This is a genomic window from Rhodovulum viride (genome assembly GCF_003265965.1).
GTDB lineage: Bacteria > Pseudomonadota > Alphaproteobacteria > Rhodobacterales > Rhodobacteraceae > Rhodovulum > Rhodovulum kholense.
Window position 1 is genome coordinate 1 of the sequence record NZ_MUAV01000017.1, and the last position, 91,478, is coordinate 91,478.

85 protein-coding genes and 1 pseudogene are annotated in these 91,478 nt (G+C 68.1%); 49 read left to right on the forward strand and 37 right to left on the reverse strand.

Annotated features, from left to right (window positions below):
- The first annotated feature begins 942 nt into the window (after positions 1-942).
- The 7 genes from BYZ73_RS14195 (at position 943) to BYZ73_RS14225 (ending at position 8,283) form a co-directional block, all read left to right on the forward strand.
- Positions 943-1,983 carry an alpha/beta hydrolase gene (locus BYZ73_RS14195; protein WP_220086842.1) on the forward strand — a complete coding sequence of 347 codons (1,041 nt, stop codon included), beginning with the start codon at positions 943-945 and terminating at the stop codon, positions 1,981-1,983.
- A gap of 41 nt (positions 1,984-2,024) precedes the next feature.
- On the forward strand, positions 2,025-2,954 hold the full coding sequence (locus tag BYZ73_RS14200) for an AraC family transcriptional regulator (RefSeq protein ID WP_220086843.1): 930 nt from the start codon (positions 2,025-2,027) through the stop codon (positions 2,952-2,954).
- A gap of 354 nt (positions 2,955-3,308) precedes the next feature.
- A complete protein-coding gene (locus BYZ73_RS14205) occupies positions 3,309-3,713 on the forward strand; it encodes a hypothetical protein (RefSeq protein ID WP_112316459.1) in 405 nt (134 codons plus the stop codon).
- A 285-nt stretch (positions 3,714-3,998) separates the two neighbouring features.
- Positions 3,999-5,153, forward strand: a complete 1,155-nt coding sequence (locus BYZ73_RS14210; protein ID WP_112316460.1) for a phosphoserine transaminase — start codon at positions 3,999-4,001, stop codon at positions 5,151-5,153.
- Between the two features lie 78 nt (positions 5,154-5,231).
- On the forward strand, positions 5,232-6,827 hold the full coding sequence (serA, locus tag BYZ73_RS14215) for a phosphoglycerate dehydrogenase (protein WP_112316461.1): 1,596 nt from the start codon (positions 5,232-5,234) through the stop codon (positions 6,825-6,827).
- A gap of 94 nt (positions 6,828-6,921) precedes the next feature.
- Positions 6,922-7,674: a metallophosphoesterase gene (locus tag BYZ73_RS14220; RefSeq protein ID WP_112316510.1), complete on the forward strand. Its 753-nt coding sequence runs from the start codon at positions 6,922-6,924 to the stop codon at positions 7,672-7,674.
- A gap of 51 nt (positions 7,675-7,725) precedes the next feature.
- Positions 7,726-8,283 carry a DUF1643 domain-containing protein gene (locus BYZ73_RS14225; RefSeq protein WP_112316462.1) on the forward strand — a complete coding sequence of 186 codons (558 nt, stop codon included), beginning with the start codon at positions 7,726-7,728 and terminating at the stop codon, positions 8,281-8,283.
- Positions 8,284-8,286: 3 nt separating this feature from the next.
- On the opposite strand, the gene BYZ73_RS14230 is transcribed toward BYZ73_RS14225, so the two are convergent.
- Positions 8,287-9,648 (reverse strand): vWA domain-containing protein, encoded by a 1,362-nt coding sequence (locus BYZ73_RS14230; RefSeq protein WP_245943156.1) that lies wholly within the window; start codon positions 9,646-9,648, stop codon positions 8,287-8,289.
- A gap of 1 nt (position 9,649) precedes the next feature.
- Positions 9,650-10,765, reverse strand: coding sequence for an AAA family ATPase (locus BYZ73_RS14235; RefSeq protein WP_112316463.1), 1,116 nt, complete (start codon positions 10,763-10,765; stop codon positions 9,650-9,652).
- Positions 10,766-10,953: 188 nt separating this feature from the next.
- Here BYZ73_RS14235 and BYZ73_RS14240 point away from each other — a divergent pair, with 188 nt between their 5' ends.
- A complete protein-coding gene (locus BYZ73_RS14240; RefSeq protein ID WP_108028327.1) occupies positions 10,954-12,276 on the forward strand; it encodes an ABC1 kinase family protein in 1,323 nt (440 codons plus the stop codon).
- On the opposite strand, the gene truB is transcribed toward BYZ73_RS14240, so the two are convergent.
- The 3 genes from truB to rbfA form a co-directional block, all read right to left on the reverse strand.
- Positions 12,277-13,185 (reverse strand): tRNA pseudouridine(55) synthase TruB, encoded by a 909-nt coding sequence (gene truB, locus BYZ73_RS14245; protein WP_108028326.1) that lies wholly within the window; start codon positions 13,183-13,185, stop codon positions 12,277-12,279.
- Positions 13,186-13,299: 114 nt separating this feature from the next.
- Positions 13,300-14,049, reverse strand: a complete 750-nt coding sequence (locus tag BYZ73_RS14250) for a phosphodiester glycosidase family protein (RefSeq protein WP_245943158.1) — start codon at positions 14,047-14,049, stop codon at positions 13,300-13,302.
- Entirely contained in the window at positions 14,033-14,431 is a 399-nt protein-coding gene (rbfA, locus tag BYZ73_RS14255; RefSeq protein ID WP_181498064.1) for a 30S ribosome-binding factor RbfA, read from the reverse strand. The genes BYZ73_RS14250 and rbfA overlap by 17 nt, the downstream gene beginning before the upstream one ends.
- Before the next feature lie 101 nt (positions 14,432-14,532).
- On the opposite strand from rbfA, the gene dapB reads away from it, so the two are divergent.
- Together dapB and BYZ73_RS14265 are read left to right on the forward strand one after the other, a co-directional pair.
- On the forward strand, positions 14,533-15,342 hold the full coding sequence (gene dapB / locus BYZ73_RS14260) for a 4-hydroxy-tetrahydrodipicolinate reductase (RefSeq protein ID WP_108028323.1): 810 nt from the start codon (positions 14,533-14,535) through the stop codon (positions 15,340-15,342).
- Positions 15,343-15,604: 262 nt separating this feature from the next.
- Positions 15,605-15,835 (forward strand): YrhK family protein, encoded by a 231-nt coding sequence (locus BYZ73_RS14265; protein ID WP_112316464.1) that lies wholly within the window; start codon positions 15,605-15,607, stop codon positions 15,833-15,835.
- A gap of 136 nt (positions 15,836-15,971) precedes the next feature.
- On the opposite strand, the gene BYZ73_RS14270 is transcribed toward BYZ73_RS14265, so the two are convergent.
- A complete protein-coding gene (locus BYZ73_RS14270; RefSeq protein WP_108028321.1) occupies positions 15,972-16,169 on the reverse strand; it encodes a DUF1674 domain-containing protein in 198 nt (65 codons plus the stop codon).
- Positions 16,170-16,239: 70 nt separating this feature from the next.
- On the opposite strand from BYZ73_RS14270, the gene BYZ73_RS14275 reads away from it, so the two are divergent.
- From BYZ73_RS14275 to BYZ73_RS14315, 9 genes are all read left to right on the forward strand, one after another.
- Complete coding sequence (locus tag BYZ73_RS14275; protein WP_112316466.1) at positions 16,240-17,532, forward strand: RsmB/NOP family class I SAM-dependent RNA methyltransferase; 1,293 nt, start codon at positions 16,240-16,242, stop codon at positions 17,530-17,532.
- A 98-nt stretch (positions 17,533-17,630) separates the two neighbouring features.
- Positions 17,631-19,418, forward strand: a complete 1,788-nt coding sequence (locus BYZ73_RS14280) for a heparinase II/III family protein (RefSeq protein ID WP_112316467.1) — start codon at positions 17,631-17,633, stop codon at positions 19,416-19,418.
- Between the two features lie 4 nt (positions 19,419-19,422).
- On the forward strand, positions 19,423-21,012 hold the full coding sequence (purH, locus tag BYZ73_RS14285) for a bifunctional phosphoribosylaminoimidazolecarboxamide formyltransferase/IMP cyclohydrolase (protein ID WP_112316468.1): 1,590 nt from the start codon (positions 19,423-19,425) through the stop codon (positions 21,010-21,012).
- A gap of 2 nt (positions 21,013-21,014) precedes the next feature.
- Positions 21,015-21,485 (forward strand): signal peptidase II, encoded by a 471-nt coding sequence (lspA, locus tag BYZ73_RS14290; RefSeq protein ID WP_112316469.1) that lies wholly within the window; start codon positions 21,015-21,017, stop codon positions 21,483-21,485.
- Between the two features lie 53 nt (positions 21,486-21,538).
- The gene (locus BYZ73_RS14295; protein ID WP_112316470.1) at positions 21,539-22,060 is read left to right on the forward strand and encodes a DUF3035 domain-containing protein; all 522 of its coding nucleotides are present in this window, start codon (positions 21,539-21,541) and stop codon (positions 22,058-22,060) included.
- A 103-nt stretch (positions 22,061-22,163) separates the two neighbouring features.
- Positions 22,164-23,546 carry a M16 family metallopeptidase gene (locus tag BYZ73_RS14300; protein ID WP_112316471.1) on the forward strand — a complete coding sequence of 461 codons (1,383 nt, stop codon included), beginning with the start codon at positions 22,164-22,166 and terminating at the stop codon, positions 23,544-23,546.
- Positions 23,543-24,859: a M16 family metallopeptidase gene (locus BYZ73_RS14305; protein ID WP_112316472.1), complete on the forward strand. Its 1,317-nt coding sequence runs from the start codon at positions 23,543-23,545 to the stop codon at positions 24,857-24,859. The genes BYZ73_RS14300 and BYZ73_RS14305 overlap by 4 nt, the downstream gene beginning before the upstream one ends.
- Positions 24,860-24,901: 42 nt before the next feature.
- On the forward strand, positions 24,902-26,752 hold the full coding sequence (gene mutL / locus BYZ73_RS14310) for a DNA mismatch repair endonuclease MutL (RefSeq protein WP_112316473.1): 1,851 nt from the start codon (positions 24,902-24,904) through the stop codon (positions 26,750-26,752).
- Positions 26,749-27,921: a DNA recombination protein RmuC gene (locus BYZ73_RS14315; RefSeq protein ID WP_112316474.1), complete on the forward strand. Its 1,173-nt coding sequence runs from the start codon at positions 26,749-26,751 to the stop codon at positions 27,919-27,921. Before mutL ends, BYZ73_RS14315 begins: the two co-directional genes overlap by 4 nt.
- Before the next feature lie 9 nt (positions 27,922-27,930).
- Here the strand turns inward: BYZ73_RS14315 and BYZ73_RS14320 are convergent, their stop codons facing one another.
- Together BYZ73_RS14320 and BYZ73_RS14325 are read right to left on the reverse strand one after the other, a co-directional pair.
- A complete protein-coding gene (locus BYZ73_RS14320; protein ID WP_112316475.1) occupies positions 27,931-28,590 on the reverse strand; it encodes a ChrR family anti-sigma-E factor in 660 nt (219 codons plus the stop codon).
- Positions 28,591-28,606: 16 nt separating this feature from the next.
- Positions 28,607-29,260 (reverse strand): sigma-70 family RNA polymerase sigma factor, encoded by a 654-nt coding sequence (locus BYZ73_RS14325; protein WP_170120333.1) that lies wholly within the window; start codon positions 29,258-29,260, stop codon positions 28,607-28,609.
- 166 nt (positions 29,261-29,426) lie between these two features.
- Here BYZ73_RS14325 and BYZ73_RS14330 point away from each other — a divergent pair, with 166 nt between their 5' ends.
- From BYZ73_RS14330 to BYZ73_RS14405, 16 genes are all read left to right on the forward strand, one after another.
- Complete coding sequence (locus BYZ73_RS14330) at positions 29,427-30,722, forward strand: NAD(P)/FAD-dependent oxidoreductase (protein WP_112316476.1); 1,296 nt, start codon at positions 29,427-29,429, stop codon at positions 30,720-30,722.
- A complete protein-coding gene (locus BYZ73_RS14335) occupies positions 30,719-31,483 on the forward strand; it encodes a DUF1365 domain-containing protein (RefSeq protein WP_108028309.1) in 765 nt (254 codons plus the stop codon). The genes BYZ73_RS14330 and BYZ73_RS14335 overlap by 4 nt, the downstream gene beginning before the upstream one ends.
- Entirely contained in the window at positions 31,483-32,718 is a 1,236-nt protein-coding gene (locus BYZ73_RS14340) for an MFS transporter (RefSeq protein WP_108028308.1), read from the forward strand. The genes BYZ73_RS14335 and BYZ73_RS14340 overlap by 1 nt, the downstream gene beginning before the upstream one ends.
- Complete coding sequence (locus BYZ73_RS14345) at positions 32,715-33,269, forward strand: DUF3833 domain-containing protein (RefSeq protein WP_112316477.1); 555 nt, start codon at positions 32,715-32,717, stop codon at positions 33,267-33,269. Before BYZ73_RS14340 ends, BYZ73_RS14345 begins: the two co-directional genes overlap by 4 nt.
- Complete coding sequence (locus tag BYZ73_RS14350) at positions 33,266-34,009, forward strand: SDR family NAD(P)-dependent oxidoreductase (RefSeq protein WP_108028306.1); 744 nt, start codon at positions 33,266-33,268, stop codon at positions 34,007-34,009. The genes BYZ73_RS14345 and BYZ73_RS14350 overlap by 4 nt, the downstream gene beginning before the upstream one ends.
- Positions 34,010-34,077: 68 nt before the next feature.
- Positions 34,078-34,410: a DUF3775 domain-containing protein gene (locus BYZ73_RS14355; protein ID WP_108028305.1), complete on the forward strand. Its 333-nt coding sequence runs from the start codon at positions 34,078-34,080 to the stop codon at positions 34,408-34,410.
- 361 nt (positions 34,411-34,771) lie between these two features.
- Positions 34,772-36,937 carry an AMP-binding protein gene (locus BYZ73_RS14360; RefSeq protein ID WP_112316478.1) on the forward strand — a complete coding sequence of 722 codons (2,166 nt, stop codon included), beginning with the start codon at positions 34,772-34,774 and terminating at the stop codon, positions 36,935-36,937.
- Positions 36,934-37,287 carry a hypothetical protein gene (locus BYZ73_RS14365; RefSeq protein WP_112316479.1) on the forward strand — a complete coding sequence of 118 codons (354 nt, stop codon included), beginning with the start codon at positions 36,934-36,936 and terminating at the stop codon, positions 37,285-37,287. The genes BYZ73_RS14360 and BYZ73_RS14365 overlap by 4 nt, the downstream gene beginning before the upstream one ends.
- Positions 37,288-37,292: 5 nt before the next feature.
- Positions 37,293-38,117, forward strand: coding sequence for an ABC transporter ATP-binding protein (locus tag BYZ73_RS14370; RefSeq protein WP_112316480.1), 825 nt, complete (start codon positions 37,293-37,295; stop codon positions 38,115-38,117).
- Positions 38,110-39,102 (forward strand): branched-chain amino acid ABC transporter permease, encoded by a 993-nt coding sequence (locus tag BYZ73_RS14375; RefSeq protein WP_112316481.1) that lies wholly within the window; start codon positions 38,110-38,112, stop codon positions 39,100-39,102. Before BYZ73_RS14370 ends, BYZ73_RS14375 begins: the two co-directional genes overlap by 8 nt.
- A 1-nt stretch (position 39,103) precedes the next feature.
- Entirely contained in the window at positions 39,104-39,337 is a 234-nt protein-coding gene (locus tag BYZ73_RS23580; RefSeq protein WP_108028300.1) for a hypothetical protein, read from the forward strand.
- Positions 39,334-39,705 carry a VOC family protein gene (locus BYZ73_RS14385; protein WP_112316482.1) on the forward strand — a complete coding sequence of 124 codons (372 nt, stop codon included), beginning with the start codon at positions 39,334-39,336 and terminating at the stop codon, positions 39,703-39,705. Before BYZ73_RS23580 ends, BYZ73_RS14385 begins: the two co-directional genes overlap by 4 nt.
- Positions 39,706-40,782 (forward strand): branched-chain amino acid ABC transporter permease, encoded by a 1,077-nt coding sequence (locus tag BYZ73_RS14390; protein ID WP_112316483.1) that lies wholly within the window; start codon positions 39,706-39,708, stop codon positions 40,780-40,782.
- A gap of 64 nt (positions 40,783-40,846) precedes the next feature.
- Entirely contained in the window at positions 40,847-42,127 is a 1,281-nt protein-coding gene (locus BYZ73_RS14395; RefSeq protein WP_112316484.1) for an ABC transporter substrate-binding protein, read from the forward strand.
- Positions 42,128-42,185: 58 nt separating this feature from the next.
- On the forward strand, positions 42,186-43,010 hold the full coding sequence (locus BYZ73_RS14400) for an ABC transporter ATP-binding protein (protein ID WP_112316485.1): 825 nt from the start codon (positions 42,186-42,188) through the stop codon (positions 43,008-43,010).
- Between the two features lie 64 nt (positions 43,011-43,074).
- Complete coding sequence (locus tag BYZ73_RS14405; RefSeq protein WP_112316486.1) at positions 43,075-44,298, forward strand: phenylacetate--CoA ligase family protein; 1,224 nt, start codon at positions 43,075-43,077, stop codon at positions 44,296-44,298.
- A gap of 166 nt (positions 44,299-44,464) precedes the next feature.
- Here the strand turns inward: BYZ73_RS14405 and BYZ73_RS14410 are convergent, their stop codons facing one another.
- Complete coding sequence (locus tag BYZ73_RS14410; RefSeq protein ID WP_108028294.1) at positions 44,465-44,800, reverse strand: TIGR02300 family protein; 336 nt, start codon at positions 44,798-44,800, stop codon at positions 44,465-44,467.
- 119 nt (positions 44,801-44,919) lie between these two features.
- On the opposite strand from BYZ73_RS14410, the gene BYZ73_RS14415 reads away from it, so the two are divergent.
- The 4 genes from BYZ73_RS14415 (at position 44,920) to BYZ73_RS14430 (ending at position 47,633) form a co-directional block, all read left to right on the forward strand.
- The gene (locus tag BYZ73_RS14415) at positions 44,920-45,606 is read left to right on the forward strand and encodes a M48 family metallopeptidase (RefSeq protein ID WP_170120335.1); all 687 of its coding nucleotides are present in this window, start codon (positions 44,920-44,922) and stop codon (positions 45,604-45,606) included.
- A gap of 33 nt (positions 45,607-45,639) precedes the next feature.
- The gene (locus BYZ73_RS14420; RefSeq protein ID WP_075783860.1) at positions 45,640-46,290 is read left to right on the forward strand and encodes a GntR family transcriptional regulator; all 651 of its coding nucleotides are present in this window, start codon (positions 45,640-45,642) and stop codon (positions 46,288-46,290) included.
- Between the two features lie 110 nt (positions 46,291-46,400).
- Positions 46,401-47,276: a phosphoserine phosphatase SerB gene (gene serB / locus BYZ73_RS14425; RefSeq protein WP_112316487.1), complete on the forward strand. Its 876-nt coding sequence runs from the start codon at positions 46,401-46,403 to the stop codon at positions 47,274-47,276.
- A 96-nt stretch (positions 47,277-47,372) separates the two neighbouring features.
- Positions 47,373-47,633, forward strand: coding sequence for a hypothetical protein (locus tag BYZ73_RS14430; RefSeq protein WP_112316488.1), 261 nt, complete (start codon positions 47,373-47,375; stop codon positions 47,631-47,633).
- 30 nt (positions 47,634-47,663) lie between these two features.
- Here the strand turns inward: BYZ73_RS14430 and arfB are convergent, their stop codons facing one another.
- From arfB to BYZ73_RS14460, 6 genes are all read right to left on the reverse strand, one after another.
- On the reverse strand, positions 47,664-48,086 hold the full coding sequence (gene arfB, locus BYZ73_RS14435) for an alternative ribosome rescue aminoacyl-tRNA hydrolase ArfB (RefSeq protein WP_112316489.1): 423 nt from the start codon (positions 48,084-48,086) through the stop codon (positions 47,664-47,666).
- A 319-nt stretch (positions 48,087-48,405) separates the two neighbouring features.
- On the reverse strand, positions 48,406-49,026 hold the full coding sequence (locus tag BYZ73_RS14440) for a queuosine precursor transporter (protein WP_108028289.1): 621 nt from the start codon (positions 49,024-49,026) through the stop codon (positions 48,406-48,408).
- Positions 49,027-49,095: 69 nt separating this feature from the next.
- Positions 49,096-50,013 carry an esterase-like activity of phytase family protein gene (locus tag BYZ73_RS14445; protein WP_112316490.1) on the reverse strand — a complete coding sequence of 306 codons (918 nt, stop codon included), beginning with the start codon at positions 50,011-50,013 and terminating at the stop codon, positions 49,096-49,098.
- On the reverse strand, positions 49,986-50,897 hold the full coding sequence (mepA, locus tag BYZ73_RS14450) for a penicillin-insensitive murein endopeptidase (protein ID WP_112316491.1): 912 nt from the start codon (positions 50,895-50,897) through the stop codon (positions 49,986-49,988). Before mepA ends, BYZ73_RS14445 begins: the two co-directional genes overlap by 28 nt.
- Positions 50,882-52,261, reverse strand: a complete 1,380-nt coding sequence (locus BYZ73_RS14455) for an MFS transporter (RefSeq protein WP_112316513.1) — start codon at positions 52,259-52,261, stop codon at positions 50,882-50,884. The genes mepA and BYZ73_RS14455 overlap by 16 nt, the downstream gene beginning before the upstream one ends.
- A 94-nt stretch (positions 52,262-52,355) precedes the next feature.
- Complete coding sequence (locus tag BYZ73_RS14460) at positions 52,356-52,889, reverse strand: acyl-CoA thioesterase (RefSeq protein WP_112316492.1); 534 nt, start codon at positions 52,887-52,889, stop codon at positions 52,356-52,358.
- 152 nt (positions 52,890-53,041) lie between these two features.
- Here BYZ73_RS14460 and BYZ73_RS14465 point away from each other — a divergent pair, with 152 nt between their 5' ends.
- The 3 genes from BYZ73_RS14465 to yaaA all read left to right on the forward strand — a co-directional run bounded on the left by BYZ73_RS14465 (position 53,042) and on the right by yaaA (position 56,335).
- On the forward strand, positions 53,042-53,329 hold the full coding sequence (locus BYZ73_RS14465; RefSeq protein WP_075783868.1) for a YggT family protein: 288 nt from the start codon (positions 53,042-53,044) through the stop codon (positions 53,327-53,329).
- Positions 53,330-53,455: 126 nt separating this feature from the next.
- On the forward strand, positions 53,456-55,498 hold the full coding sequence (gene recQ / locus BYZ73_RS14470) for a DNA helicase RecQ (RefSeq protein ID WP_181498067.1): 2,043 nt from the start codon (positions 53,456-53,458) through the stop codon (positions 55,496-55,498).
- A 60-nt stretch (positions 55,499-55,558) separates the two neighbouring features.
- Positions 55,559-56,335 carry a peroxide stress protein YaaA gene (gene yaaA / locus BYZ73_RS14475; RefSeq protein WP_112316494.1) on the forward strand — a complete coding sequence of 259 codons (777 nt, stop codon included), beginning with the start codon at positions 55,559-55,561 and terminating at the stop codon, positions 56,333-56,335.
- A gap of 13 nt (positions 56,336-56,348) precedes the next feature.
- On the opposite strand, the gene BYZ73_RS14480 is transcribed toward yaaA, so the two are convergent.
- Positions 56,349-58,919 (reverse strand): response regulator, encoded by a 2,571-nt coding sequence (locus tag BYZ73_RS14480; protein ID WP_112316495.1) that lies wholly within the window; start codon positions 58,917-58,919, stop codon positions 56,349-56,351.
- Between the two features lie 137 nt (positions 58,920-59,056).
- On the opposite strand from BYZ73_RS14480, the gene BYZ73_RS14485 reads away from it, so the two are divergent.
- Both BYZ73_RS14485 and pbpC read left to right on the forward strand, forming a co-directional pair.
- Positions 59,057-64,513 (forward strand): alpha-2-macroglobulin family protein, encoded by a 5,457-nt coding sequence (locus tag BYZ73_RS14485; protein WP_112316496.1) that lies wholly within the window; start codon positions 59,057-59,059, stop codon positions 64,511-64,513.
- Positions 64,510-66,543: a penicillin-binding protein 1C gene (pbpC, locus tag BYZ73_RS14490; RefSeq protein ID WP_112316497.1), complete on the forward strand. Its 2,034-nt coding sequence runs from the start codon at positions 64,510-64,512 to the stop codon at positions 66,541-66,543. The genes BYZ73_RS14485 and pbpC overlap by 4 nt, the downstream gene beginning before the upstream one ends.
- A 97-nt stretch (positions 66,544-66,640) precedes the next feature.
- Here pbpC and bktB read toward each other — a convergent pair whose 3' ends face one another.
- On the reverse strand, positions 66,641-67,816 hold the full coding sequence (bktB, locus tag BYZ73_RS14495) for a beta-ketothiolase BktB (protein ID WP_112316498.1): 1,176 nt from the start codon (positions 67,814-67,816) through the stop codon (positions 66,641-66,643).
- Positions 67,817-68,144: 328 nt separating this feature from the next.
- Here bktB and BYZ73_RS14500 point away from each other — a divergent pair, with 328 nt between their 5' ends.
- Together BYZ73_RS14500 and BYZ73_RS14505 are read left to right on the forward strand one after the other, a co-directional pair.
- Positions 68,145-69,695, forward strand: coding sequence for an FAD-dependent monooxygenase (locus BYZ73_RS14500; RefSeq protein ID WP_112316499.1), 1,551 nt, complete (start codon positions 68,145-68,147; stop codon positions 69,693-69,695).
- Positions 69,692-69,880, forward strand: a complete 189-nt coding sequence (locus BYZ73_RS14505) for a DUF2783 domain-containing protein (RefSeq protein WP_075783875.1) — start codon at positions 69,692-69,694, stop codon at positions 69,878-69,880. Before BYZ73_RS14500 ends, BYZ73_RS14505 begins: the two co-directional genes overlap by 4 nt.
- 79 nt (positions 69,881-69,959) lie before the next feature.
- Here BYZ73_RS14505 and dxs read toward each other — a convergent pair whose 3' ends face one another.
- From dxs to BYZ73_RS14570, 14 genes are all read right to left on the reverse strand, one after another.
- Entirely contained in the window at positions 69,960-71,882 is a 1,923-nt protein-coding gene (gene dxs / locus BYZ73_RS14510) for a 1-deoxy-D-xylulose-5-phosphate synthase (RefSeq protein WP_112316500.1), read from the reverse strand.
- Between the two features lie 183 nt (positions 71,883-72,065).
- Entirely contained in the window at positions 72,066-73,133 is a 1,068-nt protein-coding gene (gene pufC, locus BYZ73_RS14515; protein WP_108028276.1) for a photosynthetic reaction center cytochrome PufC, read from the reverse strand.
- 2 nt (positions 73,134-73,135) lie between these two features.
- Positions 73,136-74,104 (reverse strand): photosynthetic reaction center subunit M, encoded by a 969-nt coding sequence (gene pufM, locus BYZ73_RS14520; protein WP_108028275.1) that lies wholly within the window; start codon positions 74,102-74,104, stop codon positions 73,136-73,138.
- Between the two features lie 2 nt (positions 74,105-74,106).
- Positions 74,107-74,961 (reverse strand): photosynthetic reaction center subunit L, encoded by an 855-nt coding sequence (gene pufL / locus BYZ73_RS14525; protein WP_075783879.1) that lies wholly within the window; start codon positions 74,959-74,961, stop codon positions 74,107-74,109.
- Positions 74,962-75,106: 145 nt separating this feature from the next.
- Positions 75,107-75,271 (reverse strand): light-harvesting antenna LH1, alpha subunit, encoded by a 165-nt coding sequence (gene pufA, locus BYZ73_RS14530; protein ID WP_042458393.1) that lies wholly within the window; start codon positions 75,269-75,271, stop codon positions 75,107-75,109.
- Between the two features lie 16 nt (positions 75,272-75,287).
- Positions 75,288-75,434, reverse strand: a complete 147-nt coding sequence (gene pufB / locus BYZ73_RS14535) for a light-harvesting antenna LH1, beta subunit (protein WP_042458389.1) — start codon at positions 75,432-75,434, stop codon at positions 75,288-75,290.
- A gap of 122 nt (positions 75,435-75,556) precedes the next feature.
- Complete coding sequence (gene pufQ / locus BYZ73_RS14540; protein WP_075783880.1) at positions 75,557-75,778, reverse strand: cytochrome PufQ; 222 nt, start codon at positions 75,776-75,778, stop codon at positions 75,557-75,559.
- The gene (bchZ, locus tag BYZ73_RS14545; RefSeq protein ID WP_112316501.1) at positions 75,775-77,259 is read right to left on the reverse strand and encodes a chlorophyllide a reductase subunit Z; all 1,485 of its coding nucleotides are present in this window, start codon (positions 77,257-77,259) and stop codon (positions 75,775-75,777) included. The genes pufQ and bchZ overlap by 4 nt, the downstream gene beginning before the upstream one ends.
- Complete coding sequence (gene bchY / locus BYZ73_RS14550; RefSeq protein WP_112316502.1) at positions 77,259-78,839, reverse strand: chlorophyllide a reductase subunit Y; 1,581 nt, start codon at positions 78,837-78,839, stop codon at positions 77,259-77,261. The genes bchZ and bchY overlap by 1 nt, the downstream gene beginning before the upstream one ends.
- Positions 78,836-78,970, reverse strand: a complete 135-nt coding sequence (locus BYZ73_RS24020; protein ID WP_281269484.1) for a hypothetical protein — start codon at positions 78,968-78,970, stop codon at positions 78,836-78,838. Before BYZ73_RS24020 ends, bchY begins: the two co-directional genes overlap by 4 nt.
- Before the next feature lie 10 nt (positions 78,971-78,980).
- The gene (locus BYZ73_RS14555) at positions 78,981-79,982 is read right to left on the reverse strand and encodes a chlorophyllide a reductase iron protein subunit X (protein WP_108028272.1); all 1,002 of its coding nucleotides are present in this window, start codon (positions 79,980-79,982) and stop codon (positions 78,981-78,983) included.
- Positions 79,972-80,919, reverse strand: coding sequence for a chlorophyll synthesis pathway protein BchC (gene bchC, locus BYZ73_RS14560; RefSeq protein WP_108028271.1), 948 nt, complete (start codon positions 80,917-80,919; stop codon positions 79,972-79,974). Before bchC ends, BYZ73_RS14555 begins: the two co-directional genes overlap by 11 nt.
- Positions 80,920-81,039: 120 nt before the next feature.
- Complete coding sequence (locus tag BYZ73_RS14565; protein WP_112316503.1) at positions 81,040-82,185, reverse strand: methyltransferase; 1,146 nt, start codon at positions 82,183-82,185, stop codon at positions 81,040-81,042.
- Complete coding sequence (locus tag BYZ73_RS14570; RefSeq protein ID WP_112316504.1) at positions 82,182-83,051, reverse strand: polyprenyl synthetase family protein; 870 nt, start codon at positions 83,049-83,051, stop codon at positions 82,182-82,184. Before BYZ73_RS14570 ends, BYZ73_RS14565 begins: the two co-directional genes overlap by 4 nt.
- Positions 83,052-83,178: 127 nt before the next feature.
- Here BYZ73_RS14570 and crtD point away from each other — a divergent pair.
- Positions 83,179-84,713: pseudogene (crtD, locus tag BYZ73_RS14575) on the forward strand (1-hydroxycarotenoid 3,4-desaturase CrtD).
- Positions 84,710-85,585 (forward strand): carotenoid 1,2-hydratase, encoded by an 876-nt coding sequence (gene crtC, locus BYZ73_RS14580; RefSeq protein WP_112316514.1) that lies wholly within the window; start codon positions 84,710-84,712, stop codon positions 85,583-85,585. The pseudogene crtD and the gene crtC overlap by 4 nt, the downstream one beginning before the upstream one ends.
- Before the next feature lie 54 nt (positions 85,586-85,639).
- On the opposite strand, the gene BYZ73_RS14585 is transcribed toward crtC, so the two are convergent.
- The 6 genes from BYZ73_RS14585 to BYZ73_RS14610 all read right to left on the reverse strand — a co-directional run bounded on the left by BYZ73_RS14585 (position 85,640) and on the right by BYZ73_RS14610 (position 89,908).
- Positions 85,640-85,822: a Trm112 family protein gene (locus BYZ73_RS14585; RefSeq protein WP_215731169.1), complete on the reverse strand. Its 183-nt coding sequence runs from the start codon at positions 85,820-85,822 to the stop codon at positions 85,640-85,642.
- Positions 85,819-86,463, reverse strand: coding sequence for an LON peptidase substrate-binding domain-containing protein (locus BYZ73_RS14590; RefSeq protein ID WP_170120334.1), 645 nt, complete (start codon positions 86,461-86,463; stop codon positions 85,819-85,821). Before BYZ73_RS14590 ends, BYZ73_RS14585 begins: the two co-directional genes overlap by 4 nt.
- Before the next feature lie 27 nt (positions 86,464-86,490).
- A complete protein-coding gene (gene trxA, locus BYZ73_RS14595) occupies positions 86,491-87,405 on the reverse strand; it encodes a thioredoxin (protein ID WP_112316505.1) in 915 nt (304 codons plus the stop codon).
- A 73-nt stretch (positions 87,406-87,478) separates the two neighbouring features.
- Positions 87,479-88,267 (reverse strand): exodeoxyribonuclease III, encoded by a 789-nt coding sequence (locus BYZ73_RS14600; RefSeq protein ID WP_112316506.1) that lies wholly within the window; start codon positions 88,265-88,267, stop codon positions 87,479-87,481.
- A 92-nt stretch (positions 88,268-88,359) separates the two neighbouring features.
- Positions 88,360-89,172 (reverse strand): hypothetical protein, encoded by an 813-nt coding sequence (locus BYZ73_RS14605; RefSeq protein ID WP_146746306.1) that lies wholly within the window; start codon positions 89,170-89,172, stop codon positions 88,360-88,362.
- 49 nt (positions 89,173-89,221) lie between these two features.
- Positions 89,222-89,908 carry a response regulator transcription factor gene (locus tag BYZ73_RS14610; RefSeq protein ID WP_108028263.1) on the reverse strand — a complete coding sequence of 229 codons (687 nt, stop codon included), beginning with the start codon at positions 89,906-89,908 and terminating at the stop codon, positions 89,222-89,224.
- A gap of 154 nt (positions 89,909-90,062) precedes the next feature.
- Between BYZ73_RS14610 and ribA the strand changes: the two genes are divergently transcribed.
- Complete coding sequence (gene ribA / locus BYZ73_RS14615; RefSeq protein ID WP_112316508.1) at positions 90,063-91,142, forward strand: GTP cyclohydrolase II; 1,080 nt, start codon at positions 90,063-90,065, stop codon at positions 91,140-91,142.
- Positions 91,143-91,478: the final 336 nt, after the last annotated feature.

Here is a 91,478-nt window from a genome sequence, read left to right on the forward strand (position 1 = left end):
CGTCGAGTTCGACGGCGTACCAGCCATGGCCCGCCTCTGCCCAGAAATCCCGGAAAGCGCCGGGGTGTTCGACATCGAGATGTTGAAAGACGAGGACGTTCATCGGCGCTCCTGAGGTTGGAGGTTGGCGGTCGACGGGTCGGGCAGCAGAGCCCGCCATTCTTGGGGGTCGCGCCTCTTCGGTGGCCGGACCATATGGAGAAACCGCGGCACATCACCTGCCCGAAAGGCGTTATGTAGCAGGTGTATATGCCGCCATGCACCTCGGGCAAGGGCTCCGGATGTGCAACCGGCGGATTGCGGTCCCTGGCCCCGCGTCCGGCGGCGCCCTGTTTCCCGCTTGGTTCGATCGGCGCGCACCCGGATCTGCGGCGACGAAAGTTGCCAAGCGGATCTCGACCTTCGCGAGTCGTCAGGCGGCCCTTCGAACAAGCGTTGAACGGCAGTTGTCGGCAGAGTCTTCTCAAAGAAAAACAGGCGCCGTCGCGGTCGACGGCCGTTCCCGGCCCATCGATGACAATGGCCGGATCGGCCACCCGCCGCGCGAGGATACAGTCGACCATCCGCCCCGCCCCCACATTGCCCCGGCTGCGCTGGTGTCCGACCGGCCCGCCGCGCGACAGGGTGCATTCCGGTCCGCGAGGGGTCGAAGACAAGGCAGGTGGCCAGCGGAGACCCCCACGAAGAAGTCCCGGCGCAACGATCGGGCGTTCTGCGGACGGGGTCCTGCCCTGCGTTCATGGGTGCCTGCCCGACGCGGATTTCCCCGGGAAATGCGTCGCCGCAAACCGGGCCTTACGATCTTGCTGCCCCTCATCTTCCGTCCGGAGTCAGGGCGCGACTTGCGGCCGGGAGAGCCGTCTGCCGGGCCTTCCATGCACGGGTTGGGAGGTTTTCGCATTATCACTGCCTGTCGCAGGATCAGGCAAGAATACTGCGGCAATGGTCTATCTGCATCAAGCTTTCATGGACTATCCAGCATGCAACGGCGACGCACATGCTCGCGCGCCGACCTCGAAAGGATACCGGATGGAACTCACGCAGGACTGGGACAAGACCTTCCCGAAAAGCGACAAGGTCGACCACCGCAAGGTCACCTTCTCCAACCGCTACGGCATCGAACTGGCCGGCGACCTCTACACCCCGAAGGGCGGTGGTCCCTTTGCCGCAATTGCGGTCAGCGGGCCCTTCGGTGCGGTGAAAGAGCAATCCTCCGGCCTGCACGCGCAGACCTTGGCCGAACGCGGCTTCGTCACCCTAGCCTTCGACGCCTCCTATACCGGCGAAAGCGGCGGTGAGCCCCGCAACCTGGCCTCGCCCGAGATCAACACCGAGGATTTCAGCGCCGCCGTCGACTTCCTGGGCCTGCTGCCCGGCGTCGACCGCGAACGCATTGGCATCCTGGGCATCTGCGGCTTCGGCGGCATGGGCCTGAACGCGGCCGCCGCCGACAAGCGGATCAAGGCCGTCGCCGCCACCACCATGTACGACATCAGCCGGATGATGGCGAAGGGCTACTTCGACAGCACCACGCCCGAGCAGCGGGCCGAGGCGCTGGACGGCCTGAGCCGTCAACGCTGGGCCGACGCCGAGGCCGGCGCCCCGGCCTATGGCCCCAACGGCCTGGAACTGAAGGGCGGCGAGCCGCAGTTCGTCGTGGAATACGCGGCCTATTACAAGGACGAGAAGCGCGGCTTCCACCCGCGATCCGTCAATTCCAATGCCTCCTGGACACTGACCACGCCGCTGTCCTTCATGAACATGCCGCTGCTGACCTATATCGACGAGATCGCGCCGCGCCCGATCCTGCTGGTCCACGGTTCCGCGGCGCATTCGCTCTACTTCAGTAAAACCGCCTATGAAAACGCGGCGGAACCGAAGGAACTGTTCATCGTGGAGGGCGCCACCCATACCGATCTCTACGACCAGATGGACAAGATCCCCTTCGACAAGTTCGTCAGCTTCTTTTCAGAAACCCTGTGACGAACCGGCGGAGCCGCCTTCGGGTGGCTCCGCGATTCCATTTGGACATCGCGCAAATGAGCGAACACGAAAGCCGACACGGACAGACGCCGCACGCGAAACTCGCCGGGATGATCCGGGGCTGGTCCGGCCCTGCCGAGGATGTCTCGACACCAATCGACGGGCTGAGCTTCTTTCAGCGCACCCGGCCGACCGAGCCCGATCTCTGTCTGGTCGAGCCTGCGCTGCTGGTCGTGGCCCAGGGGGCAAAGCAGATGTTCGTCGGCGGTGCGCCGCATCGCTACGACCCTTCGGGCTTTCTCATCACCTCGCTGGAAATTCCCGGACAGACGCAGATCATCGAGGCCAGCCCGGACACCCCCTGCCTGGGCCTCGTCCTGAAGCTCGACCAGCGGATTCTGGCCGGGATGGTGGCCCGCGACGTGACGCCGCCGCGCCGGCAGAGAGACCGCAGCAGCGTTGCCGTGGGAACCATGACGCCAGAGCTGATTGCCCCGCTCGAAAGACTGGTCGCGCTGCTTGACGAACCCGATGCACTCCCGTTCCTTGCCCCGCTGATCCTGCAGGAGATCCATTATCGTCTTCTGGTCAGCGATCAGGGCGCGCGCCTGTGGTCCTTCGTGGCCGCAGGCACCCCGAACCAGCGGATCCTGGCGCTGCTCAACTGGATGAAGCTGAACTATGCCAAGCCGCTTCGCGTGGAGGATCTGGCAGAGCGCGCGCAGATGAGCGCCTCGACCTTCCACCAGCATTTCCGCGAACTCACGACCATGAGCCCGCTGAAATACCAGAAGTGGCTCCGCCTCAACGAGGCGCGGCAGTTGATGCTCAACGATCACCTCGATGCGGCCAGCGCTTCCTATCGCGTGGGCTACGAAAGTCCGTCGCAATTCAGCCGGGAATACGCCCGCCTCTTCGGCAATCCCCCCAAGCGGGATATACAGAAGCTGCGCCTCGATGTTGCAGACTAGGCGTTCGGTCCCGGCATCTGGTGGAGTGGGTTGGCGACGACTCTGTCCGGCTCCGAAGTGCAGACTTTGCAGGCATCGTGGGTCATGAGACCGCTTTGGGCTTTGAGCCCGCGCGCGACCTTATCGGCGGCCATGTATCGACCCGGCGGAATCTGGTCGGTCAAGCCGCCGATCTGAATGCCTCGACAGGCGCAGGCAAGGCAGGCGCCTGATGAGGGCGGCGGTTCGGCCTGTCCCTTTCGACATCCGGTATCCTCGGCCGCGATCTGCTTCGCAGCACGCCTCTGGCCGGCAGCTGCTGTCCTGAACCGCCCCGTATTTGTCGGTGAGCAAGAAGCTCGAAGGATACCCGTGATGAGCAGGAAATCTTTCAGCCCATCCTGCCCGGCCAAGCTGCGTGAGCGCGGCGTCCGGCTTTTCAGGGAACGCCGTGGCGAACACGCCGGCGATAACGCGGCCTATCGGGCGATTGCGCCGAAGCTCGGCTGGTCTTCGGACAGCCTGCGTGTCTGGTGCCAGCGCACCGAACGCGATGCCGGGGCCCGGCCTGACCAGCGCAGAGCGGGACCGGAGCGCGCCGTTGGAGCGCCATTGGTCCGAGAGACGATAGTGAACGACCTAGAGCGCGAGGTCCGGGAGTTGCGGACAGCCAACGAGAGTCTGACTGAGGAGGATCAGGAAAACGTCCGGGGGACGTTCTCCCCGACGAAGGCGAGCGCGTATATCGCCCAGGCGGACCTGGATAGCCGCGACGGGTGAGGAGCTCCCGGTCGCGCTGGCACTGACAAGTGCCGATGCCCCGCAACGGGTGCGGGGGCCAGCCGCAGCGGCGTTATCTTGGGCGCTGTCTCGGGACGTATGGGGAACGAACGGCACCGATTTTGCACATGCAATCGGCGCCCGTTCACGCATCGTTCCGTTGCACGCCGCAAGAATATGCATGGCGGACCCTTTTGATACTTGCGGTTTTTTCCGGGGAAGCGTATTTGCGGCGGCGGGACACCCCTCCCCAACGAGGGGCGTATATCTGGAAGGATACCAGCGATGGTTACCGCTACCCCGGCAGCGCGCCCGGTCAATCCGCGTTTCTCGTCCGGCCCCTGCGCCAAACTCCCCAACTTCTCTGTCGATATGCTTGCGGACGCCGCCTTGGGCCGGTCGCACCGTGCCGCCATCGGCAAGGCCAAGCTGAAGGCCGCGATCGACATGACGCGCGAGATCCTCGGCGTGCCTGCCGACTATCGTATCGGCATCGTGCCCGCCTCGGATACCGGCGCCGTCGAGATGGCGATGTGGTCGATGCTGGGCGCCCGCGGCGTCGAGATGCTGGCCTGGGAAAGCTTCGGCGCGGGCTGGGTCACCGATGTCGTCAAGCAGCTGAAGCTCGACGCCACCGTGCGCGAGGCCCCCTATGGCGAGATCGTCGATTTCGCCGAGGTCGATTTCGACAAGGACGTGGTCTTCACCTGGAACGGCACCACCTCGGGCGTGCGCGTGGCGAATGGCGACGCGATCCCGGCGGACCGTGCGGGCCTGACGATCTGCGACGCGACCTCGGCCGCCTTCGCGATGGATCTGCCCTGGGACAAGCTCGATGTCGTGACCTTCTCCTGGCAGAAGGTGATGGGCGGCGAGGGCGCGCACGGGATGCTGATCCTGAGCCCGCGCGCGGTCGAACGGCTGGAAAGCTACAAGCCCGCCTGGCCGCTGCCGAAGATCTTCCGCCTGACCAAGGGCGGCAAGCTGATCGAGGGCATCTTTGTCGGCGAGACCATCAACACGCCGTCGATGATGGCGGTCGAGGACTATCTGGTGGCGCTCGACTGGGCGAAATCTATCGGCGGCCTGCCGAAGCTGATGGAGCGCTCGACCGCGAACTTCAGGGCGGTGCAGGACTTCGTCGATGCGAAACCCTGGATCGAGAACCTGGCGGCGGACCCCGCGACCCGGTCGAACACCAGCGTCTGCCTGAAATTCACCGACGCGCGGATCAAGGACGGTGCGGCCTTCGCCAAGGCCATCGTCAAGCGGCTGGAAAAGGAAGGCGTGGCCTTCGATATCGGGTCCTATCGCGATGCGCCCGCGGGTCTGCGGATCTGGTGCGGCGCCACCGTCGAGGCCGCCGATGTCGCGGCGCTGATGCCCTGGATCGAATGGGCCTTCGAGGCCGAGATCGAGGCGCAGACGACCGCCGCCTGACGCGAATTTTCTGCGAAAATTCGTGGCCGGGCGATGCCCGTCCGGCCCATGTCCCCCATTCCATGAGGAGTGCCCGAGATGGCCCCCAAGGTTCTCGTTTCCGACAAGCTTTCCGAAACCGCCGTGCAGATCTTCCGCGACCGCGGCATTGACGTCGACTTCCTGCCCGACCTCGGCAAGGACAAGGACAAGCTGCTCGAGGTGATCGGCCAGTATGACGGCCTGGCGATCCGCTCGGCCACCAAGGTGACCGAAAAGATCCTGGAGGCTGCCACCAACCTCAAGGTCGTCGGCCGTGCCGGCATCGGCGTCGACAACGTCGACATCCCGGCCGCGTCCAAGAAGGGCGTGATCGTGATGAACACCCCCTTCGGCAACTCGATCACCACCGCCGAACATGCCATTGCGATGATGATGGCCGCCGCCCGGCAGATCCCCGAGGCCAACGCCTCGACCCATGCCGGCAAATGGGAGAAATCCCGCTTCATGGGGGTCGAGCTGACCGCCAAGACCCTTGGCCTGATCGGCTGCGGCAATATCGGGTCCATCGTCGCCGACCGTGCCATCGGCCTGAAGATGAAGGTTCTGGCCTACGACCCCTTCCTGTCGCAGGAACGTGCCGACAAGCTGGGCGTGACCAAGGTCGAGCTGGACGAGTTGCTGCCCAAGGCCGACTTCATCACGCTCCACGTGCCGATGACCGAGAAGACCGCCAACATCCTCTCGAAGGACGCGCTGGCCAAGACCAAGAAAGGCGTGCGCATCGTCAACTGCGCCCGCGGCGGTCTGGTCGACGAGGAGGCCCTGGCCGAGCTGCTGAAATCGGGTCATGTCGCGGCCGCGGCGTTCGACGTCTTCGCGGTCGAGCCCGCCAAGGAGAACATCCTGTTCAACCTGCCCAACGTCGTCTGCACGCCGCACCTGGGCGCGTCGACCACCGAGGCGCAGGAAAACGTGGCCCTTCAGGTCGCCGAGCAGATGTCGGACTACCTGATGACCGGCGCCGTCACCAACGCCATCAACATGCCCTCGATCACCGCCGAAGAGGCGAAGGTCATGGGACCCTGGATCAAGCTGGCCGGGCATGTCGGGTCCTTCATCGGGCAGATGACCGACGAGCCGATCAAGGCGATCAACATCCTTTATGACGGCGTCGCCTCGGATATGAACACCGCCGCCCTGAACGCCTCGGCCATCGCGGGCGTCCTGAAAGAAGTGATCGCCGAGGTGAACATGGTCTCGGCCCCGGTGATCGCCAAGGAACGCGGCATCGCGATCTCGACCACCACCCAGGGCAAGTCGGGCATCTTCGACGGTTACATCAAGATGACTGTCGTCACCGACAAGCGCGAACGCTCGATCGCGGGCACCGTCTTCTCGGACGGCAAGCCGCGCTTCATCCAGATCAAGGGCATCAACATCGATGCCGAGATCGGCGAGCACATGCTGTACACCACCAACCGGGACGTGCCCGGCATCATCGGCGCGCTCGGCGCGGCGATGGGCGCGCATGGGGTCAACATCGCGAACTTCACCCTTGGGCGGACAAAGGCCGGTGAGGATGCGATCGCGCTGATGTATCTGGACCAGCCGATGCCCGCGCATGTAGTGGAAGAACTCGAGAAGACCGGGCTCTTCCAGCAGGTTCGCCCGCTGGAATTCGAGATCGCCTGAGATCGCGCCGGCCGGGCCGGATCGGTTTGAACGACAGGGAGGGCCTGCCGCGTGTCTGACGGCAGGCCCTTCGCTTTTTGAGGTCGAGAAAATGCTGAGAACCTATGCCATTGGCGATATCCACGGACAGCGCGCCCTGCTGGAAGCGGCGCATGCCCGCATTGCCGAGGATCGCGCGCAGGTGGGCGATGACGATGCGCCGGTCGTCCATGTGGGCGACTATGTCGACCGTGGCCCCGACAGCCGCGGGGTCATCGAGTTTCTGCTGGACGGGCTCCGGCGCGGCGCTCCCTGGATCTGCCTGATGGGCAATCACGACCGCTGGATGCAGCATTTCCTGCTGCCGACCTGCGAACAGGAGCCGACGAACCCCGCCATGCACTGGCTCGAGGACGGCGTGGGCGGCCGGGCGACGCTGGCCTCTTACGGCGTCGATGCGGGCACGCACCGGATGATGCTGGACATTCACGCCGATGCCCGGGCGCAGATCCCGGCGGACCACATGTCCTTCCTCGACACCCTGCGGCCCTTCTACCGGCGCGGCGCGGCCTTCTTCTGCCATGCGGGCATCCGGCCGGGCATTCCGCTGGACGCGCAGGACGTGACCGACCTGTTCTGGATCCGCAGCGAGTTTCACCGCGACACCCGCGACCACGGCGCCCTGATCGTGCATGGCCACACCCAGGTCGAGGCGGTCAAGAACTGCGGCAACCGGGTCAATCTGGACACCGGGGCGGGCTATGGCCGCGTCCTGTCGGCGGTCGTGATCGAGGGTCAGGATGTGTTCCTGCTGAGCCCGGAGGGCCGCGTGCGGATCGACCCGCTCGACTGCCGCGAGGCCATCTGACCGGGCCGGGGCCGCTTTCGTCCGGCCGCCGCCCGGGGTAGAACCGCCGCCATGACCGAAATCGACCCTTCCAGCCTGCACGATCCGGGCGGCAAGACCCGCTGGGCGCTGCCGCCGGGCATGCGCGGCAGTGCCGTCTTTTCGCCCTGCGGACGCTACCGGACCCGGCTCGAACGCGACTGGACGCCCGAAGGCCAGCCCGCCCGGACCATCCTCTTCTGCGGCATGAACCCCTCGACCGCCGATGCGCTGGTGCAGGACAATACCTGCGCCAAGGAGACAAGGCGCGCCGCGGTGCTGGGCTTTACCCGCTATCTCAAGGGCAATGTGCTGGATTATCGGGTGACCAACCCCAAGGACTTGCCGAAGGATCCGGGCCTTGCCTGCAGCCCCGAGAACCTGCCCGCGATCCTTGCCATGGCCGCCGAAGCCGAGGTCGTGGTGATGGCCTATGGCCGGCTTCATCCGCGCTATGCCGGGGTGGTGGACGGCATCGTCGCCGCGCTGCGGGACAGCGGCCGGCCGCTATTCTGTTTCGGCAAGAACCAGGACGGGTCGGCCAAGCACCCGCTTTACCTTCGCAACGACGCGCCGCTTTTGCCGTTCTGAGACCTAGCGCGCCAGCGACAGCACCTGACCGAAGGGCGCGCCGCCGGGCGGCACCTCGCCCGGCACCGCCCAGATCACCGGCAGGCCGCGCGGCGGCGGCGGGCCGAACGGTCCCAGAAGGTCGGTCAGGATCACCACCGCCGAAGGGCCCAGCGCCAGGGCCTCTTCCATCACCGCGATGAAGGACGTCCCGCCCTCGCGCGAGAAGAGCACATCCGCGATGCGGCCCTCCCAGATGCCGCCGCCCATCACCTGATGGCCCTGCACCTTCGTGTCGAAGACCAGAACATGTGTCTCGGCCCCGGTGCGCTTGGAAATCCCCGCCACCTCGGCTGCGAACTTGGCCAGCAGGGTCGGTTCGACCGACCCGGAACTGTCGATGCCCACGACGATCCGGGGGATTTCGAGATCGCGGGTCCAAGCATATTCGAAGGCAGGAGAGGGCTCGCCCCGCGCCCGCGCGTCGCTGTCGCGCGCGATCCAGCGCCGGGCCGGGCGGGTGTTGCGGGGCTGGGGCTGCACCGTCACCGCCCGGGTCACCAAGGCGCGCAGATGCTGTTCCCAGGGGGTGTGAACCTCGGGCAGGTCGGCCAGCCGGTGGCCGAGCATGCCGATGCCGTGCCCGGCGATCCGCCCGGCCTCCATCGCACGGGCCACGCGCTGGCGCCACTCGGCATCGGCCTCGCTGCCCGCGCCCTGATCGCTGTCGGTGCCGCCAGTGTCGATATCGGGGGCAAAGCCCTGCTGGCGGCCATAGTCGCGCGCGGCCTCGGCGACAGCGCCCCCGGGCCGTGGCCGCGCCTCGCCGGTGCTGCCCTGCCCCTGGCCCTCGCCCGCCGCGCCGCCCGCGCGCATCCCGCGGTCGCCGGGCTTGCCGCCTTGGGGCGCGTCGTCCTGCAAAAGCCGCAGATAAAGCCGTTCGGCATCGTAGCGGGTCACCGCCTCGTCGGCGCCCAGCTCTTCGCGGGCGGCGGTCTTCAGAAGCCCGGTCAGCCGCACGACGGGCCGGGGCAGGATGAAGCCCGACAGCATCAGCGTCTCGTTCACGATGGCATCGGTCGCGAGGTTGAAGAGGTCCTCGTCGAAGCGGTCGCCGAAGCGCAGGTACATCGCCCGCGTCCGGGGCGCGTGGCGAAAGGCGACATGCAGGATGTGATGGGCCGCGACGCCGATCTGTTCAGGCAGGCTCAGGGCCTCGAAGGCGGGCCCGTAGCGGATCGCCGCGCCATCGGTCCAGGCCGGACCCTCGCGTGCATCGCTGTCGGCATGGGTGCACCACAGCGCCAGCGCCGCAAAGGCCGGGTCCTCTTCGGCCAGCTTCTGCAAGGCCCGGGTGGCCCGGGCCGAATGCCGCGACGGGATCACCTTATAGCCCCGCCGCCTTGCGCTCGGCCGCGTAGCTTCGATAGGCCTCGTGGCCGAGGAACCGTTCGCCCAGCCCGAGGTCGAGCCCCTTGCGGATCAGGCCCTCGAATCCGTAGGTGCAGAGCTCGCCCAGCGGCATCTGCTGAAACGCCTCTTCAGGGCGGTGGCGCGCCAGCTGCCGGATCTCGGCCATGCAGTCGATCACCGCATCGGCGTTGCGCGCGTCGAGAACCCCGATCAGCCCGTAGATCAGCGCGTTCAACCCGTGCATCGAGGCCGGATAAAGACCGATCCGGTCCTTCCGCGAGGCTTCGAGCATCTCCTGCACCTGGACCGTCGCGGCGATGTCGTCGGCGATCAGCGCGAATTCGGCGGCCACCGCGTCGCCCACCGTGCCCGCGATCAGCACGTTTCTGAGACGCCGCTCGGTCACCGCGCCCATGATCTGGCTGACCCGCTCCCAGCTGCGCGGCGTGGTCGCGATCAGCTGGCCCTCGGCCACGGCGCGCTCGGTCGTGTCCAGCAGGTCGGGGCGGGTCTTGATGAAGGCGACGACGGTCGCGTGAAGCCCCTTCGGCACCGCGTAATTGTCCAGCCAGTCGGTCGCCGCGGCCTGCACATGCAGGTGGATCAGCCGGTCCGACAGCGCGGTGTTCATCTGATAGGCAATGGCCCCGTCCTCGACGGTATTGCCCGCCGCCACGATGAAGACATTGCCGGGCAGCCGGTGCCGCCCCACCCGGCGTTCCTGCAACAGCCCGTAGACCGTCGGTTGCAGCATCGGCGAGGCGGCGGTGAGTTCGTCGAGAAACAGGATCGAGGGCTGCGCGGGGTCGTCGGGCAGGTCCTCGGGCCGGTACCATTTGGTCTTCTGCGCCTCGTGGTCGTAATAGGGCAGCCCGCGCAGGTCCTGCGGCTCGATGGTGGTCAGCCGAAGGTCGAAAAGCCGCGCGCCGATCTCGGCGGCCAGTTGCTCGATCACCTGGGTCTTGCCCACGCCGGGCCGCCCGTGAAGCATGTAGGAGGCCGTCATCTGCCCGGCCTGTTGTGCCTGCCATCCGGCGCGCAGAACCTCCAGCGCCTCGCCGGCCGATACGATCATCGCATTGACGCTCATTCGATCTCCTGTCTGCTTCCCTTGTCGGGCAAGGGCTTCCCTTGACCTAGGGCAGAGCGCGGCCGGATCACGCCCCCGGGGCTCACGCGGATGTGCACATTGCCGGTCCGGCCTTTGTGCCTATGTCACATCCCGGCGGGGGAGGGATCGCTATGCGATCCGGAAGAGATTTGCAAAGGACTGCCCGCATGCCCGATTCCAAGTTCGATTCCCGTCCGCTTCCCGTGCCCGCGGGGCGGTTGACCCGGCTGGCGCGGTTTGGCGGGCTTGCCTCGAACCTTGCCGGGGCGGCGGCGCTGAACGGCATGCAGCAGCTGGCCCAGGGGCACCGGCCGAAGGCGCGCGACCTGTTCCTGACGCCCTCGAACATGAAGAAGGTCGCCGACCAGCTTGCCCATATGCGCGGGGCGGCGATGAAGGTGGGCCAGCTCGTGTCGATGGATGCGGGCGACATGCTGCCGCCCGAGCTGGCCGAGATCATGGCGCGGCTGAGGGCCGATGCCCATTACATGCCGGGCGGGCAGCTGAAACAGGTGCTGAACGCCAATTGGGGCGAGGGCTGGCTGAAACGCTTTGCCCGGTTCGACGTGCGCCCCATCGCGGCGGCCTCGATCGGGCAGGTGCACCGGGCCCAGACCAAGGATGGCCGCGATCTGGCCATCAAGGTGCAATATCCGGGCGTGCGCCGGTCGATCGACAGCGACGTGACCAATGTCGCCGCGCTGTTGCGCCTGTCGGGGGCGATGCCGAAACAGATGGACATCTCGCCGATGCTGGACGAGGCCCGGCGCCAGTTGCACGAAGAGGCCGATTACGACCGCGAGGGCCGCTATCTGCGCCGGTTTTACGACCTTCTGGCCGACGCGCCCGAATTCGCGGTGCCGCGGATGCACGAGGATCTGACGACCGAGAACGTGCTGGCGATGGATTTCGTCGAAGGCGTGGGCATCGAGACCCTGACCGAGGCCCCGCAGGCCGAGCGCGACCGGGTGATGGGGCTGCTGGTCAGGCTTCTGTTCCGCGAGCTGTTCGACTTCCGGCTGATGCAGACCGACCCGAACTTCGCCAACTACCGCTATCAGCCCGACACCGGCCGCGTGGTCCTGCTGGATTTCGGCGCTTCGCGCGAATTTCCGGCCGAGATGACCGAGGCGTTCCGGGGCCTGATGCGGGCGGGGCTTGCGGGCGACCGCGAGGCAGTGCGGCAGGCGATCCTTCGGATCGGGTTCTTCGGCGAGGACACGGCCGCCCATCACCAGCAGCTGATGATCGACATGTTCGAGATGTCGATGGAGCCGCTCCGCCGCCCCGGCGCCTTCGATTTCGCGCAGAACGACGTGGCGCTACGGATGCGCGATGCCGGGATGGAGCTGGGTCAGGACCGCGACTTCTGGCACATCCCGCCGATGGATACGCTGTTCATGCAGCGCAAGTTCGGCGGCATGTACCTGCTGGCCAGTCGGTTGCGCGCGCGGATCGACCTGCGCGAGATCGTCGAGCCCTATGTCTAGTCAGCCCTTGACGAAAACCCGGTTCGGGTGCAGCTCGCCCGCCTTGTAGATGCCGACCGCCACCGCCTCGCCATCCAGCGAGGCCCAGGCCTCGTCGCCATATTCGACGTCGGAGGCCAGCACGATGCCGGGATTGCCGTTGCGCAGCTTGGTCGCGCCATCATGGGTCGTGCGCAGTTCCGGCAGATCGGCCAGCCCCTCTTCCAGCGGCCGCAGGTAGTCGTCGAGCGCGGGCGTGCGCGCCAGCTCCTCGACCAGATCGAGCGTCACCCCGTCCTCGGCCTCGAACGGCCCGGCCCAGACCCGGCGCAGGCTGACCACATGGCCATGGCAGCCCAGCGCCTGCCCCAGATCGCGGGCGATCGAGCGCACATAGCCGCCCTTGCCGCAGATCATCTCCAGCACCGCGTGATCGGCATCGGGGCGCTCGACCATCTCGAGGCTTTCGACATAAAGCGGGCGGGCCGCGATCTCGACCTCCTCGCCCGCGCGGGCCAGCGCATAGGCGCGCTCGCCGTCGATCTTGACCGCCGAGAATTGCGGCGGCACTTGCTCGATATCGCCGACGAAGGCGGGCAGCGCGGCCGCGATCTCGTCATCCGAAGGCCGCCTGTCCGAGGTCGCGATCACCTCGCCCTCGGCATCGTCGGTATTGGTCGCCGCGCCGAAGCGCACGGTGAAGCGGTAGGCCTTGAGCGCATCGGTCACGAAAGGCACGGTCTTGGTGGCCTCGCCCAGCGCCACGGCCAGAACCCCGGTCGCGGCCGGGTCGAGCGTGCCGGCATGGCCTGCCTTCTTCGCGTTGAAGGCCCAGCGGACCTTGTTGACGACGGCGGTCGAGGTCAGCCCGGCGGGCTTGTCCACGACCAGCCAGCCCGAAATGTCGCGTCCCTTGCGGCTGCGTCCCATATGCCTTGGCTCCTCCGCTGCGGTCTGAGCGACCCGGATGCATGTGCGAGGCCCGCCTGCTAGCGAAGCCGGGGCGTTCCGTCAATGCGGGGCAGGCGCAAGGCGGGGGGCCGTCTACTCGGCGGCGGGCACAACGGCGCCGATGATCGGCCCCATCGGCAGCCCGGCATCGTTGCGGCCAAGATCCGGGGCGTAAAGTTTCGACACCTTGCCGTCGAAGTAAAGCGCGTTCGGGGTCTTCAGCACGTCGCGGAAGAGCCGCCCGAATTCGTGGAAAGTGACCGGCGCGTCCGAGATCGCGAAGTGAAGCCGCCCCTCGGCATCGACGCCGACGCCGTTCCGCACATAGCGCGAGTCGCTGTCGGACAGGAATCGCGGGTGCAGCGCGCCGTCGATCACCAGCATCGGCCCCGATTGTGTCGCATAGCGGCACTCGGGCGGGTCGGCCAGATAGGCGCGGGTCTCGATCACCTCGGCGCGGCCGTCTTCAAGGCACAGCACCCCGTTGGGCAGCATCCCGAAATTGCCCGGCCCGGCCGCGGCCACGGCATGCATCTGCTGCCGGCGGTCCTCGACATACAGCCCGACGGGGCGGCGGTCGGGATGGTACATCCCGGCATTCATCGCGAAAGCCAGGGTCTCGCCCCGCGCCGCCAGCGCCTGGTTCACCCGGCCGAAGCTGCCAAAGATCCCGCCCTGGTCGGTCTTCAGGAACAGCCGCAGGTCGTCGGTTGCCGGATCAGCGCTGCAGACGACATAACCGCGGTCCTCATGGGTCAGCGGATGGCAGGCGGGCTCTGCCGCGGCGGGCAGGGGAAGAAGGACGGTCAGCAGGAAAAGGGCGGCCCTAATCCTCATCGCCATCGGGAGCGGCCAGGTCGCGGCGCACGGTCTCGTCGGCCAGAAGCCGCCGGGTCTCGTCCATCCGGTCGAAGGTTTCATCGAGGGTAAAGCGCAGCTCGGGCGTGAATTTCAGCTGGGTCTTCTTGCCCACCACCCGGCGCAGCTCGCCCCGGTTGCGGCGCAGCGCGGCCAGCGCCTCTTCGGCATGATCCCCGCCCAGCGGCAGCACGAAGGCGGTCGCAACCTTGAGATCGGGCGAGGTGCGGACCTCGCCCACGGTGATCGACATCCGGTTCAGGTCGGGGTCGTGCACGTCGCCGCGCGCCAGCACTTCCGAGAGGGTGCGGCGGATCAGCTCGCCGACGCGCAGCTGTCTTTGGGACGGGGCAGAAGATCTGGACATGGGCTGCATCTAGGCCACCCGGCGGGCTTTGCCAAGCGGGGCTTTGCGCGCGCCCGCCCATGGGCTACATCGGGCCCATTCAGGTCGAAGGAGCAAGTGCGATGGACAGCCTGCCGGGCATCGTGGTGATGGGCGCCTCGGGGCGCATGGGTCAGATGCTGATCGGAGCCGTGCTGAACAGCGAAAAGGCCCGGCTGGCGGGCTGCGTCGAACGGCCCGGCCATCCCTGGATCGGCCGCGACGTGGGCGAGGCGATGGGCGGCCCGGCGGTGGGCGTGAAGGTCACCGACGACGCGCTGGCGGTGATCGCCCAGGCCCAGGCGGTGATCGACTTCACCACGCCCGAGGCCACGGTCGCGACCGCCACCCTGACCGCGCAGGCCCGCGCGGTGCATGTGATCGGCACCACCGGGCTTGCGCCCGAGCATCTGCAGAAGATCAAGGCCGCCGCCCGCCATGCGGTGATCGTGCGCGCCGGAAACATGAGCCTCGGCGTCAATCTGCTGGTGCAGCTGACCCGGCGGGTTGCCGCCGCGCTTGACGAGGATTTCGACATCGAGATCGTCGAGGCGCATCACCGCCACAAGGTCGACGCACCCTCGGGCACCGCGCTGATGCTGGGTCAGGCCGCGGCGGAAGGCCGGCGCATCGGGCTGGACGAGTGCTCGGAACGCGGCCGCGACGGCATCACCGGCGAACGGGCGAAAGGGGCCATCGGCTTTTCGGCGATTCGCGGCGGCGACATCGTCGGCGAACATGACGTGATCTTCGCGGGCCTCGGCGAGCGGATCGTGTTGCGCCATGTCGCGACCGACCGCCGGATCTTCGCCCGCGGCGCGCTGAGGGCCGCGCTCTGGGGTCAGGACCAGAAGCCCGGCGAATACGACATGCTCGACGTGCTGGGGCTATAGGCCCCGGCCGTAACGGCCAGGGCGACCCGCCGCCTGAAACCGCTGGGAAATGCCCTCATGTGCCGGGACCTGCGCATGCGGCCGGGATTGCCCGAGTTGCGCAGCTTTCCGGGCACGGGCCACTCCCCAAGGAAAGCCTTCGCCCGGATGTCCCGTCCGACACAGGTTTTGTCTAACCGGCCTCCGTTCGATAGAACCCTCTGAACATTGCACAGGCTCGTCCTGCGCTTTGTGCCGGGACCTTTGATATGACGGAGCTGGAATGAGAGGACTGGAGCGGATCGTACGGGCCTACCGCCATTGGCATCTCAGTGTCGCCGTGGCAGGGAACCTGCTGTTTCTGGTGGGCTCCGTTCTCTTTCTGCCGACCCTTTCAAGCTGGAAAACCGTGGCGGTGTGGATGTTCATCGTCGGATCGTTCCTCATGCTGATCGGCGCCTTCGGAGAAGTCGCGAAGGCCATTTACGAGAAACATGATCGCGACAAAGGGTAAGCGACACGGCCGTCCGTGACGGCCCTGCCCCGCTTGACGCGCTTGTCGGAATGAAGCGGCGCCCGACCGCGTCCAGGATCTGATCTGCCGCCTGTGCGGCCCCGCATGCCCCCCCCCGGGCCGCGACACGGCAGGTTCAGAAGTCGATGGCGATACCCTTCTTCTCCCAGTCGCCATAGCGGACCGGATCGGGGCCGTCGCGGCCGCCCAGCTCGACGGGCCGGGCCTTTTCGGCGGCTTCGGCGGCCTTGCGCCGCTCGGCAGCCTCGGCCAGCGCGCGCTGCGCGGCGGGCGGCAGATCCTTGCGGGGGGTGTCTTCAGCGTCGTCGGACATCGGGCGCCTCCTTGCCGGTTGCGGTCCGGTGATATACCGGGGGCGCGGCATGGAGCAAGCGGGGGCCGGGATGGACGAGCCACGGGAACGCGGGACCGAACGCGCACGGGCGGCGGCGCTGGATCTGATCCGCGCGGTGCTGGAAGACCGGCGGCTGATGGCCGAACTGGCCGGGTCCGACGGCCCGCTGGACCCGCTGGAGCCCTCTGACCGTGCCCGCGCCCAGCGGCTGGCAGTCTCGACGCTGCGGCATATGGGCCGCGCCGATGCGGTGCTGAAACCCTTCCTGCGCCGCCCCCCGCCGCCCCCGGTCCACGCCATCCTCAGGCTCGCGACGGTCGAGATGCTGGAAGGCGGCGCCGCGGCCCATGGCGCGGTCAACGCGGCCGTGGCGCTGGCCCGGGCCGACCGCAGGACCGAGGCGCTGGCAGGCCTCGTCAACGCGGTGCTGCGCAAGGTGGCCGATCTGCCCGCCAGCGACTGGCAGGCGCTGCCGCCGCCGCGTCTGCCGGGCTGGCTGCGCGGACGGCTCGACAGCGCCTGGGGGCGGGCAGCCGTGGTCGGCATCGAGGCGGCCCATGCCGCGGGCGCGCCGCTCGATCTGACGCCGAAGGATGGCGATGCCGGGGCGCTGGCCGAGGCCACGGGCGGCGTGGCGCTGCCGACCGGGTCGGTCCGGATCGCGGGGTCGGTGCAGGTCTCGGCGCTGCCGGGCTATGGCGAGGGCATCTGGTGGGTGCAGGACGCGGCCGCCTCCCTGCCCGCGCGGCTTTTGGCGGCGCGCCCGGGCGAACGAGTTCTGGACCTGTGCGCCGCACCGGGCGGCAAGACGATGCAGATGGCGGCGGCGGGCGCCACGGTCACCGCGCTCGACATCTCGGACCAGCGGATGGCGCGGGTCGAGGAAAACCTGGCCCGCACGGACCTGACGGCCGAGCTGGTCGTCGCCGATGCGCTGGACTGGGACAGCGACGCGCGGTTCGACGCGATCCTGCTGGATGCGCCCTGTTCGGCCACCGGCACGATCCGGCGCCATCCCGATCTGCCCTTCGCCAAGGATGGCGCCTCGGTCAAACCGCTTTTCCCGCTGCAATCGGCGCTGATCGACCGGGCGCTCGGGCTGCTGGCGCCGGGCGGGCGGCTGATCTTCTGCACCTGTTCGCTTTTGCCCGAGGAAGGCGAGGCGCAGCTGGCCGCGGCGCTGGACCGGCACCCGGATCTGACCCCCGTCGCCTTCGACGCGCCGTGGATCGAGCCCGGCTGGCGCACCGCCCATGAGGCGCTGCGGCTCAGGCCCGATTTCTGGGCCGAGTGCGGCGGCATGGACGGGTTCTTCATCGCCGGGCTGCGCAAACCCGCCTGATCCCTGCCCGAAGCCGGGCACAATTCTCCGGTGACACTCGTTGACCGGCCCGGTATGGTCCGGCGGCAGGCAAGAGCCCGACAGAACGAAGCCCGACCATGGCAGGCCCGACCGACACCGAGTTCCCGCCCGTCCGGCGCGGCGCGTGGAGCAACCGTTTCCACGCCCGGCTGAGTGCGCTTGGCCAGCCGGTCCTGCGCCTGGTGCTGCAGCCCGAGCCTCGGTCCGTCGGCAGTTTCGCCCGGGGGCGGCAGCTTTGCGTGGGCCGGTTCCTGTTCGACGGCGGCGCGGTCGAGGCGCCGGGCTCCGGGATCTGGGACGTCGCCAGCCCCGGCGCGCGGTTCGAGGCCGACCGGCAGGGCTTTGCCTGGCTCGACGATCTGGCCGCGGCGGCCGACGGCAAGGCGCGGACCGCGGCCCAGGACTGGACGCTGGGCTGGATCGAGCGCTTCGGGCGCGGCGGCGGGCCGGGCTGGACGCCAGAACTGGCCGGGCGCCGGACCATCCGGCTGATCCATCATGCGCGTTTCATCGAGGCGGGGCTGGACGAAGCCCAGCGCGCGCGGCTGCATCTGGCGCTGGCGCGGCAGACCGCGTTTCTGGCGCGGCGCTGGCGCAACGCGCCGCCCGGCCTTGCGCGGTTCGAGGCGCTGGCCGGGCTGATCTACGGCGCGCTCTGCCTCGAGGGGATGGGGCGGCACCTTCCCAAGGCGCTGGCCGCCCTTGACCGCGCCTGCGACACCGACATCGCCGATGACGGGGCGCTGGCCACCCGCAATCCCGAAGAGCTGCTGGAGGTGCTGACGCTTCTGGGCTGGACCGAGGCGGCGCTGGCGCTGGCCAAGCGCCCGGCCTGGCAGGGGCACCGCGCGGCGATCCAGCGGATTGCGCCGGTGCTGCGCGCGCTGCGCCATGCCGATGGCGGGCTCGCGCGGTTTCACGGCGGCGGGCGCGGGCCGGAAGGGCGGCTCGATCAGGCGCTGGCGGCGGCGGGGGTCAAGCCGCGCGCGCTGAGGGGGCTGGCCATGGGCTATGCGCGGCTTGCCTCGGGGCGGACGACGGTCATCGTCGATGCCGCGCCGCCGCCCGCGGGCCCGGCCTCGGCCGAGGCCCATGCCTCGACGCTGGCCTTCGAGCTGACCTCGGGGCGGCGGCCGGTGATCGTCAATTGCGGCGCGGGGGGGGCCTTTGGCCCAAGCTGGCGGATGGCCGGGCGCGCGACGCGGTCGCATTCGACGCTGGCGATCGAGGGATTTTCCTCGTCGCGGCTTGCGCCCCGGCGGCGCAGAAGGCCGCAGCTTCTGACAGAGATCCCGGGCCCGGTCGAATGGCGGGCCGAGACCGGGCAGGCCGGGCATGCGCTGACCGCCTGGCATGACGGCTATTCGGTGACTCACGGGCTGACCCATGTGCGCCAGTTGAACCTCGCCTATGACGGGCGGGCGCTGTCGGGCGAGGACACGCTGGCGGCCTTCACCCCCGAGGAACACGCGGCCTTCGAGCGGGCGCTGGCACGCTCGGACGGCGAGGGCATTGCCTTCTCGATCCATTTCCACCTGCATCCCGAGATTGACGCGGCGCTGGATCTGGGCGGCTCGGCGGTGTCGCTGGCGCCCAAAAGCGGCGAGATCTGGGTGTTTCGCCACGATGGCGCGGCGACCTTGTCGCTGGCTCCCAGCGTCTATCTGGAAACGGGCCGGCCCGAGCCGCGCGCAAGCCAGGAAATCGTGCTGTCGGCGCGGGTGACAGATGCGGCCTGCGTCATCGGCTGGACGCTGGCCAAGGCCCATGAAGGCGCGCAGGCCCCGCGGGACCTTGAGCGCGAGGACGAATTCGACGATACAGCAGCCCCCTGGACTCGCCCCCATTCAATGACGAAGGACTGATCCGATGACCGATCTCGTGCCCGTGCGCCGCGCGCTCCTTTCCGTATCCGACAAGACCGGGCTTGCCGATCTGGGCCGGTCGCTGGCCGCCCGGGGGGTCGAACTCTTGTCGACCGGCGGCACCGCCAAGGCGCTTCGCGAGGCGGGGCTCGAGGTCAAGGACGTGTCCGAGGTCACCGGCTTTCCGGAAATGATGGACGGCCGGGTCAAGACGTTGCATCCGATGGTGCATGGCGGGCTGCTGGCGCTGCGCGACAACGAGGCCCATGTGATGGCCATGGAAGAGCACGGGATCGGCCCGATCGATCTGCTGGTCGTGAACCTCTACCCGTTCGAGGCGACCGTCGCCAAGGGCGCCGAGTATGACGACTGCATCGAGAATATCGACATCGGCGGTCCGGCGATGATCCGCGCGGCGGCCAAGAACCACGCCTTCGTCAATGTCGTCGTCGATACCGAGGATTACGCGCGGCTGCTGGGCGAGCTTGACCGCCATGACGGCGCGACCTGCCTGAAGTTCCGCAAGAAGCTGGCGCAGATCGCCTATGCCCGGACCGGTGCCTACGATGCCGCCGTCTCGACCTGGATGGCGAAGGCGCTGGGCGACACCCAGCCGCGCCGCCGCGTCTTTGCCGGCGCGCTGGCCCAGGGGCTGCGCTATGGCGAGAACCCGCACCAAGAGGCCGCCTTCTACATCGACGGATCGGACCGGCCCGGCGTTGCCACCGCCAAGCAATGGCAGGGCAAGGAGCTGAGCTATAACAACATCAACGACACCGATGCGGCCTTCGAGCTGGTCAGCGAGTTCCTGCCCGCGGGCGGCCCGGCCTGCGCCATCATCAAGCACGCCAACCCCTGCGGCGTCGCGCGCGGCGAGACGCTTGAACAGGCCTACCGGCGCGCCTTCGACTGCGACCGCACCTCGGCCTTCGGGGGCATCGTTGCGCTGAACATGAAGCTTGACGAGCCGACAGCCAGGGCGATCAGCGAGATCTTCACCGAGGTGGTGATCGCGCCCGCTGCCGACGACGCGGCGAAAGAGATCTTCGCCGCCAAGAAGAACCTGCGGCTGCTGACGACCGGCGGGCTGGCCAACCCGGCTGCCGCCGCGCTGACCTACCGGCAGGTTTCGGGCGGGTTCCTGGTGCAGGACAAGGACAATGGCCGGATCGAGGCCTCGGACCTGAAGGTGGTCACGAAACGCGCGCCGACCGAGGCCGAGATCGCCGACATGCTGTTCGCCTGGACCGTGGCCAAGCACGTCAAGTCGAACGCCATCGTCTATGTCAAGGACGGCGCGACCGTCGGCGTCGGCGCGGGCCAGATGAGCCGGGTCGATTCCTGCCGCATCGCCGCGCGCAAGGCCCAGGACATGGCCGAGGCGCTGGGCCTTTCCGAGCCGCTGACCAAGGGCTGCGCGGTGGCGTCGGACGCCTTCTTCCCCTTCTCGGACGGCCTGCTGGCCGCGGTCGAGGCGGGCGCGACGGCGGTGATCCAGCCCGGCGGGTCGATCCGCGACGAGGACGTGATCGCGGCAGCCGACGAGGCGGGGCTGGCCATGGTCCTGACCGGCATGCGCCACTTCCGGCACTGACCGTGCGGCGGCTCGGGATCGTCGCGGCGCTGGTCTTCCTGCTCGATCAGGCCAGCAAGGTCTTTGTGGTGTTCCACATGGGCCTTGCGCTCGATCAGCGCATCGACGTCTGGCCGCCCTATCTGACCTTCCGGATGGCCTGGAACCAAGGGGTCAATTTCGGGCTTTTCGCCCATGACGCCGATCTGGCCCGCTGGCTGCTGATCGGGGTGTCGCTGGCGATCTCGGCGGGCGTTGCCATCTGGATGGCGCGCGGGCGGCATCGCCCGGCGGCGCTGGTCTCGGCCGGGCTGCTGATCGGCGGCGCTTTGGGAAATGCGCTGGACCGGGTGCTGTACGGGGCGGTGGCCGACTTCCTGAACATGTCCTGTTGCGGCATCGACAATCCCTATGCTTTCAATGTCGCCGATGTGGCGATCTTTGCCGGTGCGCTGGGGCTCGTGCTTTACACGGGGAAGGACAAGACCCCGTGACGCGCCCTGCAAGCTGCGTTAAAGAGGGCCAGATCGGACGAAGGGGACTGCGCATGCGATCGGCACGGATACTGGTTCTTGGGGCGGCCATGGCGGCTGCCTTGTCGGGCTGCAGCCGTGGCGACGACTATCAGCCCAAGCTGATGCATCTGCGCGGCGCCGAGCGCGGACCCGACGAATTCTCGGTCGTGCCGAACAAGCCGCTGGAAATGCCCCAGGACGTGGCGAACCTGCCCGCGCCGACGCCGGGCGGCGCGAATCTGGTCGATCCGACACCCGAGGCCGACGCCATCGCCGCGCTGGGCGGCAATGCAGCGCGCGGCACGGGCGGAGATCCGGGCCTGATGGCGCAGGTCGGCCGGTTCGGGGTCGATCCCTCGATCCGCCAGACGCTGGCGCAGGAAGACCTCGAATACCGCCGCAAGCATGACGGCCGCCTGCTGGAACGCTGGTTCAACGTGACCGTCTATTACAAGGCCTACAGCCGTCAGGCGCTGAACCAGTACGAGGAACTGGAACGCTGGCGCGCGCGCGGCGTGCGCAATGTCAGCGCGCCCCCCGAAGGTCTGAAATAACAGGGCGGCCATAGCATCCGCTCACATCTGCGTGGCGCCGGTTGCAAACCCCGGGCGCCGCGGTAGCTTGCCTCATGCCGCCTGACCCGAGGAGAGACAAGCGATGATGCCGATCCGGCTGGCCCTTCTGGCCCTGATCGCCATGGCCGGGGCTGCCCGCGCCGAGAAGGTGACCGATTTCACCCTGCCAAACGGGATGGAGGTTGTGGTGGTCGAGGATCACCGCGCCCCGGTCGTGGTGCAGATGGTCTGGTACAAGGTCGGCGCCGCCGACGAACCGGCCGGCAAGTCCGGGATCGCCCATTTCCTGGAACACCTGATGTTCAAGGGCACCGACACGGTCGGATCGGGCGAATTCTCGAAGATCGTCGAGGAAAACGGCGGGTCCGACAATGCCTTCACCTCGTGGGACTACACCTCGTATTTCCAGCGCGTGGCCGCCGACCGGCTGGATCTGATGATGAAGCTCGAGGCCGACCGGATGACCGGGCTGAAGCTGTCGGAAGACGATGTCGCGACCGAGCGCAACGTGATCCTCGAGGAACGCAACCAACGCACCGAGAATGACCCGGGCGCGCTCTTTTCCGAACAGCGCAATGCCGCGCAATACCTCAACCACCCCTACGGCATTCCGATCATCGGCTGGCGCCACGAGATGGAGGGGCTGAGCCGGGCCGATGCGCTGGCCTATTACCGCACCTATTACGCGCCGAACAACGCGGTGCTGGTGGTCGCGGGCGATGTCGAGCCCGACGCGGTCAGGGCGATGGCCGAGGCCCATTACGGCCCGCTGGCCCCGTCGGAAACGCTGCCGCCGCGCCTGCGCCCGCAAGAGCCGCCGCAACTGGCCGCCCGGCATCTGACCTTTGAGGACCCGCGCGTCGCCCAGCCCTACGTGATCCGCACCTATCTGGCGCCCGAACGCGACCCGGGCGATCAGAAACAGGCCGCCGCCCTGACGTATCTGGCCGAGATCCTCGGCGGCTCGGGCACCAATTCGGTGCTCAGCGACAAGCTGCAATTCGACAGCCGCACCGCGATCTACAGCTCGGCCTTCTATGACGGGCTGTCGCTCGACAAGACCACTTTCGGGTTTGTCGTGGTGCCCGCCGAGGGCGTCTCGCTGGCCGAGGCCGAGGCCGGGCTCGACAAGGCTTTGACCGAGTTCCTCGATCAGGGCGTCGATCCGGCCCTGTTCGACAGCATCAAGACCCAGCTGCGCGCCTCGGAAATCTATGCCCGCGACAATATCCAGGGGCTGGCCCGGCGCTATGGCGCGGCGCTGGCGGTGGGGATGAGCGTCGAGGACGTGCAATCCTGGCCCGAGATCCTGCAGGAGGTCACGCCCGAGGATGTGATGGCGGCCGCACGCTCCGTGCTGGACCCGCGCGCCTCGGTCACCGGCTGGCTCGAAACCCCGCCGGGGGTCGCGCCGTCCGACGCGCCCACGGCGATTCCCGCCGGCTCGCAGGAGGTGACCCAATGATCCGCGCCGTCTTCAGCAGCTTCGCCTTCGTCCTTCTCGCAGCCCTGCCCTTGCGGGCCGAGGTCGAGATCCAGGAGGTCACCTCGCCCGGCGGCATCCATGCCTGGCTGGTCGAAAGCCACGAGGTGCCCTTCGTCTCGGTCGAGATCCGGTTTCAGGGCGGGGCGAGCCTCGATGCCCCGGGCAAGCGCGGCGCCATCAACCTGATGACCGGTCTGCTTGAGGAAGGGGCGGGCGAGATGGATGCCCGTGCCTTTGCCCGCGAACGCGATGCGCTGGCGGCCAGTTACCGCTTTGACGTGAGTTCGGATTCGCTGGCGATCTCGGCCCGGATGCTGACCGAGAACCGCGACGAGGCGGTCGGGCTTTTGCGCCAGGCGCTGGTGGCGCCCCGCTTCGATCAGGATGCCATCGACCGGGTGCGCGCCCAGGTGATCTCGGGCATCCGGTCCGACGCGACCGACCCCAATGCGATCGCGGGCCAGACCTTCGACCGGATCGCATTCGGCGACCACCCCTATGCCACGCCCATCAGCGGCACCGAGGAGAGCGTGGGCGCCCTGACCCGCGACGATCTGATCGCGGCCCGCGACCGGGTGATCGCCCGCGACCGGCTGTATGTGGCCGCCGCCGGCGACATCTCGGCCGAGGATCTGGGCAAAATGCTCGATACGCTTCTCGGCGATCTGCCCGAAACCGGTGCGCCGATGCCCGGACCCGCGCCGCTGAACCTTGCGGGCGGGGTGAACGTGGTGCCCTTCGACACGCCGCAATCGGTGGCGGTGTTCGGCCAGCGCGGGCTTGAACGCGACGATCCCGATTTCTTCGCGGCCTTCGTGATGAACCAGATCCTCGGCGGCGGCGGCTTCGGCGCCCGGCTGATGGAAGAGGTCCGGGTCAAGCGCGGGCTGACCTATGGCGTCTATTCCTACCTGATGCCGATGGATCATGCGGCGCTGATCATGGGGCAGGTCGCCTCGGGCAATGACAAGATCGCCGAGGCGGTCCAGGTGATCCGGGACGAATGGGCGCGCATGGCCGAGCAAGGCGCGACCGAAGACGAACTCGACAAGGTCAAGACCTACCTGACCGGCGCCTATCCGCTGCGCTTCGACGGCAACGGGCCCATCGCCCGCATCCTCGTCGGCATGCAGATGGAGGGGCTGACGCCCGATTACGTCAAGACCCGGAACGACAAGATCCGCGCCGTGACGCTCGACGACGTGCGCCGGGTGGCGGCCGAATGGCTTGACCCGGCGCATCTGCAATTCGTCGTGGTGGGCCAGCCGCAGGGTCTGGAAACCACCAACTGACCCCATGGTCGAATCGGCGGGGGGCGTGCTAGAAATTGTGGCATGAGCTCCCCCGCCCCCAACATTCGCCAAGATCCCCCAAGAATTCGTCAGCTTGACGAGGCGGCCATCAACCGCATTGCCGCGGGCGAGGTGGTCGAACGGCCCGCTTCGGCGGTGAAGGAACTGGTCGAGAACGCCATAGATGCGGGCGCGCGGCGGATCGAGGTCGCCTATGCCCAGGGCGGCAAGGGGCTGATCCGCGTCACCGACGACGGCTGGGGCATGGCGCCCGAGGATCTGCCGCTGGCGCTGTCGCGCCATGCCACGTCGAAGATCGACGGCTCGGACCTTCTGGATATCCGCAGTTTCGGCTTTCGTGGCGAGGCGCTGCCCTCGCTGGGGGCGGTCGGGCGGCTGACCATCACCTCGCGCCGCGACGGCGCCGAGGCCGCGCGGATCGCGGTCACCGGCGGCGCGGCCGGGCCGGTGACACCCGCGGCGCTGAACCGGGGCACCGTGGTCGAGCTGCGCGATCTTTTCTTCGCGACGCCCGCGCGGCTGAAATTCCTGCGCAGCGACCGGGCCGAGGCGCAGGCCATCGGCGATGTGGTGAAACGGCTGGCGCTGGCCGAGCCCTTCATCGGCTTTTCGCTGCGCGACATGTCGGACGGCGGCGAGGGCCGCGTGATCTTCCGCGCCGATGCGCAGACGGGCGATCTGTTCGACGCGCTTTATGGCCGGGTCGTCGCGGTGATGGGCCGCGATTTTGCCGAGAACGCGCTCAAGATCGAGGCCGAGCGCGAGGGCTTCGGCCTGACCGGCTTCGCCGCCCTGCCGACCTATTCGCGCGGAGCGGCGGTCGCGCAGTTCTTCTTCGTCAACGGGCGTCCGGTCCGCGACAAGCAGCTGATCGGGGCGCTGAGGGCCGCCTACATGGACGTGCTCAGCCGCGACCGGCATCCGGCGGCGGCGCTGTTCATCGACTGCGACCCGCATCTGGTCGACGTCAACGTCCACCCCGCCAAGGCCGAGGTCCGCTTTCGCGAGCCGGGCATCGTGCGCGGGCTGATCGTCTCGGCGTTGCGCCATGCGCTGGCCGGGGCCGGGCACCGCGCCTCGAGCACGGTGGCGGGCGCGACGCTGGGCGCGATGCGGCCCGAACCGCCCGGCCCGCCGCGGGTCTACCAGATGGACCGGCCCTCGCCCCGCGCGCTGAGCCTGTCCTTTGCCGCGCAGGCCCCGGTCCCCGCGCCCGAGGCGCCGCTGGCCGAGGGCTTTGCGGAACCCTCGGCCCGGTTCGAGACGGTCGCGCCCGCCCCCGAGGCCGAGGCGCTGCCCTTGGGCGCCGCCCGGGCGCAGCTGCACGAGAACTACATCATCGCCCAGACGGAACGCGGCATGGTCATCGTCGACCAGCACGCCGCCCATGAACGGCTGGTATATGAACGGCTCAAGCGCCAGATGGCCGAGACGGGTGTCGCGGCGCAGGCACTGCTGATCCCCGAGATCGTCGATCTGTCCGAGGGCGACATCGCCCGGCTGATGGAACATGAGGCCGACCTGACCCGCATGGGCCTGACGGTCGAGCCCTTCGGCCCCGGCGCCATCGCGGTGCGCGAGACGCCCGCTCTGCTGGGCGAGGTCGATGCCGGGGCGCTGATCCGCGACATCCTCGACGAACTGGCCGATCAGGGCGACAGTCAGACCCTGCAGGCGCGGCTCGATGCGATCCTCAGCCGGGTGGCCTGCCATGGCTCGATCCGCTCGGGACGGCGGATGCGCGCCGACGAGATGAATGCGCTGCTGCGCGAGATGGAGGCGACGCCGTTGTCGGGCCAGTGCAACCACGGCCGCCCGACCTATGTCGAGCTGAAGCTTTCCGATATCGAGCGGCTGTTCGGGCGCACATGATCGAGGTCTTGGGCAAGGCCTATGCCTATGACGATCCTGTCGTGCTGGCGGCGGGCGGGGCTGCGGCGCTGATCCTTCTGGTGCTGGGGCTTCTGATCGCGGCGGTGCGCCGGGCCGGGCGGTCGGCCGAGATGGCCGCGCCGCTGATCTACCAGATGGACCGGCTGGCGCGGCGGGTCGATTCCCTGGGCGAGGGACAGCAGCGGCTGGCGGGCGGGCTGACCCATGTGTCCGAGGCACAGGCGGCGGCGCAGGCCAACATGCTGCGGCTGATGGAAAGCCGTCTGGCCGCGGTCACCGAGCAGATGAACCGCAATCTCGAAGGCGCCTCGCGCCGCACCGCGCTGTCGCTGGGCGAGTTGCAGGAACGTCTGGCCACCATCGACCGGGCGCAGGAGAATATCGAGAAGCTGTCGGGCAATGTGCTGTCCTTGCAGGACATCCTGTCGAACAAGCAGACAAGGGGCGCCTTCGGCGAGATCCAGCTGGCCGATATCGTCGGCAAGGCGCTGCCCAAGGACAGCTATGTACTGCAGGCGACGCTGTCGAACGGCAAGCGGGCCGATTGCCTGATCCGGCTGCCGAAGCCGCCCGGGCCCATCGTGGTCGATTCGAAGTTTCCGCTGGAAGCCTACGAGGCGCTGCGCCGGGCCGAAACCCAATGGGACCGGCAAGAGGCCGCGCGCGCCTTCCGCACCGCCGTTCGGACCCATATCCGGGCAATCTCGCAGAAATACATCGTGGCCGAAGAGACCGCCGACGGTGCGCTGATGTTCCTGCCCTCCGAGGCGGTCTATGCCGAGCTGCACGCCAATTTCCCCGATCTGGTGCGCGAAAGCTTCGAGGCGCGGGTATGGATCGTGTCGCCCACCACCTGCATGGCGACGCTGAACACGATGCGGGCGATCCTCAAGGATGCGCGGATGCGCGATCAGGCCGGTGCCATCCGGCGCACACTGCGCCAGCTGCATCGCGACGTCGAACTGGTGGCGGAACGGGTCGACCGGCTGAGCACCCATTTCGGTCAGGCTCGCGCCGATCTGGAGGGCATCGGCGTCGCCGCCGAGCGCGCGGGCAAACGCGCGGCCAAGCTCGACAATCTGGATTTCGAGGAATTGGGGGCAGAGCAGGACGAGTTGCTGCCGCCCCTGCCCCGGCCCGCCGAATAGGACGGCGGCTCAGATCCCGATGAAGGGCTGCGCCAGACGCGGCAGCAGGCCGTGGAACTTCAGCGGCGCGTCGGTCGCGGCCAGACAGATGCAGTCGGGACCGGGGGCCGCAACCGGGGTGTGGTCGAGGTCTTCGCCCGCAACCTCGACATCGCCGCGCCCATAGCGGCCGCCCGCATCCTCGAAGGCGCCCTGCAGCACAAGCGTCAGTTCCATCCCGCCATGGCCGTGATCGGGCATCGCCATGCCCGCGGGGATATACAGCAGCCGCACGGTCGCGTCCCGAGCCGTGGGCAGCACCGCCTGCCGCACCCCGCCGCCCAGCGCGCGCCATTGCACCGTATCCGCATCGCCGCCCACATAATCGCGCAGTGGCATCGGGAAGACGCCACCCTCGGCGGGCACAGGCGCCGCGATGCGCGCCTCCTCGGGCATGTCGGCAATCAGCCGGAGCGTCGCGGCCAGGCTGTCCTCGGCCATGGCAACGCCCGGGTCCGCGTCTTCAAGCACCGCGCCGCCCACCGCCTCGTATCCGGCCAGCCGGGCCCGACACTCGTCGCACAGCGACACATGGGTCGCGACGACCAGCCCGAAGGCTTCGGGCAGGCTGCCCGAGGCATGGGCCATCAGAAGATCGTCGGTCAGGTGGTGGATGATGGGCGTCGTCATGGGTCCGGTCACATCCTCATGTCATCTCCTGGCGCAAGCGTTCCAGCGCCAGCCGTATCCTCGATTTGATCGTGCCAAGCGGCAGGCCGGTCTCGGCTGCAATCTCGCGATGCGAGAGCTCGCCGAAATAGGCCCGTTCGATCAGCACCCTCTGAGCCTCGGGCAACGCCTGAAGCGCGCGCCCGAGCTGTTCGCTTTCCTGTTGCAGGGCCAGTGTCTCGGCCTGGTCGGGCTCGTGTTCCGGGCCCCAGGTCAGATCCTCGGGCTCGGGATGCCGCTGCTTGCGCAGCGCGTCGATCCGCCGGTTGCGGGCGATGGTGAAGATCCATGTCGCCACGCTGGCCCGCTCCGGGTCGAACAGATGCGCCTTGCGCCAGACCGTCGCCATCACCTCCTGCGCACATTCTTCCGCCAGGGCCGCATCGGCCCCGGATTTCATCAAGAACGCCTTCACCCGGGGGGCGAAATGCGCGAACAGCCGGGCGAAAGCGGTCTGGTCCCGCTCGTCCCGGATGCGCGTCACGCATGTCACCCATCTGGTGTCGGTCGCCTGTCTTTCATTCACGACGTCAGCCTCGGTCCTGCGCAGAAATGGTTCATTTCTTCCAAGATAGGGCGGTGCCCTCCTGGCTTCATCCCCAAACTGGCTGGCCTGCAAGCCGTGCATCATGGTCCTGTTACGCGGCAGAGGCCGGACCGGATCACCGCGATGCCGAAAAAAACGCCAGCCTGCCAAAGGAACGGGACGAAACGGTGCGGGACATAGGCGCCCAGGTTCTGGACAGACGCCCCCGAAAGCCCATATCCGAGCACGGGGCAAAGAGGAGCAGACCGGAATGGCAATCGACACCGCGGCGGGGCATCGTCGGCGCATCGCCGTGATCGGGGGCGGCATCTCGGGGCTTGGCGCGGCGCATCTGCTGGCCGAAAGCGCCCGGGTGACGCTGTTCGAGGCCGAGGGACGGCTGGGCGGCCATGCCCGCACGGTTCTGGCGGGCCGAAAGGGCGACCGGCCCGTGGATACCGGCTTTATCGTGTTCAACCGGGTGAACTACCCGCATATGGTGCGGCTGTTCGAAAAGCTCGGCGTGCCGGTGGCGAAATCCGACATGAGCTTTGGCGCCTCCTTCGATGGCGGGACCTTCGAATACGGGCTGAGAAACCTGCGCGCGGTCTTTGCCCAGCCCGCGAACGCGCTGAACCCGCGCTTCTGGAGCATGCTGCGCGATGTCACCCGCTTCAATGCCCGGGCAAAGGAGGAGGCCCGCGACCCGTCGGTTTCCCTGGGCGATTTCCTTGCCGCGCTCGGCACCGGCGACTGGTTCCGCGACCGCTATCTTCTGCCCCTTTCGGGCGCGATCTGGTCGACGCCGAGCAAGGGCATCCTCGATTTCCCGGCGCAGGCCCTGATCAACTTCTTCGACAATCATGCGCTGCTCAGCACCTCGGGCCAGCATCAGTGGTACACGGTCGCGGGCGGGTCGGTCGAATATGTGCGCAGGCTCGAGGCCGCGCTGGCCGACCAGGGCGTCGAGATCCGCAAGGCCGCGCCGGTCGCGGCGGTGCGCCGCGATGCCGAGGGCGTCGAGATCCGCGCCCAGGGCGGCGCGTGGGAGCGGTTCGACGAGGTCGTCTTCGCGACCCATTCCGATGACAGCCTGGCGCTTTTGTCCGATGCCACGCCCGAAGAGCGCGCGGCGCTGGGGGCCGTGCGGTATCAGCCGAACGAGGCGGTGCTGCATGCCGATCCCTCGGTGATGCCCAAACGCCGCGCGGTCTGGTCAAGCTGGAATTACGCCGAAGAAACCGGTGCCCGGACCGAGCGGATCGACCTGACCTACTGGATGAACTCGCTGCAACCGATCCCCGAGGACGATCCGCTGTTCGTCACGCTGAACAGCCGGCGGCAGATCCGGGACGACTTGATTTATGACACGGTCACCTTCCGCCATCCGGTCTATGACCGGGCGGCGCTCGAGGCGCAGCAGACCGTGCGGCGGATGAACGGGACCAACCGCACCTGGTTCTGCGGCGCCTGGATGCGGAACGGGTTTCACGAAGACGGGCTCGCGAGCGGCATCGAGGTGGCAGAGGCCCTTCTGCGCGGGCGGCCCGAGGCGGTGGCGGCATGACGGCGGTTGTAGAGCATATCCGGGGCAAGACCTTTCACGAACGGCGCGGTCAGGTCGGGCACAAGCTGACCCATACGGTCGATTACGTGCTTTTCGACGCCGAGGCCCAAGACCTGAAGGCGCCGCGCTGGTTCGGGCGCGAGCCCGGCAAGTCGATGGCGGTGCTCGACACCGATCACGGCGGGCCCAAGGGCCAGGGACGTGGCGCCGCCTGGGTGCGCGAGGTTCTGAAGGCGCGCGATCTTTTCGCGATCCGCGGCAAGATCGAGCTGATGACACTGCCGCGCGTCCTGGGCCACGAATTCAACCCGGTCAGCTTCTGGCTCTGCCATGACACCGAAGACCAGCTGCGCGCGGTGATCGCCGAGGTGAACAACACCTTCGGCGACCGGCATTGCTATCTGTGCTGCCATCCCGACCAGCGCCCGATCGAACCCACCGACATCCTGACCGCGACCAAGATCTTCCATGTCTCGCCGTTCCAGCCGATCTCGGGCGGCTACCGGTTCCGCTTTGACATCCGGCCCGACAAGGTCGGGATCTGGATCGACTTCGCCGCCGGGGGCGAGGAAGGGCTTTACGCCACCCTGACCGGGCCGCGTCGGCCGCTCAGCACCTGGGCCATCCTCAAAAGCGCGCTGCGCCGGCCCTTCGGATCGCGCCGGGTGATCGTGCTGATCTACTGGCATGCGCTGCGGCTGGCGTTGAAGGGCGCGAAATACCGGACCCGGCCCAAACCGCCGTCCGAAGAGCTGACCTGATGCGGGCAGCCCCCCTGCCGGGCTATGCGGTCTTTGCCGCGATGCTGACCGCGGCGGGGCTGCCTATCTATATCCACGCGCCGAAATTCTATGTCGACCAGTACGGGGTGAGCCTTGCCGCGCTGGGCAGCGTACTGTTCGGGCTCAGGCTGCTCGACGTGGTGCAGGACCCGGCGCTGGGCTGGCTGTCGGAGCGGCTGCACCGCTGGCGGTCCCTTGCAGTAGCGGCGGCGGTGGCGCTTCTGGTGGCCTCGATGGCGGGGCTATTCGCGGTGACGCCCCCGGTCGCCCCGCTTCTGTGGTTCGCGCTGACCCTGACCGGGCTGTTCAGCGCCTTCAGCTTCCTGACCATCACCTTCTACGCCCAAGGCGTTGCCCGGGCGGGCGGCATGGGTCCGGGCGGGCATGTGCGGCTTGCCGCCTGGCGCGAGACCGGCGGGCTTCTGGGCGTCTCGGCCGCCGCCGTCGCTCCGACCCTGCTGATGGGGGTGACCGACGCGCCCTTCGCAGCCTTTGCCGCGGGCTTCGCGGTGCTGGCGGCGGTGGCGGCAGTGGCGATGGCACGCGACTGGTCGCTGCCCGCAGCCCAAGGGCAATCGGGCTGGAGCGAGGTTCTGGCCGATCCGGTCGCGCGACGGCTTCTGATACTGGCGCTGATCAACGCGACGCCCGTTGCCGTGACCTCGACGCTGTTCCTGTTCTTCGTCGAAAGCCGTCTTGGCCTGCCGGGCTGGGAGGGGCCGCTGCTGGTGCTGTTCTTCCTCTCGGCCGCGGCCTCTGCGCCCGGCTGGGGACGGGCGGCACGGCGGTTCGGCGAGAAACCCGCGCTTCTGGCGGGCATGGTCCTGTCGATCCTGGCCTTCGGCTTCGCGACGCTGCTGGGGGCGGGCGACGCCCTGCCCTTCGCCGCGATCTGCGTCGCCTCGGGCGCGGCGCTCGGGGCCGACATGACGCTTCTGCCTGCGATCTTCGCCGCCCGGATGGCACGTATCGCGCCCAATGCCGGGCAGGCCTTCGGGCTCTGGTCCTTCGTGTCGAAATTCACCCTCGCCCTTGCGGCGGTGGCGCTGCTGCCGCTTCTGCAGGGGGCGGGGTTCCAGCCCGGAGAGGCCACCTCTCCGGCGCGGGCGCTGGTGGTGCTGAGCCTGCTTTACGCGGCCCTGCCCTGTGCCCTCAAACTCGTGGCGGTCGCGCTTCTGGTCGCGACCCCGCTCAACAGGGAGACGATCGGATGATCGCATTCGTCCTGGGGCTGGCAGTGGCGCTGGCCCTTGTCGCGCTCAAGACGCGCTATCTGGGCTTTGCCGCGCAGACCCCCGCGGATTACGACGGCAAGGGACCCGCCTTCGATCTGCGCCGCCATCTTGACGGCCCCATTCTTTGCGAAGGCGTGATCTACGGCCCGACCGGCCGCGTGGTGTCGCGCTTTACCGGGGATTTTCTGGCCCGATGGGAGGGCAATACCGGAACGATGGCCGAGGAATTCCGTTATGACAGCGGTGCTACCCAAAGTCGCAGATGGACCTTCCGCCTTGAAAACGATGGGTCGATTACGGCCGATGCTCCGGATCTTGTCGGCTCCGGGCATGGCATGCAGAGGGGATCGGGGGTACACCTCCGCTACCGCATCCGGCTGCCCGAGGATTCGGGCGGGCATGTGCTGGCGGTGACCGACTGGATGTATCTGATGGAAAACGGGGCGATCGTTAATCGCAGCCAGTTCCGCAAGTTCGGCTTTTTGGTCGCCGAACTGGTGGCGACGATGCGCCCGAAGGAGGCCGCGTGACGACGGACTGGATCGGAAAACGCTACTGGATCATCGGGGCGAGCGAGGGCATCGGCCGCGCTCTGGCGGAACGGCTGGGGGCGCTCGGGGTCAACCTCGTGCTGAGCGCCCGCAGCACGGACCGGCTGGAAGAGCTGGCCGCATCGCTGCCACGCAAGGCCGATGTGGTCCCGGTGGACGTGACCGACGCCGCATCGGTCAAGGCGGCCGTCGAAGCGGTCGGCGAAATCGACGGCGTGGTCTATGTCTCGGGCACCTACTGGCCGATGACGGCCAAGGACTGGAACGCCGATCAGGTCGAGACCATGTTCGACGTCAACCTGATGGGCGCCGCGCGGGTTCTGGGCCATGTCGTGCCGTGGTTCGTCGCGCGCGACCGCGGCCATATCGTGCTGACCGGCAGCCTTGCGGGCTATCGCGGCCTGCCGGGGGCCATCGGCTATGGCGCCTCCAAGGCCGGGCTGATGTCCTTGGGCGAAAGCCTGCAGGCCGATCTGCGCGGCACCGGCGTCAAGGTCCAGATCGCAAGCCCGGGCTTCGTCAAGACCCGGCTGACCGACAAGAACGACTTCAAGATGCCGTTCATCATGACGCCCGAAGAGGCCGCGCATGAATATGTCGAGCTGATGATGTCGGACGCGATGTCGCGCAGCTTCCCGACGCTCTTCTCGTGGATTCTGCGGCTGACGCAGCTGCTGCCCGACTGGATTTATTTCCCGCTTTTTGCGCGCAAGGGCTGACGCTTGCCCTTGCCTCCGCGACGGGCACGGGCGACACTGTGCGCCCGTGCCGGAGGAGAAGACGACCCATGGAAGAGCTCTTGGAAATCAGCCCCAGCAAGGTGGTGCAGGTGATCTTTCAGGCCCGCGAGAAACGCCAGGGCGAGGCCGAGCTGCGCGGCTTCATCGCGGCGATGAACGAGGACGAAAAGGCAAGCCTCGTGGCGCTGACCTGGATCGGCCGCGAAACCTTCGACGCGGACGAGCTGGAAGAGGCGATCGAGACCGCCAAGGCCGAGGCGACCTCGCCGACCGAGGACTATCTCGTGAACATGCCGCTCTTTGCCGACTATCTCGAAGCCGGGCTTGAAGCCATCGGGATCAGCCCGGCCGATGTCGAAGAGGATTTCTTCGACCGCTAGGCACCGGCCCGGCACAGCGTTTTCTGCACTGGCGCATCGCCCCTGCCCGGGCGGCTCATCCTCCCGTTGCGGAACGCAAAATTTCCCACCCTACCCGCCTCGCGCAATTATCTAACCTTTCGCTTGACCAGCGTTTGGGCTTGCGCAAATCTGCCCTCAACGCCCGGATGTGGAGGGGGGCCCAACGGGGCCTTATGTCCGGGCGCGATGAGGAAACCATGCGCAGGAACGCAGTCGATGCGGTCGGACCATCCGGCCTCGTCGCTGCGGCCCGCTCGGTCGGGGCGCGCAGGCCGGACCCGGACAGACCCGCGGGCAACGCGGGCAGGTCCGGGGTCTGGCGAAGGGGGGAGGACGACTTTTGGCGGCACCTGGCGCGTCTGCGCACGATCCCTGCTCGATTCCGGCGCTGCTGGCGCGCAACGTCGCGCTTTACGGCGACCGCCCGGCCTATCGCGAGAAGGAATTCGGGATCTGGCAGGCCTGGACCTGGGCCGAGGCGGCGGACGAGATCCGCGCCATGGCGCTGGGCTTTCTGGCTCTGGGGATGGCGCGGGGCGACCATGTCGCCGTGATCGGCCGCAACCGGCCCGCGCATTACTGGGCGATGGTGGCCGCCCAGATGTGCGGCGCGGTGCCGGTGCCGCTGTATCAGGACGCGGTGGCCGAAGAGATGGCCTATGTGCTGGAGCATTGCGGCGCCCGCTTCGTCGTCTGCGGCGATCAGGAACAGGTCGACAAGGTCATCGAGATCCGCGACCGCGCCCCCGGCGTCGAGCATGTGCTGTACAACGACAAGCGCGGCATGCGGAAATACGACCACAGCCATCTGAACTGGCTGCACGATATCGGCGACGAGGGCCGCGCGGCGCATCGCCGGCTGGAACCCGAGCTTGACGCGCGCATCGCCGAGCAGACCTGGGACACGACCTGCGTCATGCTTTACACCTCGGGCACCACCGGCAAGCCCAAGGGCGTGGTGCTGTCGAACCGCAACATCATCGAGACCGCGAAAGCCTCGGTCGCCTTCGACCATCTGGGTCAGGACGAAGAGGTGCTGGCCTATCTGCCGATGGCCTGGGTCGGCGATTTCATCTTCTCCATCGGTCAGGCGATGGTGGCGGGCTTCTGCGTCAACTGCCCCGAAAGCCCCGACACGATGATGACCGACCTGCGCGAGATCGGGCCCACCTATTTCTTCGCGCCGCCCCGGATCTTCGAGACCATGCTGACCAGCGTGATGATCCGGATGGAGGATGCGGGCGACCTGAAGCACGCGCTGTTCAGGCATTTCATGGACTTCGCCAAGGGCACCGGCGAACGCTTCGGGATGCCACGCTATCGCCGCAAGCAGTCGCGACCGACGCTCAGGCGCCGGGTGCGCTGGGTCTACCGCTATGCGATGGGCATCGGCTTCGCGATCGAGACGCTGGCCGAGAACGCGGTGCGCGGCTTCTTCGTGCGGCTGCGCCATCCGCTGGAGGCACGCAAGCATTACCGGGCGCGGGGGCCTTTGCTGAACCTCTATCCCAAGCCGCTGCGCGATTATTTCGACTACCGCACCGGCGAGGTTCTGATCTACGGCCCGCTCAAGAACACGCTGGGCCTGTCGCGCATCCGGGTGGCCTATACCGCGGGCGAGGCCATCGGCCCCGAGATCTTCGACTTCTACCGCTCGCTCGGGATCAACCTGAAACAGCTTTACGGCCAGACCGAGGCCTCGGTCTTCATCACCCAGCAGCCCGACGGGCAGGTCCGGTCCGACACCGTGGGTGTGCCGAGCCCGGGCGTCGAGGTGAAGATCGGCGAGACCGGCGAGGTCTTCTATCGCAGCCCCGGCACCTTCGTCGAATATTACAAAAACCCCGAAAGCACCGCCTCGACCAAGGATGCCGAAGGCTGGGTCGCGACGGGCGATGCCGGCTTTTTCGAAGAGGCCAGCGGGCATCTGAGGATCATCGACCGCGCCAAGGATGTGGGCCGGATGGCCGATGGCGCGCTGTTCGCGCCGAAATATGTCGAGAACAAGCTGAAGTTCTTCCCCGACATCCTTGAGGCGGTGGTGTTCGGCGCCGGGCGCGAGATCTGCACCGCCTTCATCAATATCGACCTTACCGCCGTCGGCAACTGGGCCGAGCGCAACAACATCGCCTATGCGTCCTATCAGGAACTCGCGGGCCATCCGCGCGTGCTGGAAACGATCAAGTCCCATGTCGAGGAGGTCAACCGCTCGTTGGCCGAGGACGAGATGCTGTCGGGCTGTCAGGTCCGCCGCTTTCTGGTGCTGCACAAGGAACTGGACGCCGACGATGGCGAGTTGACCCGGACCCGCAAGGTGCGCCGCCGCATCATCGAAGAGAAATACGCCGATCTGGTGGCCGCGCTTTATGACGGCTCGGTCGAGAAATACACCGAAACCGAGGTGACCTACGAGGACGGGCGCAAGGGCCGCATCCGGGCCACGCTCAAGATCCGGGATGCGCGCAGCTTCCCGGCAGAATTCCCGAGGAAGGTAGCCGCGGAATGACCGAGAACCGACCCACGATCCCGATGCCGTCGCTTGACTGGCAGATCCCGTTCGGACGGGCGCAGAAGGACGTGCTTTGGGCCAGCTTCGCCGTGCTGACCGCGATGGTGGCTTTCGGCGCGGGCTTCTGGGCGCTGGCCGCGGTGTTTTCGCTGGCGCTGGCGGTCTTTGCCCAGATCCGCGTGCCGCAGGAACCGGCCATGCCCGAAGGCAGCCGCCTCGCGCCGCTGTCGCATGCGCTGCGCTACGGGCTGGCGAACCTCGTCACCATGATCGTCGTCTATGGTGCGGCGACGGTGCTGGGGTCCGGTCTGCGCATGGCGCTGACGAAGGTGCTGGCGGCGGTATGAACCGTATGAGCTCTGCCCCCCCCACAGAAAGCCACGTCACCGAGGATGGCCGCACCATCGGCCCGGTGCTGATGGAGCTGAGAAACATCACGCTCCGGTTCGGGGGCGTGGTCGCGATCAAGGACATCTCGTTCGATATCCGCGAGGGCGAGATCCGCGCCATCATCGGCCCGAACGGCGCGGGTAAATCCTCGATGCTGAACGTGATCTCGGGGTTCTACCGGCCCTCCGAGGGCGAGGTGTGGTTCGAGGGCGCGCGCCGTCCCGCGATGCGGCCCTACAAGGTCGCGCGGCAGGGCATCGCCCGGACCTTCCAGAACATCGCGCTGTTTTCCGGCATGTCGACGCTCGACAACATCATGACGGGCCGGATCACCCGGATGAAATCCTCGCTGCTGTCCCAGGCGCTGTGGTGGGGGCCGGCCGAGCGCGAGGAAAGCGACCACCGCGCCGCGGTCGAGAAGATCATCGACTTTCTCGAGATCCAGCATATCCGCAAGACGCCCGTGGGCCGTCTGCCCTACGGCTTGCAGAAGCGGGTGGAGCTGGGCCGGGCGCTGGCGGCCGAGCCCCGGCTTTTGCTGCTGGACGAGCCGATGGCCGGGATGAATGTCGAGGAAAAGGAGGACATGTCGCGCTTCATCCTCGATGTGAACGACGAATTCGGCACCACCATCGTGCTGATCGAGCATGACATGGGCGTGGTCATGGACCTTTCCGACCGGGTGGTGGTGATGGATTACGGCCGCAAGATCGGCGACGGCCCGCCCGACGAGGTGCGCGCCAACCAGGATGTGATCGACGCCTATCTGGGGGTGGCCCATGACTGACCTGCTTTACGCCGTCGAGGTGATGATCAACGGGCTGATGGCAGGGGTGCTTTACGCGCTGGTGGCGCTGGGCTTCGTCCTGATCTTCAAAGCCTCGGGCATCTTCAACTACGCGCAAGGGGTACTGGCGCTGTTCGCGGCGCTGACGCTCGTGGGGTTGCAGGAGGGACAGGTGCCCTTCGCCCATCTGATCAACGCGGCCTTCGGCACCGATCTGCACCATTTCGGCTGGCAGCTTCCGGCGGTGGTGGCCATCGTTTTGACGGTCGGGGTGATGGTGCTGCTGGCCATCGCCATCGAGCGGCTGATCCTCAAGCATCTGGTCAACCAGGCGCCGATCATCCTGTTCATGGCCACGATCGGTCTGGCCTATTTCCTCGAAGGGTTCGGCGACATCATGTGGGGCGCCGACATCAAGACGCTGGATGTGGGATTGCCCCAGGGCGGCAGCGCCTGGCTTGAACAGGCCACCGCGGGCTGGGGCAGCGACGAGTTCTACGGCTTCTTCATCGACAGGCTCGACATCGTGGCGACGCTGGTCGCAGCGGTTCTGGTGATCTCGCTGACGCTGCTTTCGCAATATTCCAAGCAGGGCCGCGCGCTGCGCGCCGTGGCCGACGACCATCAGGCGGCGCTGTCAGTCGGCATCTCGCTCAGGTTCATCTGGGTGCTGGTCTGGTCCATCGCCGGTATCGTCGCGCTGGTCGCGGGCATCATGTGGGGCGCAAAATCGGGGGTGCAGTTCAGCCTGTCGCTGATCGCGCTGAAGGCGCTGCCGGTGCTGATGCTGGGCGGTTTCACCTCGATCCCGGGGGCCATTGTCGGCGGGCTCATCATCGGCGTGGGCGAGAAGCTGTTCGAATTCACGGTCGGCCCGATGATCGGCGGCGCGACCGAGAACTGGTTCGCCTATGTGCTGGCGCTAGTCTTTCTTGTGTTCAGGCCGCAGGGCCTGTTCGGAGAGAGGATCATCGAAAGGGTCTGACATGCAAAAGCTCTATGCCATTGCCTGTGTGATCGGTTGGGGGTTCTTCTATGCGTTCGCCTATCTTGCCGTGGCCTCGTCGAACGACGCCGAATGGATGTCGGTGATCTACGGCCTGCTGTCCTTCGCGGGCTTCGTAGCCGGCATGTTGTGCTGGGTGCGGCTGGTCCGCGGCAAGCGGCCGGTCATCAGGACGATGCCCACGGGCGTCGCCCGGGTGCGGAGGCCGCTGTGACTCACCGGACCCGGATCGGCGGCCTTTGCATCGATTGCCAGACCGACGATCTGGGTCCGGCGCTAGCCTTCTGGTCGGCGGCGCTGGGGCGCGAGGGTGCGCTCGTCGAGGACGGGCGCTATGCCCAGCTCAGTGGCCCGCCCGCCGCGCCGCAGGTGATCCTGCAGGCAGTCGGCCATGACCCCCGGGTGCATCTCGACATCGAGACCGACGATATCGAGGCAGACTGCGCCCGTCTGACCCGCCTCGGCGCGGTCGAGGTCACGCGGATCAAGGACTGGATAGTGATGCAGGCGCCGACCGGGCACCGCTTCTGTCTGGTTCCGCCCGAAGGGGATTTTCCAAAAGATGCCAGGGAGGTCGACTGAATGTTCTACCGCGAGGCCGGCGATTTCAAGACGTCTTACCGGGATGACAGCCAGACCTTTCCCATAGGCTTCGACCGCTACCGCTATTACGCGGTGCTGGTGCTGGCCTTCGCGGTCGTGCCCTTCGTCATCGACGATTACTGGGCCAGCGCGATCTTCGTGCCCTTCCTGATCTATGCCATTGCCGCCATCGGGCTGAACATCCTTGTGGGCTATTGCGGGCAGCTGTCTCTGGGCACCGGCGGGTTCATGGCGGTGGGGGCCTATGCCTGCTACAAGCTGATGACCGCCTTTCCCGACCTCAACATCGTCTTCTGCATCCTCGGCGGCGGGCTGGTCACGGCGGCGGTGGGGGTGCTGTTCGGGCTGCCCTCGCTGCGGATCAAGGGCTTCTATCTCGCGGTCGCGACGCTGGCCGCGCAGTTCTTCCTGGTCTGGCTCTTCAACAAGGTGCCGTGGTTCTACAACTACTCGGCCTCAGGGCAGATATCGGCGCCCGCGCGGACGGTCTTCGGCCTGCCGGTCACCGGCCCGGGCGTCGAGGCCTGGGCGCAATACATGATCTGCCTCGTCTTTGCCGTCGTGCTGGCCTGGGCCGCGCGCAACCTGACGCGGGGCACGGTGGGGCGGTCCTGGATGGCGATCCGCGACATGGACATCGCGGCCGAGATCATCGGGGTGAACCCGCTCAAGGCCAAGCTGACGGCCTTCGCGGTCTCGTCCTTCTATATCGGCATCGCGGGCGCGCTGTTCTTCGCGGTCTATCTGGGCGCGGTCGAGGTGGGCGAGGCCTTCGGCATCCAGAAGAGCTTTCTCATCCTCTTCATGATCATCATCGGCGGGCTCGGCTCGATCTTCGGCAGCTTCGCGGGCGCGGCCTTCTTGGTGCTGCTGCCGGTGCTGCTGAAGAACCTGCTGGTGGGCACGCTGGGATGGCCCACCGACCTGACCGCCCATGTCCAGCTGATGATCGTGGGGGCGCTGATCATCGGCTTTCTGATCGCCGAGCCGCACGGGCTGGCCCAGCTCTGGCGGATCGGAAAGGAAAAGCTGAGGCTCTGGCCATTCCCGCATTGACGGGCACGACACGCGCGACCGACCGGGCCAACCCGGCACGCATTTCCAAGGGAGGAACGACGACATGACGACACGACTGGCACCGCTTGCGCTTTGCGCGGCCCTGGCCGCGGGCCCTGCCCTGGCCGATCTGGTCTTCCCCGATCTCAGCTACCGCACCGGCCCCTTCGCGGCGGGCGGCATTCCCTTCTCGGACGGCTATCAGGACTACTTCACCCTGATGAACGAACGCGACGGCGGCATCGGCGGGGTCAAGGCCCGGGTGCCCGAATGCGAGACCGCCTACAACACCGAAAAAGGGGTCGAGTGCTACGAGGCCACCAAGGGCGACGGCGCGCTGATCTACCAGCCGCTGTCCACGGGCATCACCTATCAGCTGATCCCGAAGGTCGAGGCCGATCACATCCCGCTGCACACCATGGGCTATGGCCGCACCTCGGCCGCCAATGGCAAGGTCTTCGAATGGGTGTTCAACTATCCCGCCAACTACTGGGACGGGGCCTCGGTCGTCATCAAGTACCTGATGGACGAGAACGGCGGCAGCCTCGAGGGCAAGAAGATCACGCTGCTCTATCACAACTCGGCCTATGGCAAGGAACCGATCCCGACGCTGGAGGCGCTGTCGAAGAAGCACGGCTTCAAGCTGACGCTGATCCCGGTCGACAGCCCCGGCCAGGAACAGAAGTCGCAATGGCTGCAGATCCGGCGCGAGCGGCCCGATTTCGTGGTGATGTGGGGCTGGGGGGTGATGAACCAGGTCGCGATCCAGGAGGCCGCCAACATCGGCTTCCCGATGGACCATTTCATCGGCAACTGGTGGGCCGGGGCCGAACATGACGTGACCCCCGCAGGCATGGCCGCCGACGGCTACAAGGCGCTGAACATGAACCGGGTGGTCGATTACCCGGTCTTCGCCGATATCCGCACACATGTCGTCGACAAGGGGCTGGCGGCGGGCGACGGGTCCAATGTGGGCTCGGTGCTGTACACCCGCGGCATGTATGCGGCGATGCTGGCGGTCGAGGCGGCGAAAACCGCGCAAGAGATGACCGGCACCGCCCAGATCGACGCGGCGATGATGCGCGACGGGATGGAACATCTGGAGATGACCGACGCGAAGATGGAGGCGCTGGGCATGCCCGGGATCGGCCCGGAATTCACCGTGAGCTGCGCCGATCACGGCGGGTCGGGCATGGCCATCGTCCAGCAGTGGAACGCGGGCGACAGGAAATGGGTGCCGCTGACCGATTTCATCGCCCCCGATGCCGAGGTGATCGCGCCGCTCATCGAGGCCGATTCCGCAGCCTTCGCGGCCGAGAACGGCATCGCGCCGCGCTGCGACTGACACCAGTCCACCCCCGGCCGCGACCCGGCCGGGGGCTTCGCCCACAAGGAAAACGCCGATGTTCGATGCCGCGCCCCAGGACGAGACCCTGCTTGAGGTCAACAATATCGAGGTGATCTACAACCACGTCATCCTGGTGCTGAAGGGCGTGTCGCTGTCGGTGCCGCAGGGCGGCATCACCGCCCTTCTGGGTGGCAACGGCGCGGGCAAGACCACGACGCTGAAGGCCATCTCGAACCTTCTGCGGTCGGAACGCGGCGAGGTCACCAAGGGCTCGATCCTCTATCGCGGGACGCGCGTGCAGGACCTGAACCCCGCCGATCTGGTCAAGGCGGGCGTGATCCAGGTGATGGAGGGGCGGCACTGCTTCGAGCATCTGACCGTCGAGGAAAACCTGCTGACCGGCGCCTACACCCGCACCGACGGCCGCGCCGCGATCCAGGCCGATCTGGAGATGGTCTATGGCTATTTCCCGCGCCTGAAGGAGCGCCGCAAGAGCCAGGCGGGCTACACTTCGGGCGGCGAGCAGCAGATGGTGGCCATCGGCCGCGCGCTGATGAGCCGGCCGCAGATGATCCTGCTGGACGAGCCCTCGATGGGGCTGGCGCCGCAGCTGGTCGAACAGATCTTCGAGATCGTGAAATCGGTCAACGAGAACGAGGGCGTCACCTTCCTGCTGGCCGAGCAGAACACCAATGTGGCGCTTCGCTATGCCCATTACGGCTATATCCTGGAATCGGGCCGGATCGTGATGGACGGCCCGGCCGCCGATCTGCGCGAGAACCCCGACGTCAAGGAATTCTATCTCGGGATGTCCGACCAGGGCCGCAAGAGCTTTCGTGACGTGCGGTCGTATCGTCGCCGCAAGCGTTGGTTGAGTTGACGGCAGCCGGTCGGCTGGGCCACCCTGCCCGTGCAGACCGGAAAGAGTGACCGAAGGAGTGCCCATGTCCGTCTATTTCGACGATCTCGAAACCCGTTCGGCGGACGAGCGGGCCGTCTCTCTGGCCGAATGCCTGCCGGCGCTGATCGCGGCCGCGCGCGCTCTTCCCGGCTATGCCGAGGCGCTGGCCGAGGTGAACCCCCTGACCGTGACCTCGCGCGAGGCGCTGGCGGCCCTGCCGGTCCTGCGCAAGTCCGATCTGGTGGCCGCGCAGTCGGCCGAGGCCCCCTTGGGCGGCTATACCGCCTGGGGCCAGCATCAGTTCGACCATATCTTCCAGTCGCCGGGCCCGATCTACGAACCGGGTTGCGTCAGCACCAACTGGTGGCGGCTGGGGCGCTTCCTCTATGCCGCCGGGATCGGCGAGGGCGACATCGTCCAGAACTGCTTTGGCTATCATCTGACCCCCGCCGGGATGATGTTCGAGAACGGCGCGCGGGCGGTCGGCGCGGCGGTCCTGCCCGCCGGGACCGGCCAGACCGATCTGCAGGTGCGCGCCGCCCATGACGTGGGCGTGACCGCCTATGCCGGGACGCCCGATTTCCTGAAGGTCCTGCTGGACCGCGCCGACGAACTGGGGATGGACCTCTCGCGCATCCAGCGCGCCGTCGTGTCGGGCGGGGCGCTGTTCCCGTCGCTGCGCCAGGAATATGCGGATCGCGGCATCGCCTGCCTGCAATGCTATGCGACGGCCGATCTGGGCAACGTCGCCTATGAAAGCCCGGCGATGGAGGGGATGATCGTCGACGAGGGCGTGATCGTCGAGATCGTGCGCCCCGGCACCGGCGATCCGGTGCCCGAGGGCGAGGTGGGCGAGGTCGTGGTGACCGCGCTGAACCCCGACTATCCGCTGGTGCGGTTCGCGACCGGCGATCTGTCGGCGGTGCTGCCGGGCCTCTCGCCCTGCGGCCGCACCAACATGCGCATCAAGGGCTGGATGGGCCGGGCCGACCAGACGACCAAGATCAAGGGCATGTTCGTCCGCCCCGAGCAGGTCGCCGATCTGGTCGCGCGCCATCCAGAGGTCGCGAAGGCGCGGGTCGTGGCGGGCCGCGCGGGCGAGAAGGACACGATGACGGTGCGGCTCGAGACCGAGGCGACCGACCCCGCGCCCTACGCGGCCTCCGTGGCCGCCGTGCTCAAGCTGAAGGCAGAGATCGAGCTGGTCGCGCCCGGCAGCCTGCCCAATGACGGGCTGGTGATCGAGGATACCCGGAAATACGACTGACCGCCCGGCGCCTCGGGAGGCCCCTCAGGTCCGGCGGCGCAAGGATTTCGGGGACGGAAAGGTCCGGTGCAGGCAATGCCTGCCGGGCGGTTCCATCGCCCGGCCAGCGGCCCCTGCCCGTTCCGGCGGGCCGGGCGGGGCCCCGCAGGGCCGCCCGGCCGAAAGATCAGGTCTCGTCGTCGTCCTCGGAGGACATGTCGGCGATATCGTCGAGCGAGACGTTGTCGTCGTCGTCATCCTCCAGCACATCGTCGCCCAGATCGACATCGGTGCTGTCGTCCTCGTCGTCGATGATATCGTCATCGCCGTCGATGTCTTCGTCGCGCGCCTTGGCGGGCGCGGCTTTCTCGGCGATCAGAGTGCGGTGCTTGCCGGCGGTCAGGCTTTCCGCAGAAAAGCTGTGACCGCAGGAGGGGCAGGTCATCGGGTCGCGCTGAAGATCGTAAAATCGGGTAGAGCAGTGCGGGCAAACGCGCTTAACGCCCCATTCTTCCTTGGGCATGGGCATCCTCTCACAGGGGTCACGGCTTTGCGGTTGCAGCCACGTGCCATAAGTCCCCCCACGTGTCAAAGCCCTTTTCGGCTGATATGCTCGCAGGAAAAGACGAGGCAGAGATGAGCATCACCCGCATTCCCGGCGATCCGCCGCTTGAGGTCACGCTGCGCCGTTCGGCGCGGGCGCGGCGCTATTCCCTGCGCGTCTCGCAGCTTGACGGCCGGGTGACGCTGACCCTGCCCCAGCGCGCCCCCGAAGCCGACGGGCTGGCCTTCGTCCGAGAGAAAGAGGCCTGGATCCGCCGGCACCTGTCGGCGCGGCCCGAGGATCAGGTGGTGCGCGCGGGCGGCAGCGTGCCCTACGAGGGCCGCGCGCTGCCGCTGGTGCCCGGCACCGGCAGGGCGCCCCGGCTGCAGGATGGCGCGCTGGCGGTGCCCGGCCCCGCGTCCGAGGTGCCCGCCCGTGTTCAGGCCTTCCTGAAGACCCGGGCGCGGGCGCGTCTGGCGGCGGCGGCCGACGGCTATACCGCCGCGCTGGGCCTGTCCTACCGGCGGCTCACGCTTCGCGACGCCCGCTCGCGCTGGGGGTCCTGTTCCTCGCGGGGCGATCTGATGTTCGCCTGGCGGCTGATCATGGCCCCGCCCAAGGTGCTGGACTATGTCGCGGCCCATGAGGTGGCGCATCTGGTCGAGATGAACCACTCGCCCGCCTTCTGGGCCGTGGTCGCGCGGCTGATGCCGGGCTATGAAGCGCCCCGCGCCTGGCTCCGTGCTAATGGCGCGGCGCTTCACCGCGTGCGTTTCGGCGATTGACGCCCGACCCCGCGCGGCAGCACTATCGCCCCCATGCTGATCCAGACCCGCCCCGGCGAGACCGTCTCTGCGGCCCATGAGCGTCTTTACCGCACGCTCCGGACCCAGATCATGCATGGCGAACTGGCCCCCGGCGCGCCCCTGACGCTGAGGGGAATAGGCAAGAGCTTTGGCGTGTCGATGACCCCTGCCCGCGAGGCGGTGCGGCGGCTCGTGGCCGAGGGGGCGCTGACGCTGTCCTCGTCGGGGCGGGTCTCGACGCCCGAGCTGTCGAACGAACGGCTGGAGGAACTGGCCTCGCTGCGCGGGTTGCTGGAACCCGAACTGGCCAGCCGCGCCCTGCCCCGCGCGCATTTCGCGCTGATCGAGCGGATGCAGAAGATCAATGCCGAAATCGGCGAGGTCGTCGCGCGGGGCGATGCGGTCGCCTATATCCAGAAGAACCTCGAATTCCACCGCGCGCTTTACCTGCGCGCCCAGGCGCCCGCGATGCTGGCCATCGCCGAGACGGTCTGGCTTCAGCTTGGCCCGACGATGCGGTCGTTCTACGGACGGCTCGGCCGGACCGAACCGCCGCAGCATCACCGGATGATCCTCGCGGCGCTTCGGGTCGGGGACGAACCGGCGCTGCGGCTGGCCGTGCGCACCGACGTGACCCAGGGGCTGAAGTTCCTCGCGACCTGATCCGCGATGCCGGGTGCGCCCCCGCTGCTCTGGCGCACGACCCGGAGCTGGGCTATTCCGGCCCGCGACCGCGCTTTTGCGGCGCCCAGCAGCCGATCGGAACCTGCCCCATGCCTGTCGTCACGCTTCTGACCAACCCCGCGCGCGCGCCCCTCGAGCGCAGCACCGTCGAATCGCTTCGGGATGCCTGGGGCGGCGGCGAGGCGATCTGGCTGGCCCCCGGCATCGCCGCCGAATTTGCCGTGGCGGCGCTGCCCGACAACTTCCGCAAGGTCTGGGACGGTCTGCAGGGGCTGGGGATCGATCTTGTGGCCCAGCCCGCCGAGGGCCGCCGCAAGCAGCTGCTGATCGCAGACATGGATTCGACCATGATCCAGCAGGAATGCATCGACGAACTGGCCGCCGAGGCGGGCGTCGGGCCGCGCGTGGCCGAGATCACCGCGCGGGCGATGAATGGCGAGCTGGATTTCCAAGGCGCGCTGCGCGAACGGGTCGGGCTGCTGAAGGGGCTCGATGCGCGCGTCATCGACAAGGTGCTGGCCGAGCGGATCACCTTCATGCCGGGCGGCCGGACGCTGGTCGCGACAATGAAGGCCAACGACGCCCATGCGCTGCTGGTTTCGGGCGGCTTCACCAATTTCGCTTCGAAGGTCGGAGCCGCGCTCGGTTTCGACGAGTACCGCGCCAACACACTGCTGATCGAGGACGGGCACCTGACCGGCACCGTGGCCGAGCCGATTCTGGGGCGCGAGGCCAAGGTAGAGGCGCTGCGCGAGGTCACGGCCCGGCTTGGGATCGGGCTGGAGGATGCGCTGGCCGTCGGCGACGGGGCGAACGATCTGGGCATGCTGGGGCTTGCGGGCGCGGGCGTCGCGCTGCATGCCAAGCCCTCGGTCGCGGCCCAATGCGAGCTTCGGGTCAATCACGGCGACCTGACCGCGCTGCTGTACCTGCAGGGCTACGCCCGGGACGAGTTCGTTTCCTAACTCGTTCGGCCTTTCCCGGCACAGGCCGGCCGACTCCCGGCGGACCTGTCCGGGACGAGGTGGTCGGGAAGGAGGAGTCGCGCCGGACTGATCGCCGTGATCTTCCGTCAGGCATTGCCTGCGCCGGCAGACGACCAGGAAGACGACCTCGGCACGCTCATCGCGTTTGCCCGAACCAGTCCCCTGACCGACGGAGGGTGCTGGCTGGAGATGCAGAACGTATTCGGACACTGGGAAAGGCGTGCCCTCATCTTCGAAGTCGCTGATCCTGGCGATTTCGCCGCCTGCGCTGAAATCGCAAGCCGGGCGGCCGATACCAATCCGGCCAGGAGGTACCGGTGCAATCCGGTAGACTGAGACCAAGCCGCATCACAGCCGGGACGTAGCTCAGTCGTCCAGTGCAATGGTACCGCGCAGCGCCTTGACCGCGCCGCGTTCCTTCTTGGCCGCGAGCCTTCGCCGTTGCGAGCCCAGCGTGGGCCGGGTCGGCACCCGCCGCTTGGGCTTTTCCAGCGCCTTCCGGATCAGCTCGGCCAGCCGCTCGCGGGCGATCTCGCGGTTGCGGGCCTGACTGCGGGTCTCTTCGACCCGGATCAGCACCGCCCCGTCCTGGGTCCAGCGCCGCCCGGCCAGCCGCTTCAGCCGGGCCTTGACCGGGCCCGGCAGGTTCGGTGACCGCTCTGCCTCGAAGCGCAGATCGACCGCGGTCGAGACCTTGTTGACGTTCTGCCCGCCGGGTCCGGACGAGCGGGAAAAGACCTCGGTCAGTTCCCAGTCCGCAAGGGCGACGGTATCGGTGATGCGCAGCATGGGGGGACCCTATCGCGGCGACGGCGGGACGCAAGGGCCCGGTTCGCCCGGCGGCCCCACCGTCATTCGTGGGGGCACAGCTTCAAGGATGCGAAACGGAAAGGGCCGTTCTTGCGAACGGCCCCGAGAGCTACGGAGATGGCCCGGTTAGAGCGTGGGCCCAATCAGAAGATTTCAGTCCCAGGGATTGCCCTCAGACCACGGCCCCCCTGACTGTTCCAAGACCCTTCTCCAATATCACTCTAGACACTGGACCACCTCCTTTCTGCTGTTGCCGTTGAGTTCAGCCTGCCACAGATCTGGTATATGTCCAGTTAATTCACGCTAGCTGTGCGGTCAGACGCCCAACAATGAGGCGGAATGGAACGAGAGCGATCAAGGCGAGAGCAAGTTTTACACTCCAGTCCGCCAGCGCGAGCGACACCCACAGCGGAACCTGCGGTCCGACGCCCAGAAGCGGCAGCATTTCACCCGCCCAGGAGACGTCGTTGCCGGGTTCGAGAACGGCGAGCGTGCCGGAGAACGCGACGCTGAAGAAGATCAGGGTGTCGACGCTCGACCCCACCAGCGTCGAGGCCAGCGGCGCGCGCCACCAGCGGCCCGCGCGCAGCCGGTCGAACACCGCCACGTCCAGCAGTTGCGCCGACAGGAAGGCCAGCCCCGAGCCCATCGCGATGCGCAGGGTGACGATCGGGCCGAATTCGCCCTGGATCTGGGTGCCTATGAAGGAGCAGATCACCCCCACCACGAAGCCCGCCAGGACCACGCGGCGGGCCGCGGCCACACCATAGACGCGGTTCATCACGTCGGTCACGAGAAAGGCCAGCGGATAGGTGAAGGCGCCCAGGGTCAGCCATTGGCCGAACAGGACCTGGACGAGGATATTCGAGGCCACGACAATGGCGGCCATGGCAAGGATGCCGGGAAGAAGACGGGTCATGCAGCGGGTTCCGTTTTGGCAAGGTCGCGGAGACTTGGTCCGCGCGGGACGCCCGACGGACGCGGCTGTCTACAGCCCCGCCGCGCCGCTGACAACCCGGTATTCGACGAACTGGTTGCGCTGGATCGCCAGCCCGTTGTCGTCGCTGACCATGCTCAGCCGGATCGCCCCGGCCGCGTCGCGCCAGACCGCCAGGCCTTCCAGATTGCCGTGCCGGCCCGACCCGGTTTCCAGCAGGACGCTGTCTTCGGTCGCGCCTTCGGGTCCCAGAGCGATGCGCCGGACCCGGCTGCGAAATCCGAACGGCCCGTCGAAGGCGCGTTCCAGAAGATAAAGCCGTCCGTCAGGGCCGAAATCGGCACCCGAGGGGTGAAACCGCCCCTGCGGCGTCAGACTGGCGGCCAGGGTCCAGCCCCGGCCGTCGTGGCGGTAGACCGGGATCGCCCCGTCCACCTCCCAGCGTTCGGGAATGGCGTAAAGCGCGCCGTCCGGGCCCAGCGCCAGCGCCTCGATCCCGCCATTCTCGGGATAGGCGGCGGCGTCGGGCGGCGGGTCCATCGGCGCGGGCCGCACCGCCCCCGGCGCCCAGCGCAGGATCCGGTGATCGCCCTCGAAGGCCACGAAAAGCGTGCCGTCGGACGCCAGCGCCAGCGCCTCGGCATCGGTCTCGGCCCGCCCCTCCAGCGGGTGCCCGTCCGGGCCGGTCAGGCGCAGCGGCGGCGAGACCCGCAGTGCGACGGGGGTCTCGTCCCTGCGGGCGATGGTGACATCCAGCCGCCAGCCCCGGTCGGCGACCAGAAGGCCGTGCGTGCCATCTGCCGAAAGCTCGAGCCCCGACAGCCCCTGCGTCGCGGCGGTCTTGGCGACCGCCAGTTCCGCCACCAGCTCGACCTGCGTCCCGGGGGCCGCGCGCGGCGACGGGGCCGTCGCGCCCAAGACCAGAAGACCGGCGGCGAGGCTCAGTCCGAGGCCAGCACGGTGCGGCATTCGCGGGGCAGGTCGGCCATGGTGAACTCGCGCGCGCCCCGCTTTCTCGGCTGGGGCTTGGCCGGTTGCGCTGGCCGGGCCGCCTTTTTCGGCGGATCGAGATAGTCGGTCACCCACCATGTCAGCGTCTCGTCGCAGCCATCCCCGCCCTTCGACAGTTCCGCTACCGTGGGCCGCTGGGTCTCGCAACTGCGCGCGCCGGGCGGACATTTCAAACGCACGTGAAAATGCGTGTTATGCCCGTAAAGCGGGCGGATCTTCTGCAGCCAGGCGCGGTCGGCCCGGGTCGCATGTTTGCACATCTCGATCTTGACCGGGGCGGTGACGAAGATCCGGTCGACCGCCGGGTCCATCGCCGCGGCGCGCAAAAGTGCTGCATGGGCGGCGGTATAATTGCCGTTCACCCGGCGCTGATCGGCCGAGCGCACCGAAATCGACGAAAGCGATTCCCGTTCCGCCCGCGTCAGGTTCAGCCGCCTGGGCGGCAGCATCCAGATATCGGCGTCGAGCCCGATCTGATGCGAGGCATGGCCGCTGGTCATCGGGCCGCCCCGGGGCTGACTGATATCGCCGACATAGATGCCCTTCCAGCCGATGGCGGCGGCGTGGGCGCCCAGCCGCTGGATGAAGGCGATCATCTCGGGCTGACCCCAGTTGCGGTTGCGCGACAGCCGCATCGCCTGCCAGGTCGGGCCGGTTTCCGGCAGTTGCACCAGCCCGGCGCCACAGCCCCTGGCATAGGTGCCGATGGGTTGGGGCGCCTGCCGCGAGGCGCGTTTCTCGGCCCCGAACAGCGAGGCCGCCGTCGGCGCCGCCGAGACCGGCAGGGCGGTCGCGACCGCCAGTGCCAGCGCCAGGATCTTTCCGCTCAGGGTGTTTGCCATCGATCCGCCCGTTCGCCCTCTGCCCGGACGAAGCCTAGCAGACCGAGCCCCAGCAGGAAAAGCACAACCAGGGGGATAATGCCCGCGGGCTGCGAGCCGGTCAGGTCAGTGACCAGCCCGATCGACATCGGCGCCAGAAAGGCGGTGGCCTTGCCCGACAGCGCGTAAAGCCCGAAGCTTTCGGTCATTCGTTCCGGATTGGCCTGGCGCACCATCATCGTTCGGCTTGCGCTTTGCATCGCACCGCCCGCCGCGCCGATCACTGCGCCGACCAGGTAATAGGCCAGATCGGGCAGGGTCGAGCCCGGCGCCACCGGCAGCCACAGCACCGTCGTCCGCGAGATCGAGATCGCCAGCACCGCCGCCCCGATCAGCGTCACGAGGCAGACGAGGATCACCGGTTTCGGCCCGAAACGCCGGTCGGCCTTGCCGCCGAGCCAGGCGACCAGCGCCGCGGTCACCACCGCGAGGATGCCGAACAGGCCCACATCCACCACCGACCAGCCCAGCACCCCCGCCGCGTAGATCCCGCCGAAGACATACATCCCGTTCAGCGCATCGCGGTAGAACATCGAGGACAGCAGATAGGCCGAAAGGCTTGGCGTCCGGGGCAGACGGCGCAACGTCGCCGACAACTCGGGCCCGACCTGGCCCAGCGCCTGACGCAGGGTTGCGCGGCGCGGGGTGCGGGGCAGGCGCACCCAGAGAAAGAAGGGAATCATCGAGACCGCGTACCAGATCGCCACGAAGGGCCCGACGAAGCGGGTGCCCTCGCGCGTGTCGGGATCGAGCCCGAAGGCGGGAACGCGGCCGATCAGGGTCCGTCCGGCCTCGTTCTCGGCGAAGAAGGCCAGCGTGACCACCAGCGCGATCAGCCCGCCGACATAGCCGAAGGCCCAGCCCGATCCCGAGATCCGCCCCAGCTCGTCGCGCGGCCCCAGATCGGGCAGAATCGCATTGACGAAGATCGCCGAGAATTCCATTCCGATGAGCCCGAGCCCGAAGAAGCACAGGATCAAAGGCAGGCTGAACCCCGTGGGATCGGCGAACCAGAGCCCGGCCGCGCCCAGCACGTAGAAGACCGAGAAGAGCGCGATCCAGGGCAGCCGGTGCCCGTTCAGATCGGCGACCGCACCAAGACAGGGGGCCAGCAGGGCGACGATCAGCCCGGCCGCGCCGACCCCGTAGCCCCAGGCCGCCTGCGCCGCCGACCCGTCGCCCAGCAGGTCCTTGACGTAAGGCGCGAAGATGAAGGTCAGCAGCAGGGTCGCGTAGGGCTGGCTGGCCCAGTCGTAGAACCACCAGCCCCAGATCCGCCGCCGGGCTGCCCTGTTTCCGGCTGCCCTGTCCTCGATCGCTGCCATCTCGCCCCCGCCCGCGCCATCCCACAACCCCCTCATATGACAGGGTTTTCGCGTCGGGCGCAATCGGTCTTCGCGGGGCCGCGGCGGGAACCGGTCAGTCGCTCATGGGCGGCCAGGGACGTTTGGCCTCGGCCGCGATCCAGGCCTGCACCCAGTCCGGCAGGCGCGGCGGGGCGATTTCGCGCCCCATCGCCGCCATCAGCCGCACGGTCGGCACGATGCCGTTCCGGTCGGTGACCGCCGAGCGATACAGCGCATGGTTGGCGCAGTCGCCGTTTCGCCACATGCCCTGTTCGATATAAAGGAACTTCTCGTCCCAGCCGACGCAGCGGCTGCGGATCTCGAAGGCGTCGAACATCCGCACCCGGCGGCGGTAGCGCACCGACACCCCGGCCATGGTCAGCGACCAGCGCTCGCGCCTCAGCACGTCGATCAGCCCGACCCGCTGCGCCAGCGGCAACCGCCCCAGATCCAGCAGGGTAAGGGTGCGCCCGTTGTTCAGTTCCATCCACATGTCCAGATCCCAGGGCCAGCAGACATGGCGCGAGACATGGATGCCGGTCAGCGGCAGCGGCTCGGCATTGCGGTGCAGGTAGAGTTCCTTGAACAGGCGGAAGAAGGGATACATCGGCAGGCTCCGTCGCGCATGAGGCAACCCTGCCTCGCGCGGCACGGGGCTGCGGTCAAGGGACTCGCGGCGGAAAGCGTGACGGAAAGCCCGTTGCGCATGGGCGCCTGTCCGCCTACCTCTTGGGCAACCGCCCCAGGAAAGGCTTGCCCATGCTGTCTCTGTTCCAGATCCTCCTGCTGATCCTCGACATCGTCTGGTTCATCATCATCGTCCAGATCATCATGTCCTGGCTGATCAGCTTCAACGTGCTCAACGTCTACCAGCCGCTGGTGCGCCAGATCTGGTCGGGCCTGAACCGGCTGCTCGAGCCGCTTTATTCGCCGGTGCGCCGCATCCTGCCCAATACCGGCGGGCTCGATCTGGCGCCGCTGATCGTGCTGATCGCGATCTATGCGTTGCGGATCATCATCGCCAACAACATGATGGCCTTCGTCTGATCGCCTGAGGCCATCCGGGGCGCGGGCCTAGGCACCGGCGGCGCCGCGCCCCGAGGGTTGTTCACCCCGTCTTAGTATGGGATGGTCCATGGTACCGAGCAGTTTTCCTAAAATACCATGGAAACCATGGACCGCCCCCACGCCCTTTTGCAGTCGATCTTCGGCTTCGACGCCTTCCGTCCCGGCCAGCAGGACATCGTCGAGGCCGTGGCCTCGGGCCGCAACACCCTTGCGATCATGCCGACGGGCGGCGGCAAGTCGCTGTGCTTTCAGCTTCCGGCGCTGCTGCGCGACGGGGTGACGGTGGTAATATCGCCGCTGATCGCGCTGATGCGCGACCAGGTGCGCGGGCTGACCGAGGCGGGGGTGCCCGCAGGCGCGCTGACCTCGGGCAATACCGACGAGGAAACCCGCGCGGTGTTCGAGGCGCTCGAGGCCGGGCGGCTGAAGCTTCTGTACATGGCGCCCGAGCGGCTGGCCTCGGGCGGCACCGCCAACATGCTGCGCCGGATCGGCGTCGGGCTGATCGCGGTCGACGAGGCCCATTGCGTCAGCCAGTGGGGCCATGATTTCCGCCCCGACTACCTGCGCATCGGCGAGCTGCGCCGGGCGCTGAACGTGCCGCTGGCGGCCTTCACCGCCACCGCCGATGCCGAGACCCGGGCCGAGATCGTGACCCGGCTGTTCGACGGCGAGGCGCCGGAAACCTTCCTGCGCGGTTTCGACCGCCCGAATATCCGGCTCGCGTTCAGCCCCAAGGACCAGCCTCGCCGCCAGATCCTGGCCTATGCCGCTGCCCGCAAGGGCCAGTCGGGCATCGTCTATTGCGCAACGCGGGCCAAGACCGAAAGTCTTGCCGCCGCTTTGGAACAGGCGGGCCACAGCGCCTGTTCCTATCACGGGGGCATGGAGGCCCAGGACCGCCGCGCGGTCGAGGCACGGTTCCAGACCGAGGACGGGCTGATCGTGGTCGCGACCGTCGCCTTCGGGATGGGCATCGACAAGCCAGATATCCGCTGGGTCGCCCATGCCGACCTGCCCAAGTCGATCGAGGCCTATTACCAGGAAATCGGCCGTGCGGGCCGCGACGGGGCGCCGGCCGAGACGCTGACGCTTTATGGCCCCGACGACATCCGCCTGCGCCGGACCCAGATCGACGAAAGCCCGGCGCCCCCCGAACGCCGCGCCGCCGATCATGCCCGGCTGAACGCGCTGCTGGGGCTGGCCGAGGCGCTCGATTGCCGCCGCCAGACGCTGCTGGGCTATTTCGGCGAAGAGGCTGCGCCTTGCGGGCATTGCGATCTGTGCGACAGCCCGCCGGAACGCTTCGACGCCACCGAGGCGGTGCGCAAGGCGCTTTCGGCGATGCTGCGGACGGGCGAATATTTCGGCACCGGCCATCTGATCGACATTCTCACCGGGGCCGATACCGCCAAGATCCGCGAGCGCGGCCATGACAAGCTGCCGACCTACGGCGTCGGGCGCGAATTCGACAAGCGCGGCTGGCAGGCCGTGTTCCGCCAGATGATGGGCCGCGATCTGGTGCGCCCCGATCCCGAACGCCACGGCGCGCTCCGGATGATGGACCCGGCACGCCCGATCCTGAAGGGCGAGGCGACGATCGAGCTGCGCCGCGACACCATCGCCGCGGCCGCCGCCGCCCGGCCCGCCGTCAGGATGCTGGTCAGCGAGGAGGACGCGCCGCTCTTGTCGGCGCTGAAGGCCAAGCGCCGGGCGCTGGCCGAGGCTGCGGGCGTGCCCGCCTATATCATCTTCACCGACCGCACCCTGATCGAGATGGCCGAGACCCGCCCCGCCAGCCTCGACGCCATGGCGCGGGTCTCGGGCGTCGGGGCCACCAAGCTCGAGCGCTATGGCGCCGACTTCCTGAAGGTCGTCACCGGCGCCGAGGCCGAGATGCCCCACCCCGCCCGGCGCAAGCTGGCGGGCGGCGGGGCGGCCTCGCTTTACGACCGGCTGATGGCCGCGCAGAACAGGCTCGCCCGGGGCGAGGATGGCTGCGAAAAGCCGCTCAGTTGTTCTGCCTCGCAGGTGGCCAAGCTGGCCGAGATCCGGCCCTCGGACATGGGCACGCTGACCCGGCTTCTGGGCGAACGCCGGGCCGACCGCTTCGGCGCGGCCTTCCTCGACGTGCTGGCCGAGGGCTGAGGCGCCTTTACCCCGGCCGCAGGGCTGCTATCAGTCGCGCGAGGTTGCAGGAGGTTCCCCATGCTTGTGGTGATTTCGCCCGCCAAACGGCTTGACGAGAAGCCCGGTCCCGATGTCGGCCAGACGACGCGGCCCGAGTTTCAGGCTGAAGCCACCCATCTGGCCGGGGTGGCGGCGCGGCTTTCGCCCGACGACCTGCGCGGGCTCATGCATATCAGCGACAGCCTCGCCTGTCTGAACGCCGGACGGTTCGCGGGGTTTCAGGCGGACCCCGATTCCGAGGCGGTGAAACCCGCCGTCCATCTTTTCGACGGCGATACCTATGCCGGGCTCGATGCCGGATCGCTCGATCCCGATGACCTGCGCTATGCCCAAGGCCATCTGCGCATCCTGTCGGGGCTTTACGGGCTTTTGCGACCGCTCGATGCGATCCAGCCGCACCGGCTGGAAATGGGCAGCCGTCTGGCGACCGAAAAGGGCGCCTGCCTGTACGATTTCTGGGGCGACCGGGTCGCCGAGGCGCTGAACCGCGCGGCCGAGGCGGCGGGCACGCACTTTCTGGTGAACTGCGCCAGCAAGGAATACTTCACCGCTGCCGACCGGACCGCACTAAGGCCCAAGGTCGTCACGCCGGTCTTTTTCGAGGAACGCCCCTCGGGGCCGAAGATCGTCAGCTTCTATGCCAAGAAGGCGCGGGGCGCGATGGCGCGCTTCATCGTCGAACGCCGCCTGACCGCCCCCGAGGGCCTGAAGGATTTCGACGCGGGCGGCTACCGGTTCCGGCCCGAGGTGTCCGACGACAGCACGCTCGTCTTCCTGCGGGACGGCGACTCCTGACGGAAAGCCCGGCTCACGCCTCCCCCGCCGCCGCCCCCGGCAGGATCGGCAGGCGGTTGTCGGGGCGGTAGGCCTCCAGCGTCTCGACGATCTCGGCCTTGCGCAAGGGCTTGGTCAGGCAGCCGTCAAGCCCGGCTTCGAGGATCTCGAGGACATCGCCGCTGAGTGCATGGGCGGTCAGCGCGATCACCGGCACCGGCGCGACCCCGGTTCCGGCCTCGAGCGCGCGGATCCGGCGCGTGGCTTCCTTGCCGTCGCAGCCCGGCATCGAGATGTCCATCAGGATCAGGTCGGGGCGGGCCTCGGCGAAGGCGTCGACCGCCTCGTTCCCGTCCTTGGCAAAGCGGATCTCGAGCGCGAGCCCGCCCAGCATCTTTTCCAGAACCAGCCGGTTCGTGCGGTTGTCCTCGGCCGCGAGCACCCGCATCGGGAGGACGCCGCCCGGTGCCGGATCACCGGTCGAGGCGTCCGGCGCAGGCAGCGCGGCGGGGGCGGCGGTGGCCGGTCCGGGCGGCGCAAGCTTCGCCACCGCCTCGAAAAGCGCGCGCCGCAGCAGCGGCTTTTGCAGCACCATGTCGATCCCGCTCGACTGGGGATCGTCGGTCGCGCGCATCCGCATCGGGTTCGAGGACAGCATCAGGATCGGACCCGCATAGCCGCCGTCGCGCAGCGCCCGCGCGAAGGACATGCCGTCCATCCCGGGCATGCGGTGATCGGTTATGACAAGATCGAAACCCTGGGCGTCCTGAAGCGCGAGTTCGCCGCAGATATGGGAAACCACCTCCAGCCCCAGCTGGGCCAGCTGGCGTTCGAGGATGGTGCGGTTCACCTCCTGATCGTCGACCACCAGCACCCGCCGCGCGCCGATGGCGGGCGCAACCGGCAGGTCGTCGGCCTCTTCGCAGACCGGAAGCGTCAGGCGGATGCCGAAACAGGCGCCTTCGCCCTTTTCCGAGACCAGCCAGATCTCGCCCTCCATCATGCCCACCAGCCGCTTGGTGATGGCGAGGCCCAGCCCGGTGCCCTCGAACTTGCGGTTCTCCTGGTCGTCGACCTGGTTGAACTCGCCGAAGATATGCTCTTGCAGATCGGGAGAGATGCCGATGCCGGTATCCTCCACGATCAGGTGGATCTGGTAGCTGCCGGGCGCGTCCTCGATGCCAACGACACGCACCAGCACATGGCCTTCCTCGGTGAACTTGACCGCATTGCCGACGAGGTTGGTGAGGATCTGCCGCACCCGCACCCCGTCGCCCACGAAGCGCGTGGGCAGGAAGATGTCGTAATCGATCAGCATGTCGAGCTGCTTGTCCCGGGCCGGAGCCTGCAGCAGCATCACCACCTCGTGGATGATCCGTTCCAGATCGAAGGGTTCGGGATGCAGGGTCAGCTTGTCGGCCTCGATCTTGGAATAATCGAGCACGTCGTTCAAAAGCCCCAGAAGCGCCTCGCCCGACTCGCGGATGGTATGGGCGTAAAGCCGCTGTTCTTCGGACATGTCGGTTTCGCACAACAGTTCGGCCATGCCGACCACGCCGTTCATCGGGGTCCGCAGCTCGTGGCTCATGTTGGCGAGGAAGGCCGACTTGGCGCGGTTCGCGGCCTCGGCGGCGACGCGGGCCTGATCCAGCGCCTCCTGCTGGCGCTTCTGCTCGGTGATGTCGACCCGAAGCCCGACGATCCCGCCATCGGGGGTGCGCTGTTCGAGGATGCGCAGCCAGCGCCCGTCGGCCAGCCGCTGCTCGACCGGCGCCCCGGGCTTCTGGTGGTTGGTCATCCGCTCGGTCAGCCACTCTTCCTCGCGGCCCAGGGCCTCGGGATACTGGCCATGTGCCAGACCGTGACGCAGCACGTCCTCGAACCTGGCCCCCGGGACCATGGCCTCGGCGCTTTCGGCATAGAACTCGCGGTAGCGGTCGTTGCACATCACCAGCCGGTCTTCGTAGTCGTACAGCACGAAGGCGTCGGGGATCGCCTCGACCGAGGCCCACATCCGCATCATGTCGGTGATGTTGATGCCGAGGCAGACCATATCGCCCGAGGGTGTGCGGCGGTCGATCAGCTTGATGTATTCGCCGGTCCAGAGCCGGACCACCCGCGAGGGCACCGGATCGAGATGCCAGCGCGACAGCAGATCCTCGGCGAATTCCTGCGGGCGTTCGTCGCCGATGTCGAACAGCCCCTCCTCGACCGCCAGCCGGATGATCTCGTCATAGCGCGCGCCGGGCGCGACCGCCTCGAGCCCCTCGAACAGCTCGAAGAAGGCATTGTTGGCGATCACCAGCCGGTCGTCGGCATCGAACAGCGAAAAGCCGTCCTTGACGGTTTCGAGCGAGTCCCAGAGCCGCTGCTTGGCCACGGTGAAGGCCTTCGAGACCTCGGCCAGTTCGCTCATCACCTTGTTGTTGCGGCCGCGCAGTTCCTCGGCGGTCTGGCGGGTCTGGACGATCTCTTCGGACAGGGCACGGGCATGCAGCGCCAGACGGCGGTTCGCTTCGAACAGCTCGCGGCTTTTCTGTTCCAGCAGGCGTTCTGCCGCCAGACGGGCGCGCCGTTCCTTGGCCAGCTTGTCATGCAGATCCATTCCGGACCCCTGGTAATCGTTTCTCCGGTATTGGGCGCGTCACGGTGAACAGCCGATTAACGCGGCCGGGAATCCTTGCCAAATACGCGCGTGACGTGTCAGCATCCCGGCAATTTCAGCCTGACGAGGAGGCCTCGATGGCCCGTTCAGCCGCCCTTCTGGCCCTTGCCCTCACCGCCCTTGCAACCCTGACGACCGGCGCGGCCGCCCAGTCCTTGGCCCAGTCCGAGGGCAGCCCGCTGCCCGACCGCCGCGCCGTGCTGTGGCGCGACATGGACTTTCCGGGCGGCGATCTTCGGACCCTTCTCGACACCAGCTTGCCGGGCTGCCTGCGCGCCTGCCTGAGCGATGCGCGCTGCGCCGCCTTCACCTTCAACGCCCGTTCCAGCGCCTGTTTCCCCAAGTCCCGGGCCGAGGCGCCTACGCCCTATTCCGGGGCCGTCTCGGCCCGGATCGTGGCGACCGACCCGGCGGTTCTCGCCGCCGCCCCGGCCCGCGCGGCCGAACTGGACTTCCTGCGCGCCAGCGATCTGGCCGAGGCCCGCGCGCAGGCCGAGAAACTGCCGCAGGACCATCCGGTCGATGGCGCCACACTGGAGGAACTGCGCCGCGCGGCGACCTCTGCCCGCGCCGCGAACCGCCCGACCGAAGCGCGCCGCCTGCTGGGCGCCGCGGTGGCGCTCAGCGACGATGCCGCCGCCTGGACCGACTATGCCGCCGCCTCGGCCGCGCTGTCGCCCGAGGACAGCAGCGCCCGTGGCGACGCCCTTTCGGCGGCGGTCAACGCCTATCTGCGCGGTGGCGCCCCGGCCGTGCGGGCCCGCGCGCTCGAGGTGATGGCTGGCGCGCTCGAGGATCTCGGCCGTGGCCGCGACATGATCCCGGCGCTGCGGCTGGCCCGGGATCTCGCCCCCCGGGACGAGCTGACCGCGCGGCTGGACGAGGCCATCGGCAAATACGGCTTCCGGATCACCGGAACCGTGGTCGAAAGCGATGCCGCCCGACCCCGGATCTGCGCCGAATTCTCCGAAAACCTGGTCAAGGCCCGGATCGATTACGCCCCCTTCGTGCAATTGCCCGACCCGGGCCTGGCCGTAACCGCCGAGGACCGGCGGCTGTGCGTCGAGGGGCTGAGCCATGGCGAAACCTACCGGCTGACTTTCCGCGCCGGTCTGCCTGCAGCAAGCGGCGAGACGCTGGCCAAGCCCGTGACGCTGACCCAGTATGTGCGCGACCGCAGCCCCTCGGTCCGGTTTCCGGGCCGCGCCTATGTGCTGCCGAAAGCAGGCGGCACCGCCCTGCCCGTCGTCACCGTCAATTCCGACCGGCTCGATCTGACGCTTTACCGGATGTCCGACCGGAACCTACTGCGGTCTGTGCAGAACGGCTATTTCGGCGAGCCGCTGTCGCCCTGGGAGGAAGAGACCGTCTCGACCGATCTGGCCGAAAAGGTCTGGTCGGGAACCGCCGAGGTCGGGCGCGATCTCAACCGCGACGTGACCACGCGGCTGCCGCTCGACGAGGCGCTGGCGGGCCAGCCCGCCGGGATCTATGCGCTGAAGGCCGCGATCCCCGGCGAGGACCCCTATGACGTGCCTGCCGCGACCCAGTGGTTCGTGCTGTCCGATCTGGGGCTTGCCAGCATGAGCGGCACCGACGGGCTGCATGTCTTCGTGCGCGCGCTTGGCAGTGCCGAGCCCAAGGCCGGGGTCAAGGTCTCGCTGCTGTCCCGCGCGAACGAGGTTCTGGGCAGTGCCACCACCGACGAACAAGGCTATGCGCGGTTCGAACCGGGGCTCACGCGCGGGCGCGCGGGCGCGGCCCCCGCCATGCTGACCGCCGAGGACGGGACCGCCGACATCGCTTTCCTGTCGCTGACCGATCCCGAATTCGACCTGTCGGACCGGGGTGTCGAGGGCCGCGAGCCCGCGCCGCCCATCGACGTCTTCCTGACCACCGATCGTGGCGCCTACCGCACCGGCGAGACCGTGCATGCCACCGCGCTGACGCGCGACGACCGGGCCGAGGCCATCGCCGATCTGCCGCTGACTGCGATCCTGTCGCGCCCCGACGGGCTGGAACATGCCCGCCAGCTGTCGCCGGGCGGCATCGCGGGCGGCCATGTCTTCGATCTGGACATCGCCGGAACCGCACCGCGCGGCACCTGGACGCTCGATCTCTATGCCGACCCCGAGGCGCCTGCGCTGGCCTCGTCCAAGATCCTGGTCGAGGATTTCCTGCCCGAACGGATCGACTTCGAGCTGGGCCTGCCCGAGGCAGCCATCGACCCCGCCGCCCCGCCGCTGCTGTCGGTCGAGGCACGCTATCTTTTCGGGGCTCCCGGCGCCGATCTGCCCATCGAGGGCGAGGTGCGCCTGGCCGCCGTCTCGGGTCTGCCCGCCTATCCGGGCTTTGTCTTCGGCCGCTACGATGCCTCGGTCGCGCCCGCGATGGCCGCGATCGAAGGCGCGGGCCGTACCGATGCGGCCGGACAGGCCCGGATCGGGCTGTCGCTGCCCACCCTCAGGACCGAGGGCAAGCCGGTCGAGGCCCGGATCACCCTGCGCCTGTCCGAAGGCTCGGGGCGCCCGGTCGAACGCAGCCTCACCCGCCCCGTCGTGCCGTCCGGCCCGATGGTCGGGATCAAGCCGCGCTTTGACGGCGACCTGCCCGAAGGCGCCGAGGCCGGGTTCGACCTGATCGCGCTCGGGACCGACGGCCGTCCCGAGAACACGCCGCTCCACTGGGCGCTGAACCGGGTCGAGACCCGCTATCAGTGGTACCGCGTCGATGGCGACTGGCGGTGGGAGCCGATCACCACCCGCGAGCGCATCTCCGAAGGCGAGACCCGGCCCGAGGACGGCCGCGCCTCTATCGCGGTGCCGGTGCGCTGGGGGCGCTACGAGCTGGTGGCCGAGCGCCGCGAGGGCGCCTGGGCCGAGGCCGCGGTCGCCTTCGATGCCGGCTGGTACGCGCCCGCCGATGCCAGCACCACGCCCGACATGCTGGAGCTGTCCCTGGACAAGCCCGCCTATCGCCCCGGCGAGACCGCGACGCTGAGGATCGTGCCGCGCCAGGCCGGCAAGGGGCTGGTCACGGTGATGTCGAACCGGCTGATCGACATGGTGCCGGTCGATCTGACCGAGGGCGAGAACGTCCTCCGCCTGCCCGTGACAGACGACTGGGGGTCGGGGGCCTATGTCGCCGCGACCCTGATCCGGCCGATGGACCTGCCCGCGGGCCATAACCCGACCCGGGCGCTGGGTCTGGCCCATGCCGCGGTCGACCCCGGCCCGCACCGTCTGGCCGCCGCCTTCGAGGTCCCGGCCGAGGCCGAGCCGCGCCAGCCGCTCGACATCGCGCTGAAGGTCGAGGGCATCGCTCCGGGCCAAACCGCATATGCCACAATCGCCGCCGTCGATCTGGGCATCCTGAATGTCACGGGCTTTGCCAGCCCCGACCCGGACAATCACTATTTCGGGCAGCGAAAGCTCGGGATGGGACTGCGCGACGTCTACGGGCGGCTCATCGACGGGCTGAACGGCGCCATGGGCACGGTGCGCTCGGGCGGCGACGGCACGGCCGGGATGCGGCGGCAGGCGCCGCCCCCGACCGAGGAACTGGTCGCGCTGTTCTCGGGGCCGGTGACGGTGGGCGCGGACGGGATCGCCCGTGCCCGGCTCGACATCCCGGCCTTCAACGGCACGCTCCGGCTGATGGCGGTCGCCTGGTCGCCGACCGGGGTCGGTCAGGCCGAGGCCGATATCCTGATCCGCGATCCGGTGGTGGTGACGGCAAGCCTGCCGCGCTTCCTCGCGCCCGGCGACGAAGGCCGCCTGCTGCTGGAGCTTGTCCATGCCGAAGGCCCGGCCGGACGGATGCCGCTGAGCGTCACTGCCGAGGGCGTCACCCTCGATCCGGCCGCGATCCCCGAGGCGGTCGAGCTGGCCGAGGGCGGCAAGACCGCGCTGTCGATCCCGATCAAGGCGGGCATGCCGGGGGTTCACCATGTCGAGGTCGCCCTGACCACGCCCGATGGCAAGGTGTTGAGCCGGATCCTGACGCTGCCGGTCGAGGTCACCGACCCAGAGGTCGTGCGGACCTCGCGCTTTACCCTCGCCGACGGACAAAGCTTCACCGCCGATGACGCCTTGTTCGCCGACATGCTGCCCGGGACCGGGCGCGCGACGCTGGCGCTTGGCCCGATCGCGCGGCTCGATGCGGCGGGGCTGCTGGCCGGCCTCGACCGCTATCCCTATGGCTGCACCGAGCAGGTGACGTCGAAGGCGCTGCCGCTGCTCTATCTCGACCAGGTGGCCGAGGCGCTGGGGCTTGTCACCCGCGACCGGCTGGCCGAGCGGCTGGATCAGGCGGTGACCGAGGTGCTGGCCAACCAGTCGCCCTCGGGCGGGTTCGGGCTCTGGGCCCCGGGCGAGGGCGATTTCTGGCTCGACGCCTATGTCACCGATTTCCTGTCGCGCGCCCGCGCGCAGGGCGTGACGGTGCCCGACCGGGCCTTCGGAATGGCGCTCGACAACCTGCAGAACCGGGTCAATTACGCGCCCGATTTCGACGATGGCGGCGAGGATATCGCCTATGCGCTGATGGTGCTGGCGCGCGAGGGCAAGGCCGCGATGGCCGATCTGCGCTACTATGTCGACACCAGGGCCGAGGCCTTCGCGACGCCGCTGGCCGCCGGGCAGCTTGGCGCGGCGCTGGCCGCCTATGGCGACCCGACGCGGGCCGATCTGATGTTCGCCCGCGCCGCCCGGATGATGGCCGGGCGGATTGGCCGGGACGAGCCGCCGGTCTGGCGCACCGATTACGGCACCGACCTGCGCGACGCGGCGGGGCTTCTGACGCTGGCCCTCGCCGCCGGCAGCACCGCCGTCGACCGCGACGCGCTGACCGGCTATCTGGCGGCGACCGACCGGCCGCTATCGACCCAGGAGGCCAGCTGGATGCTGCTGGCCACCCACGAGTTGATCGACCGCCCCGGGGCAGAGGGCTTCACGCTGAACGGCGCGCCCCTGACCGGACCGCTGGTGCGGCTTCTGGCCCCCGGCGATGGCCCGGCGGTGCTGGGCAATGCAAGCGGCCGCGCCGAGACGCTGACCGTCACCAGCTTCGGCGTGCCCGAGGTGCCGGACCCCGCGGGCGGCAATGGCTATGCCATCTCGCGACAGCACTACACGCTGGAAGGCGATCCGGTCACGCTTGACGCCGTGCCGCAGGGCACCCGGATCGTGACGGTTCTGGAGGTCACGCCCTTCTCGGCCGATCAGGCCCGGCTGATGGTCTCGGACCCGATCCCGGCGGGCTTCGAGATCGACAACCCGAACCTGCTTCGAGCGGGCGACATCCGGGCGCTCGACTGGCTTGGCACCACCGCCGAGGTGCAACACAGCGAGGCAAGGCAGGACCGGTTTCTTGCCGCCATCGACTGGGGGTCGGCCGATCCGTTCCGGCTGGCCTATATCCTGCGCGCCACCGCGCCCGGGACCTATCGCGCCCCTGCGGCCAGCGTCGAGGACATGTACCGCCCCGACCGCCGCGCCTGGACCGATGCGGGTCGCGCCAGCGTCACGCCATGAGGGCGCTTCTGCCCGCGCTGGCGGCGGTGCTGTTCCTCGGCGCCGCCGCGCGCGATGCCGTTGACCGCTGGATCGACGCGACCGTGCTGCCGCCGCTGGCCACTGAGACTTCGGTCGAGGTGCTCGACCGGCATGGCACGCTGCTGCGCGCCTATACCGTCGAGGACGGGCGCTGGCGGCTGGCGGCCAGCCCCGACGGGGTCGACCCGCTTTATCTGAAGATGCTCGTCGCCTATGAGGACCGCCGGTTCCGGTCCCATCCCGGCATCGACGCGCGCGCTCTCCTGCGCGCGGCGGGCCAGGCGCTGGCGCAGGGCCGGATCGTCTCGGGCGGCTCGACCCTGTCGATGCAGACGGCGCGGTTGCTGGAAGACAGCGGCACCGGGCGCTGGGCGGGCAAGCTCCGGCAGATGCGGGTGGCGCTGGCGCTGGAACGGCGGATCGGCAAGGACGGCATCCTCGCGCTTTACCTCGCCCGCGCCCCCTTCGGCGGCAATCTCGAAGGCATCGCGGCCGGAAGCCTCGCCTGGTTCGGCAAACCGCCCGCGCGCCTCGGCCCGGCCGAGGCCGCGCTGCTGGTCGCGCTGCCGCAATCGCCCGAAACCCGCCGCCCCGACCGCGCGGCCGACGCCGCCCGGATCTCCCGCGACCGGGTGCTGGCGCGGATGGCAGAGGCGGGCGTTCTGGACCCCGAAACCGCCGCCCGCGCCGCCCTTGTCCCCGTGCCCACGACCCGCCGCCCCTTCCCCGAGCTTGCGCCCCATCTGGCCGACCGCGCCCGCGCCGCCGAGCCGGGGGCGCGGATCCACCGCCTGACCCTCGATGCGGGCCTGCAGGCGCGGCTGGAAACGCTTGTCCGCGACACCGTCCGCCCGATGGGGGCGCGGCTCTCGGCGGCGCTGATCGTGGCCGATCACCGGACCGGCGAGATCCTGGCCGAGATCGGCAGCCCCGATTACACCGACATCGCCCGGGACGGCTTCGTCGACATGGCGGTGGCGACGCGCTCGCCAGGCTCGACGCTGAAACCGCTGATCTACGGCCTCGCCTTCGCCGAGGGGCTCGCCCATCCCGAAACCCTGATCGAGGACCGCCCGACCGCCTTCGGCACCTACCGCCCGTCGAATTTCGACGGTCGCTACCGTGGCACCCTGCCGGTCCGCGCCGCCCTTCAGGCCTCGCTCAACATCCCCGCCGTGGCCCTGACCGAGGCGCTGGGCCCGGCCCGGCTGCTGGCCCGGCTGAAACGCGCGGGCGCTGGCCCGGTCCTGCCCGACGGCCCGCCCGGGCTCGCCATCGCGCTGGGCGGGCTCGGCCTGACGCTCGAGGACCTGGCCCGGCTCTATGCCGCCCTGGCCGAGGGCGGGCGCCCGGTGCCGCTTTACTGGCGCATCGGCGCTGCGCCCGCCGCCGACGGCCCGCCGGTGCTGACCCCCGAGGCTGCCTGGCAGGTCGCCGACATCCTGCGCGGCGTACCCGCGCCCGCCAGCGCGCCGCAAGGCCGGATCGCCTTCAAGACCGGCACCTCCTACGGCCATCGCGACGCCTGGGCGGTGGGCTTCGACGGGCGCCATGTGGTGGCGGTCTGGATCGGCCGCCCCGACGGCACCCCGGTACCGGGCGCCTTCGGGGCCGACCGCGCGGCACCGCTGCTGTTCGACGCCTTCGCCCGACTCGGGCCGCCCGAGGCGCTGCCCCCGCCCCCGCCCGGCACGCTGATCGCGGCCAACAGTGCCCTGCCCGCGCCGCTCCGCCGCTTCGCCCGGCCGGGCGAGAGCCCCGGCACCGACCCGCTGCGCCTGGCCTTCCCGCCCGACGGCGCCGACCTGACGCTCGACGGGGCGCCCCTTGCGGTCAAGATCGAGGGCGGCACGCCGCCCTTCACCCTGCTGGCCGATGGCCGCCCCCTCGCCACCGGCCTCCGGCACCGGACCGCCGCCCTGCCTGCGCCGGGGCCGGGCTTTGTGACGCTCTCGGCCATCGACGCCGCCGGGCACGCCGCCCGCGCCCGCCTGCACCTGACCGACTGACAGCCCCTGTTTTCTTCTTGGCAAAAATACCCGAACCGGCGCGCCCGGCAGGGGCGCGCCCCAGTGACGGAATGGCCCCGAAGGGGCCTCCGCCGGATCAGATCCGTTCCAGCGCCAGCGCGATCCCCTGACCGCCACCAATGCACATGGTCACCAGCGCGCGCCGCGCCCCGGTCCGCTCCAGTTCGTAGATCGCCTTGACCGTCAGGATCGCGCCGGTCGCCCCGACCGGATGGCCCAGCGCGATGGCCCCGCCATTGGGGTTCACCTTCGCCGGGTCGAGCCCCAGCATCCGGCTGACCGCCAGCGCCTGCGCGGCAAATGCCTCGTTGCTTTCGACCACGTCGAACGCGTCCGGCGCCAGACCGGTCCGCGCACACAGCGCCTCGACCGCGGGCACCGGCCCGATCCCCATCACCTCGGGCGCCACCCCGGCATGGGCATAGCCGACGACCCGGGCCAGCGGCACCAGATCGGCCGCCCCGGCCGCCGCCTCGCGCGCCAGAACCAGCGCCGCGGCCCCGTCATTGAGGCCGCTCGCATTGCCCGCCGTCACGCTGCCGTCCTTGCGGAAGGCGGGCCGGAGCGCCGCCAGCGCCTCGGGGCTCGTGGCCTTGGGGTGCTCGTCGACCTTGAAGGCGACGGTCTCGCGCCGCTTCTGCACCTCGACCGGAACGATCTGGGCGTCGAACCGGCCCTCGGCGATGGCCCAGGCCGCACGCTCCTGGCTCTGCATCGCGAAGGCGTCCTGATCGGACCGCGACACGCCATGGGCCGCGGCCACATTCTCGGCGGTCACGCCCATATGGCCGGTTCCGAACGGGCAGGTCAGCGCCCCAAGCATCATGTCGGCGGCGGGCGTGTCGCCCATCTTCCGGCCCCAGCGCGCGTCCGGCAGGATATGGGGCGCGCGGCTCATGCTTTCGGCCCCGCCCGCCAGCCCGAAATCGGCCTCGTTCAGCATCAGCGCCTGCACCACCGACACAATGGCCTGCGCCCCCGACCCGCACAGCCGGTTGACGTTCATCGCGGGCACCGTGTCGGGCACGCCCGCCTCCAGCGCCGCGACCCGGCTGAGATACATGTCGCGCGGCTCGGTATTGATGACATGCCCGAAGGCCACATGCCCGACCCGGTCGGCCGGAAGCTTCGCGCGCGTCAGCGCGGCTTTCGCCACCGTCGCGCCCAGCGCAATCGGCGCTACGCCCGCCAGGCTGCCCCCGAAGGTGCCGATCGCGGTCCGCGCGGCCCCCAGGATCACAATTCCGGTCATTGTCGGCCTCCTCCCCTCATCCACCGGTGCGGCGGGCTCTCTGCCACGCGGCGCCCCGGCCCCGCTGCCAGCCTGATCCCGGCGGGGCTGTAAATCTAGTGTGAAAAAACCGGTTGCAGTGACCAGTCGAGTAGCAGAGGTTAACGCCCGAACAGCGGATAAGAACAAGAACCGGTGTGGGAGACTGCGATGAGGAGAGGGGCCGTCCGCGGCGACCTGAGGGTCGCGCCGGAATCGTTGCCTTCTTTCGCCTCCCGATCCGGCAAATCCGCCGACGCGTCGGCATCCCGGGCCTGTCCCTGCCCGGTCCGCCGGTGGAGGATGCGTGATGCCCTATGACTACAAGCCGCTTCCCTATTCCGCGCCGCCCGGGCTGAGCGGACCCGAACCGCGCCACCGCGTCGTGGTGGTCGGCGCGGGGCCGGTCGGGCTGGCGATGGCGCTGGATCTCGCGCGTCTCGGCATCGCCTCGGTGGTGCTCGAGGACAAATCCTCGGTCATGGTCGGCTCGCGCGCCATCGTCTGGTCCGAGCGCAGCCTGCAGCTTTTCGCGCGGCTCGGGATCGTCGATCAGGTGATGGCCCGCGCCGTACCCTGGAGCATCGGTCGAATCAGCCACGGCGATGACGAGATCTTCAGCTTCGACATGGCCGGGACGACCACCGGCCGCTTCCCGCCCTTCGCCAATCTGCAGCAATACCATATCGAGGACATCCTGATCGCGCGCGCGCTGGCCGAGCCGCTGATCGACCTGCGCTTCCGCAACCGGCTGACCGGCGTCGACCAGGACGAGACCGGGGTCGAGCTGTCGGTCAAGACACCCGACGGCCCCTACAGGCTTTCGGCCGACTACCTGCTGGCCTGCGATGGTGCCCGGTCGCTGACGCGCGCGCTGATGGATCTGGATTTCGAGGGCGAGTTCTACGAAGAACGCTTTCTGGTCGCCGATATCGAGATGGAGGCCGATTTCCCGGCCGAGCGCTGGTTCTGGTTCGACCCCTCGTTCCATTCCGGCCAGTCGGCGATGCTGATGCCCCAGGCCGACAATGTCTACCGCATCGACCTGCAGCTGGGGCGCCTGGCCAATGCCGGGGAAGAGGCGCGGCCGGACCGGGTGATCCCGCGCATCCAGGCGGTGGTGGGCCCCGATTTCGATCTGGAATGGGTGTCGATCTACACCTTCCAAAGCCGCAGGCTGGCCGAGTTCGTGCATGGCCGGGTGATCTTTCTGGGCGATGCCGCGCATCTGGTGCCGCCCTTCTCGGCCCGGGGCGCCAATGGCGGGTTGCGGGATGTCGAGAACCTGGGCTGGAAGCTGGCCGCCGTGCTGGAAGGCCGGGCCGACGAGCGGCTGCTGGACAGCTACAACCGCGAACGGGTGCAGGCCGCCGACGAGAACCTGCGCGACTCGGCCCGGGCCGCGAGCTTCATCTCGCCCGCCCCGGGGGTCGAGCGGCTGTTTCGCGACCAGGTGCTGACGCTGGCCCGCGAGACCGCCTTTGCCCGCGAATGGGTCAATGCCGGACGGCTGGCCGTGCCCTGCATCTATGCGACCGGCGCACCCGACGACCCGCGTCTGCCGGACGAGGCCCGGCCCGGCGCCGCGGCGCCCGAGGCGCGGATCGGCAATGGCTGGCTGCTGGACCAGATCGGCCCCGGGCCGACGCTGCTGGCGATCAACTGCACGGCCCCCGACGGGCTGCAAATTCCGGCGCTGTCGGTGCGGGCCGATCCCGCGCTTCGGACCCGCTATCTGGGCGATGCCGAGCGGGCGCTGTATCTGATCCGGCCCGATCTGGTGGTGGCCGCGCGCTGGGTGACGGCCGAGCCCCGGGCGGTTTCGGCCGCCATCCGGGCGATGTGGGAGGGACGGGAATGAAACTGATCACCGACCCGAACCTGCCCGACCATGACGGGTTCTTCGCCGAGCTTCTGGCCGCCCATAGGGGCCTCTCGGATGCCGAAAGCCAGGCGCTGAATGCGCGGCTGATCCTGATTCTCGCCAATCATGTCGGCGACCGCGAAACCCTGACCGAGGCGCTGGACCTCGCCCGGGGCCGCTGAGGGCCGGAACAGGTTTCCCGACAGAGGAAGGGCCCCGCCCGGTTTCCCGGACGAGGCCCCTTCGCGGAGAGATAATGGTTCAGGCGCTGGCCTGGCCGAACTGGCCGGGCGCGACACCCAGGGCTTGCAGCGCCGTCGCGGCGATGTCCTGCGCGGTCAGCTGCGCCTCGGCATACATCTCGGCCGGGCTGCCCTGTTCGATGAAGGCATCGGGCAACGTCATGGTCCGGATCGCCAGCCCGCGATCCAGCCGCCCGGTCCGGGCCAGCCAGTGCAGGACGAGCGCGCCGAAGCCGCCCTCGGCGCCATGCTCGACGGTGATCAGCGCCTCGTGCTCTTTCGCCAGTCGGGCGATCAGATCGGTATCGAGGGGCTTGGCAAAGCGCGCATCGGCGACGGTGACGGAAACGCCCCGCGCCTCCAGCGCGTCGGCCGCGGCCAGGCAGTCGACCAGCGGCGCCCCGAAGGACAGAAGCGCGACCTTGCTGCCTTCGCGCACGACACGGCCCTTGCCGATCTCGAGGATCTGCCCGCGCTCGGGCATCTCGACGCCCATCCCTTCGCCGCGCGGATAGCGGAACGAGATCGGGCCCTCGTCATAGGCCGCGGCGGTCGCGACCATGTGGCGAAGCTCGGCCTCGTCGCCCGCGCCCATCACCACCATGCCCGGCAGGTTCGACAGGAAGGCCACGTCGAAGGCGCCCGCATGGGTCGAACCGTCGGCGCCCACCAGCCCGGCGCGATCGACGCAGAAGCGGACCGGCAGCTTCTGCAGCACCACGTCATGGACGATCTGGTCATAGCCCCGCTGCAGGAAGGTCGAATAGATCGCGACGAAGGGTTTCAGCCCCGAGGCCGCCATGCCGCCCGCGAAGGTCACCGCGTGCTGTTCGGCAATGCCCACATCGAAGACCCGTTTCGGGAAACGGCTCTGCAGGATGTCGAGCCCGGTGCCCGAGGGCATCGCCGCGGTGACGCCGACGATCTTGGCGTCGCGCGCGGCTTCGTCGGTCAAGGTCTGGCCGAAGACCTTGGTGTAGGAGGGCGCGTTGCTGGAGCTTTTCTTCTGCGCGCCCGAGGCCACGTCGAATTTCGCCACGCCATGGCCGCGGTCGGCCGAGCTTTCGGCCGGTTTGTAGCCCTTGCCCTTGACCGTGCAGACATGGATCAGCACCGGCCCCGAGGCCCGCGCCCGGGCGGCGCGCAGCACCGTCAGCAGCTGGCCCATGTCATGGCCGTCGATCGGGCCGATATAGTCAAAACCCAGTTCCTCGAAGAGCGTGCCGCCGCCGGGGAAGCCGGTGACCAGCTGACGCGCGCGGCGGGCGCCCTCGCGGATCGGGCCGGGAAGGGCCGCCTCGAAATCCTCGGCCATGTCCTTGAGCTTGCCCAGCGGCGTCTCGTGATAGAGCCCAGAGAGATATTTCGACATCGCGCCCACGGGCGGGGCGATGGACATCTCGTTGTCGTTCAGGATCACGAACAGGCGGCGCTTTTCATGGCCCGCGTTGTTCAGCGCCTCATAGGCCATGCCCGCGCTGATCGAGCCGTCGCCGATCACGGCGATGGCGTCGCCCGTGGGCTGGCCCATGTCGCGGCCGACGGCAAAGCCGAGCGCGGCCGAGATCGAGGTCGAGGAATGGCCCGCGCCGAAGGCATCGTATTCGCTTTCCGTGCGCTTGCAGAACCCGGCCAGCCCGCCGCCCTGACGCAGCGTGTGCATGCGGTCGCGGCGCCCCGTGAGGATCTTGTGCGGATAGCACTGGTGGCTGACGTCCCAGACCAGCTTGTCGAAAGGCGTGTTGAAGACAGCATGAAGCGCGACCGTCAGTTCGACGACCCCCAGCGACGAGCCCAGATGCCCGCCGGTCTGGGCGACGACCGAGATGACCTCTTCGCGGAGGTCCCGCGCCAGCAGCGTCAGGTCGGTCTGGCTCATGCCCTTGAGATCGGCCGGACCGGCGACACGGTCCAGAATCGGGGTCGGAGGCTTGACTGTCATGGGTCGTCTCCCGCGCGTTTCCAGTTTGAAAAAAAGCGCCGTGTGGTCTGTTCCCCACACGGCGCCAGTGTCCTGTGTCTGACAGGAAGGGAACCGGGGTGTGGAGGCCCCGAATACCGGGCCCCGCCAGGGACCCGATGAGGGGAAGGGGCGGCTCTCGCGCGCCGCCCCTTCGAAGTCAGATCATTCCGCCGGAGCGGCCAGCTCGGGCCATTCGGCGACCATGTTCTTGCCGTTCAGCGGGCTGATGACGCCCATGTGGCAGGTCATGCAGTCGATCTTGGCCGATTCATGCCCCAGGATCTCCGAGCGGGGCTCGTAATAGGTCTGGTTCATGTCGATCGACATTTGCTGCGCCAGAGTCGTCACCGACCATTGCGGCGTCACCTGGGTCGGGTCGTAGAAGGCCCGGGTGTTGTGGCAGTAGACGCAGCCGACGTTCAGCGCGTTGGCCTGATGGTTCATCAGGCTGTAGGTGCGCTCGGCATTCTGCCAGGTCGGGTCGCCCGGTTGCTGGTCGACGCGGCTTTCGGTGTCGGTGACCTTGATGGTCTCGCCGTCAAGCAGCAGTTTTTCCAGCGCATCCACCGGCAGCGAGGTGAACTGGCTGTCGGTGTACTTGCGACCCACCATCAGGCGGTTCTGCACACCGGACCAGCTTTCCATGGCGCTGTTGACATTGCCGGACTTCATCCACGAGCCGGGAGGGGTCGGCTGACCCCGGTGGCAGGTGTAGCAGTTCACGCCCTTGCCTTCGGAGGCAAGGTTATGCGTGTCCCACGAGTCGTTGAGGTACTGGGTCGCCTCGATGCAGTTCTTGGTGATCGCCAGCGTGGTCTGATCGACCTCGCCATTGTCGTAAAGCACCACATCCATGCCGACCCAGGCGCTCATCGCCTTGGTGAGCTGGTCGAAGTTGGCCTGGTCCATGTCGCCGAAGGCGATGACGCTGTCGCCGTAGGCCTCGGCCGCGGTCGGGGTGCCTTCCGGCGCCTCGACCCGGTCGAAGACCTGGTACTCGGCCTCGTAGACATCAAACTGCGGGTTGTCCTTGACGAACTTGGACACCGCCATGCCGATGCCGCGGGGGCCGGTCTGCTGGTCGATGGTGGCATTCGGGTTGCCGAAGGCCACGATGATCGCAGCCACGGCCACTGCACCGCCCACAGTCCCCACGAGGATCGCCGGACCCATCAGGTCGGTCGGGTTCTCCTCACTCCATTTGAAGAACCATTTCGGGAACTTAAGCATGATCAGCCTCCTTGCCCGACATAGGCGTCAATGCCGTAGGGCTGGGTGTACTCCGTGACGAAGTTGTGCTCCTGGGCCCAGATGAACCAGTTGTCGACGACAGTGCCCGTGAGCAGGATGCCGATCCCGCCGGTCAGCGGGGTCAGAACGGCGAACCACCACGCCCAGCGGTGGATGCCTTCCATGGTGGCGTTGAAGCCCATGGTCCAGCGCCAGAACAGGGCGGCACGCTCGGACGCGGTCCCGCGGTCGTAGATCTGCTCCAGCTCGCGGTCGCCGCCGAAGCGGGTCACGGCGAGGATGGTGCCGCCATGCATCGCGAAGAGCAGGGCCGAACCGTAGAGGAACGCGATCGAGAGCGCGTGGAACGGGTTGTAGTAGAGGTTGCCGTACCGGATCGAGAAGGCGGTGGTCCAGTCGAGGTGCGGGAAGATGCCGTAGGGCACCATTTCCGACCAGGAGCCCATCAGCAGCGGGCGGAAGAAGCCCAGCACCATGAACAGCCAGATCGCCGACAGGAACGCCCAGGCAATGTGCTTGCCCATCTTGTGCTCGACGGCGAGCATGTAGGTCCGTGCCCACCAGGCCCAGACCGAGATCAGCAGGAAGAAGCTGGCGACCATGTACCAGCCGCCTTCCTTCAGCGGCGGAATGCGCAGGCCGTATTCCGGCGAGGGCGGCTCAAGCGCCAGCCAGAAGCCCTGACGCAGGAACTGCACCAGCGACCAGTCGACCTGGGCCAGCATGTTGAGCCCGATGATGAGGAACGCGAAGGCGCCCGCGATCACCGAGATCACACCGGTATAGCCCAGATAGATCGGGCCGAGCTGCGCATTGCCGAGCCAACCGAGGATGGAGAAGTGGCCGATACCGGCGGCACGCTCTTCCATCATGTTGTTCTCGTTGTCCATGCCCCAGTCGCCGGGACCCTGGACCTGCACCTGGGTGAAGATGTTCTGATATTCAGCCATGGTTACATGCTCCCCTGGACAGCCGGAATGGCTTCGGGCCAGATCGGCAGGTTGCTCCACCAGGTCCACCATTCGGGCCAGCCCTCGGTCCAGAGCGGACCGGAGATGATGATGCAGACCGCCGAGAAGAAGACCGCGTTGATGGCCAGAAGCCAGCCGGCGCGGTGGATCCCGAGCGTCCCGATCGAATAGCCGATGAGGTCACGGAAGAAGCTGTCTTCGTGATCCGGCGTTTTCGCCTCTTCACCCTTTTCGGGGTTGCAGGCCGACAGGATCAGACCACCATGCAGCGCGAGCGCCAGACAGGTGGCGAAGAACAGCGACACGCCCAGCATGTGGAACGGGTTATAGTGGAAGTGCAGGTAGTGGTAGCCGGTGTTCGACACCCAGTCGAGATGGGTGAAGATGCCATAGGGGAACGCATGCCCCCAGGCGCCCATCAACATCGGGCGGAACACTTGCAGCGTCACATAGGCGAAGATCGCCACGCTGAAGGCGATCGGAATGTGGTAGCCGATGCCGAGCTTGCGGCAGATCTCCACTTCGCGAAGAGCCCAGCTCACGAACGCGCCGATAGCGCAGAGCGTGATGAATTGCCAAAGCCCGCCCTCGGCGAGCGGCGCGATGCTGAGCCCGTAGCTGAGATCCGGCGGCGCGATGTGGATCTTCAGCGGGTTGAATGTCCCCTGAAGCGCGGCGCCCCAGAAGATCATGGCGGTTCCGAGGGTGGCGAAGAAGATCGTCGTCACTCCGAAGAAGCCCACAAAGAAAGGCCCCACCCAAAAGTCGAACAGATCGCCACCGATGAGCGTCCCTCCACGGACGCGATACTTTCTCTCAAAACTGAGCAGTGCCATCGTCTGTCTCCGCAAATGGCGGCCGTGTCCGTCCGGGCCTCAGCCGTCCTTGTTCTTGAGATTGCCGCGGGCGGGAGATCGGGGCTCCCGCCCGCAGCGTTTGGTGTCACTTCCGACTGCTCACATCCGGAAGCCACGAGGACGCTTACGCGCCAGCGGCTTTCTCGGCGGCGATGGTCAGCCAGTTGAAGTAGTCCGTGCTGAGCAGGACGAGGTGAATCATCACAGCCAGCAGGAACAGGAAGACGCCCTGCGCAACGAGCACGCGACGGGGGTCGAAGATCATCCAGATCTTGTAGAATTTAGCCATTTCTCAGGTCCTCTTCTCAGAGCCACGGGCGCCAGATGTACACTGCCAGGTGAGCCAGAACGGCGACGGCCGAGAACAGCCAAAGCCCGCTCATGTAGACAGCGTGAATTTCTTGCGCCTGCTCGTCGGTCAGACCGGTGAACGACACGTCAGATTCAGCCATTAACTTTCCTCCGGATCGTCAGACTGATGCCGCGCACCCCGGCGGCCGGGTCCCGACAAGGTTTTATCCCTGCCAGCTATTCGCCCAACCGGGGGGTGGGCGAATTTCGGAACTCCACCTTTTCAGGCAGAGAAAATCATGGGGGTGATGATCCGCGCCTGGCTCCAGGCGCGGGCGATCGGCCCCTTGGTCTTCAGGTCGCCCTGCCGGACCATCGCCAGGAAGGAGGCGATGAAGGCCAGCGGCAGCGCGGCGATGAAGATAATTGCGAAATAGACCATGAACTCCGCTTTCGGCGGGCGATGGGCACGTACCAGGTGGACGTCGGAAGTCTGGTCAGTCATTTCGACTCTCCTTTCGAAGAAGGGCGGGCGAAGCCGGCGGGCGCAAGCGCCTCGACGGTCTCGAGAACAACGCGCTCGGCCCCTTGCTCAAGCGCGGCCTTCTCGGCGGCGTCGCGCAGGGATTTCGCGGCAGAGATGCGGGTCAGCACCGGGTGCTCGGCCACGATACGGTCGAGCAGCGCCTGGGCATCCTGGTCCCAGGGGAAGTCGCGGCGAAGCCGGGTAGGCGTTGCGGAGGCCGAGTCCATCTCGGTCCCGAGCGGAAGGATATGGAAGAGCGCGTCGAACAAGGAATTGCACACTTCCTGAACCAGATACGTCGCACCGGCGTACCCCATAAAGGGGGTGCCCGTCGCGCGCCGGATCGCCGCACCGGGGAACCCGGCGGGGATGAAGGCGGGCTTGGGGCCGTGACCGGCGGACAGCTCGGCGAGATAGATCTTTTCGTTGATCGAGCCGAAGACGACCAGCGGCCGTTTCTGCCCCATCAGCGCGCGAACCTCGGCATTGTTGGTCTTTGCGCCGCGTTTGCGGGCCACTGCAAAGGCGCAGGGCAGACCCAGATCGGCCTCGAGGAAGTGCCGGACGCCGCGCGCATATGTCTCGTTCGCGACGATGGCGAAGCTGGCCGTCGCAAAGAAGTCCTGCGTGACAGACCGCCACAGGTCCCAGACCGGCTTGATCGTCGAGTGCTTTTCGCGCGCGATGAAGGGCTCGGGGTCGAGCCCCAGCATCTCGCCCAGCTTGCGCAGGAACTTCGTCGTCGAATCGATTCCGATGGGCGCCTGCAGATAGGGCTTGCCCAGAACCTCGGCGAGACCCCGGCCGAACTCGCGATACATCACGACGTTCACGTCGGCATTCACCAGGTTCCGCATCTCGGCCACATGGGCGCCGAGCGGCATCACCATGTTGACCTCGGCGCCGATGCCTTCGACCAGACGCCGGATCTCGGCGAGGTCCGAGGGCATGTTGAAGACGCCATACATCGGCCCGAGGATGTTCACGCGGGGCTTGGCCCCTTCTTCGCGCGGCTTCTCGGGCGGCATCCGGCCCTTGGTCATGCCGAATTCGGTGAAGATCCAGGTCATCGCCCGGTCCGCCGCTTCCCATTGATCCTCGTCGATGGTGCGCGGCAGGAAGCGCTGGATATTGGTGCCCTGGGGCGTGACGCCGCCGCCGATCATCTCGGCGATGGACCCGGTGACGACCACCGCCGGAAGCGCGGGATCGAGCGTCTTCCAGGCGCGTTTCATCGCGCCCTCGGTGCCCTCGCGGCCCAGTTCTTCCTCACCCAGACCGGTGACGACGATGGGCAGCTCATGCGGGGGCAGCGCGTCGGTATAGTGAAGGACGGAGGTGACCGGCAGATTCTCGCAGCCGACCGGCCCGTCGATCACCACTTGCAGGCCTTTGGTGGCACAGAACGCATAGACTGCGCCCCAGTACCCCCCTGCCCTGTCGTGATCCAAGACCAGCATCAGATCATCTCCTGCGCCTTCTCGGCGCGACGTTTCTTGTCCAGTTTCTTCTGATGGAGAGCGCGGAACTCTGGGTGGAGATTCGGATCTCCTTCCCACACCCCCGCAGTGTCTCCCTCGCCGACACCTTCGAAGAATTCCTTCATCGACGCCATGCGTCCCTTGTTCGCAATGGCCGCGTTTACCACTTGCGCAAGGCTGCCCGCGCCCGCCGGACCCATCAGCGGACGGGCCGAGATGAGATTCGTGAAGTAGAGCGACGGAATGCCCAGCTCCTTGGCGTGCTGCACCACGGGCGTGGTGCCGACGGCCAGATCGGGTTTGATCGCGTCGACCGCCGCCTTGTCGTCTTCCAGAGAGGCCCGGAAGACCACCTTGACGCCCTTCGATTCGAGCCAGTCCCGGTCGGCCTCGGCTTGCTTCGTTTTGGGGCAAGCCGTTCCGACATAAGGAATATTCGCGCCGGACTCGATCAGCAGACGGGCCACCAGCAGCTCCGAGCCCTCATAGCCCGACAGCGTGATCGTGCCCTTGACCGGGGCACCGGCCAGCGCGCCACGGATGGCGGGCAGGAACATGTTCTGGGCCTTGGCGACCGTGTCGGCGGGCAGCCCGAAGGCGTCGCCGATATTGGCCAGCCAGGCGGCTGTGCCATCATGTCCCACCGGGGCCGACCCAACTATCGGGCGACCTGCCGCGTCGAATTCACGCATGGCGGCAGTATAGAACGGATGGATCGCCGCCACCGCGCCGCAGTCGAGCGCGGCGTAAAGCTCGCGCCATTCGCGGGCCGGGACGACCGGGCCACAAGCCAGCCCCAGCGGGTCGAGCATCTGCCCGATCACGATGGGATCGGCCGGGAACATCTCGCCCAGAAGGGTCACGGTCGGACGATCCGAGACGCCGCCTTCGGGGGCAGCAACGGGACCGGCCTCGATTTCCTTGCGGGCGTAGTTCAGCATCGCGCCCGCTAGAACGTCCTTGGCCTCGGCATGGGTCGGCACGCCGAATCCCGGCACGTCGATGCCGACGATTCGCACGCCGTTGATCTCGTCGGGCAGAAGCCGGAGCGGCACGCCCGAGGCGGTCGGCACGCAGAGATTGGTCACCACCACCGCGTCATAGCGGTCGGGGTCGGCCAGCTCGTGCACCGCGTCGCGGATATCCTCGAACAGCTTGCCGGTGACCAGCGTTTCGGAACTGAACGGCACATAGCCGATGGACCGCCGCGCCCCGTAGAAGTGGGACACGAAGGACAGCCCGTAGACGCAGCAGGCCGAGCCCGACAGCACGGTCGCCACACGGCGCATCCGAAGCCCCACCCGGAGGCTGCCGAAGGCCGGGCACATGCTTTGCGGCCGGTCGTGCGGGCCTTGCGGATAGTCCTTTGCATATTGGTCGAGGATGTCCGAGGCGCCCGCCGCGCGGGCCGCCTTCTCCATCTCGGCCGCTCCGGCATGGCACCCCATGCCATCGCCCAGACGAGGGTCGGCGCCTTCAGGAGCGTTTCCGGGCTCCCGGGGCGTGCCCTCGATCACCTCTGCGGTGTGGGCCTCGTCATATCTGACCTCTTCGGTCATGCGTCCTCCAGTTCGCGCGAGGGCGCGGCCGCCTCGACGGCCGGCGCCTCCTGGACTTCTGCGATTTCCGCGGGTTCATGGTCCTCGTCGTGATGCGAGAGGGCCTCAAGCACGTTGTCCCAGCGGGACATCTGGTTGAGATCAAACATCGTCATAGACCACTTCGAGAGATTTCTTGGGCTTGGCGTTCTTGCCGCGCATGTCAGCATCGGTCGCCGGTTGCAGCTCGAAATCGGCGCCCACATCCTCGGGGGCGAACAGCCCCAGCAGACCGTCATTGGTCAGCGGCGCCGGACGGATCGGCGGCGCCTCGGCCACGGCCGAGGCAAGCCCGGCGAAGAGTTCGCCCCAAGGGCCGTCATGGGTGCCGACGATCTGGTAGTTGGCCGATTTCCGGCGCAGCTCCTCGTCCTGCGGGATCGCCGCCAGAACCGGGATATCGACCGCCTTGGCAAAGGCCTGCGCCTCGCCGGTGCCGTCATCCTTGTTGATGACCAGCCCCGCGACGCCCACGTTGCCGCCGAGCTTGCGGAAATATTCCACTGCCGAGCAGACGTTGTTGGCGACGTACAGCGATTGCAGGTCGTTCGACCCGACCAGAATCACCTTCTGGGCCATGTCGCGGGCGATCGGCAGGCCGAAGCCACCGCAGACCACGTCGCCCAGGAAGTCGAGCAGCACATAGTCGAAATCCCAGTCATGAAAGCCCAGCTTTTCCAGCAGCTCGAAGCCGTGGATGATGCCCCGCCCGCCGCAGCCGCGACCGACCTCGGGTCCGCCCAGTTCCATCGCGAAGACGCCGTTGCGCTTGAAGCAGACATCGCCGATGGCGACCTCTTCGCCCGCGAGCTTCTTCTTGGTCGAGGTCTCGATGATGGTCGGGCAGGCCTTGCCGCCGAACAGAAGCGACGTGGTGTCCGATTTGGGATCGCAGCCGATCAAGAGGACGCGCTTGCCCATTTCGGCCATCATGTTCGAGAGGTTCGCCAGCGTGAAGGACTTGCCGATGCCGCCCTTGCCATAGATCGCGATGATCTGCGTCTTCTTGGTCGGCTCGGTCACGGGGATTTCGTCCAGCGGCTCGTTGGCTTCGTCACGCAGGCGCTGGTCGATGTCTTTGATATTCGGGACGTCAAGCGTCATGAACGGCTCCCCAGTTCAGGATCATTTTCAGACAGGCAGGATCGTTGAAGGCGGTTTCGTAGGCTTCTGCGGCCTTTTCCGCCGGGACGCTGTGGGTAATCAGTTCCCCCAGCGACAGCGCGCCCGATTCCACGAGCTGGCGCGTTGCAATCAGGTCCTCGCGTTCCCATTCGGCGGCAATGCGCAGCCGGGCCTCCTTCATGAAGGCGGGCGGGAAGGCGAAGGAAATCGGATCGGTATAGAACCCGGCCAGAACCACCTCGCCGCCCTTGGCGATGCGGGTGATCAGCATATCGAGCAGCGAGCCGACGCCCGAGGCGTCATAGATCGTGCGATAGTCGCGGCGCGGGTCGTTATCGGGGTGCAGCACCTCGTAGCCCATCGCGCCGCCCTGCCGGTCGGGATTGATTTCCCAGACGGTGGGCGCGGGGGCGCCGGCGGCGATGGTCAGACGCGCCAGCAGGCGGCCGAGGACGCCATGGCCGACGATCAGTTCGGGCATCTTCTTGTCGACACCGGCCAGCGCATGGCGCGCGGTCGCGGCCAGCGCCAGCAACGCGCCTTCCGGCCCGAGGCCGGGGTCGATCCGGGTCACGCGGCTGGCATCGGTGACCAGCCGCCGGGCCGAGCCGCCGAACAGGCCGCGCGCGCCTTCATAGCAGTTGGCGCCGGGGACGAAGATGTGTTCGCCCACCTTGAAGTTGGTCTCGGACCCGGCCTCGATCACTTCGCCCGCGGCCTCGTAGCCCGGGACCAGCGGATAGCCCATCCCCGGAAAGGGGGGCATGTTGCCGGTATAGAAGAGCTTCTCGGTGCCGGTGGAAATGCCGGAATGGGAAATCTCCACCACCAGGTCCTTCGGTCCGGGCGCCGTCAGGCCGAGTTTCCCGAGGCCGATTTCCCGGGGCCCCCGGAGGATGACCGCCGTCGTCTCCATGGACATTTCCCTTCCTGACGCTTGCCCGCTTGGGCGGGACTCACTCATTGGTGATTGGCTCTTGTCAGTTTATTTAGACAGGCCCAAGTGTCAACTTTTTTAGACAGCTTGGGCCGAGCATTATGTCGCCCCGGGCTTTCGGCCCACCACAACCGACGTGACATAGGACCGGTGGGTCCGGGGCATCTCAACCCCTTGGAATCCGGCCTCTTTCATCATTTCCGCCAGGCGCTCCGGGGACCGCGCGCGGCCGGTTCCCATCGCCATGCAGTAGAATGCGAAATATGCGTCGCCCGACCGATTGGGATGCGCGCCGCCCGCCATCGGCTCGGAAACGACCAACCGGCCGCCCGGCGGAAGGGCGTCGAGGATCTTGCGCATCAGCGCCATGACCGTCTCGTCGGCATGGTCGTAGCAGACCCGGACCAGCGACACCGCGTCGGCGCCCTCGGGCAGCGGATCGTCGCGGAAGCTGCCGCCCCGCACCGTCACGCGGTCGGCCATGCCCAGCGCTCGGAACCGCTCTTCGGCGGCCGGCACCACGGCGGGCAGGTCGAACAGCGTCATCTTCAGATCGGGACAGGCCGCCCCCACCGCCGCCAGAAAGGCGCCGGTGCCGCCGCCCACATCCATCAGCCGGGTGACCCCGTCGAACCGGATCGCGCGCAGGGTTTCTTCGGCGACCAGCGCCTGGCTGTCGGCCATGAGCTTCGAATAGCGCTGGGCGGTTTCGGGGTTTTCCGCAGCCCCGGCCCCGAAGACATAGGGCCAGAATCGCGCCAGTTCGGTCTCTTTCTCGCCGCGCAGCACCGCAAGCGGATCCTGCATGTCGCGATAGAAGACGTCGTGATGGCGGATCATGTCGACCACGCCCGGCGCGCCCATCAGCGCGGCGCCCAGCGCCGACAGCTGATAGCCGGGCCCCACCCGGTCGAACAGCCCAAGCGCGACGCCCGCCTGCATCAGCGCCTCCATCCGGTCGACCGGAATCGCCGCGCGATGGGCCAGCGCCGCAAGGCTTTGCGCCTCGTCGCAGGTGGCCTCCAGCAGATCAAGCTCGACCACGGCCCACAGAACCTGGCTGTAGACGAAGCCCGAGACCAGATCGAACATCCGCTCGCCCTCGCAGCGGACATGGCCCCGTGTCAACGGAAAGCGGCTGGCCCAGCTCTGAAAACCGCGGTCCGCGATCTTGCGATTGCGCCAGCGACGCCAGCTGAACCCGCTTGGCCGCGCGGGCCCGGTCCCCGAAACGGTGTCGGTCATTCTGCGGGCAGACGCGCGGGTTCGGGGATCAGCCGTTCGGCCATGTGGCGCACCATCTGCGCCAGATCGGCCTCGCCCGGACAGGAGGGAATCGAGGCGATGGCGCCCGAAAGGATGTCCCGGAACCGCTGCACCGCGCCCTCGACGCCCAGCTCGGTCACGGCGCTGGGGCGGCCATGGGCCTCGTCCTGACCGGCGGGCTTGCCCATCTCTTCGGCGTCGAGCAGCGCGTCCTTCAGATCGTCGGCCACCTGGAAAGCCTCGCCGATGCGGTCGCCCAACTCTTCCCAGGGCTCGGCCGGCTGGCCTGCCGCCACCGCGCCCATGCTGGTCGCGGCGATGAACAGCGCCCCGGTCTTGGCCCGGTGATAGGCGGAAAGGTCGATCTGATCCTCGCTTTCCCAGCCCTGCCCCGCGCAGATGCCATAGGGCATGCCAGTGCGCTGGCCGAGGATGCGGATCAGTTCGACCGCGCGGGCACAGTCGTGGTGGGCAGCGCGCGCGATCACCTCGAAGCCCGCCACGATCAGGCTGTCGCCGGTCAAAAGCGCCAGCGGCTCGCCATAGGCCTTGTGCAGCGCGGGCTTGCCGCGGCGGATGTCGGCATCGTCGAAACAGGGCATGTCGTCATGCACGAGGCTCGCACAATGGATCAGCTCGATGGAAATGGCGGCGGCATCGGCCAGCGCCGGGCGGTCGTCGCCGCAGGCGCGCGCCACATTGAGGCAGATCGTCGGACGAATGCGGGCGCCGCCGGGCGTCAGGGCATATTCGAAGGCCGATGCCAGTTTGCCGGGCGCGGCCCCTGCCTGCCCCTCGGCAATCGCCTGCCGCATCGCGGCCTCGATTCGCGCCGAAATGTCCATGAACGGCTCTCCAATGCTTGGTCCGCCGCCCCTCCACGCAGCTGTCAGGACGGCGAGACATTCACGATTGTAAATCAGGGTGGACAGTCTATGGTCCCGAGTCAACATTCCTTGAGGTGGATCAAAAATGGCCGGATCTGCGGGAAAAGTCGTCGTGATCGGGGCGGGGATGGGCGGGCTTTCAGCCGCGATCCGGCTGGCCCATGGCGGGTATGAGGTCGAGGTCGTCGACCGCGCGCCGGTGCCTGGCGGCAAGATGCGCACCTTCGCCAGCGACGCGGGCCCGGTCGACGCCGGCCCCACGGTGATGACCCTGCGCCCGGTCTTCGAGGAACTCTTCGACAGCGTCGGCGCGCGGCTGTCGATTACGTCACACTGCACCGCGAAGAGGTGTTGGCGCGGCACTGGTGGCCCGACGGATCGACGCTCGATCTTTTCGCCTCGCGCGAGCAAAGCGCCGATGCGGTGGGCCGGTTCGCAGGTGCGCGGGCGGAAAAGGAGTTCCGCGCCTTCTGCCGCCGGTCCGAGCGGCTTTACAACGCCTTCGACGCGCCGATGATGCGCGCGGCCGAACCCTCGCAAGGCGCGCTGACCCGGCATGTGCTGACCCATCCCTGGCTGGCGCTCGACATGGCGCCGCAGCGAAGCCTCGCACAGGCGCTGGGCAAGGCGTTTTCCGACCGGCGGCTGGCCCAGCTCTTCGGGCGCTACGCGACCTATGTCGGCGGCTCACCGTTCCAGTCGCCCGCGCTGCTGTCGCTGATCTGGCATGCCGAGGAACAGGGCGTCTGGCGGGTCGAGGGCGGCATGCACCGGCTGGCCCGCGCGCTGGAACAGCTGGCCCATGACAAGGGCGTGCGCTTCACCTTCGGCAGCCGCGCCACCCGGATCGAGATCCAGCAGGGCGCGGCAGCGGCGGTGCATCTGGACAGCGGCGCTCGCCTTCCGGCCGATGTGGTGGTCTTCAACGGCGATCCGGCGGCGCTCGCAGCCGGACTGCTGGGCGAGGGCCTGCGCGAAACCGTGGCCCCCGACGCGGTCCGCCCGCGCAGCCTGTCGGCCTATGTGTGGTCCTATGCCGCGGAACCGCACGGCCCCGAGATGGTTCACCACAACGTCTTCTTCTGCGACGACGCGCATGCCGAATTCGATCCTATCGCCCGGGGCGAGATGCCCGAGGACCCGACGCTTTACATCTGCGCCCAGGACCGCGGCACCGGCCGCAACCCCGAGGGGCTCGAACGGTTCGAGATCATCATGAACGGCCCGCCCGCGGCAGACGGGACGGACCCGACCGACGAGGAGAAAGAGACGTGCCGGACACGCACCTTCCAGACACTGGCCCGCTTCGGGCTGACCTTCGACCCGAGGCCGGGGGTCCAGGCGCTGACGACGCCGCGCCAGTTCGCGAAGCTGTTTCCGGCCTCGGACGGTTCCCTCTACGGGCGGAGCCCGCACGGGTTGACGGCCGCACTGAAGCGGCCGACGGCGCGGACCAGGGTCGCGGGGCTCTATCTGGCGGGGGGCGGGACGCATCCCGGCGCGGGCATCCCGATGGCAACCCTCTCCGGACGGCACGCGGCCGAGGCGATCTTGACGGACCGTGCTTCGCCCTCGACGTCCCCGCAAACGGCTATGCGTGGTGGTATGTCGACGGCCTGAGCCATGACGGCGAGCGGTCGATCTCGATCATCTCGTTCATCGGCTCGGTCTTCTCGCCGTGGTACCGCTGGTCGGGCCGGAAAAGCCCGGAAAACCATTGCTGCATCAACGTCGCGACCTATGGGCCGGGCGGGCGCTGGACCATGACCGACCGGGGCCGCGCGGCCCTGCACCAGACGAAGAACACGTTCCAGGTGGGGCCGTCCAAGCTGACCTGGGCCGGCGGCAAGCTCATCTTCGACATCGACGAGATGACCTGGCCGCATCTGGGCCGGCTCAAGGGTCGGGTGACGGTCACACCCTCGGCCGTGACCGGGGTCGAACTGCCGCTCAAGGCCGATGGCAGCCATGTCTGGCGGCCCTTCGCGCCGTCCTCCGAGATCGAGGTGGACCTGAACCAGCCGGGCTGGCAATGGACCGGGCACGGCTATTTCGACGCGAATTTCGGCACAGCGGCGCTCGAGGACGATTTCAGCTACTGGACCTGGGGCCGCTTCCCGAGCAAGGCGAACGGCGCCTGGTGCTTTTACGACGCCTCGGTGCGGGACGGGTCCGAGCTGGCGGTCGGCGTGCATTTCGACGCGGACGGCCGGGCCGAGGTGGTCGAGGCCCCGCCGCGCACACGGTTTGCCAGGTCGAAATGGCTGGTCCGGCGCGAAACGCGGGCCGATCCCGGCTACACGCCCCGGCAGGTGCACGACATGCTGGATGCGCCCTTCTATTGCCGGTCGGCGATCCGCACGAAGGTGTTCGGCGAAGAGATGGTGGGCGTGCATGAGGCGCTCGATCTGGACCGTTTCGCCAGCCCGCTGATCAAGCCGATGCTGGCGGTCAAGGTCCCGCGAAAGCCTGGATGGCCCAGCCCACGATAGGCCCCGGGCGCGATTTTTCGCAGAAAAATCGAGGCCGAGACCCGGCGTGGCCGCTCAGTCGAGCCGCCGCGCCTCGTCGACCAGCATGATCGGAATCCCGCCGCGGATCGGAAAGGCCAGTCCGGCCGACTTCGACACCAGCTCCTGGCGGTCCGCATCATAGGCCAGGGGTCCGTGGGTCACCGGGCAGACCAGGGATTCAAGCATCTTCCGGTCGGCTTGGGTCATGTCGTTCATTGCATCTTCTCCTCGTCGTTGCCGCTTCGTAGGGCAAATTCGATGAGGGTCACAAGGGTCTCGCGCCGCGTCGAAAGCGACGGCGCCTCCAGCAGCGCCTGCTTGTCCTCCGGCGCGAAGGGGCAAAGCATCGACAGAGAGCTGATCAGCAATTCGTCCTCGGCCTCGCGCAGGCTGTCCCAGTCGGTCGAAAGGCCGCGGCTGGCGAAGAACCGGCCGAGCAGCTTGAGAAAAGCCTCGCGGTCGAAGCCCGGATCGTCCTCTCCGGGGCCGAGATCGCGCCCGAACCCGTCCCAGGCGACATCGGCCCGGATATAGGGCGTGAACCCGGCCTGATCGCGGGTGATCCGGAACCGCGAAATCCCCGACAGGGTCAGCATGTAGCGCCCGTCCTCGGTCTCGGAAAAGGCGGTCACGCGGCCGGCGCAGCCGATCGCATGCAGCTTCCGCTCGTCCGAGCCGGGCACCTCGCGCGGCTGCACCATACCGATCAGCCGATGCGAGGTCTTCAGCGTATCGTCGAGCATCGCCAGATAGCGCGGCTCGAAAATATGCAGGGGGAGCCGCGCCCGAGGCAGCAAGAGCGCCCCAGGCAACGGGAAAACGGGAATGGTTTCGGGCAGGTCGACCGCTGAGAACATGCCCGAGAAGCTAGGCCGCGCCATCCGTCAGGCAAATATCATCGACGACAGTTTCCGGCGGCCTTTCAGGACGATGGGATTCTGCGGCTTCAGCGCTTCGAAGATGGTGAAAAGCTGGGCTTTCGCGGCACCGTCATTCCACTCGCGGTCGCGACGGAACAGTTCCAGCAACTCGTCCACCGCCGCCTCGACCTCGCCGCCGGCATGCAGCGCCTTGGCCAGTTCGAACCGCGCCTGATGGTTGTCGGGGTCGTGATCGACTGCCGCGCGCAGCTCGGCCACCGGTCCGGCCTCGGCCGCCTGGCGCGCCAGCGCGACCTGGGCGCGTGCGGCTTCGATCTCGGGCGCGCGGGCGATCTCGGGCTGCACCGCCTCGAGGAACTGTTCGGCCTGATCGATCTCGCCCAGCGCCAGATGCGCGCGGGCGAGCCCGGCATAGGCGGGCGCGTTCTTCGGGTCCTCGCCGAGGATCGCGGCGAAGGTCTGCGCGGCCTCGACCGCGGCCCCTTCGGCCAGAAGCTCTTCGGCCGCGGCGACCGCTTCGGCCAGCCCGCCGTCGCCCGCGATCGCCGCCACCCGGTCGACAAAAGCCTGCACCTCGGACCCGGGCAGAGCGCCCTGGAAGCCGTCGACCGGCTGTCCCTGATAGAAGGCATAGACCGTCGGGATCGACTGTATGCGAAGCTGCGCCGCGATGGTCTGGTTGCGGTCCACATCGACCTTGGCCATCCGCACCTTGCCGCCGGCTTCGGTCACCGCCTTTTCCAGCATCGGCCCCAGCGTCTTGCAGGGGCCGCACCAGGTCGCCCAGAAATCGACGATCACCGGCACCTCATGCGAGGCGTCGATCACATCCGCCATGAAGGTCGCCTCGGTGACGTCCTTGATCAGGGCCTCCGGTGCCCCGTCCGTCCCCGCAGCCTTGCCACCCAGTTCCAGCATTGTCTCCGTCTCCGTCCGTCAGAGCGTTTCGCAATATATGAGGCGGTCCGCCGCAAAACCCAAGGGCGAAGACCTAGAGATCGAACCGCGCAAGGACCGGCACGTGATCCGAAGGCTGGTCCCAGCCCCGCACCGGGCGCAGGATGCGGCTGTCCTCGGCCGCGTCCGCGATATCGGGGGTCGCCCAGACATGATCGAGCCGCCGCCCCTTGTCGGCCGCGTCCCAGTCGCGCGCCCGGTAGGACCACCAGGAATAAAGCTTGCCCTCGGGGATATGGGCGCGGGTCACGTCCACCCAGCCGCCCGCCTCCTGCGCCGCGGCCAGATGATCGACCTCTACGGGCGTGTGGCTGACGATCTTCAGAAGCTGCTTGTGCGACCAGACATCGTCTTCGCCCGGCGCGATGTTGAGATCGCCGACCAGGATCGACCGTTCCGGGCGGCTGGTCCGGAAGGCGTCCCGCATTTCGGTGAGAAAGTCGAGCTTCTGGGCGAATTTCTCGTTGACCGCGCGGTCGGGCACATCGCCGCCGGCGGGGACGTAGAAGTTGTGCAGGAGCACGCCGTTTTCCAGCCGCGCCGCGACATGGCGGGCCTGGCCGAGCCCGGCGAAATCGACCGAGCCCGCATCCTCGAGCGGCAGCTTCGACAGGATCGCGACGCCGTTATAGCCCTTCTGCCCGCGCGCAACGACATGGGTGTAGCCCAGCGGCGCGAAGACCTCGAGCGGCAGCTTCTCGACCGGACACTTGCATTCCTGCAGACAAAGGATGTCGGGCGCCTGCTCTTCCATCAGACGAGCGACCAGCGGGGCACGCAGCCGCACCGAATTGATATTCCAGGTGGCAAGCGTGAAGGGCATCGGGGTCTCCTTGTCCGGACGGGCTTTGCGCGGCGGCGCGCCGGACGCGACCCTAGACGGCGCCGCCCCGGGGCTCAAGCCGAAGCCTGCGCCTAGTCGGGGTCGCCGTTCTCGATCAGGACATAGGCCGAGGCGCCGGGCAGATAGCGCTGATGGGCGCAGCCCGCCTCTGTGCAGAAATCGCGATGGAGCCGCAGGCCCTCGCGGCAGGAGACATAGCCGAAATCGACCGAGACCTCGGGATAGTTGGATCCGGGCAACAGCCGCTCGCGCACCGCCCCGGCGCCGATCTCGGCGCCGTCGCGGCCCAGCGCGCGACATTCGCGGTCGGTCCGTGCCTGCAGGGTCTCGTCCAGCGCGCGCCGCATCGCCGCGGGATCCGGCCGCGCCGGATGCGGCGGCGGGCAGCCCGCCAGAGCGGAATCAAGCGCCTCGGCCGCGCCGCTCAGACGGAAATCGACCGGCGCGCCCTGATAGTCGTACAGCACCAGCGTCGAGCCGCTGCGCATCGCGGTCAGGAACTCGGCATCGGGGCGGGCCAGCGCCAGGCCCGCCTGCCCGGTCCAGGCGATCAGGAAATGCCGCTCGCCGATCTTGGCCGGGCGTTCGAACGCGCCGTCGGGCAGGTCTGTCCCGTCGGCCAGCACCCCCATTACCGGCTGCCCCTCGGGCCCGCAGGCGACCGCCAGTTCGGAAGACCCCTCGAACCCGACCTGATAGGCGCTGGGCACCTGCCAGGACTGCCAGCCGGGAAGCACGGACCAGTAGCCGGGAATGTCGGTCGCGGCCTCCGCGGCCGGACCGATCTGGAGAAGGGCACATAGAATGCCGAAAAAACAGGTCCATTGCCCCGACATGGTGGAAGAATTGCGCAACCTGCGCGCGGCCACAAGACCAAAAGCCACCGCTCCGGGTGCGAAAGGGGCGCCGACAGGCACGCCGACCGGCCGGTCCTCAGGCAACCAGGCGGTAGCCGCCGGATTCGGTCACCAGCAACCGGGCATTGGACGGATCGGGCTCGATCTTCTGGCGCAGCCGGTAGATATGGGTTTCCAGCGTATGCGTCGTCACCCCGGCATTATACCCCCAGACCTCGTGCAGAAGCACATCGCGCGCCACCACGCCCTCCGAGGCGCGGTAAAGGAACTTCAGGATATTGGTTTCCTTTTCGGTCAGGCGGATCTTGCGGTCGTCTTCGGTGATCAGCATCTTCATCGCGGGCTTGAAGGTATAGGGTCCCAGCTGGAACACCGCGTCCTCGGACTGTTCGTGCTGGCGCAGTTGCGCCCGGATGCGGGCCAGCAGCACCGGAAACTTGAAGGGTTTGGTCACATAATCGTTCGCGCCCGAATCGAGCCCCAGAATGGTGTCGGCATCGGTATCGTGGCCGGTCAGCATCAGGATCGGGCATTTGACCCCCTGCTTGCGCATCAGGCGGCACAATTCGCGCCCGTCGGTATCGGGCAGCCCCACATCGAGGATCACCAGGTCGTAGATCGCCGCGCGGGCCTTCTCCATCGCCTCGACCCCGCTTCCGGCCTCGAAGACGTCGAAATCCTCGGTCATCACCAGTTGCTCGCTCAGCGCCTCGCGCAGGTCGGTCTCGTCGTCCACCAGAAGGATCTTTTTCAGAGTGCTCATCGGGTCCTCCGCAATCTCTTGGGCTCAGATGTCGCCGCCTTCGGATGGCTCAAGATTTGCGACAGGGTTCTCACGCAAGCGTGTGGCCGGGAAGGGAATTGTTTCAAATCTCCCGGAACTGTGGCTTAACCCGCCCGAAGGAAAGGAATGGCTCATGCGTCTTGGCCCCGGCAGCACCGAACGACTGGCCCGCGCCCGCGGCGATCTGAGGATGGGGGTCCCGGTCGTGGTCGGGCCGCTGGTCGTCGTCGCGGCCGAGACCCTGACGCCCGATCGGCTGGAGGCGCTGCGCGCGCTCGGCGGCAGGCCGGTTCTGGCGATCACCGCGCGCCGGGCCGAAACGCTCAAGGCGCGGCCCTATGACGGCGATCTGGCCCGGCTGCTGCTGCCGGCCGGGGTCGGCACCGACTGGGTGCGCGCCGTGGCCGACCCGGCCGACGATCTCGACAAGCCGATGCTCGGCCCCTTCGCCTCGGCCCGGGGCGGCGAGGCCGAGGCCCATCGCGCGGCCATCGCCCTGGCGAAATCGGCCCGGCTGCTGCCTGCGGTGCTGGCGGTCGAGGTGACGGCGCCCGACACGCTGGCCGGGGCCGAGGGGCTGACCCGCGTCACCCTCGACGAGGCGGCGCTGGCCCGCGCCGAAGGCACCGCGCTGGCCGAGGTGGTCTCGGCCCGGGTGCCGCTCGAGGTGTCGAAGGCGGGGCGGCTTCATGTCTTCCGCCCGGCCGATGGCAGCGAGGAACATTACGCGGTCGAGATCGGCACCCCGCCCCGGGCCGAACCGGTCCTGGCCCGGCTGCATTCGGCCTGTTTCACCGGCGATCTGCTGGGCAGTCTCAAATGCGATTGCGGCGCGCAGCTCAGGACCGCGCTGGCGCAGATGGGTTCAGAAGGCGCGGGCGTGCTTCTGTATCTCAATCAGGAGGGGCGCGGCATCGGGCTTGCCAACAAGATGCGGGCCTATTCGCTGCAGGATCAGGGCTTCGACACGGTCGAGGCCAATCACCGGCTGGGCTTCGAGGATGACGAGCGCGATTTCCGGATCGGCGCGGCGATCCTGCGCGAGATGGGGTTTTCGGCGGTCCGCCTGATGACCAACAACCCCGCCAAGATCGAGATGATGCGCGCGCGCGGGATCGCGGTGACCGAACGCGTCCCCCTCAAGGTCGGTCACACGCCCGAGAATGCCCGCTATCTTGCCGTCAAGGCCGAGAAATCCGGCCACCTGATGTGACCTGAGCCCCGGGGCGGCCGCAAAGGCCCCCGGCTGGGTGAAGCCGCGCGGTCGTCCCCGTCACAGGGGAAAGGCCGCGAGAAGCGCCACCGCTGCGGAGCGCATCCGCCGGGCCCTGCCGGTATGCGCCTCGGGCGGCAGGATGCCCAAAAATCAAGCAAACCCGTCACCCCGGCCTGACAGCCCCCCGGACGCCGCAAAAGCGCCCTTGACCCTGCCGCTTTGCGCTTCGCTACATAGCCGCACAACATATCGAATGGCAGGCCGTGTCGTCGGCAGGGCGGGCCTCGCCCGAACCGGCGGGACAGGCGGCAGGAGAGCGAAGCACGATGACGC

Excerpts from the sequence above, each read along its gene's own strand:
- BYZ73_RS14205 (WP_112316459.1), top strand. The coding sequence starts at position 3,309 with ATGAGCAGGAAATCTTTCAGCCCATCCTGCCCGGCCAAGCTGCGTGAG.
- arfB (WP_112316489.1), bottom strand. The coding sequence starts at position 48,086 with ATGCTGCGCATCACCGATACCGTCGCCCTTGCGGACTGGGAACTGACC.
- mutL (WP_112316473.1), top strand. The coding sequence starts at position 24,902 with ATGAGCTCCCCCGCCCCCAACATTCGCCAAGATCCCCCAAGAATTCGT.
- mepA (WP_112316491.1), bottom strand. The coding sequence starts at position 50,897 with ATGGCAAACACCCTGAGCGGAAAGATCCTGGCGCTGGCACTGGCGGTC.
- BYZ73_RS14455 (WP_112316513.1), bottom strand. The coding sequence starts at position 52,261 with ATGGCAGCGATCGAGGACAGGGCAGCCGGAAACAGGGCAGCCCGGCGG.
- BYZ73_RS14590 (WP_170120334.1), bottom strand. The coding sequence starts at position 86,463 with ATGTTCTCAGCGGTCGACCTGCCCGAAACCATTCCCGTTTTCCCGTTG.
- dxs (WP_112316500.1), bottom strand. The coding sequence starts at position 71,882 with ATGACAGTCAAGCCTCCGACCCCGATTCTGGACCGTGTCGCCGGTCCG.
- BYZ73_RS14365 (WP_112316479.1), top strand. The coding sequence starts at position 36,934 with ATGACCGAGAACCGACCCACGATCCCGATGCCGTCGCTTGACTGGCAG.
- BYZ73_RS23580 (WP_108028300.1), top strand. The coding sequence starts at position 39,104 with ATGCAAAAGCTCTATGCCATTGCCTGTGTGATCGGTTGGGGGTTCTTC.
- truB (WP_108028326.1), bottom strand. The coding sequence starts at position 13,185 with ATGGGACGCAGCCGCAAGGGACGCGACATTTCGGGCTGGCTGGTCGTG.
- BYZ73_RS14610 (WP_108028263.1), bottom strand. The coding sequence starts at position 89,908 with ATGAGCACTCTGAAAAAGATCCTTCTGGTGGACGACGAGACCGACCTG.
- BYZ73_RS24020 (WP_281269484.1), bottom strand. The coding sequence starts at position 78,970 with ATGTCCCGCTGGGACAACGTGCTTGAGGCCCTCTCGCATCACGACGAG.
- BYZ73_RS14305 (WP_112316472.1), top strand. The coding sequence starts at position 23,543 with ATGATCCGCGCCGTCTTCAGCAGCTTCGCCTTCGTCCTTCTCGCAGCC.
- dapB (WP_108028323.1), top strand. The coding sequence starts at position 14,533 with ATGGACAGCCTGCCGGGCATCGTGGTGATGGGCGCCTCGGGGCGCATG.
- serA (WP_112316461.1), top strand. The coding sequence starts at position 5,232 with ATGGCCCCCAAGGTTCTCGTTTCCGACAAGCTTTCCGAAACCGCCGTG.
- BYZ73_RS14565 (WP_112316503.1), bottom strand. The coding sequence starts at position 82,185 with ATGACCGACACCGTTTCGGGGACCGGGCCCGCGCGGCCAAGCGGGTTC.
- BYZ73_RS14390 (WP_112316483.1), top strand. The coding sequence starts at position 39,706 with ATGTTCTACCGCGAGGCCGGCGATTTCAAGACGTCTTACCGGGATGAC.
- BYZ73_RS14600 (WP_112316506.1), bottom strand. The coding sequence starts at position 88,267 with ATGCCCTTCACGCTTGCCACCTGGAATATCAATTCGGTGCGGCTGCGT.
- BYZ73_RS14275 (WP_112316466.1), top strand. The coding sequence starts at position 16,240 with ATGGACGAGCCACGGGAACGCGGGACCGAACGCGCACGGGCGGCGGCG.
- BYZ73_RS14320 (WP_112316475.1), bottom strand. The coding sequence starts at position 28,590 with ATGACGACGCCCATCATCCACCACCTGACCGACGATCTTCTGATGGCC.
- pufA (WP_042458393.1), bottom strand. The coding sequence starts at position 75,271 with ATGGCTAAATTCTACAAGATCTGGATGATCTTCGACCCCCGTCGCGTG.
- pufB (WP_042458389.1), bottom strand. The coding sequence starts at position 75,434 with ATGGCTGAATCTGACGTGTCGTTCACCGGTCTGACCGACGAGCAGGCG.
- BYZ73_RS14485 (WP_112316496.1), top strand. The coding sequence starts at position 59,057 with ATGGCCCGTTCAGCCGCCCTTCTGGCCCTTGCCCTCACCGCCCTTGCA.
- purH (WP_112316468.1), top strand. The coding sequence starts at position 19,423 with ATGACCGATCTCGTGCCCGTGCGCCGCGCGCTCCTTTCCGTATCCGAC.
- pufQ (WP_075783880.1), bottom strand. The coding sequence starts at position 75,778 with ATGACTGACCAGACTTCCGACGTCCACCTGGTACGTGCCCATCGCCCG.
- BYZ73_RS14410 (WP_108028294.1), bottom strand. The coding sequence starts at position 44,800 with ATGCCCAAGGAAGAATGGGGCGTTAAGCGCGTTTGCCCGCACTGCTCT.
- BYZ73_RS14325 (WP_170120333.1), bottom strand. The coding sequence starts at position 29,260 with ATGATGCACGGCTTGCAGGCCAGCCAGTTTGGGGATGAAGCCAGGAGG.
- bchC (WP_108028271.1), bottom strand. The coding sequence starts at position 80,919 with ATGGAGACGACGGCGGTCATCCTCCGGGGGCCCCGGGAAATCGGCCTC.
- BYZ73_RS14555 (WP_108028272.1), bottom strand. The coding sequence starts at position 79,982 with ATGACGCTTGACGTCCCGAATATCAAAGACATCGACCAGCGCCTGCGT.
- BYZ73_RS14355 (WP_108028305.1), top strand. The coding sequence starts at position 34,078 with ATGGAAGAGCTCTTGGAAATCAGCCCCAGCAAGGTGGTGCAGGTGATC.
- rbfA (WP_181498064.1), bottom strand. The coding sequence starts at position 14,431 with ATGTCCAGATCTTCTGCCCCGTCCCAAAGACAGCTGCGCGTCGGCGAG.
- BYZ73_RS14340 (WP_108028308.1), top strand. The coding sequence starts at position 31,483 with ATGCGGGCAGCCCCCCTGCCGGGCTATGCGGTCTTTGCCGCGATGCTG.
- BYZ73_RS14250 (WP_245943158.1), bottom strand. The coding sequence starts at position 14,049 with ATGGCGATGAGGATTAGGGCCGCCCTTTTCCTGCTGACCGTCCTTCTT.
- BYZ73_RS14335 (WP_108028309.1), top strand. The coding sequence starts at position 30,719 with ATGACGGCGGTTGTAGAGCATATCCGGGGCAAGACCTTTCACGAACGG.
- yaaA (WP_112316494.1), top strand. The coding sequence starts at position 55,559 with ATGCTTGTGGTGATTTCGCCCGCCAAACGGCTTGACGAGAAGCCCGGT.
- recQ (WP_181498067.1), top strand. The coding sequence starts at position 53,456 with ATGGACCGCCCCCACGCCCTTTTGCAGTCGATCTTCGGCTTCGACGCC.
- pufM (WP_108028275.1), bottom strand. The coding sequence starts at position 74,104 with ATGGCTGAATATCAGAACATCTTCACCCAGGTGCAGGTCCAGGGTCCC.
- BYZ73_RS14375 (WP_112316481.1), top strand. The coding sequence starts at position 38,110 with ATGACTGACCTGCTTTACGCCGTCGAGGTGATGATCAACGGGCTGATG.
- BYZ73_RS14295 (WP_112316470.1), top strand. The coding sequence starts at position 21,539 with ATGCGATCGGCACGGATACTGGTTCTTGGGGCGGCCATGGCGGCTGCC.
- BYZ73_RS14300 (WP_112316471.1), top strand. The coding sequence starts at position 22,164 with ATGATGCCGATCCGGCTGGCCCTTCTGGCCCTGATCGCCATGGCCGGG.
- BYZ73_RS14240 (WP_108028327.1), top strand. The coding sequence starts at position 10,954 with ATGCCCGATTCCAAGTTCGATTCCCGTCCGCTTCCCGTGCCCGCGGGG.
- BYZ73_RS14330 (WP_112316476.1), top strand. The coding sequence starts at position 29,427 with ATGGCAATCGACACCGCGGCGGGGCATCGTCGGCGCATCGCCGTGATC.
- BYZ73_RS14395 (WP_112316484.1), top strand. The coding sequence starts at position 40,847 with ATGACGACACGACTGGCACCGCTTGCGCTTTGCGCGGCCCTGGCCGCG.
- pufC (WP_108028276.1), bottom strand. The coding sequence starts at position 73,133 with ATGCTTAAGTTCCCGAAATGGTTCTTCAAATGGAGTGAGGAGAACCCG.
- BYZ73_RS14235 (WP_112316463.1), bottom strand. The coding sequence starts at position 10,765 with ATGAGCGTCAATGCGATGATCGTATCGGCCGGCGAGGCGCTGGAGGTT.
- BYZ73_RS14460 (WP_112316492.1), bottom strand. The coding sequence starts at position 52,889 with ATGTATCCCTTCTTCCGCCTGTTCAAGGAACTCTACCTGCACCGCAAT.
- BYZ73_RS14405 (WP_112316486.1), top strand. The coding sequence starts at position 43,075 with ATGTCCGTCTATTTCGACGATCTCGAAACCCGTTCGGCGGACGAGCGG.
- pbpC (WP_112316497.1), top strand. The coding sequence starts at position 64,510 with ATGAGGGCGCTTCTGCCCGCGCTGGCGGCGGTGCTGTTCCTCGGCGCC.
- bchZ (WP_112316501.1), bottom strand. The coding sequence starts at position 77,259 with ATGCTGGTCTTGGATCACGACAGGGCAGGGGGGTACTGGGGCGCAGTC.
- BYZ73_RS14500 (WP_112316499.1), top strand. The coding sequence starts at position 68,145 with ATGCCCTATGACTACAAGCCGCTTCCCTATTCCGCGCCGCCCGGGCTG.
- BYZ73_RS14270 (WP_108028321.1), bottom strand. The coding sequence starts at position 16,169 with ATGTCCGACGACGCTGAAGACACCCCCCGCAAGGATCTGCCGCCCGCC.
- BYZ73_RS14370 (WP_112316480.1), top strand. The coding sequence starts at position 37,293 with ATGAGCTCTGCCCCCCCCACAGAAAGCCACGTCACCGAGGATGGCCGC.
- BYZ73_RS14265 (WP_112316464.1), top strand. The coding sequence starts at position 15,605 with ATGAGAGGACTGGAGCGGATCGTACGGGCCTACCGCCATTGGCATCTC.
- BYZ73_RS14570 (WP_112316504.1), bottom strand. The coding sequence starts at position 83,051 with ATGGACATTTCGGCGCGAATCGAGGCCGCGATGCGGCAGGCGATTGCC.
- bchY (WP_112316502.1), bottom strand. The coding sequence starts at position 78,839 with ATGACCGAAGAGGTCAGATATGACGAGGCCCACACCGCAGAGGTGATC.
- BYZ73_RS14445 (WP_112316490.1), bottom strand. The coding sequence starts at position 50,013 with ATGCCGCACCGTGCTGGCCTCGGACTGAGCCTCGCCGCCGGTCTTCTG.
- pufL (WP_075783879.1), bottom strand. The coding sequence starts at position 74,961 with ATGGCACTGCTCAGTTTTGAGAGAAAGTATCGCGTCCGTGGAGGGACG.
- BYZ73_RS14440 (WP_108028289.1), bottom strand. The coding sequence starts at position 49,026 with ATGACCCGTCTTCTTCCCGGCATCCTTGCCATGGCCGCCATTGTCGTG.
- BYZ73_RS14225 (WP_112316462.1), top strand. The coding sequence starts at position 7,726 with ATGACCGAAATCGACCCTTCCAGCCTGCACGATCCGGGCGGCAAGACC.
- BYZ73_RS14585 (WP_215731169.1), bottom strand. The coding sequence starts at position 85,822 with ATGAACGACATGACCCAAGCCGACCGGAAGATGCTTGAATCCCTGGTC.
- BYZ73_RS14420 (WP_075783860.1), top strand. The coding sequence starts at position 45,640 with ATGCTGATCCAGACCCGCCCCGGCGAGACCGTCTCTGCGGCCCATGAG.
- BYZ73_RS14400 (WP_112316485.1), top strand. The coding sequence starts at position 42,186 with ATGTTCGATGCCGCGCCCCAGGACGAGACCCTGCTTGAGGTCAACAAT.
- BYZ73_RS14345 (WP_112316477.1), top strand. The coding sequence starts at position 32,715 with ATGATCGCATTCGTCCTGGGGCTGGCAGTGGCGCTGGCCCTTGTCGCG.
- BYZ73_RS14315 (WP_112316474.1), top strand. The coding sequence starts at position 26,749 with ATGATCGAGGTCTTGGGCAAGGCCTATGCCTATGACGATCCTGTCGTG.
- BYZ73_RS14195 (WP_220086842.1), top strand. The coding sequence starts at position 943 with ATGGTCTATCTGCATCAAGCTTTCATGGACTATCCAGCATGCAACGGC.
- BYZ73_RS14465 (WP_075783868.1), top strand. The coding sequence starts at position 53,042 with ATGCTGTCTCTGTTCCAGATCCTCCTGCTGATCCTCGACATCGTCTGG.
- BYZ73_RS14505 (WP_075783875.1), top strand. The coding sequence starts at position 69,692 with ATGAAACTGATCACCGACCCGAACCTGCCCGACCATGACGGGTTCTTC.
- BYZ73_RS14480 (WP_112316495.1), bottom strand. The coding sequence starts at position 58,919 with ATGGATCTGCATGACAAGCTGGCCAAGGAACGGCGCGCCCGTCTGGCG.
- trxA (WP_112316505.1), bottom strand. The coding sequence starts at position 87,405 with ATGCTGGAACTGGGTGGCAAGGCTGCGGGGACGGACGGGGCACCGGAG.
- ribA (WP_112316508.1), top strand. The coding sequence starts at position 90,063 with ATGCGTCTTGGCCCCGGCAGCACCGAACGACTGGCCCGCGCCCGCGGC.
- bktB (WP_112316498.1), bottom strand. The coding sequence starts at position 67,816 with ATGACCGGAATTGTGATCCTGGGGGCCGCGCGGACCGCGATCGGCACC.
- BYZ73_RS14280 (WP_112316467.1), top strand. The coding sequence starts at position 17,631 with ATGGCAGGCCCGACCGACACCGAGTTCCCGCCCGTCCGGCGCGGCGCG.
- BYZ73_RS14210 (WP_112316460.1), top strand. The coding sequence starts at position 3,999 with ATGGTTACCGCTACCCCGGCAGCGCGCCCGGTCAATCCGCGTTTCTCG.
- serB (WP_112316487.1), top strand. The coding sequence starts at position 46,401 with ATGCCTGTCGTCACGCTTCTGACCAACCCCGCGCGCGCGCCCCTCGAG.